The sequence below is a fragment of the Clostridium omnivorum genome (genome assembly GCF_026012015.1).
GTDB lineage: Bacteria > Bacillota > Clostridia > Clostridiales > Clostridiaceae > Clostridium_AX > Clostridium_AX omnivorum.
Map to the genome: position 1 here is coordinate 1,886,907 of NZ_BRXR01000001.1, position 115,343 is coordinate 2,002,249.

At 33.4% G+C, this 115,343-nt stretch carries 117 protein-coding genes, 11 tRNA genes and 3 riboswitches (2 of these 131 cut by a window edge); of the genes, 37 read left to right on the forward strand and 91 right to left on the reverse strand.

The window, feature by feature from the left end:
- The 11 genes from bsdE14_RS08860 to bsdE14_RS08910 all read right to left on the reverse strand — a co-directional run.
- A protein-coding gene (locus bsdE14_RS08860; RefSeq protein WP_264849574.1) for a DUF1062 domain-containing protein crosses the window boundary here: on the reverse strand, window positions 1–530 show its 5' portion. The gene continues 88 nt to the left of window position 1, outside the view; only the first 530 of its 618 coding nucleotides appear in the window; its start codon is at window positions 528–530; its stop codon lies beyond the left edge, outside the window.
- A 385-nt stretch (window positions 531–915) separates the two neighbouring features.
- Window positions 916–1,359, reverse strand: a complete 444-nt coding sequence (locus bsdE14_RS08865; protein WP_264849576.1) for an SRPBCC family protein — start codon at window positions 1,357–1,359, stop codon at window positions 916–918.
- Between the two features lie 71 nt (window positions 1,360–1,430).
- The gene (locus bsdE14_RS08870) at window positions 1,431–2,324 is read right to left on the reverse strand and encodes an alpha/beta fold hydrolase (protein ID WP_264849577.1); all 894 of its coding nucleotides are present in this window, start codon (window positions 2,322–2,324) and stop codon (window positions 1,431–1,433) included.
- Between the two features lie 69 nt (window positions 2,325–2,393).
- Window positions 2,394–3,311, reverse strand: a complete 918-nt coding sequence (locus bsdE14_RS08875) for a helix-turn-helix transcriptional regulator (RefSeq protein ID WP_264849578.1) — start codon at window positions 3,309–3,311, stop codon at window positions 2,394–2,396.
- Window positions 3,312–3,435: 124 nt separating this feature from the next.
- Window positions 3,436–3,915 carry a 23S rRNA (pseudouridine(1915)-N(3))-methyltransferase RlmH gene (gene rlmH, locus bsdE14_RS08880; protein WP_264849579.1) on the reverse strand — a complete coding sequence of 160 codons (480 nt, stop codon included), beginning with the start codon at window positions 3,913–3,915 and terminating at the stop codon, window positions 3,436–3,438.
- A gap of 496 nt (window positions 3,916–4,411) precedes the next feature.
- Entirely contained in the window at window positions 4,412–4,909 is a 498-nt protein-coding gene (locus bsdE14_RS08885) for an SEC-C metal-binding domain-containing protein (protein WP_264849580.1), read from the reverse strand.
- 101 nt (window positions 4,910–5,010) lie between these two features.
- On the reverse strand, window positions 5,011–5,178 hold the full coding sequence (locus bsdE14_RS08890) for a CxxH/CxxC protein (protein WP_264849581.1): 168 nt from the start codon (window positions 5,176–5,178) through the stop codon (window positions 5,011–5,013).
- Window positions 5,162–5,725 (reverse strand): GerMN domain-containing protein, encoded by a 564-nt coding sequence (locus bsdE14_RS08895; RefSeq protein WP_264849582.1) that lies wholly within the window; start codon window positions 5,723–5,725, stop codon window positions 5,162–5,164. The genes bsdE14_RS08890 and bsdE14_RS08895 overlap by 17 nt, the downstream gene beginning before the upstream one ends.
- Window positions 5,726–5,739: 14 nt before the next feature.
- Window positions 5,740–6,525 (reverse strand): MBL fold metallo-hydrolase, encoded by a 786-nt coding sequence (locus bsdE14_RS08900; RefSeq protein WP_264849583.1) that lies wholly within the window; start codon window positions 6,523–6,525, stop codon window positions 5,740–5,742.
- Window positions 6,526–6,568: 43 nt separating this feature from the next.
- A complete protein-coding gene (gene murA, locus bsdE14_RS08905) occupies window positions 6,569–7,834 on the reverse strand; it encodes a UDP-N-acetylglucosamine 1-carboxyvinyltransferase (protein ID WP_264849584.1) in 1,266 nt (421 codons plus the stop codon).
- Window positions 7,835–8,248: 414 nt separating this feature from the next.
- Complete coding sequence (locus bsdE14_RS08910) at window positions 8,249–8,431, reverse strand: DUF1540 domain-containing protein (protein WP_264849585.1); 183 nt, start codon at window positions 8,429–8,431, stop codon at window positions 8,249–8,251.
- 350 nt (window positions 8,432–8,781) lie between these two features.
- Here bsdE14_RS08910 and bsdE14_RS08915 point away from each other — a divergent pair, with 350 nt between their 5' ends.
- From bsdE14_RS08915 to bsdE14_RS08925, 3 genes are all read left to right on the forward strand, one after another.
- Window positions 8,782–9,330 (forward strand): 2'-5' RNA ligase family protein, encoded by a 549-nt coding sequence (locus bsdE14_RS08915; protein ID WP_264849586.1) that lies wholly within the window; start codon window positions 8,782–8,784, stop codon window positions 9,328–9,330.
- A gap of 171 nt (window positions 9,331–9,501) precedes the next feature.
- Window positions 9,502–10,011, forward strand: coding sequence for a sigma-70 family RNA polymerase sigma factor (locus tag bsdE14_RS08920; RefSeq protein WP_264849587.1), 510 nt, complete (start codon window positions 9,502–9,504; stop codon window positions 10,009–10,011).
- The gene (locus tag bsdE14_RS08925; protein WP_264849588.1) at window positions 10,011–12,137 is read left to right on the forward strand and encodes a beta-propeller domain-containing protein; all 2,127 of its coding nucleotides are present in this window, start codon (window positions 10,011–10,013) and stop codon (window positions 12,135–12,137) included. Before bsdE14_RS08920 ends, bsdE14_RS08925 begins: the two co-directional genes overlap by 1 nt.
- Window positions 12,138–12,194: 57 nt before the next feature.
- Here the strand turns inward: bsdE14_RS08925 and bsdE14_RS08930 are convergent, their stop codons facing one another.
- Together bsdE14_RS08930 and bsdE14_RS08935 are read right to left on the reverse strand one after the other, a co-directional pair.
- Entirely contained in the window at window positions 12,195–12,560 is a 366-nt protein-coding gene (locus bsdE14_RS08930; protein WP_264849589.1) for a zinc ribbon domain-containing protein, read from the reverse strand.
- A 115-nt stretch (window positions 12,561–12,675) separates the two neighbouring features.
- On the reverse strand, window positions 12,676–14,577 hold the full coding sequence (locus bsdE14_RS08935) for a type I glutamate--ammonia ligase (RefSeq protein ID WP_264849590.1): 1,902 nt from the start codon (window positions 14,575–14,577) through the stop codon (window positions 12,676–12,678).
- Window positions 14,578–14,972: 395 nt separating this feature from the next.
- Here bsdE14_RS08935 and murI point away from each other — a divergent pair, with 395 nt between their 5' ends.
- From murI to bsdE14_RS08995, 12 genes are all read left to right on the forward strand, one after another.
- On the forward strand, window positions 14,973–15,743 hold the full coding sequence (murI, locus tag bsdE14_RS08940; RefSeq protein ID WP_264849591.1) for a glutamate racemase: 771 nt from the start codon (window positions 14,973–14,975) through the stop codon (window positions 15,741–15,743).
- Between the two features lie 540 nt (window positions 15,744–16,283).
- Complete coding sequence (aroB, locus tag bsdE14_RS08945) at window positions 16,284–17,354, forward strand: 3-dehydroquinate synthase (RefSeq protein ID WP_264849592.1); 1,071 nt, start codon at window positions 16,284–16,286, stop codon at window positions 17,352–17,354.
- Window positions 17,355–17,371: 17 nt separating this feature from the next.
- Entirely contained in the window at window positions 17,372–18,646 is a 1,275-nt protein-coding gene (aroA, locus tag bsdE14_RS08950; RefSeq protein WP_264849593.1) for a 3-phosphoshikimate 1-carboxyvinyltransferase, read from the forward strand.
- Complete coding sequence (aroC, locus tag bsdE14_RS08955; RefSeq protein ID WP_264849594.1) at window positions 18,627–19,712, forward strand: chorismate synthase; 1,086 nt, start codon at window positions 18,627–18,629, stop codon at window positions 19,710–19,712. Before aroA ends, aroC begins: the two co-directional genes overlap by 20 nt.
- A complete protein-coding gene (locus tag bsdE14_RS08960) occupies window positions 19,709–19,996 on the forward strand; it encodes a chorismate mutase (RefSeq protein ID WP_264849595.1) in 288 nt (95 codons plus the stop codon). Before aroC ends, bsdE14_RS08960 begins: the two co-directional genes overlap by 4 nt.
- A gap of 113 nt (window positions 19,997–20,109) precedes the next feature.
- Window positions 20,110–20,919, forward strand: a complete 810-nt coding sequence (gene aroE / locus bsdE14_RS08965) for a shikimate dehydrogenase (protein WP_264849596.1) — start codon at window positions 20,110–20,112, stop codon at window positions 20,917–20,919.
- A gap of 34 nt (window positions 20,920–20,953) precedes the next feature.
- Entirely contained in the window at window positions 20,954–21,448 is a 495-nt protein-coding gene (locus bsdE14_RS08970) for a hypothetical protein (RefSeq protein ID WP_264849597.1), read from the forward strand.
- A 161-nt stretch (window positions 21,449–21,609) separates the two neighbouring features.
- Complete coding sequence (locus tag bsdE14_RS08975; protein ID WP_264849598.1) at window positions 21,610–22,128, forward strand: peptidylprolyl isomerase; 519 nt, start codon at window positions 21,610–21,612, stop codon at window positions 22,126–22,128.
- A 27-nt stretch (window positions 22,129–22,155) separates the two neighbouring features.
- Window positions 22,156–22,533, forward strand: coding sequence for a DUF3783 domain-containing protein (locus tag bsdE14_RS08980; RefSeq protein ID WP_264849599.1), 378 nt, complete (start codon window positions 22,156–22,158; stop codon window positions 22,531–22,533).
- Window positions 22,534–22,894: 361 nt separating this feature from the next.
- A complete protein-coding gene (locus bsdE14_RS08985) occupies window positions 22,895–23,350 on the forward strand; it encodes a dUTP diphosphatase (RefSeq protein WP_264849600.1) in 456 nt (151 codons plus the stop codon).
- Between the two features lie 99 nt (window positions 23,351–23,449).
- The gene (locus tag bsdE14_RS08990) at window positions 23,450–23,881 is read left to right on the forward strand and encodes a DMT family transporter (protein ID WP_264849601.1); all 432 of its coding nucleotides are present in this window, start codon (window positions 23,450–23,452) and stop codon (window positions 23,879–23,881) included.
- A 152-nt stretch (window positions 23,882–24,033) separates the two neighbouring features.
- Window positions 24,034–24,930 carry a selenium metabolism-associated LysR family transcriptional regulator gene (locus bsdE14_RS08995; protein ID WP_264849602.1) on the forward strand — a complete coding sequence of 299 codons (897 nt, stop codon included), beginning with the start codon at window positions 24,034–24,036 and terminating at the stop codon, window positions 24,928–24,930.
- Window positions 24,931–25,086: 156 nt separating this feature from the next.
- On the opposite strand, the gene bsdE14_RS09000 is transcribed toward bsdE14_RS08995, so the two are convergent.
- Together bsdE14_RS09000 and bsdE14_RS09005 are read right to left on the reverse strand one after the other, a co-directional pair.
- Window positions 25,087–26,169 (reverse strand): permease, encoded by a 1,083-nt coding sequence (locus tag bsdE14_RS09000; RefSeq protein ID WP_264849603.1) that lies wholly within the window; start codon window positions 26,167–26,169, stop codon window positions 25,087–25,089.
- 153 nt (window positions 26,170–26,322) lie between these two features.
- Complete coding sequence (locus bsdE14_RS09005) at window positions 26,323–26,613, reverse strand: FmdB family zinc ribbon protein (RefSeq protein ID WP_264849604.1); 291 nt, start codon at window positions 26,611–26,613, stop codon at window positions 26,323–26,325.
- Between the two features lie 64 nt (window positions 26,614–26,677).
- On the opposite strand from bsdE14_RS09005, the gene bsdE14_RS09010 reads away from it, so the two are divergent.
- Entirely contained in the window at window positions 26,678–27,871 is a 1,194-nt protein-coding gene (locus bsdE14_RS09010; RefSeq protein WP_264849605.1) for a S8 family serine peptidase, read from the forward strand.
- 191 nt (window positions 27,872–28,062) lie between these two features.
- The gene (locus tag bsdE14_RS09015) at window positions 28,063–28,578 is read left to right on the forward strand and encodes a ferritin (protein ID WP_264849606.1); all 516 of its coding nucleotides are present in this window, start codon (window positions 28,063–28,065) and stop codon (window positions 28,576–28,578) included.
- Window positions 28,579–28,621: 43 nt separating this feature from the next.
- On the opposite strand, the gene bsdE14_RS09020 is transcribed toward bsdE14_RS09015, so the two are convergent.
- A complete protein-coding gene (locus bsdE14_RS09020; protein ID WP_264849607.1) occupies window positions 28,622–29,818 on the reverse strand; it encodes a M23 family metallopeptidase in 1,197 nt (398 codons plus the stop codon).
- A gap of 223 nt (window positions 29,819–30,041) precedes the next feature.
- On the opposite strand from bsdE14_RS09020, the gene bsdE14_RS09025 reads away from it, so the two are divergent.
- Both bsdE14_RS09025 and bsdE14_RS09030 read left to right on the forward strand, forming a co-directional pair.
- Window positions 30,042–31,025, forward strand: coding sequence for a DnaD domain protein (locus bsdE14_RS09025; RefSeq protein ID WP_264849608.1), 984 nt, complete (start codon window positions 30,042–30,044; stop codon window positions 31,023–31,025).
- Complete coding sequence (locus bsdE14_RS09030; protein WP_264852250.1) at window positions 31,018–31,998, forward strand: ATP-binding protein; 981 nt, start codon at window positions 31,018–31,020, stop codon at window positions 31,996–31,998. The genes bsdE14_RS09025 and bsdE14_RS09030 overlap by 8 nt, the downstream gene beginning before the upstream one ends.
- A gap of 134 nt (window positions 31,999–32,132) precedes the next feature.
- Here the strand turns inward: bsdE14_RS09030 and bsdE14_RS09035 are convergent.
- The 13 genes from bsdE14_RS09035 to bsdE14_RS09095 all read right to left on the reverse strand — a co-directional run bounded on the left by bsdE14_RS09035 (window position 32,133) and on the right by bsdE14_RS09095 (window position 34,412).
- A tRNA-Asp gene (locus bsdE14_RS09035) sits at window positions 32,133–32,209 on the reverse strand.
- Window positions 32,210–32,215: 6 nt separating this feature from the next.
- Window positions 32,216–32,291, reverse strand: a tRNA-Val gene (locus tag bsdE14_RS09040).
- Window positions 32,292–32,302: 11 nt separating this feature from the next.
- Window positions 32,303–32,377, reverse strand: a tRNA-Glu gene (locus bsdE14_RS09045).
- Window positions 32,378–32,394: 17 nt separating this feature from the next.
- Window positions 32,395–32,469: transfer RNA gene (locus bsdE14_RS09050), tRNA-Thr, on the reverse strand.
- A 5-nt stretch (window positions 32,470–32,474) separates the two neighbouring features.
- A tRNA-Asp gene (locus bsdE14_RS09055) sits at window positions 32,475–32,551 on the reverse strand.
- A gap of 6 nt (window positions 32,552–32,557) precedes the next feature.
- A tRNA-Val gene (locus bsdE14_RS09060) sits at window positions 32,558–32,633 on the reverse strand.
- 11 nt (window positions 32,634–32,644) lie between these two features.
- Window positions 32,645–32,719 (reverse strand) — tRNA-Glu (locus bsdE14_RS09065).
- A gap of 17 nt (window positions 32,720–32,736) precedes the next feature.
- A tRNA-Thr gene (locus bsdE14_RS09070) sits at window positions 32,737–32,811 on the reverse strand.
- Window positions 32,812–32,816: 5 nt separating this feature from the next.
- Window positions 32,817–32,893, reverse strand: a tRNA-Asp gene (locus tag bsdE14_RS09075).
- A 6-nt stretch (window positions 32,894–32,899) separates the two neighbouring features.
- Window positions 32,900–32,975: transfer RNA gene (locus bsdE14_RS09080), tRNA-Val, on the reverse strand.
- An 11-nt stretch (window positions 32,976–32,986) separates the two neighbouring features.
- Window positions 32,987–33,061 (reverse strand) — tRNA-Glu (locus bsdE14_RS09085).
- 296 nt (window positions 33,062–33,357) lie between these two features.
- Window positions 33,358–33,741, reverse strand: a complete 384-nt coding sequence (locus bsdE14_RS09090) for a CoA-binding protein (RefSeq protein WP_264849609.1) — start codon at window positions 33,739–33,741, stop codon at window positions 33,358–33,360.
- A 74-nt stretch (window positions 33,742–33,815) separates the two neighbouring features.
- The gene (locus bsdE14_RS09095) at window positions 33,816–34,412 is read right to left on the reverse strand and encodes a hypothetical protein (protein ID WP_264849610.1); all 597 of its coding nucleotides are present in this window, start codon (window positions 34,410–34,412) and stop codon (window positions 33,816–33,818) included.
- Between the two features lie 221 nt (window positions 34,413–34,633).
- On the opposite strand from bsdE14_RS09095, the gene bsdE14_RS09100 reads away from it, so the two are divergent.
- Together bsdE14_RS09100 and bsdE14_RS09105 are read left to right on the forward strand one after the other, a co-directional pair.
- A complete protein-coding gene (locus bsdE14_RS09100) occupies window positions 34,634–35,863 on the forward strand; it encodes a BaiN/RdsA family NAD(P)/FAD-dependent oxidoreductase (protein ID WP_264849611.1) in 1,230 nt (409 codons plus the stop codon).
- A 93-nt stretch (window positions 35,864–35,956) separates the two neighbouring features.
- Entirely contained in the window at window positions 35,957–36,094 is a 138-nt protein-coding gene (locus bsdE14_RS09105; RefSeq protein ID WP_264849612.1) for a hypothetical protein, read from the forward strand.
- An 85-nt stretch (window positions 36,095–36,179) separates the two neighbouring features.
- Here bsdE14_RS09105 and bsdE14_RS09110 read toward each other — a convergent pair whose 3' ends face one another.
- Together bsdE14_RS09110 and bsdE14_RS09115 are read right to left on the reverse strand one after the other, a co-directional pair.
- On the reverse strand, window positions 36,180–36,941 hold the full coding sequence (locus tag bsdE14_RS09110; protein ID WP_264849613.1) for an acyl-[acyl-carrier-protein] thioesterase: 762 nt from the start codon (window positions 36,939–36,941) through the stop codon (window positions 36,180–36,182).
- Window positions 36,922–37,494 carry a phosphatase PAP2 family protein gene (locus tag bsdE14_RS09115; RefSeq protein WP_264849614.1) on the reverse strand — a complete coding sequence of 191 codons (573 nt, stop codon included), beginning with the start codon at window positions 37,492–37,494 and terminating at the stop codon, window positions 36,922–36,924. The genes bsdE14_RS09110 and bsdE14_RS09115 overlap by 20 nt, the downstream gene beginning before the upstream one ends.
- Window positions 37,495–37,663: 169 nt before the next feature.
- Between bsdE14_RS09115 and bsdE14_RS09120 the strand changes: the two genes are divergently transcribed.
- Complete coding sequence (locus tag bsdE14_RS09120; RefSeq protein ID WP_264849615.1) at window positions 37,664–38,623, forward strand: polysaccharide deacetylase family protein; 960 nt, start codon at window positions 37,664–37,666, stop codon at window positions 38,621–38,623.
- Between the two features lie 166 nt (window positions 38,624–38,789).
- Here bsdE14_RS09120 and bsdE14_RS22405 read toward each other — a convergent pair whose 3' ends face one another.
- The 3 genes from bsdE14_RS22405 to bsdE14_RS09135 form a co-directional block, all read right to left on the reverse strand.
- The gene (locus bsdE14_RS22405; RefSeq protein ID WP_435382461.1) at window positions 38,790–38,888 is read right to left on the reverse strand and encodes a DUF1858 domain-containing protein; all 99 of its coding nucleotides are present in this window, start codon (window positions 38,886–38,888) and stop codon (window positions 38,790–38,792) included.
- A gap of 205 nt (window positions 38,889–39,093) precedes the next feature.
- The gene (locus tag bsdE14_RS09130; RefSeq protein ID WP_264849617.1) at window positions 39,094–40,380 is read right to left on the reverse strand and encodes an adenylosuccinate synthase; all 1,287 of its coding nucleotides are present in this window, start codon (window positions 40,378–40,380) and stop codon (window positions 39,094–39,096) included.
- Between the two features lies 1 nt (window position 40,381).
- Window positions 40,382–41,800, reverse strand: a complete 1,419-nt coding sequence (locus tag bsdE14_RS09135; RefSeq protein WP_264849618.1) for an NAD(P)/FAD-dependent oxidoreductase — start codon at window positions 41,798–41,800, stop codon at window positions 40,382–40,384.
- Between the two features lie 563 nt (window positions 41,801–42,363).
- On the opposite strand from bsdE14_RS09135, the gene pgsA reads away from it, so the two are divergent.
- Entirely contained in the window at window positions 42,364–42,882 is a 519-nt protein-coding gene (gene pgsA / locus bsdE14_RS09140) for a CDP-diacylglycerol--glycerol-3-phosphate 3-phosphatidyltransferase (protein WP_264849619.1), read from the forward strand.
- 20 nt (window positions 42,883–42,902) lie between these two features.
- On the opposite strand, the gene bsdE14_RS09145 is transcribed toward pgsA, so the two are convergent.
- Window positions 42,903–43,112 (reverse strand): DUF3006 domain-containing protein, encoded by a 210-nt coding sequence (locus tag bsdE14_RS09145; protein ID WP_264849620.1) that lies wholly within the window; start codon window positions 43,110–43,112, stop codon window positions 42,903–42,905.
- Window positions 43,113–43,295: 183 nt separating this feature from the next.
- On the opposite strand from bsdE14_RS09145, the gene bsdE14_RS09150 reads away from it, so the two are divergent.
- The 4 genes from bsdE14_RS09150 (at window position 43,296) to bsdE14_RS09165 (ending at window position 48,708) form a co-directional block, all read left to right on the forward strand.
- On the forward strand, window positions 43,296–44,174 hold the full coding sequence (locus bsdE14_RS09150; protein WP_264849621.1) for a DMT family transporter: 879 nt from the start codon (window positions 43,296–43,298) through the stop codon (window positions 44,172–44,174).
- Window positions 44,175–44,502: 328 nt separating this feature from the next.
- Window positions 44,503–44,982 (forward strand): NADH-quinone oxidoreductase subunit NuoE, encoded by a 480-nt coding sequence (gene nuoE, locus bsdE14_RS09155; protein ID WP_264849622.1) that lies wholly within the window; start codon window positions 44,503–44,505, stop codon window positions 44,980–44,982.
- Window positions 44,983–44,994: 12 nt separating this feature from the next.
- Complete coding sequence (nuoF, locus tag bsdE14_RS09160) at window positions 44,995–46,875, forward strand: NADH-quinone oxidoreductase subunit NuoF (protein ID WP_309298116.1); 1,881 nt, start codon at window positions 44,995–44,997, stop codon at window positions 46,873–46,875.
- Window positions 46,876–46,965: 90 nt separating this feature from the next.
- Entirely contained in the window at window positions 46,966–48,708 is a 1,743-nt protein-coding gene (locus bsdE14_RS09165) for an NADH-dependent [FeFe] hydrogenase, group A6 (RefSeq protein WP_264849623.1), read from the forward strand.
- A 32-nt stretch (window positions 48,709–48,740) separates the two neighbouring features.
- Here the strand turns inward: bsdE14_RS09165 and bsdE14_RS09170 are convergent, their stop codons facing one another.
- The 3 genes from bsdE14_RS09170 to bsdE14_RS09180 form a co-directional block, all read right to left on the reverse strand.
- Complete coding sequence (locus bsdE14_RS09170) at window positions 48,741–49,148, reverse strand: hypothetical protein (RefSeq protein ID WP_264849624.1); 408 nt, start codon at window positions 49,146–49,148, stop codon at window positions 48,741–48,743.
- Between the two features lie 57 nt (window positions 49,149–49,205).
- Window positions 49,206–49,862, reverse strand: a complete 657-nt coding sequence (locus tag bsdE14_RS09175; protein ID WP_264849625.1) for an HAD family hydrolase — start codon at window positions 49,860–49,862, stop codon at window positions 49,206–49,208.
- A gap of 96 nt (window positions 49,863–49,958) precedes the next feature.
- A complete protein-coding gene (locus bsdE14_RS09180; RefSeq protein WP_264849626.1) occupies window positions 49,959–51,215 on the reverse strand; it encodes an MFS transporter in 1,257 nt (418 codons plus the stop codon).
- 259 nt (window positions 51,216–51,474) lie between these two features.
- On the opposite strand from bsdE14_RS09180, the gene bsdE14_RS09185 reads away from it, so the two are divergent.
- On the forward strand, window positions 51,475–52,323 hold the full coding sequence (locus tag bsdE14_RS09185) for a DegV family protein (RefSeq protein ID WP_264849627.1): 849 nt from the start codon (window positions 51,475–51,477) through the stop codon (window positions 52,321–52,323).
- A 5-nt stretch (window positions 52,324–52,328) separates the two neighbouring features.
- Here bsdE14_RS09185 and bsdE14_RS09190 read toward each other — a convergent pair whose 3' ends face one another.
- From bsdE14_RS09190 to bsdE14_RS09215, 6 genes are all read right to left on the reverse strand, one after another.
- A complete protein-coding gene (locus bsdE14_RS09190; RefSeq protein ID WP_264849628.1) occupies window positions 52,329–52,640 on the reverse strand; it encodes an anti-sigma factor family protein in 312 nt (103 codons plus the stop codon).
- Window positions 52,637–53,155, reverse strand: a complete 519-nt coding sequence (locus bsdE14_RS09195) for an RNA polymerase sigma factor (RefSeq protein ID WP_264849629.1) — start codon at window positions 53,153–53,155, stop codon at window positions 52,637–52,639. Before bsdE14_RS09195 ends, bsdE14_RS09190 begins: the two co-directional genes overlap by 4 nt.
- A 19-nt stretch (window positions 53,156–53,174) precedes the next feature.
- Window positions 53,175–53,474 carry a zf-HC2 domain-containing protein gene (locus bsdE14_RS09200; protein WP_264849630.1) on the reverse strand — a complete coding sequence of 100 codons (300 nt, stop codon included), beginning with the start codon at window positions 53,472–53,474 and terminating at the stop codon, window positions 53,175–53,177.
- Window positions 53,461–55,446, reverse strand: coding sequence for a glycosyltransferase family protein (locus tag bsdE14_RS09205; protein ID WP_264849631.1), 1,986 nt, complete (start codon window positions 55,444–55,446; stop codon window positions 53,461–53,463). The genes bsdE14_RS09200 and bsdE14_RS09205 overlap by 14 nt, the downstream gene beginning before the upstream one ends.
- A gap of 134 nt (window positions 55,447–55,580) precedes the next feature.
- Window positions 55,581–56,117, reverse strand: a complete 537-nt coding sequence (locus bsdE14_RS09210) for a GNAT family N-acetyltransferase (protein WP_264849632.1) — start codon at window positions 56,115–56,117, stop codon at window positions 55,581–55,583.
- A gap of 154 nt (window positions 56,118–56,271) precedes the next feature.
- Window positions 56,272–57,033: an exodeoxyribonuclease III gene (locus tag bsdE14_RS09215; RefSeq protein WP_264849633.1), complete on the reverse strand. Its 762-nt coding sequence runs from the start codon at window positions 57,031–57,033 to the stop codon at window positions 56,272–56,274.
- 149 nt (window positions 57,034–57,182) lie between these two features.
- On the opposite strand from bsdE14_RS09215, the gene bsdE14_RS09220 reads away from it, so the two are divergent.
- The gene (locus tag bsdE14_RS09220; RefSeq protein WP_264849634.1) at window positions 57,183–58,550 is read left to right on the forward strand and encodes an MATE family efflux transporter; all 1,368 of its coding nucleotides are present in this window, start codon (window positions 57,183–57,185) and stop codon (window positions 58,548–58,550) included.
- A 28-nt stretch (window positions 58,551–58,578) separates the two neighbouring features.
- On the opposite strand, the gene cax is transcribed toward bsdE14_RS09220, so the two are convergent.
- The 5 genes from cax to deoD all read right to left on the reverse strand — a co-directional run bounded on the left by cax (window position 58,579) and on the right by deoD (window position 62,809).
- Window positions 58,579–59,625: a calcium/proton exchanger gene (gene cax / locus bsdE14_RS09225; protein WP_264849635.1), complete on the reverse strand. Its 1,047-nt coding sequence runs from the start codon at window positions 59,623–59,625 to the stop codon at window positions 58,579–58,581.
- Window positions 59,622–60,347 (reverse strand): DUF5714 domain-containing protein, encoded by a 726-nt coding sequence (locus bsdE14_RS09230; protein ID WP_264849636.1) that lies wholly within the window; start codon window positions 60,345–60,347, stop codon window positions 59,622–59,624. The genes cax and bsdE14_RS09230 overlap by 4 nt, the downstream gene beginning before the upstream one ends.
- A 255-nt stretch (window positions 60,348–60,602) precedes the next feature.
- The gene (locus bsdE14_RS09235) at window positions 60,603–61,469 is read right to left on the reverse strand and encodes a DUF4037 domain-containing protein (RefSeq protein ID WP_264849637.1); all 867 of its coding nucleotides are present in this window, start codon (window positions 61,467–61,469) and stop codon (window positions 60,603–60,605) included.
- Between the two features lie 178 nt (window positions 61,470–61,647).
- Window positions 61,648–61,974 (reverse strand): DUF1904 family protein, encoded by a 327-nt coding sequence (locus bsdE14_RS09240; RefSeq protein WP_264849638.1) that lies wholly within the window; start codon window positions 61,972–61,974, stop codon window positions 61,648–61,650.
- Window positions 61,975–62,098: 124 nt separating this feature from the next.
- Window positions 62,099–62,809 (reverse strand): purine-nucleoside phosphorylase, encoded by a 711-nt coding sequence (gene deoD / locus bsdE14_RS09245; RefSeq protein WP_264849639.1) that lies wholly within the window; start codon window positions 62,807–62,809, stop codon window positions 62,099–62,101.
- A 160-nt stretch (window positions 62,810–62,969) separates the two neighbouring features.
- Between deoD and bsdE14_RS09250 the strand changes: the two genes are divergently transcribed.
- From bsdE14_RS09250 to bsdE14_RS09265, 4 genes are all read left to right on the forward strand, one after another.
- On the forward strand, window positions 62,970–63,707 hold the full coding sequence (locus bsdE14_RS09250) for a DUF3298 and DUF4163 domain-containing protein (protein ID WP_264849640.1): 738 nt from the start codon (window positions 62,970–62,972) through the stop codon (window positions 63,705–63,707).
- A gap of 205 nt (window positions 63,708–63,912) precedes the next feature.
- Window positions 63,913–64,278 (forward strand): DUF2089 domain-containing protein, encoded by a 366-nt coding sequence (locus bsdE14_RS09255; RefSeq protein ID WP_264849641.1) that lies wholly within the window; start codon window positions 63,913–63,915, stop codon window positions 64,276–64,278.
- A 34-nt stretch (window positions 64,279–64,312) separates the two neighbouring features.
- The gene (locus bsdE14_RS09260) at window positions 64,313–64,687 is read left to right on the forward strand and encodes an SHOCT-like domain-containing protein (RefSeq protein ID WP_264849642.1); all 375 of its coding nucleotides are present in this window, start codon (window positions 64,313–64,315) and stop codon (window positions 64,685–64,687) included.
- A 20-nt stretch (window positions 64,688–64,707) separates the two neighbouring features.
- The gene (locus bsdE14_RS09265) at window positions 64,708–64,968 is read left to right on the forward strand and encodes a hypothetical protein (protein WP_264849643.1); all 261 of its coding nucleotides are present in this window, start codon (window positions 64,708–64,710) and stop codon (window positions 64,966–64,968) included.
- A gap of 52 nt (window positions 64,969–65,020) precedes the next feature.
- Here bsdE14_RS09265 and bsdE14_RS09270 read toward each other — a convergent pair whose 3' ends face one another.
- The 14 genes from bsdE14_RS09270 to bsdE14_RS09335 form a co-directional block, all read right to left on the reverse strand.
- A complete protein-coding gene (locus tag bsdE14_RS09270; RefSeq protein ID WP_264849644.1) occupies window positions 65,021–66,382 on the reverse strand; it encodes a hypothetical protein in 1,362 nt (453 codons plus the stop codon).
- A 61-nt stretch (window positions 66,383–66,443) separates the two neighbouring features.
- Complete coding sequence (locus bsdE14_RS09275) at window positions 66,444–66,923, reverse strand: GNAT family N-acetyltransferase (protein ID WP_264849645.1); 480 nt, start codon at window positions 66,921–66,923, stop codon at window positions 66,444–66,446.
- 24 nt (window positions 66,924–66,947) lie between these two features.
- Window positions 66,948–67,610, reverse strand: a complete 663-nt coding sequence (locus tag bsdE14_RS09280; protein ID WP_264849646.1) for an HAD family hydrolase — start codon at window positions 67,608–67,610, stop codon at window positions 66,948–66,950.
- Complete coding sequence (locus bsdE14_RS09285; RefSeq protein ID WP_264849647.1) at window positions 67,607–68,125, reverse strand: DUF1648 domain-containing protein; 519 nt, start codon at window positions 68,123–68,125, stop codon at window positions 67,607–67,609. The genes bsdE14_RS09280 and bsdE14_RS09285 overlap by 4 nt, the downstream gene beginning before the upstream one ends.
- A gap of 14 nt (window positions 68,126–68,139) precedes the next feature.
- Window positions 68,140–68,691, reverse strand: a complete 552-nt coding sequence (locus bsdE14_RS09290) for a DUF402 domain-containing protein (RefSeq protein ID WP_264849648.1) — start codon at window positions 68,689–68,691, stop codon at window positions 68,140–68,142.
- Between the two features lie 41 nt (window positions 68,692–68,732).
- Window positions 68,733–69,494: a hypothetical protein gene (locus bsdE14_RS09295; protein ID WP_264849649.1), complete on the reverse strand. Its 762-nt coding sequence runs from the start codon at window positions 69,492–69,494 to the stop codon at window positions 68,733–68,735.
- Window positions 69,495–69,627: 133 nt separating this feature from the next.
- Window positions 69,628–70,236, reverse strand: coding sequence for a lactate utilization protein (locus bsdE14_RS09300; RefSeq protein WP_264849650.1), 609 nt, complete (start codon window positions 70,234–70,236; stop codon window positions 69,628–69,630).
- 38 nt (window positions 70,237–70,274) lie between these two features.
- The gene (locus bsdE14_RS09305; RefSeq protein WP_264849651.1) at window positions 70,275–70,886 is read right to left on the reverse strand and encodes a non-canonical purine NTP pyrophosphatase; all 612 of its coding nucleotides are present in this window, start codon (window positions 70,884–70,886) and stop codon (window positions 70,275–70,277) included.
- Window positions 70,887–70,924: 38 nt separating this feature from the next.
- Window positions 70,925–71,623 carry a 4Fe-4S double cluster binding domain-containing protein gene (locus bsdE14_RS09310; protein ID WP_264849652.1) on the reverse strand — a complete coding sequence of 233 codons (699 nt, stop codon included), beginning with the start codon at window positions 71,621–71,623 and terminating at the stop codon, window positions 70,925–70,927.
- A gap of 56 nt (window positions 71,624–71,679) precedes the next feature.
- On the reverse strand, window positions 71,680–72,348 hold the full coding sequence (locus bsdE14_RS09315; protein WP_264849653.1) for an HAD family hydrolase: 669 nt from the start codon (window positions 72,346–72,348) through the stop codon (window positions 71,680–71,682).
- 27 nt (window positions 72,349–72,375) lie between these two features.
- Window positions 72,376–72,942, reverse strand: a complete 567-nt coding sequence (locus bsdE14_RS09320; RefSeq protein WP_264849654.1) for an NUDIX hydrolase — start codon at window positions 72,940–72,942, stop codon at window positions 72,376–72,378.
- Between the two features lie 3 nt (window positions 72,943–72,945).
- Window positions 72,946–73,461, reverse strand: coding sequence for a DNA topology modulation protein (locus tag bsdE14_RS09325; RefSeq protein WP_264849655.1), 516 nt, complete (start codon window positions 73,459–73,461; stop codon window positions 72,946–72,948).
- Between the two features lie 78 nt (window positions 73,462–73,539).
- Window positions 73,540–74,154, reverse strand: coding sequence for a class I SAM-dependent DNA methyltransferase (locus bsdE14_RS09330; protein ID WP_264849656.1), 615 nt, complete (start codon window positions 74,152–74,154; stop codon window positions 73,540–73,542).
- 171 nt (window positions 74,155–74,325) lie between these two features.
- Window positions 74,326–76,680, reverse strand: coding sequence for a M4 family metallopeptidase (locus bsdE14_RS09335; RefSeq protein WP_264849657.1), 2,355 nt, complete (start codon window positions 76,678–76,680; stop codon window positions 74,326–74,328).
- A 995-nt stretch (window positions 76,681–77,675) separates the two neighbouring features.
- On the opposite strand from bsdE14_RS09335, the gene bsdE14_RS09340 reads away from it, so the two are divergent.
- On the forward strand, window positions 77,676–77,951 hold the full coding sequence (locus bsdE14_RS09340; protein ID WP_264849658.1) for a YmaF family protein: 276 nt from the start codon (window positions 77,676–77,678) through the stop codon (window positions 77,949–77,951).
- A 144-nt stretch (window positions 77,952–78,095) separates the two neighbouring features.
- Here the strand turns inward: bsdE14_RS09340 and glmS are convergent, their stop codons facing one another.
- The 16 genes from glmS to kal form a co-directional block, all read right to left on the reverse strand.
- Window positions 78,096–79,922 carry a glutamine--fructose-6-phosphate transaminase (isomerizing) gene (gene glmS / locus bsdE14_RS09345; RefSeq protein ID WP_264849659.1) on the reverse strand — a complete coding sequence of 609 codons (1,827 nt, stop codon included), beginning with the start codon at window positions 79,920–79,922 and terminating at the stop codon, window positions 78,096–78,098.
- A gap of 446 nt (window positions 79,923–80,368) precedes the next feature.
- Window positions 80,369–81,628, reverse strand: a complete 1,260-nt coding sequence (locus bsdE14_RS09350; protein ID WP_264849660.1) for a zinc-binding dehydrogenase — start codon at window positions 81,626–81,628, stop codon at window positions 80,369–80,371.
- 20 nt (window positions 81,629–81,648) lie between these two features.
- Entirely contained in the window at window positions 81,649–82,584 is a 936-nt protein-coding gene (gene pfkB / locus bsdE14_RS09355) for a 1-phosphofructokinase (protein ID WP_264849661.1), read from the reverse strand.
- An 11-nt stretch (window positions 82,585–82,595) separates the two neighbouring features.
- Window positions 82,596–83,030, reverse strand: coding sequence for a PTS mannitol transporter subunit IIA (locus bsdE14_RS09360; protein WP_264849663.1), 435 nt, complete (start codon window positions 83,028–83,030; stop codon window positions 82,596–82,598).
- Entirely contained in the window at window positions 83,031–85,088 is a 2,058-nt protein-coding gene (locus bsdE14_RS09365; protein WP_264849664.1) for a BglG family transcription antiterminator, read from the reverse strand.
- A 23-nt stretch (window positions 85,089–85,111) separates the two neighbouring features.
- The gene (locus bsdE14_RS09370; RefSeq protein WP_264849665.1) at window positions 85,112–86,530 is read right to left on the reverse strand and encodes a PTS mannitol transporter subunit IIBC; all 1,419 of its coding nucleotides are present in this window, start codon (window positions 86,528–86,530) and stop codon (window positions 85,112–85,114) included.
- 224 nt (window positions 86,531–86,754) lie between these two features.
- The gene (gene kamE, locus bsdE14_RS09375) at window positions 86,755–87,543 is read right to left on the reverse strand and encodes a lysine 5,6-aminomutase subunit beta (protein ID WP_264849667.1); all 789 of its coding nucleotides are present in this window, start codon (window positions 87,541–87,543) and stop codon (window positions 86,755–86,757) included.
- A gap of 20 nt (window positions 87,544–87,563) precedes the next feature.
- Entirely contained in the window at window positions 87,564–89,117 is a 1,554-nt protein-coding gene (kamD, locus tag bsdE14_RS09380; RefSeq protein WP_264849669.1) for a lysine 5,6-aminomutase subunit alpha, read from the reverse strand.
- A gap of 68 nt (window positions 89,118–89,185) precedes the next feature.
- Window positions 89,186–90,667: a lysine 5,6-aminomutase reactivase ATPase KamC gene (gene kamC / locus bsdE14_RS09385; RefSeq protein ID WP_264849670.1), complete on the reverse strand. Its 1,482-nt coding sequence runs from the start codon at window positions 90,665–90,667 to the stop codon at window positions 89,186–89,188.
- Window positions 90,654–91,691, reverse strand: a complete 1,038-nt coding sequence (gene kamB, locus bsdE14_RS09390) for a lysine 5,6-aminomutase reactivase subunit KamB (RefSeq protein WP_264849672.1) — start codon at window positions 91,689–91,691, stop codon at window positions 90,654–90,656. The genes kamC and kamB overlap by 14 nt, the downstream gene beginning before the upstream one ends.
- A gap of 67 nt (window positions 91,692–91,758) precedes the next feature.
- Window positions 91,759–93,030, reverse strand: coding sequence for a lysine 2,3-aminomutase (kamA, locus tag bsdE14_RS09395; protein WP_264849673.1), 1,272 nt, complete (start codon window positions 93,028–93,030; stop codon window positions 91,759–91,761).
- Between the two features lie 109 nt (window positions 93,031–93,139).
- Entirely contained in the window at window positions 93,140–94,174 is a 1,035-nt protein-coding gene (kdd, locus tag bsdE14_RS09400; RefSeq protein WP_264849674.1) for an L-erythro-3,5-diaminohexanoate dehydrogenase, read from the reverse strand.
- A gap of 30 nt (window positions 94,175–94,204) precedes the next feature.
- Window positions 94,205–94,870: a CoA transferase subunit B gene (locus bsdE14_RS09405; protein WP_264849675.1), complete on the reverse strand. Its 666-nt coding sequence runs from the start codon at window positions 94,868–94,870 to the stop codon at window positions 94,205–94,207.
- A 1-nt stretch (window position 94,871) separates the two neighbouring features.
- Complete coding sequence (gene atoD, locus bsdE14_RS09410) at window positions 94,872–95,525, reverse strand: acetate CoA-transferase subunit alpha (protein WP_264849676.1); 654 nt, start codon at window positions 95,523–95,525, stop codon at window positions 94,872–94,874.
- A gap of 36 nt (window positions 95,526–95,561) precedes the next feature.
- Window positions 95,562–96,383: a 3-keto-5-aminohexanoate cleavage enzyme gene (gene kce / locus bsdE14_RS09415; protein WP_264849677.1), complete on the reverse strand. Its 822-nt coding sequence runs from the start codon at window positions 96,381–96,383 to the stop codon at window positions 95,562–95,564.
- A 25-nt stretch (window positions 96,384–96,408) separates the two neighbouring features.
- Entirely contained in the window at window positions 96,409–96,789 is a 381-nt protein-coding gene (gene kal, locus bsdE14_RS09420) for a 3-aminobutyryl-CoA ammonia lyase (protein ID WP_264849678.1), read from the reverse strand.
- 162 nt (window positions 96,790–96,951) lie between these two features.
- A riboswitch (Lysine riboswitch) is annotated at window positions 96,952–97,134 on the reverse strand.
- Between the two features lie 297 nt (window positions 97,135–97,431).
- Between kal and bsdE14_RS09425 the strand changes: the two genes are divergently transcribed.
- Complete coding sequence (locus tag bsdE14_RS09425; protein WP_264849679.1) at window positions 97,432–98,604, forward strand: NAD(P)-dependent malic enzyme; 1,173 nt, start codon at window positions 97,432–97,434, stop codon at window positions 98,602–98,604.
- A gap of 187 nt (window positions 98,605–98,791) precedes the next feature.
- Window positions 98,792–99,373 carry an HD domain-containing protein gene (locus tag bsdE14_RS09430; protein WP_264849680.1) on the forward strand — a complete coding sequence of 194 codons (582 nt, stop codon included), beginning with the start codon at window positions 98,792–98,794 and terminating at the stop codon, window positions 99,371–99,373.
- 35 nt (window positions 99,374–99,408) lie between these two features.
- Here the strand turns inward: bsdE14_RS09430 and bsdE14_RS09435 are convergent, their stop codons facing one another.
- Window positions 99,409–101,136 carry a sensor domain-containing diguanylate cyclase gene (locus bsdE14_RS09435; protein WP_264849682.1) on the reverse strand — a complete coding sequence of 576 codons (1,728 nt, stop codon included), beginning with the start codon at window positions 101,134–101,136 and terminating at the stop codon, window positions 99,409–99,411.
- 169 nt (window positions 101,137–101,305) lie between these two features.
- On the opposite strand from bsdE14_RS09435, the gene bsdE14_RS09440 reads away from it, so the two are divergent.
- Window positions 101,306–101,899: a protein kinase gene (locus tag bsdE14_RS09440; protein WP_264849683.1), complete on the forward strand. Its 594-nt coding sequence runs from the start codon at window positions 101,306–101,308 to the stop codon at window positions 101,897–101,899.
- A gap of 62 nt (window positions 101,900–101,961) precedes the next feature.
- On the opposite strand, the gene bsdE14_RS09445 is transcribed toward bsdE14_RS09440, so the two are convergent.
- From bsdE14_RS09445 to bsdE14_RS09495, 11 genes are all read right to left on the reverse strand, one after another.
- Window positions 101,962–103,182: an ammonium transporter gene (locus bsdE14_RS09445; protein WP_264849684.1), complete on the reverse strand. Its 1,221-nt coding sequence runs from the start codon at window positions 103,180–103,182 to the stop codon at window positions 101,962–101,964.
- Between the two features lie 191 nt (window positions 103,183–103,373).
- Entirely contained in the window at window positions 103,374–104,723 is a 1,350-nt protein-coding gene (locus bsdE14_RS09450) for a sigma-54-dependent transcriptional regulator (protein WP_264849685.1), read from the reverse strand.
- Window positions 104,720–106,873 (reverse strand): PAS domain-containing sensor histidine kinase, encoded by a 2,154-nt coding sequence (locus tag bsdE14_RS09455; protein WP_264849686.1) that lies wholly within the window; start codon window positions 106,871–106,873, stop codon window positions 104,720–104,722. The genes bsdE14_RS09450 and bsdE14_RS09455 overlap by 4 nt, the downstream gene beginning before the upstream one ends.
- 136 nt (window positions 106,874–107,009) lie before the next feature.
- Window positions 107,010–108,242: a serine hydroxymethyltransferase gene (gene glyA / locus bsdE14_RS09460; RefSeq protein ID WP_264849687.1), complete on the reverse strand. Its 1,233-nt coding sequence runs from the start codon at window positions 108,240–108,242 to the stop codon at window positions 107,010–107,012.
- A gap of 101 nt (window positions 108,243–108,343) precedes the next feature.
- Window positions 108,344–109,762: a dihydrolipoyl dehydrogenase gene (gene lpdA / locus bsdE14_RS09465; protein WP_264849688.1), complete on the reverse strand. Its 1,419-nt coding sequence runs from the start codon at window positions 109,760–109,762 to the stop codon at window positions 108,344–108,346.
- A 71-nt stretch (window positions 109,763–109,833) separates the two neighbouring features.
- Window positions 109,834–111,297: an aminomethyl-transferring glycine dehydrogenase subunit GcvPB gene (gene gcvPB, locus bsdE14_RS09470; RefSeq protein ID WP_264849689.1), complete on the reverse strand. Its 1,464-nt coding sequence runs from the start codon at window positions 111,295–111,297 to the stop codon at window positions 109,834–109,836.
- Window positions 111,294–112,637: an aminomethyl-transferring glycine dehydrogenase subunit GcvPA gene (gene gcvPA / locus bsdE14_RS09475; RefSeq protein ID WP_264849690.1), complete on the reverse strand. Its 1,344-nt coding sequence runs from the start codon at window positions 112,635–112,637 to the stop codon at window positions 111,294–111,296. Before gcvPA ends, gcvPB begins: the two co-directional genes overlap by 4 nt.
- Window positions 112,638–112,640: 3 nt before the next feature.
- Window positions 112,641–113,024, reverse strand: a complete 384-nt coding sequence (gcvH, locus tag bsdE14_RS09480) for a glycine cleavage system protein GcvH (protein ID WP_264849691.1) — start codon at window positions 113,022–113,024, stop codon at window positions 112,641–112,643.
- 19 nt (window positions 113,025–113,043) lie between these two features.
- The gene (gene gcvT, locus bsdE14_RS09485; protein WP_264849692.1) at window positions 113,044–114,150 is read right to left on the reverse strand and encodes a glycine cleavage system aminomethyltransferase GcvT; all 1,107 of its coding nucleotides are present in this window, start codon (window positions 114,148–114,150) and stop codon (window positions 113,044–113,046) included.
- Between the two features lie 132 nt (window positions 114,151–114,282).
- Window positions 114,283–114,356: riboswitch (glycine riboswitch) on the reverse strand.
- Window positions 114,357–114,359: 3 nt separating this feature from the next.
- Window positions 114,360–114,459: riboswitch (glycine riboswitch) on the reverse strand.
- 181 nt (window positions 114,460–114,640) lie between these two features.
- Complete coding sequence (locus tag bsdE14_RS09490) at window positions 114,641–114,889, reverse strand: phage holin family protein (RefSeq protein ID WP_264849693.1); 249 nt, start codon at window positions 114,887–114,889, stop codon at window positions 114,641–114,643.
- A 183-nt stretch (window positions 114,890–115,072) separates the two neighbouring features.
- Window positions 115,073–115,343, reverse strand: partial view of a hypothetical protein gene (locus tag bsdE14_RS09495; RefSeq protein WP_264849694.1) — the 3' portion only. The gene runs 269 nt beyond the window's last position; the window shows 271 of its 540 coding nt (coding positions 270–540); its start codon lies beyond the right edge, outside the window; its stop codon occupies window positions 115,073–115,075.

Consider the following 115,343-nt stretch of genomic DNA (forward strand, 5'->3'; position numbering starts at 1 on the left):
TTTTTATCATCATTGATGAAGAAGACTCCTTTTCTATGCTTCTCTTTTATTTTGCTTCTTGAAAGTCCAAGTTTATCACTTATGAGCTTATCCACTCTCATTTCTATTGGATACTTACAAATTATTTCAATAACTAGTTCATTTTCATTTATATAGTATGCCTCTAATTTTCTTTGGATTAACTTGTAATTTACATCTTCTAAAATAACTTCAGCTTTGTTTTTATTATATACACTCAAATTAAAGGCATATTCTCTAGCCAATTCTTTGTCATTAGAAAGAAATTTTTCATATTCATATTTATTAATATCATTAGGCTTTATTCTTTCATATATTGTCATATTCCAAGTAGATTTACATTTTTCACATTCATAAATTAGCCAGATATCAATGTTATTTTTATTTGCGTTAACTCTAAATTTTTCTTTGCTTATATAATGTGATTTTTGATTACATTTAGGACAATTTCTTTTTACTATTGGTAAATTCTCGGGAACTAGTTCCCATTGATATTTATTTAAATAGCTCATTTTGCTCCTCCTAGTCATTCAATTTTTAGGATTTGCAAAGGCTACTTCATCATATTTTTAAAATAATGCAATAGCCTCTGCTATGCATTAAAAATATCTCTTGTCATAAACAATTCCTCCAATCTTTTTTCTACATATATTTTATCAGCTCTACATAGTACATAAAACCTCATTCTTATTTCATAAATAAAAATGAGCCAATATGATAAGATCATAATGACTCATTATTTTACAATAAAACCTCATTTACTTATGATACGGTTCACCGTAACGGGTATAACGAAGGTTTTTTAGAGGCTGTATTTTAAAATAGTATTGATAATGTGACAAATTTTTAATGCAAGCCTAAAATATTTTCTATCCATAATTAAAAACTACTGTATACCTAATGGCTATTAGCATTTTTTTCAACTGTTTCTTTCAATCCTTTGAGAATGATCTCCCAATTTTGATAAACTCGATTAAACATTTCATCTGTTATAATGTTGTCTTGATTGATTGTAAGTAAAGTATCTTCACCTTTCTTAATTAGTTCATAAGTTATATTTGCATAGTTTTCTGATTTATCTTCCAAGCCAGAAAGTGGAGACCAAAAAGCATATTGGAAAATCTTATTTGTTATTAATTTCAAAATTAGACCCTTGTCCTCATAAGTCTTCCCTTCCCACTTTCCTCTAAAAATTATAGGACTTCCAATGTTCCATTCAGAAATTGCTTCAGTACCAAATAAATACTGTTTTATCAATTTAGGATTTATCAACGCATTCCAAACTTTAGATATATCAGCATTAATTTCAATTTCTTTCTTTACAACTAATTGTTTAGGCATAAATATTCGCTCCTTTTAATATTTTATTTAACTCTGGCGATATAGCCTTTTCAAAGGACTAAAACAGTTACCTAAATGTCATTACTTATATTCCTTATAAATTCACTAATGGCTTCTGTAACTTTTTCAGGCTGCTCCTCTGCCGAAAAGTGTCCACAGCTTTCAATTACTTTTGATTCTATATTTTGTAGTCCGTTGTCTCTAAATCCTTTCATGTAGGTTTCAATGTTAGTGTGTTCATCTTGCCCACGCAAATATAGAATCGGCACCGATACAATATCATCTTTTGCTTGAATATTATCTTTTTCATCCAAGGTAAAACATCTGTAAAAATCAAATCCTGCTTTTAAGGCACTTGGACGGCTATATGCTTCAGCATATAATTTTCTTTGAGCCTCACTCATTTTTTTACTCTTTCCTGCAAGAGCATCATAGAAATAAGAAAAGTATTTCTGTTCATTGCCTGTAACAAGTAATTCAGGTAACTCGGGTACAGAATGAAAAGCAAAATGCCAAATATATGGATTGCTTTTTACCGTATCCCACGGCTCAACTCCAGGAATGGCAACATTCATAATTACCGCGCGTGAAACTATGCTGGGATAGTTCTTCAAAAAGGCATAAGTTACCTGTCCCCCGACATCACATCCGACTAACGTAACATCGGATAAATTCAAGGTGTCCATAACATCGTGTACATACTCTGCTATATTTCGCTTTCTGTATGACTGTAGTGGGATTTCTGAGTCACCTACACCAGGTATGTCAATGGCAACTACATGATAATTATTAGAAAGAAGCGTCATCACAGTTTTGAATTCCAACCAACATGTAGGCCACCCATGAATAAAAAATACTACTGGCTTCAATGTTGAGCCAGCTTCAACTACATGAACAGGTATCCCTTTTACAACAATTTTCCTATGTGTAAAGGCTCGCTTTGTATTATTTTCTTTATCTATCATTCTAGCTCACTCCTAAAAAGTTTCTTAATCACTTAATTATTATAATACCCATAACATGACAACAGCTCGTCATGTTATACTTTGGGTATGAAACTTTTTTATTTCATCAATCTTATGAAGTAGCTTTTCCTTTACATATAGAGGTTCTAAAATTTCAACAGAAGTACCAAAGGACAGAAGAAATCCATATAACCAATCATCCTCTGGCAAACTTATGGATACAAGAAGTGAACCATCTTCATCTTGTAATATGTGCTTTTGATTAAATTCATCATAAATCCTGTATGCTGCTTGGTGAGCAACACGTAGCTTCAAATGGGTTAATGAATATGAAGTATTAGTTGGAATTTCAATTGGCGGAAGATGAAACTGTTTATCTGCAAAGTTTTTTGATAGAATCCTAATATCTTGCATCCTGATAATTTTGAAAGTTCTGTAGTCCTGTTTCAAAAGATCATATCCTTGCATATACCAGGATTTTACTTTAAATATAAGTTTTAACGGATATGCTGTTCTATGTGTGATGTCACCCTGGGAGCTTAGATAAGTAAATGATACGGCTTGCTTTCCGATAACAGCATCTTTCAGTGTTTCGAATCTCTCTTTGTCAGGTTTCCAATTGGTCCAGGATGAAAAATCAACTTCAATCCAACTATTACCTGTTTTGTTAAAGAGGATACAGAGTTTCGAAAGTACATCACTAACATCAATATGATTTGTGGATGACATACTTTGCAAAGCAAATAGAATCTGATTTTGCTCATTATCAGAAATTGTAGTCTTATTCAAAATATAATTATCAAGGATAGATATACCTCCACCCTTCCCCTGTAAAGAATAAATAGGAATACCTGCCGCCGATAAAGTCTCTATATCGCGTAGTATTGTTCTTACGGAAACCTCAAAATGTTCTGCTAATTCTTTGGCTGTTGTACGTTTCTTATAAAGCAATAGATATACAATTTCAAAAAGTCTATTTATCTGCATGTCGTCACCTCTGAAATATTTTAACATATATACGTAATGTTAAAACAATAAAATCCAGACATTAAAGTTACCTAGTTATTTAACTACTTGATAATCTTACTCCTGGTATTGATAAAAACCTCATTTACTTATGGTACGGTTCCCCTGCATTAATCCTAAACCCTCTATAAACCTGTTCTAAGAGTATAACCCTCATAAGCTGATGAGGAAAGGTCATCTTTGAAAATGAAAGCTTATAATCAGCTCTGTTTAGTACCTCTTTTGAAAGCCCTAAAGAGCCTCCAATTACAAAGGCAATATTGCTATTTCCCCTAACCCCAGCTTCTTTTATAAAGGCTGCCAGTTCTTCTGAGGAGAGCATCTTCCCATCTATAGCAAGTGCCACTACATACATGTTATCCTTTACGCACTTTAATATAGCTTCTCCTTCTTTGGACTTTATTTGAAGCTCTTCTTTTTCTGAGGCATTGTCCGGTGTTTTTTCATCTTGAAGCTCAAGAATCTCTAGTTTACAATATCTGCTTAGGCGCTTTGAATACTCTGTTATTGCATCTTTAAGATATTTTTCTTTTATTTTTCCAACTGTAATAAGTGTTATGTTCATTTCTATCTCCATTCTTTTGCCTTTAGGGCGTAAGATTTCCTAAGACTATTTTAGCCTATTTTATTTAAACTGAAAACAATTCTTGTTTTTTATTAGTCATAAGTTTTTACCTATAATAAAGCCATCTAAAAATAGTTAAAAGGAGCTGAACGTTTATAATTCATACAGCTCCTTTTAACTAAAACTGCCTATAACCATTTTTAAACCCCTATACTATAAGCTTACAACATCTTTAAGCTTATCATTACCTAATACTGTTTCTTTAGCACAAACTAAAAGTCCTATCATTTCTATAATAACTGTTAATACATTAACTAAATTCCTCATTCTACATCCTCCAAGCTTGTTATTTACTATGCTCTAATTATAGTATAGAAGGTTGTAAAATGCTCTTTCTGCAGGCTTACAGTTTGTCTACTTACCTTACAGTTTTGTAATAATATAATACAAAAAATTAAAAACTCCTCTGCAATATTTTGCAAAGGAGCATTATTAGCTATTTACCACAGCACTTTTTATATTTCTTTCCACTGCCGCATGGACATGGATCATTTCTTCCTATCTTGTTTTCATTTACAACTGTCTTTGATTCTCTATATTTAACTTGAATTTCTTTTCTCTTTTCTGGTGAAAGAATTGCTTCCCATTGTGGAAGAGTATATAGATAATCAGCCTTAGCATCAAGCATATTGAAATATAACTTTTCAAAGTCAATCTTTATTTCAATTTCTGTATCTGCATCAATTTCTTCTAAATTAATATTTTCAGCAAGGCTTTCATTTATTCCATCAAGGAATCCCATAAAGAATATTTCATCAGCTCCATATTCTGGTGCTAAGGTCTTTACGTTACCTTTTATAGTATCTTTATGATTAGCTAATATTTTTGTGTATATATTTTTTTCTATTGTTCCATATTCCTTCCAGAAGGCTGCTTCCCCTCTTGTCTTTACATATTCAACAACCATATCTGTCCACTCTTTGTATAGGCTCATCTTTTAATCTCCTTTAGTAAATAATATGTTTATTAGTCTTATGTTCACTATTATAATAAAAATCCTATGAATTTGCAATATTTGTAATTTAATACAAACTACTATATTTCAGAAGCTTCTTTAAGCACATACTTTGCTTTTTTATCACAATAGCTGCATTTTTCATCTGCAGCTTCACAAAGATTTGGAAAAGCTTCATTTTCTATTAAAAAATCGTCAAAAGCCATATCCATATGTTCTTCACAAGCATTCTTACTTTTTCCTTGCATCAATATCGTCCTTTCCGAAAGGCTTAGATATATCATAGTTTCCACCTAAGGTGTCAACTTCCTTACTATCAATTAGAAGTTTAATTTTTACTATGGATGGAAGCTGGGTTAATGAGTTAGCTATACTTTTAAGGCTTGCTTCTTCCTTTGATTTAGTCATAGAAACCTTAGCCTCTTTGCTTAAATTTACATATGCAATACTATCTTTTATAGAAAAGCTCAATAATCTAGTTTCCTTTGGAAGTATTGGCTTCAATTTACTTTCTACAGAAGGTCCTTTTATTAGTTCCTGCATAATAAGTTCACCTAAAAGTTCCTCTTTTTGAATAAGCCTTTCCTCCTTTGCTATTTCAACCTTTTTTTCATCAGTGGAGGAATCGAAATATAAAGCTAAATCTATAGCATTATCTTTCTCATTAGGCATAGTTATACTTTTAACTTTTTCTTTATTATTTATGCTTACCTTATCTTCCTTTTGACATGCTGTAAATGCTACGCTAGATACCATGATTACCCCAAGTACAAATACTCCAAATATTCTTTTCATCTTCTCACCTTTTCCTAAAATTCAATATAGTTGCTTGGCATATCTCTTTTGGCCACAGTAAGAATTAAATCCTTATTAAGCTGTAGGCCGCTTTCTCTTATGGTATTTACCACAGTTTGATACGCAAGTTCTGGATAATTATTAGTTTTACTTAGGTGTCCAAGAATAATTTTCTTTTGTTTACCATCTGTAATGTCTACAATAGCTCGACCACAATCTTCATTAGATAAGTGTCCAACTTCACTTAGTATTCTTCTTTTTAAACTATAAGGGTATGGTCCAAACTTAAGCATTTCAATATCGTGATTGCTCTCTAAAAGAAGCACATCTGCATCCTTAATCGCTAACTTTACCTCATCAGAAAAGTACCCTAAATCTGTAGCTATGCAAGTCTTCTTTTTTCCATCATTAACAGCATATCCTGAAGGAGAAGCTGCATCATGTGGAATGCTAAAATTAATTATGTCCATGTCTTTTATAGTTACACATTCTTCAGAAATTACTTTAATGTTGTGTTCTTTTATCTTTCCAACAGTATTCTCCATTCCTCTCCAAGTAGGCTCATTTGCATACACAGGAATATCGTACTTTCTTGATAATACCCCTACTCCCTTGGTATGGTCTGTATGTTCATGAGTTATAAAAATACCGTCAAGTTCCTCAGGCTTTTGTCCTATACTCTTTAATGCCTGTTCTATACTCTTGCCTGGCATTCCAACATCAACAAGAATTTTAGCATTGCCGGAGGATACAAATATACTGTTGCCACTGCTACCACTATATAAAGAACAAAAAATCATATCATTTCTCCCCCTGTATAGGCCGCATTAGGCTGTAAGTATATTAGCATTCTTCAACCTTTACTCTTCTAATATCTGCGCCTAAGAGTTTAAACTTATCTTCTATGTTTGGATAGCCTCTATCTATATGTTCTATACAGTGAACTTCTGTTGTACCTTCTGCTACAAGCCCTGCTATTATCATAGCTGCTCCTGCTCTTAAGTCGGTAGCCCTAATCACTGCTCCTGTAAGCTTTTCTACTCCATCTATAATAGCTGTTCTTCCTTCTACCTTTACTACTGCACCCATTTTCTTTAATTCATCTACGTGCTTAAATCTGCTTTCCCATATGCTTTCATTTATTATACTTCTACCATTAGCTATACAAAGCAATGTACTCATTGGCTGCTGTATATCTGTTGGAAAGCCTGGATAAGGAAGTGTTTTTACATTTACAGCCTTTAGATTTCTATCTGATATTATTGTAAGTGAATCTTCGTTTTCTACTACTTCAACGCCTACTTCTATGAGCTTAGCTGAAATAGACTCCATATGTTTTGGAATTATATTCGTTACAGTAACTTCGCCGCCACAAGCTGCTGCTGCTATCATATATGTACCAGCTTCAATTTGGTCAGGAATTACACTATAGTTGCAGCCCTTTAGTTCTGAAACTCCAACTATTCTTATTATATCTGTACCTGCTCCTTTTATGTTGGCTCCCATTGTATTAAGAAAATTTGCCACATCAACTACATGTGGTTCTTTTGCTACATTTTCAAGTATAGTAGTTCCTTCTGCTAAAGCAGCTGCAAGCATTACATTTATAGTAGCACCTACACTTACTACGTCAAAATACACATTAGCTCCAACAAGCTTTTCTGCGGTAACTATAGCTGCTCCATGTTCAATTGTAACTTTAGCACCTAACGCTTCAAAGCCCTTTATGTGTTGATCTATAGGTCTTACTCCTATAGGACATCCACCTGGCAAATCAACTTTTGCCTTTTTAAATCTTCCAAGAAGTGCACCTATTAAATAATAGGATGCTCTCATATTTCTAACATCATCTGTATTTGCATTTACACTATTAATTGAAGTACTATCTATAGTAACTGAATTTGCCTGTCTTATTATCTTACATCCTAGATGTTCCATTATTCTTTCAAGACATTGAACATCTTCGATATCTGGAATATTATCTATCACTGAAATACTGCTGCTAGCCATAATCGCTGCAGGCAATATAGCTACTGCTGCATTTTTAGCGCCACTTATTTCGACTTTTCCGAATAATCTTTTTCCGCCGTTGATTACTAGCTTTTCCATCCCCACATCCATCCTTATCAAGTTTTTGTTAATATATAGAAACTTAGTTAAATCCTACTCATCGTCAATTGTTACAAAATTTATTATACCATATTATTAGTAAATTAACATTATAAATTGAACAATTCACTATTTAGAATTTTGTGTCATAGATGCCAAAATTCGTCTACATATTATTTGCTTCTTTTCAAATATTATTACTATTAATTTTTAAACCATTAACTATAATAGCACAAATCATCAAAAATACTAGAGGTTTATTATATATAAGTTGAAAAAATATAGAAATAACCTGTTTTTTTTGCTCATATATCAAAATTCACAAAAAAATTTCAGCATTAAAGCAATGCTGAAATTTGTGTGTGAATTTCAAATGAAATAAATTGAAAACTTTTAGTTTATAGAATGTAAATTTTAGCTTCTTTCAAAGCTTCCGCAATCTGTGCATTCAGGTGTTTTTGCTACTGATTCATGTTTAGTTACTTCTATTTGTTGTAGTGTGCAATAATTATCATCATTGCAGTGATATTTACATTCAGTTACTGTACATCCTATACTATCATTGTGTTCTGCATTATTAACTCTTTGCTTATTCATATATGGTATCCTCCTGTTAAAATAAAAATTTAATATAGCTTTCATAACTTTTGCTACAAAATTAGTATGGATATAAGCCTGATATATTATACCTAGTATATTTTTTACAACTTATTTAGACGCTTATTTAAACTTTGAAAAAATTATCTTGAAATATTATAAAAACTAGGTTTAAAATATAAACTGTGTATATTAGTAACAAACTAGTAATATATTAAGACTAGTTGATATTTGTGAATTATTTGGGGAAACCTTAAGCTTTAAAAAATTATAATTGCTAAATCATCAAAGTATTTATAATTGCTCTAGTAAATTATTATTTTAAGCTTATAGGGAATATGGAGGGCAAAATGAAATACTATTTAGTTGCTTTATTTGATAATGAATCACATGAAGCCATGGAGAGCATCCAAAAGAACGTATGTCGTAAGTACAAACTGAGCAAAAACACACCTATTCTTCACATAACCTTGGAAGCTGTTGAAGATCCTGATTTTGAGAAGCTATACAGGGTTATTTGTGATATTTTAAAACCATACAAAAAATTCAAAATTGAAACAACTGGAGTACTTTGCTCTGAGCCTCCATATAAATCTGTAAACCTAAAAATTGAGAATAAAGGTTACATTATAAGACTAGCTAGAACTATAAATGATACCCTTAGACTTCATGGTTTTAATGTTAAAGAGAATGCAGATAATTTTAATTTACATGTATCTCTTGGCAGCACCAATTATCCTAATAAAGAATGGTCTAATAAAGAATATGTAGCCGCTAGTCTGAATACAAAATCACAAACGCCTTATTGGCTGGCAAAGGTTGATAGAATTGAATTATGGAAAGCAACAAATAATAAGAAAGATATGCTTGTAAAAAGCTTTCCTTTAAAAGATTATTAAAATTGAAATTAAAACTTGACTCCTTATTGGATTCAAGTTTTTTTATTTTAGAGTAATTTTTTATTAAATATTTCGTAATTAATATAAAAAAACTTTTAAAATCAAAAAACTAAAACACAATTTAAATTGTCTAATGTATGTAAATAGCTTTTGAGAGGGGTTAGGATAGATGTGAGCGAAAGTGTTCTTCTAAATAATGACCTTAGTAAAACTGAATTTTGTAGTCTTATAGAACAAAAGAGGGATAATCTTTATAGACTTGCCTTTATGTATGTAAAAAATCAAGAAGATGCTCTTGATATTGTACATGAAGCAGTTTATAAGGCTTACATATCTTTAGGCAAGTTAAAAGATAGTACATACTTTAATACTTGGATTACACGGATAGTTATAAACTGTTCCTTAAACCATATTAAAAAGAATAAAAGAATCTTGAATTTTTCAGAGTTTTCTTTTGGAACAGCTTCTAAAGAAGTTAACAGAGAGGAAATTATAGATTTATATGAGGCAGTAGATAATCTAAAAGATAAGTATAAGACTGTAATTATCTTAAAGTACTTTGAAGATTTAACTATTAATTCTATAGCAGAAATAATGGATTGCCCCGAAAATACCGTTAAAACTTATCTTCATAAAGCTTTAAAACTTCTTAGAATTCAATTAAAGGAGGAGGATTTATAATGAGTTCTTCTAAAAAAATTAATGAAGATAATCTAAAAAAAGCAAAACAAAAATATGAGAATATAGAGATACCTGCCAGTTTGGATTCCACAATTGAAAAAGCTGTGGAAAAAGGCGAAAAAAAGGATATTTTTAAATATAGATTCCCTTTAACTGCTGCAGCATTTTTATGCTTTATCTTGCTTGCTTTAAGTTGCTTCCCAAAATTAAATTTTATAGCACCGGCTTCGGCTAATACCGAGGTAGCAGATAATAAAAATGTCTCTGGAGATATAACTGTTAAAGCAGCTCCTCTTCCAACTGTAGATTCCTATGAAAACATGAAAAAGCTTTTAGGCTCTACACTTCATTTTGCTAATGCTTCCAATAAAGATGTTGTAGAAACTAAAGGTGCTGGAGGTTATGCTATTAAAGATGATCTTACTAAATCGGCACCTATCGATAACAACATGAGTAGCTCAAATATTTCTAAAAAAGCATACCCTGACTACTCCACTACAAATAACCAGGTACAAGGAGTAGAAGAAGGAGATGTAGTAAAAACTGATGGAGATTATATATATAAGATAAATGGAAGCACTGCTCAAATTATAAGAGCCCTTCCTGCCACAGAAATGAAAGTTATTAAGAACATTACATTAAATAATGAAATTAGACTTCAAGAACTGTTTGTTGACAATAAAACCTTAACTGTAATTGGAACTTATTATAAAAAAAATGATGCAACTAATACAACAGAGGACTATAACATTGATTCAATCTATCCTATAAATAGTACTCCTATAACAAAGGTACTAATATATAACATAAGCGATAAAAGCAGCATTTCCGAATTGCGTTCCTTTGAAGTATCTGGTTCGTATTATACTGCAAGAAAGATTGATTCAAAAATATATATTATTTCTAATCAATTTATTAATTTATACAAAAAAAGCGGTGGTGAGCAGCCTGCCCTGCCTTTTTACTCAGACGATACTAAAAAGAGTGCTTATACGGATATAACTTTGGATAAAATTAAATACTGCCCAGATGCAGTGGCTCCAAATTATTTAAATATATCATCAATAGATACAGCTATGCCTAATAGCGGCCTAGAGATTTCAACCTACATGACCTCTGCAGGAAATATATATGTTTCTGATAAAAATCTCTATGTAGCTGGATACGATATTACTAAGTTAAATAACTCACCTTCAACTACACTTTATAAATTTTCTCTAGATAAGGGTAAAGCACAGTATCTTAGCAAAGCTGAAGTTCCTGGCACCACCCTAAATCAATTTTCTATGGATGAAAATAATGGCTACTTCAGAATTGCTACTACGGTAAATGGCTCTACCTCAAAGAACAATCTATATGTACTAGATAATAATTTGTCTATAGTGGGGAAAATCGAGAATATTGCTCCCTCAGAGAGAATTTATTCCACAAGATTTATGGGTGACAGAGCTTATATGGTAACCTTTAAGAATACAGATCCTCTTTATGTTATAGATTTAAAAACACCAGAAAGCCCAAAAATTCTTGGAGAACTTAAGCTTCCTGGCTTCAGCACCTATCTTCATCCTTATGATGAAAATCATATTATTGGGTTTGGAAAGGATACAGAAGAAGTATCTGAAACAACCTCTTCCTCTAATACAGTTACTAAAAGGGTAATTCAAAAGGGCCTAAAGCTGGCTATTTTTGATGTTACAAATGTGAATGACCCTAAAGTGATGTTTTCAACCACTATTGGAGATAATGGAACAGATTCCGCAGCATTGTATAACCATAAAGCCTTCCTGTTTTCTAAGGAACGTCAGCTTCTGGCTTTTCCTCTTTCGGTTAATGAATTTGATAATAAAGTCCCGAGAAATCCAAACGATCCTTATGGTACCCTAAAATTTGAAGGTGCTTATGTATACAAGGTAGACCTTGAAAATGGCTTTACTTTAAAGAGTAAAATATCTAATCAGTCTTACAGCAATAAGGATTTTAAAACGTTTACTATAGGCTTTGACTATAGTATACAGAGACTTCTTTATATAAATAACTCTTTATACTCTGTATCAAACAACAGAATAAGCGCCTACAATATGGCTGATTACAGCCAGGTTGGCAGCTTAAGTACTGAAGTCAAATAAAACTAAGGGAGCCGCAACACTAGCGTTCATTTGCGCTATTGCTGCGGCTCCAATTTATTATTGTTTTTTACCACATCTAGGGCAATAGTTGTCCTCAGCTTTCATCTCACAATAGCAATGCCTGCAGTTTTTCATTTCCTTAGCCCTAAGCTTTCTTTCTTTAAGTTCCTTTATATCCTTTTCTATATCCTCTATTTCCTTACACTTAGATATAAAATCCTTATCTACTTCCATTCCTTCTATATATCTTTTATATATCTTTTTACCAATCTTAGCATATAACTCGTAAGCCTTTTTTTCTTCTGAGGATATTTCCATATTTATTTTAGAAACTTCAATCAGCTCACCTGACTTTTTAGCAACATTCTCTGCTCCAACTTCCAAGTACTCAGACAATTTTGATAGACTATCTTTAAAAGGCATTATTACCATCCTTATATCATTGCTTTACTGTATTATATGCAAATACCACCCATAGGTTAAATAACAAATAAAGAATTTCTTATCTGTTATTACTAACCTAGGGTGGCGCTATTAATTAAATATCAAGTAAATTTTTCTTATAAGCTGTATAAAGCTCTCTTAATTTTTTCATGCTGTCATCAAGTTCTATTTGAAGATTTGAAACTTCTTCATAATTTAAGCTTTCTGAAGCTTCTTTTATTCTTGTAAATAAGCTCTTTCTTGCATAGCTGTCTTTCATTATATAATATCTAAGCTCATTTATAGCCATCCAATTGGAAACATCCAAATCTAATGCCTTTTCAATAGAATGAAGCAACTTAAAGCTTCTTATTTCATCACTGTAGTTTGCAATGATTCTATTGTTTATTTCAGTTAGCCATCTCTTAGTTGTAGCTAATCTAAAACCGTTTATGAGTCTTTCTTCAAATACATCACCATCTTTGAATATCTCTAGCTTTTCAGGATATTTATCAAAAGCAGTAAGATTTTCATAAACTGTAGCAGGAGCTTTTCCAAAATAAGCTATTCTTTCTTCCTCTGTAAAGTCTTCAAATACATCTTCTTCTGTTCTATAAGCTCTATCCTTCTCTAAATAAACTGCAGCTTCCCCTGGTTTCTTAGAAAGCTCAGCAAGAAGTTCATCCTCAGTTCTATTGTTAGTAATTGCATACTTTATACCATCAAGCATAGCCATATATAAAGTAGATATAACAAGGTAAGTATTAGAATGAGGATTTGGAGCTCTAAGTTCAAATCTAGTAGCAAATGGATTTTGTGTATCACGTATTAGTCCTATAAGTATAGTTCTGTTTCTTGATGGAACTTCCACTGTATGACCTAAAGAAGTAACTATACATATTGGTGCTTCAAAGCCTGGCTTTAATCTTCTTAGTGAATCATTAGTAGGAGATACAAATGGATTTATTACTTCGTAATTTTTTAATATTCCCATTACAGATGCATATCCTAAAGTACTCATAAAGTGCTTCTTTGTAGCTGTGAACAGATTTATTCTCTTTCCGTTTTTAAGCTTTAATGCCATACCTATATGAGTATGTTCCCCACTTCCTGCAACTCCTTCTATAGGCTTTGCAAGGAAGGTAACATCTAGTCCATTACTTCTAAAGGCTTCTTTCACAATGTTCTTAACTAAAAGCTCATTATCTGCAGCTTGAAGGGAAGTTGAGTATTTCCAATCTATTTCAAGTTGCTCCATTATGTGAGTAAGTCTTCCTGACTCCTCCATCTTAGCTCTTACTCCACCAACCTCTTTATGTCCCATTTCTGGTTCTAAGCCATAGCTTTCCATAAGCATAAGACTTTGCTCCATAGCAGTTCTAACATTACCTCTTGTTCTGGTCCAATATTGCTCTTGTAATACTTGAGAAGTTGAAAGTTCCTCTACATCTGCTTTATCATTTGGAGTTTTTACCCAGAATTCTAATTCTGTAGCTGAGGTTGGTATAACATCTTCTATATCATCATAGTTGATGCCAAAAGTGGATAGCGATTGTGGGAAGTTCTTGAATAGGTCAAGAAGAGTAGTTTTGAAGTGATTAATGGAGTTCTTTAATATATATCTTGAGTCAACTGGTCTTCCATCGTGATACAGGAAGCATGGTATTCTAAGAGTTCCGACAGGTCGTCCTGTTTCTACATCTATGTGTTCAAAATTGTAGTCTACAAACCAATTAACATCTAAGTCAGCTAACATATCAATTTTTGCATTATTCAGGGATGCGATACCAGGGAGTACAACAGAAGAACCGTCTGTTTGAACTGCAGCTCCATTTAGAAATGTGTCAATATCTTCGAGGAATAGCTTTACAGGTATTTTTTCGTCTGTGTCATTTCCTGCTAGGTCAATACCTACTAATGAGATAAACTTAATTTCTGGATGAGTTTCAAGAATACTTTTCAAACCCAATTCCGTGTGGTTTTCTTTGGGAATAATATAGATTAAATCCTTTGTCATAACCTGACCTCCTAAACTTTATATATTCATATTTTTACATGCATTTTTTAAAAATTATAGACTCAATTTTATTACACAAAATAGCTGGTGTCAATACAAAATTGAAAGTTTACAAAACCAATATTTCATTCGAAAGATTTTTTCAACGAATAATTTCTATCAAAATATTGAATAATCAATAAATATGAAATTTGTAAAAGTATATTTTCATTACACAAATGCAATGTTATGGAGTATAATAGAGTATGAAATAGCTATGTAATGAGAGATAAACGACATAAAATATAGTATGCATATTTTTTTATATTGGATACATAAAATTAATAAGTACTATCAAAGGGGGTGAATACTGCTTTGAAGCATTTACCGTATCAAGCTTCAAGAGCAGTGAATAAGTGGATGAAAGAAAGAAAGCTATAGGTTTTTTTGATTCAGGAATAGGCGGATTAAGTGTTTTAAAAGAAGCAATTAGACTTCTTCCCAGTGAAGATTTTATATATTTTGGAGATTCTATAAATGCTCCTTATGGTACTAGACCCGTTGATGAGGTAAAGGAATTAACCTTTAAAGCTGTGGATTTTCTTATAGCAAAAGGTGTAAAGGCCATAGTTATAGCCTGCAACACTGCTACTAGTGCTGCAATAGATGACTTAAGATCCAAATACAGCCCTATGTCTATTATAGGCATCGAACCTGCTGTTAAACCTGCCGTTGAGCTAAGAAAGCCAGGAAAAATATTAATAATGGCTACACCTATGACCCTAGCTGAAGCAAAGTTTAACACTCTTCTTAAAAGCTATGAATCCGAGGCTGATATAGTGCCCGTGCCTTGCGCAGGTCTCGCAGAAATTGTAGAAGAGGGAAATTTATCTGGCGAGGTTGTTAATTGCTACTTAAAGGATAAATTGGCACCCTTTATAAATGAGCCCATAAGCTCTGTGGTACTTGGCTGTACTCATTATCCTTTTGTAAAAGGTGAGATTGTAAGCATTTTAAAAGAAGACATTACAATTATTGATGGGAGCCTCGGAACTGCTAAACAGTTAAAACGTAAACTCGCTTCTTCTAGATTACTAAACGAAGCTGCTCATAAGGGTACTGTAACAATAATAAATTCTTTAAATTCTGAAGATATATTAAAATTAAGCTATAAGCTTTTAACATAGTTGTTGAATCTAATTATTCAACAACTTTTGCAAAAATGTTTGTTAAATACTTGACAATCTTATTTAAATCTGTTATAGTATAGCTATAAGATGTTCAAACACATCAATATACATAAAAAATATACTAAAATGAAGATATTAGTTGTTAAAGATATATTAGGAAGTTGTTATACCACAGAAAATGCTATTCATTTTAAGCGCAGTCATAAGAAAAGCAATGTAAGGCGGTAACCCAATGAATTTATTAACTTCCAATTACTTAAAACTTTCTTCCTGTATAAGCAATTTAAGAATATAATAAATTGCTATGGAAAACAGTATTCTTTTACGCACATACATGTTAAATTTATATCAAACTTTAACAATTATATTGAAGTAATTTTAGTAACATCCCTAAAGCCCAGCAGCCCCCTGCTGGGCTTTAGTTTTTTTGTTTATTATTGCAATTTTGTGCTGAAGTACTAAAGAACATAGCCAAAAGGATTAAGGGAAGTATATAATTAGAATGTAATTAATAAATAACTCAAGGAGGTATATGAGGTGCATTCAATTACAGTTAATCTTACCTCTAATAATTATCCCATATACATAGATAGCGGTCTTTTAGAACATATTGGAGATCAAATAAAAAAAATATACAAAGGTAAAAAAATTGCTATTATCACCGATTCAAACGTAGATAAACTATATGGAAATATACTAGAAACAAGTCTTAGCAAAGAAAACTTCATAATAAAAAAAGTAGTCATTGCACCAGGTGAAAAGAGCAAATCCTTTGATACCCTTAAGTATGTAAGCGAAGAAATTTTAGGATTTGAAATCACAAGGGGAGATTTAATTCTCACTGTTGGTGGTGGAGTTGTAGGAGATTTAGGCGGCTTTGCTGCTTCTATTTTACTTCGTGGTATTTCTTTTATTCAAATTCCTACAACGCTGCTAGCACAAATAGATAGTAGTGTAGGCGGAAAAGTAGCAATTAATTCTGCTAAGGGAAAAAATTTAATAGGAAGCTTTTATCAACCAAAAGCTGTTTTTATAGATCCCTCCTTATTAAAAACTCTCAGCGAAAGACAATTTAATGATGGCTTAGGTGAAGTCATAAAATACGGTGCTATTAAAGATGAAAATTTATTTAGCAATCTTTTGCAATACGAATCTAAAGAAGACTTACTCAAAAATATAGATGAGATAATTTACACTTGCTGCAATATAAAAGCCCGAATTGTAGAGCAGGATGAAAAGGATCTTGGAGAAAGAATGCTTTTGAACTTTGGCCACACAATAGGTCACGGAATAGAAAAACAGTTTAATTACGAAACTTTTACCCATGGAGAGTCGGTTTCCATAGGAATGTGTATAATAACCAAAAACAGCGAGCGCCTTGGAATTACTGAAAAAGGCACTTCAGAGCTTTTAGAAAAGCTAGTAAAAAAGTACAATTTACCCTGCACTGTGCCTGACATGAATATGGAACAAATGCTAAAGGCTATTAAACTAGACAAAAAGAATATAAATGATGCACTGAATATTATTTTAATAAAAAAAATAGGCTGTGGCTTTATAAAAAATATAGCTGCCAGTGATATTAAAAAATATATTCAATGCTTATAGATATTGAGGTGGTTTGCTTGAACTTTATGAAAATTTATCCATCCACTTTACAAGGCAAAATAAATATTCCTGCTTCTAAAAGCCTCTGTCATAGAGCAATTATTGCAGCAGGGCTTGCAAATGGAAGAAGTGTCATTGATAATGTAAGCTTCTCTGATGATATAATAGCTAGTTGCAATGGAATGAAAGCTTTAGGTGCAGATATACTTATTGAAAAAGCTAGCGCTACTATAAATGGCACAAAGTTTTTAAATTCAGTAGAAAGCATCATTGATTGCAAGGAATCTGGCTCTACCTTAAGATTTCTAATTCCTATAGCACTTTTAACTAGTAACGAAATAACCTTTACTGGTAAAGGCAGACTTGGAAGCAGGCCTTTAACCCCTTACTACAGCATTTTTAATGAGCAAAATATAAAGTATAGCTCTAATACAGGGCTTCCTCTAACAATAAAGGGAACCTTGAAACCTGGTGAATATAAGCTTCCTGGTAATATAAGCTCTCAATTTATTACTGGGCTTATGTTCGCTCTCCCATTATTAGAGGGAGATTCAAAAATAACCATAACAACAGCTTTAGAATCAAAGGGTTACATTGATCTAACACTAAGCTTACTAAAAAAATATTCTATAAACATTGAAAACCGTAACTATAGTGAATTTTATATAAAAGGAAATCAAAGCTATAAAGCGTGTGATTATAGAGTGGAAGGGGACTTTTCTCAAGCAGCCTTTTGGCTTGTGGGCGGAGTTTTGGGAGGAGAAGTTCAATGTGAGGATATAAATATAGACTCCCTTCAAGGTGATAAAGTTATACTAGATATAATTAAAAATATGGGAGGAAATATAGCTATAAAGAAAAATAAAATTACAGCAATAAATTCAAAGACTAGAGGAATAACCATAGATGCTTCTAATTGTCCAGACCTAGTTCCCATTCTTTCTGTATTAGCTGCAGTAAGCTCTGGAACTACAAGAATTATAAATGCACAGCGTCTGCGCATTAAGGAATCTGATAGACTAAAGGCGATGACCATGGAATTATCAAAGCTTGGAGCAGACATAGCAGAAACATCAGACGGACTTATAATTCACGGAAAACACAATTTAAAGGGCGGAATAGTTAACAGCTGGAATGATCACCGCATAGCCATGGCATTAGCCATTGCATCAATAAAATGTACAGAACCTTTAATTCTAGAAAATTTTGATGTGATAAAAAAGTCCTATCCCGAATTTTACAAGGATTTTATTACACTAGGAGGAAATGTTTATGAGTGGAGTATGGGGTAAAAACATTCAATATTCAATATTTGGAGAATCACACGGAAAAGCTATTGGTATCAATATGAGCGGTCTGCCTTCCGGCATACCACTTGATCTGGAATTCATTAAATCAGAAATGGCTAGAAGAGCACCTGGTAAAGATGAACTTTCAACTCCAAGAGCAGAAAAAGATGAATTTGAAATAATAAGTGGCTATTTTAATGGTTACACCACAGGAACTCCATTATGTGCACTTATATGGAACTCAAACAAGCTTTCAAAAGACTACGATAAATTAAAAACTGTAATGCGCCCAGGTCATGCTGATTATACAGGATATTTAAAGTATTCCGGATTTAATGACTATAGAGGAGGAGGCCACTTTTCAGGGCGATTAACTGCTCCACTAGTTTTTGCCGGAGCTATTGCAAAACAGTTTCTAAATGAAAAAGGCATTATCATCGGAAGTCATATATGCCAAATAGGAACTATAAAGGATACCCTTTTTGATGCTGTAAATTTGTGTTCCGAGCAGCTTAATGAGCTTCATAAAAGTAACTTTCCTGTTATAGCTGCTGAAAAAGCTGCTGCTATGAAGGAATTAATATTAAATGCAAAAGAAGATAGAGATTCTATAGGCGGAGTAGTAGAAGCTGCTATAATAAACCTGCCTCCAAAATTAGGCTCTCCTTTTTTTGATTCTATAGAAAGCCAGCTTGCTCATCTCTTATTTTCTATTCCTGGAATTAAAGGAGTTGAGTTTGGGGCAGGCTTTGAAATATCAAAAATGAGAGGTTCTGAGGCAAATGACCAGCTATATATTGACAAAGGTATAGTTAAAACCTACACCAATAATAGCGGTGGAATTTTAGGTGGTATTACAAATGGTATGCCCGTAATCTTCAGAGCAGCCTTTAAACCTACCTCCTCCATTGGAAAACCACAAAATACCGTAGATATAGAAGCTAACGATAATGTAGAGATTCAGGTTACAGGGCGCCATGACCCTTGTATTGTTCAAAGAGCTCTCCCTGTGGTAGAAGCTGCAGCAGCCATGGCTATCTTTGATATTATGAAAGGACAAATACAATGAACGATATATCAGAATTAAGAAAAGAAATAGATGCCTTAGATATTAAACTAGTAGAACTATTTGAAGCACGTATGGGGCTTTCCTTAAACATTGCTAAATATAAAAAAGAAAATAATCTGCAAGTATTAAATCAAAGCAGAGAAGATGAAGTAATTAATAATTGCAAAAAGCATTTAACCTATAAGGAATTAGACACTTACCTTGAAAGTTTTATGAAATCACTTATGGATATAAGCAAAGAATATCAAAAGGATTTTTTAAGCCCAAAGGATAATTGTAGATAAGTAAGAGGTAAGAAGTAATAGTTATTGTAAAAACTCGAAGAGTTTTATCCTTAACTCTTACCTTTTCACTATTACTTCTTACCTTGTATAAAAATATTAAAGGCGGTGTAAGTTTGAAGCAGTTATATGGACTTTTAGGTGAGAGTCTGAAACATAGTATATCTCCAGAAATCCACTCACTTATTTTTAAAGAAATGAATATTGATGGCTATTATCACCTTTTCGAAGTACAAAGGGATAATTTAAAGGATGCAGTTTATGGTCTAAAAGCTCTTGGTGCTAAAGGTGCCAATGTTACTATACCTTATAAAATACCTGCTATGGAGTATGTAGATGAGCTTTCTCCTGAGGCAGAAAAAATAGGTTCTATAAATACCATCTGCTTTGAAGATAACAAAACAAAAGGATACAACACTGACTATTACGGTTTTGGGATGCTGCTCAATAAAAATCAGGTTAAAATATCTAATAAAAAGGCTGTAATTCTTGGCAGTGGTGGTGCTGCTAAAAGTGTACTTCAATATCTAGTTGATAAAGGAATAGGAGAAATAACTATCGTAAGTAGAGATAAAGATGCCTTGAAAGCCAATGCTAGCTTTAAAGATTTTAAATTAATGTGCTACAGCGAGCTGATGCAGTTAAAAGAAGAGGATATAATTATCAACAGTACTCCCTGTGGAATGTATCCAAATGTGGATAACTCTCCAATTTCTAGGGATATTGTTAATAACTTTTCTGTAGCTGTGGATTTAATTTATAATCCATGCGAAACTGTATTTCTTAAGTTTGCAAGAGAAAGTAATTTAACTTATATGAATGGGCTTTATATGCTTGTAGGTCAAGCCGTTTGTGCTGAGGAGATATGGAATGGCATAAAAATTTCTGAAAAGATTATTGATAAAATCTACAATCAATTGAAGTAACATATTAAGTCACCTTAGAATAAGCTAATTACAAATGAACGATGGAAATAAGGTGATTAAATTGAAGGTATTTATTTTTGAAAAGCACACTGAAGAAATTACTTCAATCTTTAGATATAGAAGCAACCTAGATAACATACACACGTTTACCATTAAAGAACCCAAAGAAACTAGCTGCATAATACTAAGCAACCCTGAAAATAGCAGCTGCATATTTACTTTAAACCACCTTCAATTAACTTCTGAAGAAAAAAACCATATAACATTACTTATGACTGACAGACTGGAAAGCACACATCACAATAAAAATGCTGAAAAATCAGGACTTAAACTATATCTGCAGCAAGAAATAAAGGAAATAAAAAATGCCACAGAAATTTTTAATATGGAAAAGCAGAGTGATGAATTATTTGAGATATTTTCATCTAATTACGCTATAATCCTGCCCGGGGGCGGGATCATAATAAATCTAGAAAGTCCTGTGAAAAACTTAGAATTGTGCATTAGCTATAATACAGAAGCTTTTTAACCGCTATTATACCTTAATATAGTTTTAACCCTGTCAATTACAAAAGTACAAGTTATCTCTTCTTGTAATAAACACTTCATATTTTTCAAAATTTATTGTATAATTGACTTTGATATGGTAATAACTAGAAATATATTATATATAAACAAAGGAGAGATATCATGGCAAATCCAGTAGTAACTATTAAAATGAAAGATGGCGGAGTAATGAAAGCTGAGCTGTATCCAGAAATAGCACCAAATACAGTAAATAATTTTATAAGCCTTATTCAAAAGGGCTATTATAATGGAGTTATATTCCATAGAGTCATCCCTGGCTTTATGATTCAAGGAGGAGATCCAGAGGGAACTGGTGCAGGTGGACCTGGATATTCTATAAAAGGAGAGTTTTCCTCAAACGGATTTAAAAATAACTTAAAGCATACTCCAGGTGTATTATCTATGGCTAGAACTATGCAGCCAAACTCTGCAGGCAGTCAATTTTTTGTAATGGTAGCCGACGCTCCACATCTTGATGGTCAGTATGCTTCCTTTGGAAAGCTAACTGAAGGTCTTGATGTAGCAAAAAATATCGTTAATACAAAAAGAGACTTTAGAGACAGACCATATGAAGATCAAGTCATGGAAGAAGTAACAGTTGATACTTTTGGAGTTACGTATCCAGAGCCAACAAAGGCTTAATAATATAAATCCAAGGAAGAGAGTTGAATGGTCTTGAATAACAACAAGCTTATTCTTTTTTATGGACTCAGCGCTGAAGATAAGACATTCTTACAGCAAGTAATAAGCGAAAATAGTCTTCCCGCTTGCAAGGAAATTGAAAGAGATATGGCAAGAATGAAGCTTAAGGACATCATTGCTGGACTTAAATTTGAAATATATACTGAAGTATTGCCTGAAGAAAAAATTATTTTATTCAATAACCTTTCCGATGAAGAATTAGATAAAGCTATAAAGTCTATTAAGAAAAATCAGGACATGAAACCTATCCTAGCAGTAATTACCCCAACTTCTATAGACTGGGAATTCAAGTATTTATTAGAGCATCTCATAGAAGAAAGGGAATGGCACTTAAGAAATAAATGAAACTTTTAAAAGAAAGGGATGAAATTTCCCTTTCTTTTTTTACTATTTCTATGAATTTTCTCCATCTTAATAAATTTCATTTGCATATATTTTTATAAAAACTAAAAAATTCTTAAAATATTTTAAGTTTTTTTGTTTTAATCGTTTTCAGAAACTTTAAATATTTGATAAAATTCGCTAAAATATAAAGTATGGTTTTGAGCATAATAATTTATAACTTTGTTTTTCGTGTTGAAGGCCCATTAGCATTTAGTCCCAGCATCATGAACTTTTCTTAAATATAATTAAATGCAGAGTAATGATAGCCATTAACACTTGCTAATAACACTTTATTAGACATATAGAAAGGCGGCCTTATTCTATGAACTTAGAAAAAATACTTCAATTTCAACAGGAGTTAGATAATAAAATAGAGAGCAAAAATCATCTAGAAGGAAAATCTCTGCTCACTAAAAAATTATTATCCTTCCAAGTAAAGGTTGGAGAACTTGCTACCGAAACCCAATGCTTCAAATACTGGCTAACCAAAAAGTCTCTTGATAGACAGGCTATACTAAATAAATATATGGAATGTACTCAATTCCTTTTAGCCGTTGGACTAGATAAAGGCTTTACTCAAAATAAGGTAAACTTAAAAAGTGTTGAATATGACTTGATCGAACAATTTGCTAATTTATATATTGATATAAATGATTTTATGGTTTGTTCCTCAAAGGATAATTACATATCCCTTTTAGAGGATTTTTTAAGCTTAAGTCCCTCTCTTGGATTAACAGAAAAGGAAATAGAAGAGGGCTATAGAGATATTTATCTATAACCTTTTTTTACCGCAATAATAAATCATTTTATTGCAAATACTAAAACAACTATCCTTGATATAGCAAAATATATATGGTTGTTTTAGGAGAGTGATTTAATGTCAGGTATAATATTTTCAATCATTGCCGGTATTGCTATGAGCCTGCAAGGAGTTTTTAATACTCGCCTTGGCGAAAAAATCGGCACTTGGGAAACTAATGTTATTGTCCAGGGCTCTGGCCTGCTTTTATGTATTATTGTATATTTTTTTCTTGGAGATGGAAACTTTAGGAGCATTAAAGAAGCAAATAAGCTTTACCTCCTAGGTGGTACTCTAGGAGTTATTATTATTTTTACAGTTATGAAAGGAATAAAGGCTCTAGGGCCAACATGCTCTATTGCCACCATTCTTGTTGCTCAGCTTACAGCTGCAGCTCTTATAGATGCTTTTGGACTTTTTGATTCAGAGCAAGTAAAGTTCGGAATGACGAAAATAATTGGAGTACTTGTAATGATTGCAGGCATTATTATTTTTAAATGGAAATGCTAACTTCATAATATAAACGTCCTTAAACGCCTTAAGGGCGTTTTTCTATTTTGTTAAAATTTACTTTGGTTATATTACATAAATTGATATAATATATATGTATTTGATTCGTACTACTTTTACTTATTTATATACATATAAAAGGAGAGCCTACTATGGATTTTAAACAAATTGAAGCCTTCATCAATGTAGCTAAATATAAGAGTTTTTCAAAAGCTGCAAATACTATATTTTTATCTCAGCCTACTATAAGCTCTCATATTTCAAGTCTAGAAAAGGAATTAAACATACAATTATTTGATAGGAGCTCTAAGGAGGTTGTACTAACCTCTGCTGGAGAAGCCTTTCTTGAATATGCAATAGACCTTATAAATACAAGAAATAGTGCCATATCTCATATTTCCAGTTTCAGTGGAAATGTATCTGGTAAGCTGATTCTTGCCTCCAGCACCACTCCTTGTAATTCCATTGTGCCTGGTTTGGTTGAAGCATTTATGGAGCAATATCCTGAGGTTTCCTTTAACATATTAGAGCTTTCCTCTGGAGACATAATCGAAAACATATTAAAATTCAACTGTGAATTGGGCATTATAGGAAGAGCTACTAGGGATGATAAAATCAATTCCTATAAGCTTTTTGAGGACGAGTTAGTTCTTGTATCTAACCCAAATTTAAATCTTCCTGATAGGATAGATATTAAAAAACTGCTAGATTATAAGTTTATACTTCGTGAAAGGAATTCAGCTACAAGAAAGAGCTTTGAAAACGCTCTTTTAGATTTAGATTTTGATCTAAATAGATTAAACATCTGTTGTGAAGTAAATAATCTTGATACTCTGATTCAATTTGTAAAGGCAGGTATTGGTGTTTCAGTAATGTCAAAGCAGGTTTGTGCTGACCATATAAAATGTGGAACACTTAAGATGAGCACTATAAATAAGCTGAATTTGAAAAGAGGTATTTATCTAATAACAAGCTCTAGAAGAACACTAACGCCCACTGCCAATGCCTTTTTTAATCTATGCAAAGAAAGATTTAGATTTGAAGAATAGAAAATAGGTAAGAAGTAAAAAGTAAGAAGTTTAAGCTTTTCAGCGGAGCTGAAAAACTTAAACTTCAATTTATTTTGCCTATGGCAAAATTTAATTAACTCTTACCTCTTAGTTCTTACTTTTTACCTTTTTATACTCCACCTAATTAGTATAATTTTAAAGAATAAAATTTGCTAATATACCACTTATTATTCCTATAGCTGCTACTCCAGCTACTACAGAAACTAAAACCTTTCTAGAAAAGCCTCTTCTTATTATAAGTATTGACGGAAGGCTCACTGCTGGTAAAGTCATAAGCAGTGCCCCAGCTGGTCCTGAAGTTAGTCCAAAGCTTAATAATGTTTGAATTAGTGGAATTTCAGCTGCAGTAGGAATTACAAATAATGTACCTGTTATAGCAAGAATAATAATTCCTATGATGCTGTTCACCCACGCAGCTCCTGCCATTGGGAAAAGCCATACTCTTATAGCTCCAAGTATAGTAACAACCACCACATAAGCGGGAATTGTATCAATAATTAGCTGCCATAGTGCTTTTATCCACCTAATAAATATATTTCCTACCTCTAGATCTTCTTCATCTTCATAATCAGGAATTACGTCTAAATCAACATCTTCATTTTCTGATATCTTTCCAGCAAAAGTTGCTATTCCAAATACCATTACTAATCCGATTACAACTCTAAATATTGCATAATTCCATCCAAGAACAAATCCCATAAATATTATGGTTGCTGGGTTCAGTACTGGATTCCCAAGAAAAAATGCTACTGCTGAATTTACAGATGCAGAGCGTTTTCTAAGCCCAACTGCAACTGGAGCTGCACAACAAGAGCACATCATTCCTGGAAGCGCCGCTGCCCCAGCAGCTGCTGTACTTCCTAACCCTTGTCCACCAAAAGCCCTCTTTATCCAAGCCCTAGGAATAGCTACTTGCACTAATGAACCTAAAAGTAGTCCTAAAACTACAGCTTTCCATACAGCATTAAAATAGTCTATAAAATACTTTTTTGCTGCCTCTATTGAAAAAGCAGGGGCTTTCCCAGCCTTATCAACAATTATAGAAGTACCTATATTATGCTTTGGAATTGCTTTTTCTATGGTCTTATGATAATATGGATTCCATTTCACATTATAGAGTCCTATAATCATAACTAATAAAAATACTGCTATTAGTCCGTATTTCACCAAACGCTTATTACTATTGTTTTTAGTAGATTTTATAGTGTTTAGAGACATTTATTTTCCTCCTTTATATAATAAATATTAAAGTATTTGCATATTTAATTCTAAACACTATTATTTAATAGTCCAATCGATATTTCAAATACTTAAATCTTCATCTATAGATAGAACCTATAGAACAAAATATTATTCTATAGGTTCTATCTATTAGTGCCCACATCCATTGCATCCAGAACAGTTTCCTCCGCCGCAGCTTCCACCTTTTCCATAAAACTTTCCTTTATAAACTCTAACTATGCTTGTACTCTTGCATTTAGGACATATTACCTTCTCTTCGTCATTATTTACAATTTCAAAAAAGTCTTCCCCGCAATTTTCACATTTAAAATCGATTAATGCCATATAAACATTTACCCCCCCATAGTCTATACTCTTAAAAACTTCTAATGCCTGCTTACAAAAACTTTTATTAGCAGCCGTAATATCCAAAATTTTCAATTACCTGTATCATTATTATACTCCAATCATAATATATAATGGAATCATTTTTTAGGAGGACTCCATGTTTTCTTTTAAAAGCAAATTAGATATTAATTTAAAAGCCTCCATGGATGGTAAGAGCTATAAAAGCTATAGAGTGATAATAAAATGTAAAAATATAAGAGAGCATGTAGAAAGTAAAATTAGAGGATATAAAGGCGATATTATTCATTCTATTCCATCTATAAACTGTATTTGTGCAAACTTATCTTATAATAGTATTGAAAGGCTTTTAGAACATCCCGAGGTAGAATTTATTGCCTTTGATAAAATGGCTATACTATCAGGCAGCAGTATTCTCAGCGCTAATGGTGTTTCCTTTCAAGAAAGATACAAACTTACCGGAAAAGGCATAGGAATAGGCCTTGTGGACTCAGGTGTTTATCCTCATCCTGATTTATTACACCCAAATAATAAAATAAAATGTTTTGTTGACCTCATAAATAACTATAAGTACCCCTATGATGATAATGGACACGGCACATTTATGAGCGGAATTATAGCTGGTAGTGGATATAGCTCAAAAGGAATGTACAAGGGTATAGCAGAAAATAGTTCCTTGTATGTAATAAAAGCCTTTAATAGCCTTGGGAGAGGCTATGTATCCACAATACTCTCAGCTATAGAAAAGCTAATAAGTGATAGAGCTGACTATAATCTTAAGATTATCTGCCTGCCCTTTGAACTTCTTGAACAGGATAAATTCATTCTTTCACTCTTTTCAAAGCTATTTGATGAAGCATTAAAAAACAATATGGTTGTAGTTGTACCTAGCGGAAATAATGGCAGTACGGAGAGCTCCATAAGGGGCATTGCTACTTTAAATAACTGTATCACCGTTGGAGGTCTTGATACTCGTGGAATGATAAAGCCCTATATATATGCCTCAGCGGGTCCTTATTCAAAGCTTGAAAAGCCAGATATAGCATCTGCATGTGTAGATATTTGCTCCTTAAACACAAATAAAGATTTCATTTCTGAAAGAAATGGAATGAAGGTATATAGTCAGGCTTTAGATAGCCCTTATACTAACTATAGCGGTACCTCTTGCGCAGCAGCCTACATAAGCGGTGTATGTTCTCTACTATATGAAAACAATCCAGAGTTAAGCTTTAAGGATATGTTATCCTTACTTAAAGTATCCTGCAAATTGCTTGATATTTTCAAATGGTCTCAAGGTGCTGGAATGGTGGATTTAAATAAGCTTTTACCTTAATATTAATTATCCTCAAATATTAATTTTTTTAGAATTATCGTTATTACCTATATAAATGCATGGAAAATTGTTGTAATATATTAATAATAGATAAATTAATATTTATCTATTATTTGAATCAAAATAACAATAATTAAAACTAAACACTAAAAATAAAATTGTATTTACAAAAAACATAAGGAGGAAATTAAATGTTAAGTGAAAAACTAGTGAAGGTTATTAATAGCCAAATTAACTATGAATTTTATTCAGAATTAGTATACCTAGCAATGTCTGCATACTGCGCGGACCAAGACTTAGAGGGTTTTGCACACTTCTTTAGGATTCAGGCAGAAGAAGAGAGATTTCATGCTATGAAATTCTATGACTATATTATTGGAACTTCAGAAAGAGTAATGTTAACTGGAATCCCTGAGCCTCAAAATAATTATTCATCCTTGCTAGATGTGTTCAAATCAGCTTTAGAACATGAAAAATCTAATACAAGGAACATATATGGAATAGCTGATATTGCCATGGATGAAAGAAATCATGCTACTACTAGCTTTTTAAAATGGTTTATAGACGAGCAGGTTGAAGAAGAAGCTCTTTTCACTACCTTAATTAAGAAGTTAGAAAGAATAGGTGATGATAGCGCTGCTTTATATATTTTAGATACAGAGCTTGCAGCAAGAGTATTTACTCCACCAGCCGCTACAAATGTATAAAATGTAAAAACCCCTAGCAAGGGGTTTTATTTTATGCTGTTTTTTATTGTTTTAAATATTGGGTTGGGTTCTTAGCCACACCATTTACTCTTAATTCAAAATGAACATGAGGTCCAGTACTTCTTCCTGTATTACCAACCTCGGCTATTTTGTCTCCACGTTTAACTTCTCTTCCTTTTGAAACATTTAGAACACTACAATGTCCATAAAAAGTTTCTATACCATTTCCATGATCAATTTTAATCATATTACCATAGCCATCCTCAACGCCTGAAAAGCTTACTACTCCGTCTAGGGCTGCATATATTGGTGTTCCAATAGGCGCTCCTATATCTATTCCATTATGCATCCTGCCCCATCTCATTCCAAAACTCGAGGTATAAGTGCCTCTTGAAGGAACAGATAAGAAGGCTATATCCCCGGTAATTGGATTCTTTGTGCCCTTTTCAACTACTACATTAGTTGGTTTAGCTAATACCTGCTCACTCATAACCTTAGAATCCACTATCTTGCTATTTTCTAAAGTTACTTCCTTATGTACTAGCTTCTCTCCTTCTTTTCCATTGCTCTTTACCTTACTGTCACCCAAAAAAAGCTCATCACTCCACGCTATAGTAGTTGATGGTGGTATAGCTTCTTTAACTTCTGTTTCACCCTTTATCTTAAAGCTTATAAGCGGATTTTTTCTCTTTTCATTTACCTTTTCCAATTTCTCAGCTGCTTGCTTAGGTTCCTCAACTTGAGACAATAAAACCTTTTTTTCTGAATAGCTGATCTTGTTAGGAGTACCACTTTGTTTTATTTTTACGTTACTTTTAGCAGCATAAAAGGAGCTCATTAAATTCAAAACCTGATTGCCCTCTTTTTCATTAGCCAGTAGCGCAGCATCCTTTCCATCTATATTCATCACAACTGCATTAACTTCTATATCACTTCCATTTAAAATGGAACTTCCTAAATTGTTTATATCTTTAACTAGTAAATCATCATCAACTTTTACCTTACTAATTAATATCTCATTGTATGGAGCTTTCATACCAAAACGTGTTATTATCTGCTCAAGGGTTTTACTTACATACTCAACATCGGCATTGTTCTTTACAAAGGCTACAGTATTATCTCCTATAGATACCTCATAGGCATTGGGCTTCATTTCATAATAAAATAAGATGCATACTATTATGGTGGCGGCAATTGTTAATAAACTAAGAAATCTTCTATGCTTTTGAGCACTTTCCAAATTTGCCTCCTCCTCTCTCACCTTTCTAATATAACCACTTAATCCAAAAAATATAATTTTTTCATGTATTTTTTTCAATAATATGAATAATTTTATATAACATGTCCATATTTAAACTATAATTGACAATTCTTAATCATTGAGTAAAACCCAACATTTTGTTATAATCAGTTTGTATAATACTACATATAGTATTAATTTTTTATAGAAAGGGCGAGGTTTGATGAGCACTTTCATTTTTAAAACTAAAACCTTCGATTACACTCCAGTAAGTAATATTTTTATAGATAAATATATGCCTAAAGCAAGAGGTGAATATGTTAAAGTATACCTCCTAGGACTAAAATACTGCCTTGGAGGAGAACTTGGGGTTAATTCCTCTATTCTAGCAGGCACTCTTCACCTTTTAGAAACTGATATAATTAATGCTTGGAATTATTGGAATGACGAAGGAGTAATAAGAATGATCCCTGTTGATAACATGGGAAATTACAATATAGAATTTTTAGATTTAGAAGCATGCAATGAGGATAGTTCAGATAACATTAACTTACTAACTGAATTAAATAAAGGCACCAATAAGGATATGCTGCAGGACATAGAAAAGCTTATTGGAAGACCGCTTTCTCCTCGGGAAATGACCATGTATTTGGGCTGGCAAAAAGACTTCAGTTTTCCACCAGAGCTTATACTAATTTTAATTCAGTACTGTGTTTCTAAAGGTAAAACAGATTCTAGGTACATAGAAAAGATTGCCATGGCTTGGTATGATTCAAAAATACGAACCATAGAAGATGCCCAAAGCTTTATAAAAAAGCATGAGGATAAGTGGATTAAAATCAGAAAAATTCTAACCTATCTAGGCATAAAGGATGCTGAGGTTATGAAACCACAGGAGGACATGCTTGATAAGTGGATTAACATATACAAATTTCCTCTTGAAATTATATATAAAGCTTGTGATATTTGTTTTGAAAGAATTAACAAGGCTGACTTTAAATATATCGACGGCATATTAAACAGTTGGTTTAAAGATGGAATAAAAACCTTAGAAGACGTAGCAAAAAAAGATTTAAAGAAAAGCAACTTTAAAAAGGCTAACAGCTACAAGGCAAGTAATGATAGTTTTAATGACTTTGATCAAAGAACCTATGACTTTGATAGTCTAGAAAAAAGGTTGTTAGGATGGGAGAAAGATGATGATTAACGGGTATCAAAGCGAAATTCTTAAAATATACGAAAGCATAAGAGAAGAAGAAGAAAAGGCTTTGAAGGAAAGAAGAAATAAGATAGAAATTTCACTTCCAGAGGTTTTAAACTTGGAAAGAGCTATCGGAAAGCTCTGCATTGAGCTTTCCATAAGCGCATTTAAGGATATTGAAAATAGGGAAAAACATCTAGAAACCCTAAGGAGGCAGATTACGGACCTAAGAGTTCAAAAATCAGAACTTTTAGTATCTCATGGATATACTGTAGACTATCTAGATTTACATTATAGATGTCCAAAGTGCAAAGACACGGGTTTCATAACCAGAGAACGTTGTTCCTGCTACAAGCAGAAGCTTGTACAAATTCATTATAGGGATTCTGACCTTAATGAGCTTATAAAAACTAATAACTTTGACAATTTTAACTTTGAATATTACTCTTCTAGACGTGAAGGCGATGAACATGAAAGCCCTAGAAAAAATATAGAGAAGATTTCATCTAAATGTATGAATTACATAAAAGAATTTAATTTTACTAAAGAAAATTTCTTATTCTTTGGTAGCTCTGGTACAGGAAAGACCTTTTTATCAAACTGTATAGCAAAGGAACTCTTAGATAAAGGCTATCTTGTTGTTTATAGAACAGTAGAAGAGTTAGTGAGTAATCTTAAAAAAATTAAATTTGAAAATGATGATAGTTTAGAGGAATTACTTATAAATTGCGACCTACTTATAATAGACGATCTAGGAACAGAGCAAATAAATGAATTTTCTAAAACTGAGTTTTTTAATTTTTTAAATAAAAAATTACTTAAGGAAAAAAAGATGATTATTTCAACTAATTATACTCTAGAACAACTAATGAGAAGATATTCTGAAAGAATATACTCCAGATTACTTGGAAACTTCTCACTTTGCAAGTTCTACGGCGACGATATAAGAATAAAGAAAAATTTAAGCAAAGCAAGATAATTAAAACCATCCTATAAGAACTGCTTTTGCATCTTATGCAAGATTCAGCTCTATTATAGGATGGTTCCTTAATTAGACTAGATTTAATGCAAAGAAAAAACATTCTAAAGATAACCTTTAGAATGTTTTTTCTTTGGCGACTCAGAAGGGGCTCGAACCCTCGACCTCTGGCGTGACAGGCCAGCACTCTAACCAACTGAGCTACTGAGCCATAATGTGGTGGGCACAACAGGGATCGAACCTGTGACCCTCTGCTTGTAAGGCAGATGCTCTCCCAGCTGAGCTATGCGCCCACATTATGTATTGGTGACTCCTAGGGGAATCGAACCCCTGTTACCACCGTGAAAGGGTGGTGTCTTAACCGCTTGACCAAGGAGCCATATTATATTTTTTAAGTGGAGCTGGCAATAGGAATCGAACCTACAACCTGCTGATTACAAGTCAGCTGCTCTACCGTTGAGCCATGCCAGCATATATGGCGACTCAGAAGGGGCTCGAACCCTCGACCTCCGGCGTGACAGGCCGGCACTCTAACCAACTGAGCTACTGAGCCATAATGTGGTGGGCACAACAGGGATCGAACCTGTGACCCTCTGCTTGTAAGGCAGATGCTCTCCCAGCTGAGCTATGCGCCCACATTATGTATTGGTGACTCCTAGGGGAATCGAACCCCTGTTACCACCGTGAAAGGGTGGTGTCTTAACCGCTTGACCAAGGAGCCATATTATATTTTTTAAGTGGAGCTGGCAATAGGAATCGAACCTACAACCTGCTGATTACAAGTCAGCTGCTCTACCGTTGAGCCATGCCAGCATATATGGCGACTCAGAAGGGGCTCGAACCCTCGACCTCCGGCGTGACAGGCCGGCACTCTAACCAACTGAGCTACTGAGCCATAATGTGGTGGGCACAACAGGGATCGAACCTGTGACCCTCTGCTTGTAAGGCAGATGCTCTCCCAGCTGAGCTATGCGCCCACATTATGCAATGGTGACTCCTAGGGGAATCGAACCCCTGTTACCACCGTGAAAGGGTGGTGTCTTAACCGCTTGACCAAGGAGCCATATATTTTTGTTTATGTCGTCAAACCCGACACGTATTATAATACATAAAAATTTCAATGCCGTCAACATATTTTTTTATTTTTTTAAGTTTTTTTTCTTGTTACTTTCTTCCTACCTAATTTACACCATTTATCTCTGTTTTCCTCTAATTTTCTATATAGTTCATTTAAAGTATACATTATTTAATTATTACCAGAAATCCAAACTAAATACAAAACAAAAAATCTCTCTAATATATTAATTCATTTTATTAAAGAGATTTCAATTTTTACATTATCTAAATGGATGTTTAGCTTTATAGTTTTCTTTTATAGTATGATAACTCAACTAAAGCGCATCCTTCAATAGCTGTTATATTATTTTTTTCACAGTATTCCAAGATATCTTCGCTTTCTGCACCTGGTTGAATTAGAACCTTATCTATTCCCAGTTCCTTAGCTTCTTGAACTATTTGAAGACCCTTCACAGGATTAATACATAAATCCAGCACTTCAATTTTATAAGAAATCTCACTAAGGCTCTTTTTTGCCGTTCCTGTTTTATCTGATGGGGATACCCCTTCAATATTAAATCCTGCACCCTTTAAGCTGTTTAATATTCTATGGGCATACTTTTCAGGGTTTACTACGTCTCCTACAACCACCCAATTTTTATAATTTAATAGTTCTTGTGCCTCCATTACTTATCACCTCTTGATATATTATTATATTAATATTATATACTAAATTTATAGCTTAATTCGAACAAAAAAAGCTAGCCGTTTGCGGCTAGCCTTCTAATTTTCGTCTGACTTCCATCTATTCCTACTGTTAAAAGCTTTTGAAGGTTTTTCCTATATCTCTCTATAGATTTTTCCCTTTCAGCAATTTCATTTTCTAAATGAGCTATATTCTCCTTACATCCATCAATAAACTGCTCTAGGGTTATGTCCTTAAAGGTTATGCTAAATTCCTCAGCATACTTTTGACCTATTATATTTATATCCAGTGGTATACTATCATTTACAACTAATATTAATTTCTTCTCCCATATTCCCCTCTTGCTTATACTGTAGCTATCATTTAATAATTCTATATTTTCAAGTTTCCCACCAATTTTCTCCTCAATACAATTAAGAAGAGCCATATAAAGAGCTGGTGACATTTCCTTTTCCAATTTTATTTTTAACATATCTATATGACTTACAATCATCTTCTCATACTTATTTTCAGGAATTAGCTCCACATCATCCATATTAATTCCTACTTTTTCATTGTTATCTAATGCTACTACCATATCGTAATTGATACCCTTGGCCTTAAGATTTTTTCCGAAGGTCTGTAGTTCTTTATTTATTACTTCTATTCTCATAATAAATAATCCCTTCTTTCTTTAAGATACTTTGATTATACTATCGCAAAAATATCATTACAAATGTAATATTAACCTGTATTTCTAGCTAGTATAATAAATCTTAAGGGAAAAAGTTTTCATTCTATAATGCAAAATAAAACTTTTATGTTTATATTCAAATACCTAAATTTAGGGTAAAATACTAGGTGTATTCTATTTGTTTAGAAGGAGAGATTGCATTGAAGCATGATTTAATAATTGTTGGAGGCGGTGCTGCAGGAATTATGTCTGCTATCTGCGCTAAAGATCACGGAGCAGATGTAGCAATAATTGAAGGCAGTGACAGAGTTGGAAAAAAGATTTTAACTACTGGAAATGGCCGCTGTAATATTACTAATAAATTTATAGAACCTGATAGATATCACAGCAGTAACCCTGAATTCTTTGCAGCTGCTTTAAATAATTTCTCAGCTGAAGCTACTGTTAACTTTTTTTCCTCCCTGGGGCTGCCCCTAGTTACTCTTGAGGAAGGAAAGATGTATCCTATGTCCCTTCAGGCCTCCTCAGTACTAGACATTATGAGGTTTGCCCTAGAAGAGAGAAATATACCGGTGTACCTTAATTCTAAAGTTAAAGAAATTATACCCTCAAAAAAGGGCTTTAAAATATTCAGCAGCAATGATACGGAATACCTCTGTAATAAGCTTCTATTATGCTGTGGGGGTAAATCTGCTGCAAATACAGGTTCAGATGGCACTGGCTTTTCCATTGCTAAAAAGCTTGGTCATAATATAATAAATCCCATTCCTGCCTTAGTTCAGCTTAAGCTGGATTATAAAAGTCTTAAAGCCTTAGCAGGAGTGAAATTTAATGGTATTGCAGAAGTATTAGTAAACGGAGAGGTTAAGCGTAAAGAATTTGGTGAGATACTGTTTACAGATTACGGCATTTCAGGCCCACCTATTCTTCAGTTAAGCCGTACTGCTTCCTACGCTATTTCAAAAAAGCAGCAAGTTACTATTAGGGTAAATATGATCTATAATATGAACAGTAGTGACCTTGAAGCCTTTTTTGAAGCACATTTTGCTCTATTTGGACACAGAAGTGTTTACGACAGCTTAATAGGTATAATTAATAAAAAAATGATTCCTATTATATTGAAGGAAGCCGGAATAACTGACATCCACAAGCCTTGTTATAACCTTCTGTGGAAGGAAAAACTTACATTATATAGATTACTGCAGGCCTGGGAGTTCAAAGTAACTGATACAAACTCCTTCAGTAATGCTCAGGTTACTGCTGGTGGAATAGATACTAAAGATGTAGATTCTTTAACCCTGGAATCTAAACTCATTCCTAATCTATATTTTGCAGGTGAAATTTTGGATGTAGACGGAGACTGTGGAGGATTTAATCTTCAATGGGCTTGGGCTTCAGCTTTTGCTGCTTCCACTAATGCTTGTACTTAAATAATTTCAAAATCCGTTCCCGATATAAGCTTGTCTCATATACTGTAATGAGATACAAAAGATGTCGACAAACTTATAAAGGAGGGGACATATATGGGCAAACATCATCATAGAAGAAGAAATTGCTGCTGTGAAAGGAATAACTGCTGCAACAATAATAACTTTTCAGGAATAGCTATAGCTGCTGCAGTAGCTTTACTGTTTTTTAACAGGAACGACAGGCGCTGCTGATAGTAATATCATAAGTTAGGTATTTCAAAACAGTATAACTTAATCACATTAAAATAGAGGGGTATTTTACCCCTCCTAATATGCTTTATTTTTTAAATATATCATTTTTTACCCAAGTGGTCTTTAATAGTGTAAGTTCCTTATCTTCATTATCTATAATCTTATGATGGCAAATATACTTATCCCCCTCAACTATAACCTCAGTAAATATTCTAGCAGCCTCACCATAGGTTGTCTCCTTCTCATAAGTGACTTTGAGATTGTTAAGAGTATAATTTAATACAATATCCTTTGGAACAGTCTCTATAGCCCATGCAATATATTTAGTATTGTTTACATGTCCATTTGTATCAATATCACTATATCTTACATCAAACAACTTTTCACTATCAACTTTAGAAGGTGCAGTGATATTTTCTATATCTATAGGACAATCTTCCTCTACAACTCCAAAAGTGCTGCAAAGGTGCTCATTGATTCTTACAGGTCTTCTTCTATCCATATTTATTAAAAACCAAATAGAATCAGCCTTTCCTATAATTTCTCCCTTAGAGTTTATAAACTCATACCTTCTATAAGCATAGAACTTTCTAAAGGAATGTGCCCATGTCCTTATAATAATCTTCTCGTTGTAATGTGGATAGCTGTACATATCTATATTCCACTTATACAGCACCCAGCCAAACCTGTTTTCCATTAAGTAATCCATGCCTATACCAAGCTCCTCAGCTTGACTAGTAGCAGCATCCCCTAAATAGTCCACTATACTGGTTATAAGAGCCTTTCTCCTATAATCTATTTCATAGTAGTGTATTTGATATTCTTTTTCATATGCATTCCCCGCCATTTTTCTCTTCCCTCTCTCTTCTATTAATAATATATTTAACAATACCCATTGAAATATATGCACAAGTTAGTCCTAAAATAATTCCACCAAGTACATCTGATGGATAGTGTACATGAAGATACATTCTAGAAAAAGCAATTACTATAGCCAGTATCAACGCCCATACTCTATATTTAGCTTTACTAAGCCAAATAACTCCTGCAGAAGCAAAAGAAGATGTGGTGTGCCCAGAAGGAAATGAATAAGATGTAGGTACACTCACCAAGAATTTGTAATTTTCAATTCCTATTGTTGGTCTTTGCCTCTGTACAATATTTTTAAGGCCAAACTCTCCCAGCGCATATCCTATTATTAAAGCCATAAGCATAGTAACTCCTACCCTTTTGACTCCTTTTTTTCTATTGAAAATAAGTATTAACGCTATTACAAACCATATTTCACCATGATTATCAGAAGTAGTAAATACCGGCATAATAAAATCAAAAAAGGTATTTTTCATTGTTATAGAAAAGAAATTTAAAATACCTCTATCAATAGCATATAACGAATTCATATCATCAGACCTCTCTATCTAAGCTTAATTACCTTAATTATACATAATAAATTAGTACTTAACAATTAATTATTAAAAGGCTATAATTACATATATATTACTTATATTTAGCTCTATAAATTATTAAAGTTTCAAATTAGCTTTCATCCCGAAAGGTTGTGCTTATATTATGAAAAAAAGAACTTCACTATTCATATTTTTATGTTTCTTACTAGTTGTTTTTTTTGCTAGCTTTAGTATATCAGGCTTTCTTGTAGATAAACATGCTGCTGAAGATACCAATACCAAGAAGAATAATCCTGTGGAAATATCCCCTCCAGCAAATAATGAAAATTCTGAGGCTGCATCTAACCCCAGCAAAGCACAGACACCACAGGACAATAATACACCTGACAATAACGCTTCTGCCATAGCAATCTATGATATACTTGGTACGTCAAACAAGCTTACCCAAAAGGAAAAGCTGGCCATGGATAAATGGCGAAATGATATTGTAGAATTCGCTAAGAAAAACACTGGAGCAATGTTTGTAAACGGAAGTGCAAATAGAAAGGTAGTGGCATTAACCTTTGATGATGGACCAGATGCTAATATTACACCTAAAATTCTAGATGTATTAAAGCAGAACAACACAAAAGCTAGTTTCTTTTTCATAGGTGAAAAAGTTATGGAAAATAAAGATGTAGTAAAAAGGGCATATGCAGATGGCAACCTGGTACTTAGCCACTCTTTTAATCATCCTGATCTTTCAACTAAAAGCGAGTCTGTTATTGATAAACAAATGAAAGATACAGAAACAGCTATATATAATATTATTGGTAAAAAGCCTGCACTAATGAGGCCACCTTATGGTAATACAAATGACTTAATATTAAAGGTAGCAGCTAGAAATAACTTAAAAATAGTAATATGGTCTATAGACACCTTAGACTGGTCTCAAAAAGAAAAAGCTAATATTACAAAAAATGTACTGGATAATGTGCGTCCAGGTGAAATAATACTCATGCACAGCAATGAGGATAAAAAAACTACCTTAGAGGCTCTGCCTGATATAATAAATGGACTAAAAGATAAAGGATATAGCATTGTGACTTTAAGCGAATTGCTTGGAGTTAATGCTTATAAATAACCCTTTAACAGTTACTACCTAAATATATTATTATTTATATAAAAAAGCGCTTTATTAAAGCGCTTTTTTATTAATTAAATAGATTATTTAATTCTTCTAATAAATTTTCAAGATCCAACCCGTGGACCATAGCGCCCTCTTCAAGAGTTTCTGACTGCGCTCCTGGTCAAAATACGCATCCTAGTCCAAACTGCTGAAGCACGTCTGGAGCTTGAGGATGGCTTCTAACCACTTCACCAATTGTCATTTCCTTAGTGATATTCACACTATCCCCTCCTTATGTAAAATTTAAATCCTAATAGGTATTATTATATGTTAAGTCAAAATAAAAATACCTTCCGATAAATCATACCATTTTAGTAGGATTTGTTATCATTATAGCAAATAAACATTAAGGTGTAAATCTGATTATTTGAAAATACTTATAAAAAAAGATAAGGCTTTAAACCTTATCTTTTATAAAACTTTAATTATATTTCTCCAACCACCATTGTTTGGTCTCTTCTTGGGCCTACAGATATGATAGCTATTTTAACGCCTGTAAATTCTTCTATCTTCTTTAGATATAGCTTTGCATTCTCTGGAAGCTCTTCATAGCTTCTAGCATCTGCAACACTGCTGTCCCAGCCATCAAATTCCTCATATATAGGTTCACATTTAGCTAAGTCTTCTAAACTTGCTGGGAAGTAATCTATTACTTTGTCTCCAAATTTATAGCCTGTGCATACCTTTAGTTTATCAAGTCCTGCTAGTGTATCTATCTTTGTAACAGCAAAGCTTGTTAAACCATTTACTCTTGCTGAAGTTTTTAATATAACAAGGTCAAGCCATCCGCATCTTCTTGCTCTACCTGTTGTAACTCCAAATTCATGGCCTTTATCTCTTATCCATTCTCCAGTTTCATCGTAAAGCTCTGTTGGAAATGGTCCCTTACCTACTCTTGTAGTGTATGCTTTAGCTATACCTACAGCACTATTTATCATAGTTGGCCCTACACCAGCTCCTGTACATACTCCACCAGCAGTAGTATTTGAAGAAGTAACATACGGATATGTACCATAGTCTATATCTAAAAGCATTCCTTGAGCACCTTCAAATAATACCTTTTTATTAGCCTTTATTTCATCATATACTCTAACTGATATATCTTGTACAAATGGTCTAATTCTATTTGCATAATCTGTATATTCATTATATACTGCATCAAAATCCAAAGCTTCCCCTTCAAAAGCCTTTGTTATGATGTCATTTTTAGCACTTAAGCTCTCTTGAAGTTTTCCCTTAAAAACTTCATTGTCTATTAAATCGCATACTCTAATTCCACTTCTCTCAACCTTATCTGTATAACAAGGTCCTATACCCTTACCTGTAGTTCCTATATCATTTTTTCCTCTTGCCTTTTCTTTTAAAGCATCTAAAAGTTTATGGTAAGGCATTATAACATTTGCTCTATCACTAATGACTAAATTTTCTGGTGTTACCTTAACACCTAAATTCTCTAAATAGTCTATTTCTTCAAAAAGTGCCTTAGGGTCGATTACTACACCATTTCCAATAACATTTAATTTGTTTCCATATAATATTCCTGAAGGTATTAAATGAAGCTTATACTGCTTTTCTCCAACTTCTACAGTATGACCTGCATTATTTCCGCCTTGAAATCTTACAATTACTTCAGCACCTTCTGCTAGGTAATCTGTCATCTTACCCTTTCCTTCGTCCCCCCATTGGGCTCCTAAAACTATAAATGCTGACATATTAAACTCCTCCATTCTTACTTGCAATACTTCTCGCTACAACAACACCAGTAACTGAAGCCTGCATAAGTCCTCTAGTAATTCCTGCACCGTCCCCTATAGTATATAGGTTCTCTAGTTCGGTTTCAAAGTTATTATCTGTTTCAAACTTACTGGAATAGAATTTAACTTCTACTCCATAAAGTAGAGTATTTTTGCTATATAAACCTGGCGCTACCTTATCAAAAGCTTTAAGTGCTTCTACTATAGATGTAAGATGTCTTTGTGGCAGCACAAAGCTAAGGTCTCCAGGTACTGCTGACTTTAATGTAGGTATAGTAGTAGACTTTCTAAGTCTATCATAGTCGGTTCTTCTTCCATTAAGCAAATCGCCTAATCTTTGAACCATTATTCCTCCACCAGTGAGCATATTTCCAAGCTGTGCTACATACTTACCATATTCAATAGGTTGATTAAATGGTTCAGTAAAAGTAGTAGAAACAAGCATTGCAAAGTTTGTATTTGTGGTTCTAAGCTCTTGTTCTGAATAACTATGGCCGTTAACTACAGCAATTTTACCATCCTCATAGTGTTCCTCAGAAACTACTCCTCCTGGATTCATACAGAAGGTTCTTACCTTGTTATCAAAGGTATCTGAGTAATACACAAGCTTAGCTTCATATAAATCCTTTGTTAAATGGTCCATTATGGAATTTGGAACTTCAACTCTAACTCCGATGTCTACAGCATTATTCGTAGTTTTCATATTAAGCTTTTTAGCTTGCTTTGAAAGCCATTCAGCTCCTCCTCTACCTGGAGCAATAACTACATAACTTCCCTTTACTTCTTTTTTACCCTCTTTGTTATTTATAACAATTCCAACAACCTTATTATCTTCTATTAATATATCTTCTACATCAGTAAGATCTGAAAATTCAGTGTTAGTTTCATTTATAAGGTGCAAGTACATTCCTCTTAACACCTCGTATGCTAGTTCTGTTCCTAGGTGTCTAACTGGACATTCTACCAGGTGAATGTTGTGCTTGCTTGCTTCATACTTTATTTCTTCAACTCTCTCATTATTTAGGCCATGAACTTTTTCATTAGCTCCAAATTTAAGATAAATATCATCACAATAATTTATAAGCTTTTGTGCCTCATCCTCAGTGAAGTATTCTAATAGTCTTCCACCAACTTCAGGGCTTAAGGATAATTTACCATCTGAAAAAGCCCCTGCTCCTGACCATCCATAAGTTATTCCACAAGGCTTGCAATCTACACATACTCCTGTAGTTCTTGCTGGACAGGTTCTTTTTTCAATATTTCTTCCTTTATCTACAATTAAAACATTTAATTCTGGTTTAAGTTTAGTAATCTCTAGTGCCGTAAATATTCCTGCTGGACCAGCTCCTACGATAATTACATCATAAAAATTTTTCAAGGTTCATTGCTCCTTTCAATAATACCACTTGGGTATACTTAACTAGCCAACCTTATATGGATAGTTTATTTATTAAAGCTCCTTAAGAGCTTTTTCTGGGGAAGCTTGACCTCACGGTCCAGGGCAGCCTTACCTCGCCAACTCCCGTTGACTAGTAGCCCAGGGTAATTCTCGCCGCTAATTCACATTAGCTAAATTACCCGTTAAGGTCATTTAGACCTTTAACCTCGCAAAAGTCCATTTAGGACTTTTACCCCCATGTTTTATAATATCAAACTTCTTTGCTAACGTCAACAAAAACACGAACATTAATGTTAACTTTTTTAAAAAGGTTCATGATTATATCAATATCACTGTTGTTTTCATAATAATTAATATATTTGTTCCCTAAAATGTCGAACATAATATACTTTTTATTATTTAAATGTTCTAAATACAATATCACCTTGTTTTTTTATTTAGGTAAGCGCTATCAATCCCCAAATATAAAACATGGGAGAGTTTTGCATATAAGGTTAAAATATGATATCATATTGTCATATTGCTGTTTTTGAGGTGGTTATATGAATGTTCCTAATATGATTACTGTTTTTAGATTGTGCTTAATACCTATTTTCATTTTTGTTTTCTTTTCTGGTATTCATAATAGTTTAGTATTCTCCATATTTATATTTCTTATAGCCGGTGCCTCGGACGTATTAGATGGCCACATTGCAAGAAAATATAATATTGTTACAAAAGTTGGAACTGTTCTTGACCCCTTAGCAGACAAGCTTATGCTTTTAACGGTGTTAAGCTGCTTAACTATAAAAAGGTATATACCTATACTAGTTGTGGCTATTGTTGCAGGAAAAGACTTATTTATGATTTTATCTGGAATTTTCTTATACAAAAAAGGAGTTGTAATTCCTTCTAATATAATAGGAAAGATAAGCACGTTATTTTTTTATATCTCTATTTTAATATTTACATTTAACAAAACTATTGGAATTTATCTACTATATATTTCAGCCATTTGTGCACTAGTAGCATTAGTAAATTATTTTATTGTTTACTTTAAAGGAAAAAAAACAAAAAAATAAGAGCGTTCATCGCTCTTTCTTTATGCCCATATATCCTTAGTTAACTCATCAACTTTTTTTCTTCTTTTCTTAGTTTCTTCTTCATCTACAGTTATAGTTTCACCTATCTTTAACACGTCTCCTTCTTTAGCTTCTGCCGGAAGTTGTGTTCTTTCAATATTTATTACTTCTCCACTGTACATTTCTATTACTGCCATTTTCCCCTCAAATCTATCTATTACACCAAACATAAATCTCCTACTCCTTTTTTATTTATATCTATATTAATATAATAATCCATGTACTTTATTTAATCCAGCACCTAAATACTAGCCATGCAATGTATTTTTCCCATTTAATTCACTAAAGTATTCTTTGACATTAGTGTAGTTATCTGCAAAAATATTATTAGTAAATTAAAAGGAGTATAAAATATGTCAAACGCTAAAATATATTTTCTTATGGTTTTATGTACAATATTCTGGGCGGGTGCTTTCATAGCAGGAAAACTTTCAGCTCCATTCATTCCAGCCTTTACTTTAACTTTTTTACGATTTTCCATCGCCACAATTATAATGTATTTTATAATGAGAGCAAAGGGAGAAAATAAGTACAGGCTTAAAAAGAAGGATATCCCAGTATTTCTTTTTACAGGCTTTATAGGAATGTTCGGTTACCATGTACTATTTTTTACTGCTCTTAAGTATACCACTGCTATCAATTCTTCAATTATAGGCGCTGCTAATCCTATTATAACCTCAATTTTAGGTATAATCTTTTTAAAAGATAAAGTCAGCCTAAAAAGAATAGTTGGCATACTTCTATCCTTTACAGGGGTATTTTTAACTATTACTGGAGCTAGTTTAGATGTAATAAAAAGCTTTACCTTTAATCATGGCGATTTAATCATGCTGTTAGCTGTATTGATGTGGGCAGCCTATAGTATCTTCAGTAAGATAGTTATGCCTAGGTATTCCCCCTTAATACTTACTTATTATAGTTTTCTATTTTGTACTATAATCCTGATTCCCTTTGTTATATACGATGCTCCATGGAAGCTGTTAGGTACTGTACCCTATTACTCATATGTATCGGTTATTTATATGAGTGTTTTCCCTTCAGTTATTGGCTATTTGGTTCAGCAGATATCCATCAAGCATATTGGGCCAAGTAAAACTTCAATATTTATAAACTTAGTGCCTGTTTTCTCTATAATATTGTCCTTAACAATTCTCGGAGAAACCTTAGCTCCTATAAAACTTTTAACAGCAGCTTTAATAATATTAGGAGTTTATATCTGTCAAAAGAGTTAGTATTTAAGCAAGTTGATAATTTTCAAATTATCAACTTGTTTATTTTTTATCAAGACGATATATTTCTTGATTTATTATTAATAAAATGCATACTTTATTTCAAATTTCACATTTGCTAATAATTTGCCTGTTTAACCAAAAAGATTTTTAAAATATAATAACATTTTTTTAAAAAACACTTAATTTTTTTGCCCATTTTTAGTATAATGATATTGCGCTTAAAATGTTAACAATTAAACATAGTTCTTGAAATGATACTGCTAGATGAAAAAAGCTATAAATTCAAGACATTGAAACAACTTTACCTAAATAAAAGGAGGTATAAACTGTGTGTAAAAGTGTCCTAGTAGAAGAAAAATACCATGAACTTGAAGAATTTATTAACAATCTTCCTGATAAAAGAGGAGCATTAATAGAAGTTCTTCACAGAGCACAACATATATTTGGCTATCTTCCACAAGAAGTACAAACATTTGTTGGCGAAAAGTTAGGTGTACCAACTTCAAAGGTATTTGGAGTGGTAAGCTTTTATTCCTATTTTACTACAGAACCAAGAGGAGAGTATGTTGTAAACATCTGTTTAGGTACTGCATGCTTCGTACGTGGAGCTGCTGGCGTTTTAGCTGAATTTGAAAAACAGTTAAACATTAAAAATGGACAAACTACTCCAGATGGTAAGTTTACTATAGGTTCCTTAAGATGTGTTGGTGCTTGTGGACTTGCCCCTGTAGTTATGGTAAACGACAAAGTTTACGGTCACGTTACTGAACAAGATGTTAGCAAAATACTCGCTGAATATACTGAGTAGGAGGGAATTACTTTGAATAAAATAAGCTCTTTTGAAGAACTTCAACAATTATATACAGAATTCAAGCCTCTACTAAGTCTTAGAAAGCAAGAAGAGGCTAAAGATACAAAAGTTGTAAGAAACATTCAAGTCTGTGGAGGAACTGGATGTAAAGCTTCTCAAAGTGATCTTATTGTTAAGAACTTAGAAGATTGTCTTGAGAAAGCAGGTCTTGCAGAAGAGGTTTCTGTATCCATAACTGGATGCTTTGGTTTCTGCGAAAAAGGACCTATAGTAAAAATAAGCCCAGACCATGTATTCTATGTACATGTTAAACCTGAAGATGCTGAAGAAATAGTTAATGAGCATCTTGTAAATGGAAAAGTAATTGATAGATTACTTTATGAAGAACCATCATTAAAAGAAAAAGTTAAAAAACAAGAAGAGATGTCTTTCTATAAGAAACAAGAAAGAATAGCTCTTAGAAACTGCGGTTTTATAAACCCAGAAGATATAAAAGAGTCTATTGCAAATGAAGGTTACCTTGCTCTAGGTAAGGTGTTAACTACAATGACTCCTGATGATTTAATTCAAAATATGATTGCTTCAGGTCTTCGTGGACGTGGAGGCGGCGGATTCCCAACTGGTCAAAAATGGTTATTTGCCAAGAGAAATGATGCTGATCAAAAATATGTAATCTGTAATGCTGACGAAGGAGACCCAGGTGCATTTATGGATCGTTCCATACTTGAAGGAGATCCAAACAGTGTTATAGAAGCAATGGCTATAGCTGGTTATGCTATAGGCGCTAGCGAAGGTTACATTTATATAAGAGCTGAGTATCCACTAGCTATTGATAGACTAAGAATAGCTATAGCACAAGCTAGAGAACTTGGATTACTTGGTAAGAACATTTTAGGAACTAACTTTGACTTTGATATATTCATAAAATATGGTGCTGGAGCTTTCGTATGTGGAGAAGAAACTGCTCTAATTCACTCAATCGAAGGAAACCGTGGAGAGCCAACAACTAAGCCACCATTCCCTGCACAAAGCGGATTATGGAATAAGCCAACTATCGTAAACAACGTTGAAACTTATGCTAATATACCACCAATCATACTAAAAGGTGCAGATTGGTTCAGTTCTATGGGAACTAAGACTTCCAAGGGAACTAAAGTTTTCGCACTAGCTGGTAAGATTAACAATGTTGGTCTTGTTGAAATACCAATGGGAACAACTCTAAGAGAAATAATATATGATATAGGTGGAGGAATTAAGAACGGACGTAAGTTTAAGGCTGTACAAACAGGTGGTCCATCTGGAGGATGTATTCCAGCTTCCAATCTTGACATTGCAATTGACTATGAATCCCTAAATGCTATAGGCTCAATGATGGGTTCAGGTGGAATGATAGTAATGGATGAAGATAACTGTATGGTTGATATAGCTAAATTCTATCTAGAATTTACTGTTGAAGAATCCTGTGGAAAATGTTCACCTTGCCGTATAGGAAATAAGAGATTACTTGAAATATTAACTAGGATTACTCAAGGAAAGGGAACTGAGCAAGACTTAGAAGACTTAAAAGAGCTAGCAGAAACTATTAAAGATACTTCTCTTTGCGGTCTTGGTCAAACAGCTCCAAATCCAGTTTTAAGTACAATGAAATACTTTATGGATGAGTACGAAGCTCACATAAAGGAACACAGATGTCCTGCTGGAGTTTGTCAAGCATTACTTCAATATCAAATCACTGACAAGTGTATAGGATGTACAAAATGTGCTAGACAATGTCCTGTTTCCTGTATCTCTGGAAAAGTTAAAGAAAAGCACGTTATTGGTCAAGATAAGTGTATCAAATGCGGAGCTTGTCAAACAGCTTGTCCAGTTAAAGCTATAATTAAGAAGTAATTAATTATTAGCTTAGTTAATGAATTTTACAAATTTAAATAGATTATAGAATTAAAATTTCTTATGAATTATTCGAAAGAGGTGAATGTTTTGAGTTTAGTAACTGTAACTATAAATAATAGACAAGTTCAAGTAGAAGAGGGAACTACTATTTTAGAAGCTGCTAAATTACTCAATATAAAAATTCCTACACTATGTCACCTAAACTTACATGACACAAAGATGGTTAACCAAACCGCTTCCTGCCGTGTATGTGTAGTTGAAGTAGAAGGTAGAAGAAATCTAGCACCAGCATGTGCTACCCCAGTATTCAACAACATGGTTGTTAAGACAAATACTATAAAAGCAATAAGAGCTAGAAGAACAGTAGTAGAATTATTACTTTCTGACCATCCAAAGGATTGCTTAGTATGTGAAAAGAATACTAACTGTGAATTACAACAATTAGCTGCTGATTTGGAAGTTCGTGATATTCCTTATCAAGGAGAAATTTCATCTTATGAAATAGATAACTCCAGTCATTCTATAGTTAGAAACCTTGACAAGTGTATACTATGTCGTCGTTGCGAAACTATGTGTAATAAGGTACAAACTGTTAACGTACTTTCTGGAATAAATAGAGGATTCCAAACAGTTGTTGCACCAGCATATTCATTACCAATGGATGAAACATCCTGTACTTTCTGCGGACAATGCGTTGCTGTGTGTCCAACTGGAGCTCTAACAGAAGTTAACAATGTTAAAAAAGTATGGAGAGCTTTAAACAACAAGGATAAGTATGTTGTAGTTCAAACTGCTCCTGCAGTAAGAGTTGCTCTTGGTGAAGAATTCGGATTAGAGCCAGGAACTCCTGTTACTGGTAAAATGGTATCTGCATTAAGATCCTTAGGCTTCGATAAAGTATTCGATACTGACTTCGCTGCTGACTTAACTATAATGGAAGAAGCTTCTGAGCTTATTCATAGAATACAACACGGTGGCAGACTTCCAATACTAACAAGCTGCTGCCCAGGCTGGGTTAAGTTCTTTGAACACCAATTCCCAGACCTACTAGATATACCATCATCTTGTAAATCACCACACGAAATGTTTGGTGCTATAACTAAAACTTACTATGCAGAGAAAATGGGCATAGATCCAAAGAATATAGTAGTTGTTTCAGTAATGCCTTGTCTAGCTAAGAAGTATGAAGCTGCAAGACCTGAACTTTCAAACGACGGATTACAAGACGTTGATATAGTTATAACTACTAGAGAGCTTGGCAAGATGCTTAAGGAAGCTGGAGTTGATTTCAACAGCTTAGAAGATGGCGAATTTGATAATCCACTTGGAGAATCAACAGGAGCATCTGTAATCTTCGGAACAACTGGTGGAGTTATAGAAGCTGCTTTAAGAACTGCTTACGAATGGTTAACAAATGAAACTCTAGAGCAAGTTGAATTCCATGCATTAAGAGGTATGGACGGAGTTAAGGAAGCTACCGTTAAAGTTAACGATATGGACATTAACATAGCTGTTGCTCACGGGCTTGGAAATGCTAGAAAGATTCTTGAAGCTATCCAAAGAGGAGAAGCTAACTATCAAGCTATAGAAATAATGGCTTGCCCAGGTGGATGTATAAATGGAGGCGGACAGCCTTATAACCACGGAGATGTAGATGTAATTAAGAAACGTATGGAAGGTCTTTATATAGAGGATAGAGGTAAGGCTTTAAGAAAGTCTCATGAAAATCCTGGTATAAAGAAGTTATATGAAGAATTCCTTGGTGAACCATACGGTGAAAAGGCTCATCACCTACTACACACTCATTATACAAAGAGAACTAAGCTATAATATAAAAGGATGGAGAAAGCTCCATCCTTTTTTTATTTCTTCCAATTGCTCATAAGTATATCATAAAGTTCTTTTGTCTTAGCTGCATCTTTGTAGTTTATAATAACACGATCTTTATCTGAAATAATGTATATTACGGGTGCCTTTCTATCCTTAATGAAAAGAGTGCTCTCCCCAAGCCCCTGTAAAACAAATTTGCCCTTCATTGTCTTATTGTTATAAGAGCCTACAATTTTCCTATCATACCTTGGTATAGTGTCTTTCATGCTTATTTCTGTAATGTCCTTAAAATAAAGCTTTTTACCATACATGCCATCAAAACTAACGAAGTCAGAGTTTACAGAAACATTGACTTCTCTTGCCCCAAACAGTATTAGCCCAACTATCATTGCAATTATTATTAAGCTTAGCACTGTTAAAAGTTTTGTTTGTCCTTTCATAAATAATCCCCCTTAAATACCCCTATAAATTAACTATGCTTAAAATATAAGTATAGTTTAAAATTCTGATATAAAATTATAATTTATCTTTAAGAATGAGTCCGTTATAAAATCCCCACAGGATAAATCTTGATTTCCTGAATTTAAATTTTTATATCCTATACACTTCATGCCAGCATTCTTGGCTGCTTTAGTACCATTGCAGGAATCCTCTATAACAATACATTCCTCTGGTTTAACACCTAGCTTACTTGCTGCATATAAGAATACATCCGGTGCAGGCTTTGAATTTTCAACGTAATCCCCAGTCACAAGTTCATCAAAAAACTCCTGCAGCTCGTATCTTTTCACTACTATTTTTATAACGTCTAACGGAGAGGAAGATGCTATTGCGAGTTTTACTCCATTATCATGCAGCTCTTTTATAAATTCTCTAACTCCTTCAATTAGTACTACTTCATTTTTATCAGACTTTAGATATTCTAAATACTGAACTCTATCATTATTAACAAGTTCTTCTAAACTTTGCTTAAGCTCATTCTTAACCCTTAAGGTTTCCCACATATAATGAGAGGTTGTTCCCACAAAGCCCATGTGCTCCTCTTCAGTAACTGCTATTCCTAAATTTTTAAAAATCTCTTTTTCAAATTTAACGTGTGCTGGTTCACTGTCAATAATTACTCCATCCATATCAAATATAACTGCTTTTACCATTGTATCCTCCTGTTTTTGTGTATTTGTATAACCCTAGTATAATGTAAAATCATGCCCATTGGAATAACCTGAAGGCATGATTTTAAAATTGTGTTTCTATGTTAAAGGCTTATTTTCAGCATTTCCCTCTTCATAATTAACTTTTAGCAGTAAACCTCCTCCAATAACAAAAAGTATTACAAGACTAAATACACCTAATCTAGAATTGCCAGTTAATTGAGTAACTATAGCCATTAGAAATGGTCCAAGTATTGAAGAAAATCTACCAAGTATGTTGTAGAGTCCAAAAAACTCCGAGGACTTATTCTTAGGTATTATCTTGCCATAAAAAGAACGGCTTAGTGCTTGAATTCCACCTTGTGAGCTAGCTACCAGCATAGCTAAAATCCAGTAACCTAGTACAGACTTAATAAAATAAGCATAAAAGGTGAGTCCCGTATATACTACTATTCCAATAAGCAGCATATTCTTTGCAGAGTACTTTTCTGCAAGCTTACCATAGAGAATAGCAAATGGAAAGGCAACAAATTGTACCACTAATAAAATTATAAGCAAATTATTCCCGCTAATGCCTACATCTCTTCCATAGACGCTGGACATACGAATTATAGTTGATACTCCATCTATATAGAAAAAGTATGCTATTAAAAACATAAAAATAACTTTATACTCTTTCACATGCTTTATGGTATCTAGCAATCTAGAAAGACTTTCTTTCATTACATGCTTAGAAGGCTCTATATAATATTTTTGTTTCACATTTTTTATCATTGGAATAGTAAAGATAAACCACCAAACCGCAGTAATAAAAAATGCCAGCTTAGTAGCAGCTACTGTTGAGCTTAAACCAATAAGTGAGGGTTTCATAATAAATATAATTCCTACTATAAACGGAATAGTGCTTCCTATATATCCAAAGCCAAAGCCTAAAGACGATATCCAATCCATTTTCTTTTCTTCTGTTACATCTACAAGAAAAGCATCATAAAAAATATTAGCTCCTGAAAAACCTATAACAGATAGTGTGTATATAACTATACATTTAATAAAGTCTCCCTGGTTTAATGTAACTAGTAGCCCCGTTGCTACAACACCTACAAAGAAAAATCCAGTAAATAATCTCTTTTTAAAGTTTTTATAGTCTGCTATTGCCCCAAGAATAGGTGCTAATATTGAAATAAGCAATGTGGATAGTGAGCTTGCATAGCCCCAGTAGGCTGTAGACATATTGGGGTCAATTCCCTTGGCTACTACATCCTTAAAAAAGATAGGAAGAATTGCGGTAGTTATGGCAATAGAGTATGCAGAATTAGCCCAATCGTATAAAATCCAGCTTTTCTCTTGTTTTGTCATAATAAAACCCCCTTTATTTATATAATTAGCTATATTGAAGTCACACTGTTTTAAGAGCAATGACTAAGTGGTAATAATATAAAGCTTTTATATACTATGCTGGCTAAAATTAATATATTATTCATATTGTATAGCTTTAATAATAAATAAACTTTTAGTAATATATTATTTGTGGCTTACATTAACTTCCACCAAACTCATTTTTTTCGCATATGCTAATGCACCTCTAATTATATAGGAAATGGAGGGAGACCATAGAATGAGAGATGTAAAAATATTTACTGATAGCACAAGCGACTTAACACCAGAAATAATACTTGATAATCATATATCACTAGTGCCTCTATATGTTAATTTTGAGGACAAGTCTTTTAAAGATGGCATAGATATAAACACTACTACTTTATACGAAATAGTTAAAGCAAAGGGTAAACTGCCAAAAACAGCAGCAGCCTCACCTTCAGATTTTTATACTGCCTTTAAATCCTATATAGATGAAGGTAAGGACATAATATTTATAAGCTTATCCTCTAAGCTTTCTTCAAACCTTCAAAATGCTGCTATAGCAGCCAGTGAATTTGATAAAGATAGAATTGAATTAGTTGACTCCTTAAATCTTTCAACAGGTATTGGACTATTAGTTATGAAGGCAGTAGATTATGCAAAGGAAGGCTTAGATGTGCATGAAATAGCGGGTAGAATAAGAGAACTAGTACCTAAAGTAAAAACAGCCTTCATAATAGACACCTTAGAGTATTTATATAAAGGTGGACGCTGCAATGCACTTCAAAACTTTTTGGGCAATGTATTAAAAATAAGACCTGTAGTTCAAGTTGTGAATGGTTCCATGATTTTGGCACAGAAAATACGTGGAAAAAGGAAAAAAGCATTAAGTATAATGCTCCAAAATGTTCTTAAAGACAAAGAAAACATCCAACTTGATAGGATTACCGTAACTCACTCCATGAGTGACGAAGATGCTAAATACCTAAAGAAAGAATTAGAAAAAGCTATTCCTGCTAAAGAAATCTTAATTACAAATGCTGGTTGTGTTGTATCTAGTCACTGCGGACCTAATACTGTAGGAATTTTATATATATCAAAATAGCCTCACTAAGTGAGGCTATTTTTTATTATAATACCTATTAAAGTGATAAATATAAATACTGCAAAAAAAATTCCTATTCCTTTTATATAAATACTAGCATAGTATTTTCTCCAAAATTCCCTATCTTGCTTTACTTCCATATCTTCTTCAAGCCTTATAGTCTTATTTAGATCAAGGTCTGGCTCTGTGATACCTTCGTAGAGCTGTCTGCATTTTTCACATTCTATAAAATGTTCTTCAATTAACTGCCTTGTTTCTTTAGAAACCTTTCCCTCAGCATAAAACGGGAGCAAATCTCTTATAAGAAAGCATTTCATATAACTTCACCTTCTTTTTCAAAAAGAGTCTTGAACTGAATTCTTGCCCTGTATACGTTAATCTTAACTTGGGACATACTCCAATTCATAAGCTGAGCTATCTCTGCATAGGAGAGCTCCATTACGTCACACATAATAAGTACATTCTTATGCTCTTCTTTCAATTCATTTAATACTTTTCTAACTTTCTCAGCCTTTTCTCTTCTTTCTATAGAGTCTTCAGGGATGAAAACCTCTGACTGAAGCTTAATTTCCTCCATATCGTCTAATGCTACCATATCATATTTCATTTCTCTTCTATACCAGGAAACGTATAGATTATGAGCTATTGTATAAAGCCAAGTTTTTACTGAGCACTCTTGTCTAAATGATTGCAGCCCTTTAAAAGCTTTTAAAAAAACCTCTTGGCAAAGTTCCTCTGAAATGGGCTTATTTCCAGTTTGGTAGTAAAAGTATGAATATATGAGGGGCTTATACTGTTTATAAAGCTCCTCCAGTGTGCCTATGTTTTTCAAAGTATACACTCCATAAAAATTAGATTTCCAGCCAAATAGACATCCACATAGCCATAAAAATAATTAACCCCATACCAACACCCATAACTACCTTTGCCCTTTTAATTACTCTATTTGCTTCATCAAAATTATCTTCATTTGTATCCTCTTCTTGAGGTATACTAACTTTTTCTTCTCTTTCCATAGCCCAGCTTCTGCAGTAACTGCATTCTTTCTCATGTTCTCTCATCCATTCCATCGTTTCCTTCTCGGCTTCCCCCTGCACATAAGCAGAATATAAATCTTTAAAAACCGAGCACTGACTTTTACATACCTTCACCTTTTACTCCCTCCTTATATACCCCAACGGGTTCAACTACTCCCGTTTTTACATCTACTAAATAATATTGCTTTTCTGGACTCATAAATGTTATTACACAAACTCTCCACTTTAGCTCAGAACTATAAAAGTCATCAGCGCATTTTACTAAGCTTGCTTTTGCAGTATACACCCTCAATGGATTATATCTTGCTTTTACTAATTTTATAGCCTTATCCTTATTAATAATAAAGCTCTTCTGAGTATACTTTCTAGCCTCTGGTTTTAACTGTTGACTAAAATTTATTAACTCCCCTTTGTAATTTATCAGTGAAGAAATAAATACTTTCCCCGCTGGAACTGAGCCTACAAAATTATACTGACCATAAGTATATTGTTTTCCAAGGTCTGTTTCTTTAAAGCTTCCATTATTGAAAAAAGGGCTTATACTTTCAATATACTTTTTTGCTTTTTCCCTATTCTTAGCTGTTCCCTCTTTGGTTTTATCAAACTTCATACTGTCTTTATTAGATAAATCATTAAAGCCTACAACTTCCCCATTAGCTGAATCTATATCAAAACTTTTTCCATCCTGACATTTTACGTTAATTGTGCCTCTCCATAAACTATTGACACTACTATAGACGTAATCAGGAGTATTTTCGTTCATGTATTTATAAAAATTTTCTATTTTTTCTTTTATCTTATTTTCGTCAATTTTTACTATTGAGTAGTCTTTTATGTCAAATGCACCTGTTATAAATAATCGATTTAGCTTTCCATCCCCATCCCACTTTATTTCACACATAGGATAGTCATGGTCCTCCACCATATCGCCATTCTTAAATTTATGATAAATTTTTATAATATACTTTCCATCACTTTCAGAAGTCATAATTTGATATTTTTCTTCACTATAGGTATAACCAATATTTTTAATTAACTGTATTGATTTACTTATAAGTTCTTTACTATCAAAACTAATTGATTTTTTTATATTATTTTTTGTTCTCTCGATGTTCAGATTTTTTCCATCAACATCAAATGTATGTATTTTATATTCACCTAAGGTAATATTATATTCCTTGCTAATGTATGAATTTGAAACTTCATTTACTACCATCTTATCTTTGCTATTTTCAGTTACACACCGTATTCTCTTTTCAATTTCCTCAAGGGATGCATTCTTAACCCCTTTATAAAATATATTGCTCACAGCATAATCCTGATTATTACTATATAAATTAAAAATATTATATATAGGGTTCGCAATAAGTACCATTACTAAAGGTATTATTAAAGTATACCTTCTATATTTATCTAAATTTACTCTGCTAAATATAACTTCATATATAATGAGTAAGAACATAAATGCAGCAAATGGCATCATAATTTTTAATGGTTTCACCTTGTAAGAAACCATTATATTAGTTATAGCTGCTATAGATAGTGCCACATACCATAGCTTGTCTTTTCTCCAGTAACATTGGAAAAACAAATATAACTCCAGACCTGCTAATGGAACAACCAATATAGCAGCTCCGTCATTCATTGCACTACCTCCAAATAAGCCTAAAATCACACCATATACTAGTGGAATGCTCATCATTGCAATATCAACTGTGTAAGTATATCCCTTGAATTTATTTATCCCAATGGTAAGTATATAGTATACTGCTACAACAGCTATATAACCCCAAAACAGAAAATGTACAAGCTGTACTACGGCATCCCACTTTGCCGAATATATAGGTCTGTATTTATTGTAAGTTGTCATTTGATGAGCAAACTCAATAGTAAAGCCAATAAGCATTAGTACTCTTACTATAACACCCGTGTAAAGCATGTTTCTTTCAAATTTATCTTTTTTTATAAATATGTTTATTATGTATATAAAACTCATCATAAGCACAGCAGTACTCATTAAATAGAGCGTAATATCGCTAACGATCATATAACTGCTAAAATGACTTACTATCTTCTCTAAAAGCATAATGTAACTCCTTCCTTTTTGGCACATCTAACTATATAGACAACGAAATATGGAAAAAGTTACACTATATTTAAAATATTTTTTTAAATATAAAAGCTGGATAGCTTATCTACCCAGCTTACTTAACCATATTTTTATTTATTAAAGTATTCTTCCCTCATAAGTCCCATTGCTATTTCGTCGTAGTATTTTCCATCCTTAAATAGCTCATTTCTAAGTACCCCTTCTATTTGAAAACCGCACTTTTTATAACTCTTTATAGCTCTTTCATTAAAAGAAAAAGTATTAAGCTTAACCTTGTTTATATTCATTTGCTCAAATATAAACTTAACAAGTACCTTCATAGCATCTGTGCCATAGCCCTTACCCCAGTAGTCTTTATCGCCAATAAAAATGCCAACTGTTGCCACACTATTTTTCCAATCTATATTATTTAAGCCGCAGCCGCCAATGTATTTATTATCCTCTAAAGTCTCTATGGCAAAGTTATACAGTTCATTCCCAGCACTTTGCTTTTCAAACCACTCTTCTTCATCTTTAAGAGTATTAGGGTACGGTATCCCAGTTATTAATAGCCTTTTTATTTCAAAATCATTTACGAGTTCAAGAGCTTTAGGTACATCTTCTTTTCTATAAGCTCTAAGCCTTATTTTCTCCCCTGTGTAATACATCGTATAACCCCCTTTAAAAATCTATTAAAATACATTTAACCATATTATTACAGCAATGTCAAACCACACAGTTTAATATTCCAATACAGTAGTAAAATAAGGGCTGCTATGCAGTTAAACTAAAATTTAGTTGCATAGCAGCCCTTTGCTTTATCTATTTTATCTCTACCATTACAGGACAGTGATCTGACCCCATAACCTCATTTAATATACCTACATCTTTAACCTCTTCTAGAAGATTGTTGGATACAAAGTGATAGTCTATTCTCCAGCCAGTGTTTCTTTCCCTTGCTTTGAACATATAGCTCCACCAGGAATACTCTATTTTATCTGGATTTTTGTATCTATAGGTATCCGTATATCCATTGGCTATGAATTTATCCATCCAAGCTCTTTCCATTGGTAGAAATCCTGAAGTCTTTTCATTTGCCTTTGCATTTTTTATATCCATCTCGGTATGAGCTGTGTTATAGTCTCCACAGATTATAAGCTTTTTACCTTCAGCTACTAGCTTGTTACAATAATCAAGCAGAGCATCATAAAACTCCATTTTGTAGGTTAATCTTTCCTCATTCATTTGACCATTTGGGAAGTATATATTAAATAGAGTAAACTTCTCAAATTCAGTTATTAGTATTCTGCCCTCACTATCAAAGCGCTGAATTCCTATACCATGCTTTACTGATATTGGTTTTTCCTTGGTGTAGGTAGCTGTACCGCTGTAGCCCTTCTTCTCAGCAAAGCTAAAATAAGAATAATACCCCTCTATATTCTTAAAGCTGTCTTCTAACTGGTTTTCTTGAAGCTTAGTTTCCTGTATGCATAAAACATCTGGTTGCTCTTCCTTAATCCATTCTAAAAAACCTTTTTTTAAAACGGCTCTAAGCCCATTTACATTCCATGAGTATATTTTCATAGTAATCCTCCTTCCACTTTTACTTTAAATTACTAATATTATATCATTATTGTCACAATACAACTATATTAGTATTTAGTTATAGCTTTAACTTTCAGAATAATGTATCATTGATATTGGAACTTAATATTAGACTGTAGGAGGACCTTATGAAACTTTCTTTCTTATTTGAAGATAAAACATTTTTTAAAACCATGTTTAAACTGGCTATTCCTATAGCCCTCCAAAATCTAATTCTATCTTCTTTAAATCTAGTAGATTCAATAATAATAGGCGGACTTGGAGATAGTGCCATAGCAAGTGTTGGACTTGCCAATCAGTACTTTTTTCTCTTTAACCTTCTTCTATTTGGTATAACCAGCGGTTCCGCTATTTTTACAGCTCAATTTTGGGGAAAAAGAGATATTCCTAATATAAGAAGAGTACTTGGAATATGTCTTGTGACTGGGGGTACAGCTGCTATTCTGTTTACAATAGGGGGACTATTCTTTCCTGAACAATTTATAGGCTTTTTTTCTAAGGATGCGGTTGTAATACATATGGGAGGTCAATATTTAAGAATTATAGTGCTAAGCTATCTTGCCACTTCAATTACCTTTTCATATTCCTTCATATTAAGGAGTACGGGACAGGTTAAAGTTCCTATGTTTGTGAGTGTAATAGCCCTAGGCATTAATACATTTTTAAATTATTCCCTGGTATATGGATACTTTGGATTTCCAAAGCTTGAAGTTAAAGGCTCAGCTATTGCTACAGTAATAGCCCGCTTAATTGAAGTTACACTGCTGCTAATAATCGTATATAGTCAAAAACTAGCAGTAGCTGCGAGACTTAGTGAACTCTTTGATTTATCTAAAAGCTTTGTATATAGATTCTTTAAAATTACTATTCCAGTAATATTGAACGAGTCTATGTGGGCCCTAGGAGTGAGCATGTACGCTTTTGTTTACGGGCATATGGGTACAGATGTGGTTGCTTCTACAAATATATCTGGAACTATTGAGAAGATTGCATGGGTAATATTTTTAGGCTTTGGAAATGCTTGTGCTGTAATGATAGGCAATAAAATAGGTGAGCATGATGAAGAAGCTGCCTATACATATGCAAAGCGTTTTATGATTTTAGGTCCAGCCTTTGCCATGCTAGCAGGAATTCTTGTATTTTTAAGCTCTGATTTCATTTTGTCGGCTTACAAGATTTCACCCACAGTTAGGTACTATTCACATAGAAATCTTATGGTTTTTTCTTTTTTCTTATGGGTTAAGGTATTTAACTATATTAGTATTGTAGGTATACTACGAAGCGGCGGTGATACAAAGTTCTGTCTTTTATTGGACATGAGTGGTGTTTGGCTGATTGGAGTCCCTCTAGTTGCATTTGGTGGATTAGTGCTTAAGCTTCCTGTATATTGGGTTTATGTGCTGGTCTATATGGAAGAAGTATTTAAATTCACTATTGGCATCCCTAGAATTCTCTCTAAAAAATGGATTAATCATCTGTCTCTAAGCACAGAGTAAAAGCAAAATGCAGCCAAAAGGCTGCATTTTATATTATAAAGAATGATATTGCTATTATTATATACACTGCTATTAGCTGAACACCTTCAAGCCAGTTAGACTGTCCATCCCCAGATACTTTATTTGCTATGAGCACTGCTACAATAAGGGATATAAGTTCAAACTCATTAAACACTATACTCATAGGAGTAAATAATAAGCTTAAAAATACTAGTATAGGTGCCACAAATAATATTATTTGGAGACTTGATCCTATAGCTATTTCAACGGCAACATCCATTTTATTCTTAAGTGCCATCAGTATTGCTGTACTATGCTCTGCGGCATTACCTATAATAGGGATTAAAATGATACCTACAAAGAATTCACTTAATCCTATAGCTTTTGTCATAGGCTCTACAGAACCTACTAAAAACTCACTTTCAAGAGCTATGATAACTGTAGCCCCCACAAGTACCATTACAGCCTTTTTAAGACTCCACTTAGCTTCTACAGTTTCTTCATGCTCAGAACCATATAAATCTTTATGAGTATGGAAGGAAAAATAGAGGCTTAAAAGGTATATAGCAAACATTAAAAAAGCTACTCCTACACTTAAGCCCTCATATCTTGAGGTATTTAATAATTCCGGATTTATTGTATGTGTAAATATTGCTGGTATACTAAGCCCAATTACTGCAAAGAGCAGCATACTAGATGATACATCAACTACTCCTCTATTAAACTTTTGAGTCTTATATTTTAGGCCTCCTGCAAGCATACTAGCTCCTAGTACTAATAGTATGTTTCCTATAACAGAACCAGCTATGGATGCCTTAACTACATCAAACAATCCTTCCTTAAGTGCAAAGAAGGATATTATAAGCTCTGTTGCATTTCCAAAGGTAGCATTTAAAAATCCTCCTATTCTTGGACCTGAGTAAACCGATATTTCTTCTGTGGCCTCGCCCATTAGTCCAGCTAATGGCATTATTGCTAATGCTGAAGCTACAAACAAAAATATAGGGCTTGCATGCATAAGTTCAAGAACTATACTTATTGGGATAAATACAAAAAGGACTCTTAAATACTTCATACTTTTATCTTCTCCTTGTTTTTAGCATTATAGAATATACACTTTGTCTTATTGCACTGTGCATTAAAATCACTAAACTGGCACATTATTTTATCGCTCATTTCCATTTTTACTCTTAAATTTTTATCAGTAAATTTCACTGCTTCTTCTACAACTAAATATGAATGTCTCTTACAGCATCTCGGTCCTCCGTTTATAGCCACAGATTTAAGACTATTAGAAGTCATAAGATTTGTAAGGCTCCATTCTTCCTCGGAGGATATATTCGCACCTGTAACTACACTTATGTATATTCCAGTACCTACAGCAGCGCCACAAACCCCGTAAAAGCCACATTGTCCTTCTATGGCACTTCCATATCTCTTCTCAGCTTCCATTAAGGCAGGTACCTTTTTGTCAAATTCACCAATAGTATTATAGTAAGCTGATATTAAAGCTGCTGATACCAAAAAGTGATGTTCAAGCCCATGAATGTTTATAGCTGGGTGTCGCATTAATAAATTCATTATATCAATTGGGTTCTCTGATTTAGTATTTGCACAATAGTCTTTAATTATATCTCTGGTTGATTTTAATTTACAGCTTTCACAAATATAATGACATTGAGTACACTTTTCCTTAGCTAAAACTTTCTTGTTACAATAATGACAATTTAATAGTTCTTCATCACTATTATTAACTAATTCTTCATCACAAAATATACATTTATTACTTTGCTCCATAGTTTTTCCCTCTTTATTAATAAGATTTATTGTGTTGTAATCTTTTACATTGCTTCATATAATACCATATTTTCTGTTAATTATTAAACAATCTATATAATTCTTTTTTTTTCTTGAAAATCCTTCTATTCTATAAACATTTTTATACAATTATTTATAAATGTTTATTAATAGTTATCCATTAATAGTAATAAAAAATTCCCTAAGCATCTAACTTAAGGAATTGTCCTAAATTTTCTACTGCCCTACTAATTTTTATAATTGAAGCTTATATATATTGTTTGCAATTTTACCTACAGTTTGGTCTAATTCTAGCTGTTCAGGTATCAAAAGCAGAGTATCATTAATTAGATTAAAGCATTCTTGTAAACTCAATTCTGCATTATTCATGCCAAGTATTTCATTTATTCTATCGTTTAGCCTTGGCGGCTTTATAGCTAAATTATCAAAGGTATATCTCGTCCATTTCCAATCCGCTTCCCACTGCTTATTTAAAGCAAATAGGATTCTTATAATTCTTTGAATATCAAATACCATTGTCTGTACTAAAGGTATTCTATCATCTCGTCTAGCTAATGACTTTCTTACCTTTAGTGCCAATTCTACAGTCCAAGGTTCTATGGTATTCAATATTATTTTCTGTTCCAAGCCCTCTGGATAAATGTCCATTTTTTTCTTTATCTCTGTTATAATCCCTTTATCCTTTAGAGTTTTAGCATCTTTTAATGAAGAAGCTAATAAAAGTCTATCATGAGTGCAGTATTTAAGCTTTAAAATATCATTTATATTGCTTTCCATAGCACTATAGGTTTGCCAGCCAGCTTCCACAAAGTAGCCCTGATAATTAAAAATTACCCATTCTGAACCATCTATTATTGGTGCTCCATAGGACCTTATTTCGGTTCCACCTATGCTTCTAATCCAAGCAATTCTTTCTTCCTCAGGCAGCATCTTGTCCACTAAAAATTCTATCTCAATATCAGAATTTTCATCTGCATAACCTCTTGAAACAGACCCAGTAATAATAATCTCTTTACCTAATTCCATTGGACACTTTTTTGAGATTTCCTCACTAATAAGTCTCCTATTTTTACATTCTATATTATTTTTTAAATTTTCCATTTACCGTCAACCTCTCACTTTGAAAATGATGTAAATATATTATACCATATTTTTACAAATAGTCAAAAACAAAGGTTCGTTTTTAAAAATACCTTTGCTTTTATTCATCTACATATATTGTTTATTTATATTCATCCTTATTTGAAATTATGTTAGAAGTTGCCTTTTATCCTTTACTCTAAAAATGTTCCCCATTTTCATAGTAATTATTTTCTTGAAGTAATGTGAATATAACATCTACAGGGTCATAACCTGCTTTATTTGCAAATTTAGTTATTATCTTTGCAGCTTGATCCTGAATCTCCTGTGGTCTCTCAAACCAAGCAACCTGTACCATGGGATATCCACTTACATATTCACCATCACATACATATAGTGATTGCGCAATCTCTATATTAAAGTAATCCCTTGGACATTGAAGTAAATCCTGAAGTTCATCTACTAGTTCTTTGCTTACTTCTTTTATTTTTTCCGAATTCATCGCCTTAAACTTTAATGATGGCATATTATCACTCTCCAAATCTTTATATATAAGTAGATTATTACTAAAATTATTACTTTTATTCTTTATATAACAATTCTCCTATTTATTAAAAAAAACTAGATTCATATCTAGTTTTTTAATAAAATTATTCGGCTAATTCTAAAGCAATTTCCATCATTTGAGTAAATGTGGTTTGTCTTTCTTCAGCGCTAGTTAGTTCGTGAGTTACTAATGAATCAGATATAGTTAAAATGCATAGTGCATTTGCTCCAGCTCTGTTAGCATTCATATATAGTGCTGCAGCCTCCATCTCAATTGCCAATACACCCATCTTAGCCCACTTTTTCCACGCATCAGGATTATCATCATAGAAAACGTCTGAGGAAAGTACATTTCCTACAGTAACATTGATTCCTTTTTCTTTAGCTACATCTGTAGCCTTTTTTAATAACTTCCAGGATGCATTAGGAGCATAAGTTCCAGGCAAATCATATTGTCTTGCAAAGTTAGAATTTGTAGAAGCTGACATTCCAATAACTATGTCTCTAACCTTAACATCTTCTTGTATTGATCCAGCTGAACCTATACGAATTAAATTTTTAACTCCATAAAAATGGATTAATTCATAAGAATATATTCCTATTGATGGCATTCCCATTCCAGTTCCCATAACAGATATTTTCTTACCTTTATATGTGCCTGTATATCCAAACATATTTCTTACTGTATTAAATTGTACTGGATTTTCTAAAAAAGTTTCTGCAATAAACTTAGCTCTTAGAGGATCACCTGGTAAAAGCACTGTTTCCGCAATAATTCCTTGTTCACTTACTCCAATATGTGGTGTAGGTATCATTATTATCACTCTCCATTGAAAAGGTTTATATATCAATTATAAGGAAGTTAATCCTTTTATACAATATAAATTTTTCCATTAGTTATGTTCTTTATTCATATTGCAACTTTTTATAAGTACTTACATATTCTAATAAGTAGTACACAAGGAGGCCTATATAATGAATTGTCCCTATTACATCTACAATGTATATTGTCCATTTAGCCCCGGAAGACACCATTCAAGTCACAAACTTGCTATTAACAAAAATGTAAAAGCTGCAGATCCTTTAGCCGTCAGTTCAACACCAATGTCAAAAGATACTGATAAAATTCGTGAATATCTTCAAATACCTACCTTCACTGGAGAGGTTAACCCCGGAATTCTTTCTCATATCAATGAAAATATAAAAAATGATATCCTGGAATTTAAAAGCCAGATGGAAGATGCCGCTAATGACTCTGCAAAAGAAATGAAAAGCCAAGGTAAACACTTCATCCCCTATGAAATCTCAAATAGCTATTTAGTAACATATAACAAAGACAATATATTAAGCGTATCCCTTATATATCATGAATATATAAATGGAAGGAGCAGCTATGTTAGAACCTCATACAATTACAATCTTGACACTGGTGAATCCATGCCGCTGAGAAGCCTATTTAAGCCAGGTGTCAACTATATTGATATATTAAACCGTAAGGTACGAGCAATACTTCAAAAAAATAGTCAATTATATCCTCCAGATGCACTTCAAAGATTTAAAGGTATAGCAGAAGATCATCCTTATTACTTGGATAACAACAATCTTAATTTATTCTTTGGTTTCAATGAAATTGCCCCGCTTTCTGGAGAAATACCAATAATAAAAATACCCCTATCAGAACTTAGCGGTATTTTAAAACCACAATTTATTTAACATTTAAATTCACCATGAATCTCATGGTGAATTTTTTAACTTTAAAGGATATTCTCTCTATATAAGCTCATTACAAAATTAAAATAATCAATATAAAAATTAAATATATTAATTTAAATATTGATTTTTATTAAAATATTTAAAAATAGTATTGATTTTTATATTTAAGGGTACTATAATACAATTATGGAAGGTGATAAAAAACATGGCTTATAAAATTTTAACCAATTGTCCTGTATGTAATTCAAAACTAACAGTAACAAAATTAAAATGCCGTAAATGCAACACGGTTATAGAGAATGATTTTGAACTGTCTAAATTCTCATACCTCAGTTCTGAACAGCTAAATTTCATTGAGGTTTTCATGAAGTGCCGAGGTAACATTAAAGACGTAGAAAGAGAACTTGGAATATCCTATCCAACAGTACGTGGTAAGCTTGAAGAAGTTATTTCTTCCCTAGGCTACACACCTGCAAAGATAAAAGAGGATAATAATAATTCAGACATTATAAGTAAGCTGGAAAAAGGCGAAATTACTGCTGAACAAGCAATAAACCTTTTAAAAAAATAAATATAAAACAATTAAATGATAGGAGGGTTTTTTAATGAATGAAGAAACTATGAAAGTATTAAAAATGCTTGAGGAAGGAAAAATTGACTCTGAAAAGGCTGGAGAGCTTATTGATGCACTAGCTCCATCTAAGAATTTAGTACCAGTTTCACCAACAATTAATATCGACAAAATGCTAAAGATAAGGGTAAATTCTCACAAAGGTGATAATGTTAATATAAATGTACCTGTAAAATTCATAAACACTTTAGGAACTGCAATTAAAAAAATACCAAAGGTTGAAGGTGTCGAAGGACTAGAGGAAATTGATATTCAAGCTATTCTTCAAGCTGTAAGTGAAGGCTTAGACGGAAAAATAGTAGATGTTCAAAGTGAACAGGGAGACATTGTAGAGATTATTGTTGAATAATCTTAACTTTGGAGGCTAGAATGAAGATTTATATTAAACAAAGCAATGGAAGAACCTTTCATATTCCTGTTCCATTATCTATTGCAGGCTTTGGCTGTAATTTAGCCGATTTTATTATTAGGGTATCCAAAAAATACATGTCAGAGCAGGAACAAGAGTATATGGACTGTATTGATTTTAAAAAACTCAGCTTAAGCCTTAAAGAATTAAAAGGTTATCATGGGCTTAAGCTGGTAGATGTTAAAACTTTGAACGGAGAAGAAGTTGTTATTACACTTTAGAAGGCTGAGCAAGTGTGGTTAACCCAAATTACTATAAATTCAATTTTTGAAATTATAGCTGAATTTGCATTAACTCCACTTGCTTATTACTATTTAAAATTAATACACAAGGATACGCATAGGAATAAAGTGTTCCACCACTTCCAAGGTCAACTTTATAAAAGCTTATATTATCAATAAGAGTAGTTTGCATACTACCCAAAGATACCCCCAATTCTTCAACAAAGCTGTTAGGTATATAAAATCCCTTTACCTTATTATTCTTCTTTTCTATGATACATCCTTCGTTTATTTGACTAAAAAGTTTCCCCTCTTCATCTTCATTATAAAGCACAGGATCCTTTAAATATATTGTTACAATTCTACCCTCTTTTTTGTAGTAAATATTATTTATCTTTTTCATAAACTTCTTCTTAAAAATCTTTTCTATTTTAAAAGTGTGATTTTGAACGGCACCCATAAAGAAACAAATAACAGCAATAATAATTATATATCCCTGATCAGCTGTATTTGCTAATAAATCTTTAAAATACTCATCAACAACATACTTAAAGGTACCTAAATTCAAAGGTATTTTAGTACTTAAAAATATTGCAGTAATTACTGCAGCAAACACTTGTATTACACACACAATTCCAATAATAATTCTAAGAAGAATATTAATTTTCTCCTCTTTATAATTCTTTAGATAAGTATATACAATAGCTATTGTTCCGATGATGGGTATTATCACTATATTGCACTTAAAAAAATAAATAGATAACCCATAACCTATTCCTATAAGTATAGACAGTAATATGGATTTAATCAGTGCAATAGGATAGCTATTAGTTCCATCTTCTTCATCCTTAACCTGGTAGCTATCAACGTTATCTTCTACATTTAAACTAGCATCTTTATTTACTTCTACTAACTTATCAACTATAGTTGTATATAGCTGCTCAAAATTAGTATTTGGAAATAGCATAAATGAAATTGCTATTGAGTATTTTCCACCAAATAAATCACTTAATAATGTTTTAAAGGAGTCCTTTCTTTTTCTCATCTTTTCTTTAAGTACTATTCCCAGCATGGTATTGTGACTTTGTGTGTATACTTGAATATCATATATTTCGATCCATTTTGCTTTTTTTGTTCCAAATACAGTTTTATACTTAATATGCTCCTCTGTTAACTCAAGGTATTGTTTTTTTAGCACTCCCGAGTAAAACCATATATATCCCAAAAAAAGTCCAAAAAAACCACAGATTAATTTATATACTATCACTAATTTGTTATCTTCTATTGGTATAAAAGCAATTCCTATAAACACAACTGCCATTAATGCATATAAGAGATGTCTGTACCATTTCAGTGACGAATTCACCTTATACGGAAGCGAATATTTATTAATTTCTTTAACATTTTCCCCCACTATAATTCCCCCTAAAACTTGAACGTCAATTTAATTTCTATATTCATAATAAACTTATTTTCTACTTATTACCAAAGCCAAGCTTTCTATATAGATTTAAAGCTGGAATATTATCAGAGTGTGCATCAATAATTACATCTTCATAGTCTAACTCAGATAGATCATTTAAACCTCTACATAATAGTGCCTGTCCAACACCTTTTCCCCTATACTCCTCAGATACACCAAGTGTATATATATGAAATGTGTTCTTGTTAAGCTCAGGCAATGCAATTAGTATTCCTATCACTTTTTCATTATCAATTGCTGTTATTATGTATCTTCTTGAAAAATCACCTAACCTGTTTAGTGTTAAATTTTCTATGTATTTATTCGGAAGTACATCCTTTAAATCAGGATCTAGTGAATTATTCATAGTATCAACTAATACATCATATAAAAATTCCTTGAGCTGAACCATATCCTCTGGTATTTTTTCGATATGCCATGAACCATCTTCTAGAGCTACTCTGCTAAGCTCCCTATGTAATTGATATTTCATAATTTAATCCCCCAAACTCTATTCTCAAATATCACTTAACAAATCGAATAAAGCCTTTAAATCATCTTTTTTTCTATCAAGGTAGAATCCCTTCATGCCTAAGTCTTCAGCTGCTTGCACATTTTCAAGCTTATCATCAATAAAGATACATTCCTCAAAATTGCAGTCTAATCTTTCTACACCCTTAATAAAGATATCCTTATTAGGTTTTTCTACACCCTCATAAGCTGATATGACTATATTTTTAAAGTATTTTCTAATACCTAGAGCATCAAAAGACCAATCTAAGCTTGGCAGAGCATTTGATATTACCCCAAGGCTATAATCCTTCTTCAAGACTTCAAGTACTTCTATAGTTTCTGGAAATAGCTTGTATTCATTTGTATCAAAGGTGAGCATAAAAAGCTTGTCTCCAAGATAGTCACTTTCTGGATCTACAGCCTCTGCTATAGCGTTATAGTGGTCCTCAAGCCATTGCCTTTCATCTTTCCAATTATACATCCAAGGATGTTTCATAAAGTACTCTTCATCAAAGGCTTCTCCTATACTAAGTGCCTTTTCTATTCTCTCTTCTTCATATCCCATTGATAATAGTAAATTCCTAGCTATTTCGTTTCTCCTTCGCCTTATATATAAAAGTACTCCGCCAGCATCAAATATAATGGTTGTAATTCTACAGCTCTTCATATTTTCTCCTTTTTGTTTATTTTTAAAGATTTATTGATATAAACTCCTATTGTACCAAATATAATGATCAAAAAGACAGGCAAAAATCCTATTCCGAGCCCTGTGGCTTTTCCTAGTGCAACCATAACTGTTTTGCCTTCTATATAAGTAAAGCAGCATACAATCTCCGCCTTCATAATTATCATCATAATTCTAGCAGCATGATACTGTGCTTTTGCATTTTCCTCATTTATCTCCACTGCATAATTAAAAGTATGAGGAAATCTGCTTAAAACTGTAAGTAGAACATATAATGATAGCATTACTATTGGAATAAAGAATAAAAAACTCTTCCCTGAATATCCATCTGGGACTCCTGCTGCTCCATAATGTCTTGGAATTGTATCTGGTAAAACACTATAGTATCTTAAAATAATGTATACATTTAGCGCAATTCCGATAAGTGAAATTACTTCAAATGCTTTTTCTAATTTGGAATAAGCTATTTTTATTACTGGCTTTTTTTCATCACTCATGATTTTCTCTCTTTCTATATCCCTTTCTTCTCTAAATTAAGCATATATTCTAGTCCTTGTTCACTGCTTTTCATTACTTCTTGCTTGTTGCTTTTTATATATTGGATAACTTTTTCTGCCTCTTCATAGGCTAGTTTAAACTGCTCTTTAGTTATCTCCCCCTGCTTTAGTGCATCCTCTAATTCATCTTCATCCAACAGCAGTATTTCTCCTGAATAGGCAAGTACCACATCTAAATATAAATCATCATAATAAGGCATTCCAGAACTATCCACTTTGTTTCCAAGACATATATCAACATATATTTCGATAAGTTCCTGTTTTTCATTAAACATAGAAGTTACTGCATAATAGCTATGCTCTGGAAAATACTGCATCCAAATAAAACCCTCATTGGCTAAGCATAAGTCCTTTCCTACCACTTCAATTACTAAAGGTTCACTAACCCTATCTATATGTATGATTGAAAGCTTCCCTCTGAAGCCATGCTGATCTATACTAGCTAGGTAAAATCTTTTTTCTAATATTCTCCTCCAATTAGCTCTATCCGCATATGTTCTCTTCATTTTTACCTCCTTCATGCATGTGGTATTTTAAATGATTTCTTTTATATTGCTACTCTTATTATTTCATCCCCATTAAATTGACTCAAAATATCTTTATATAGACTAACATCCCCTACAGTTATTAATAAATCAGTTACTTTTATTACCTTTCCCCACTTTTCTACTGTGTCTGGTCCTACTCCAAGAATTTGTATTCCTCTCGGAATAACAGGAGAATAACCACAAGTGGGAACAATCCTTTCTTCTCCGTTTTTATCTTTAATTATTAAGTCAAAAATATGAGCATTTGCGTAAATATTAAAATTCTCTATCTGTTGTTTTTTATCTTTTATAGAGTGAAACTTATACTTTTCAAGCTCCATTATGCCACTTAAAGTTTCCTCTGAAAGATATTGCTTTAACAATCTTATTTGAGACTTTAATTTAATAATACTCTTTTCATCTAAGCTTCTTGAATCAATATAGCCTTCACTTGGAACATCTAATTTTATATTTCTTAATTGCATTATTGAAGCTCCAATAGCTTTTGGGTGATTATCAATAAAAAACTCATCATAAACTCCTGGTATACCCTTTAATGCAATTACATTTTGAGAACCCGAATTTAAGAATTTTATAACTAATTCATTAGATTTAAGAAAAGTTGTGGCAGTTAATAAAGTAATTCTCTTAGATGCATCATCTAAATAATTAGATAGTATATCTAATTTTTCTTTATCAGTTCCAAGCTTGTCTAAATACTTTAAAAAACTTTCTTTCCCTAAGTTTAATTTACTATTTTCTATTACATAATTATCTTTCATATATTTCTCCCCATGCTTCTGAACTATTATAATTTGTCTGTTCTTTATGTCCTTTAATTATATTATAAGTTATATTTTGGAATAATAATATGCAAAAACTACCTTCCTTGAAGGTAGTAAATATCCTTAAATGCTAAAATCCTAAGTCATCATCTATAATAAAAAGCTTAATCCTATCTTTACCAACCTGTCCTTCTATTATTGATAAGCAATTACATACTCTTTCTTTTGACTTACAGTCTACACATTTATTCAATGTAACACAAGGCGGGTTAAACCCAGCCCTCTTTGCATTTTTAGGGCATGCAATATTTTTAACTCTGCTAATTGCTTCTTCTAGATTATTTGTTATTTTATTTTGGCCCACTACAATTATAACTTTATCTGGGCCAAAGTTTATTGCAGCAACCCTATTGCCGCTATGATCCACATTAACAATCTTTCCGTCAAACGAAATTGCATTAGAGCCTGTAATATACCAATCTGTTAAAAGTGCTTTTTTCTTTATTACCTTACATTCTTCTTTATCCTTTGCAAGTTCCTTATCAAAGACAATATTTCCTCTCAGTATGAGTTCATTAGTTATGTCCATTGCCTGAAGAGTTCCTGAATGCCCAATCCCCACAGTATCATTTATATTTATCAATTTTAATATCTGTAACTTTGCTTCTGATAAATTTTTAAAGAAAGAAACTTCTATATTCTTCTCTTTAAAATTCTCCTTTATTCTTAAATCAACCATATATCCCCCTAAACTATTCCAAAGGAATACTCTTCTTACTAATAAATTGATTTCTTAAAAAATTGTTTAAAGCTGTATGCCATATTTCTCTCATCTTTATCCTGGCTATTAGCTTTTAAATCAATAAAGTACTTCTTAGTTTTTATGTCTATAGAAATAGAATCTAGCGGAAAACCTTTATCCCTCATCTTATGTACCTTAGTAGTTATAAGGAACTTCTCAGAAGAAATATCCTCTCCATCATATTCATAAACACTATTTTCATCCATAACAAGGCATATAGCATTTTTATATTTAGCTACTGCAGTACCACCTAATTGCGAAGCAATACTTGTATAATACTCTATCATTTGCTCATCATTTAATGTTTTTCCATTAACCCTTCTAACGTGAACACCTGGCTGCCTTTTTTCATACAGTCCTTCAATATACAACCCTGTATCGCAAGAAAACACAGGCATTTTGGCAGCTTTATAATAAGCTATGGCCTTAATCTTTGCATTTTCTAAAGGATTGTTTCCATTCTCGTCAATTGAATCAACTTTTATATCAACGTCCTTTAATCCAATAATCTCTATATCTAATCCCTGAAGCATCTCTCTCATATGCTTTAGCTTTGCAGGATTTGCTGTTCCGTATAATAACTTCATCTTATGTCACCTCTAGGTAAATTTTTAATAAATAATAACTATTTATGTCTATCTAAATACTTTCTAGTCCAAGGACATGCTTCAATGCATTTTCCGCATATTGTAGAATTTATTCCTACTTTTGCAGCCTTTTCCCTTGCTGCTTTGCGGCAGTTGTAAGCATTAAAGAAAGACTCTCTATGCTTATTTACGTTCCAGTTTTCCCCTAATGGTGCATTTCCAGGGCATGCCAGCTTACAAGCACAGCAGCTGCCACATTGTGATTCATTTATTGGAGTTCCTACTTTTAAAGGGGCATCTGTCAAAACAGATGATAATCTTATTGCAGAGCCATACTCTTTAGTAACAAGCAGAGCACACTTTCCAATCCATCCCATACCAGCTCTTGTAGCTACTGTCTTATGGGGTAAAATAGTACTGTATGAATTGGATTCAACAACTACTTCTGTTGTAGTTTTTAAAATTGCCTTATATCCGTAATCATTTAAGATTTTTCCTGCATATTTAACCAAATTATCTAAATGCTCATTAACTTTATTATATTCCCCATAATATTCTTGTGTAGGACCATTTTTTATGCCAAGAATTATATGCGGATTTAATGCAACAGCTATGGATATTCCATAGGGCATTTCATTTCTCTTATCTAATGGAATATCACTTAAATCAGCAAATCCAATTATTGAAGCTCCTTTTTTAGTTAATTCCTTTTTCAATAGAGAACTTAAATCTTCCATTTCCATACCCCCTAAAATATACTTAAATAATTAAAATAACATATACATTTCTATGATTAAGCACCACTATTTATACTTTCTAAAAGATTTTTAACTTCACATAGACTCCCAAGCCTTTTATAATACAGCTTCTTTATTTCTTCACTAGGCTCTTTTAAATCAGGTATCATAACTGGAAGCATTCCAGCCCTATACGCTGCTTGTACCCCAACTTCCGAATCCTCAAGTACTAGGCAGTTAGCTGGATTACAGTCTAGCTTTTGCGCAACCTTTAAAAATATATCCGGGTTTGGTTTTGATTTCTCTATTTCATCGCCACAAATAATATAATCAAAATGAGTGTGTATATTAGCCATTTTCATAAGCTTATACGCTCTTTTTCTACTAGTGGATGTGGCTACAGCCTTCTTTATCCTTAGTTTTCCCAGAAAATCTAAAAGGTCATACAAACCTTCTTTTACTGGCACCCCATTTACATCTATAAAATTCTCAGCTATAGCAAATCTATCTTCAGCAATAGCCTGAATTGGTATTTTCTCTCCAAAATATTTTACATATATGCTTTTTGTTTTTTCTAAATTTGTTCCTAAGGTCTCCCTCAATATTTCATCACTTATTTCATAGTCATACTTAATTGCAGCCTGCTTCCATGAGTAAAAGGATATTCTTTCAGTATCAAACATTAACCCATCCATATCAAAGATTATTAAATCTATCTTTTTCAACTTATATACCTCTTTAAAAAATTTCATTTAATTGAAATTTAATTCTTTAACCTTTCCTATCAATTTACTATATACCTTCTGCATATGTGCCTCATTACTATATTGGTTTACTTCATCCATCGGAATCCATCTAACTCCGCTGTTTTCATCTTTTTTAATCTTTAATTTCTCGTCTTCATCAGCTTCTACCAAATAGGCAATGGATAAGTGTAAATGAGGTGCCACATATTTACCTGACTTTTCATGGCCTACAACAGTTAATATTTCTAATGAGAATATATCAGAAAACAAAGGCTCTACCCTGCTAACACCTGTTTCCTCCTTTACTTCCCTAATAGCAACAGCTAAAAGATCTTCCTCTCCATCAGCATGGCCACCTGTCCAAGACCAGGAATTATATATATTGTGGTGTACCATAAGTACCTTATCTCTATTCTTATTTACTACAAATGCAGAACTAGTTACATGTGCAATCTCACTTTTTCTAGTTAATACATCATCAAAAATATCTATGCAATGCAGTATAATTTCTTTGTCTTTATTCTCTTGTTCATTGCAAGGCTTATAATTTTTTATTGAATCTATCCAGTTCATAATTTAGTTCACGTCCTTAAGATATCTATTAGCTTCACTTCTTCTTCTAAATATTATTATTTGCTTATTTTTAATTTCTTTTAGCTTATTAATATTCTTCTGACCTGAGTTCTTAGGAAAATCCCATATATACTTCATAAACTCAAAATCAAACTTTTCAGGACACCCTTCTGGCATGTCTGGTCTTACCTTATTTATATTAGTAATAACTCTCTTAAAATAGCTATACAGACAAACTACTCTGCTTAGCTTAAAACAAATTATTGTATCAGCTTTTTCAAGCCTCATGTCTAAAGTACCACCATAGTTCCCATCAATTATCCAGCTATCTGCATTCAATAGTGCTTCCTGCTTCTTTATCCATTGTTCTCTTGAGGTTTCTACCCAGCCGCTATTCCAAAATTCCTTGTCTAGATGAATAAGTGGTATACCTGTTTTTTCTGCAAGCACTCTTGAAAAGGTACTTTTTCCGCTGCCTGGGGAGCCAATAACCATTATTCTTTTTCCTAAATTAATCATCTTAGCCTCCTTTTTTATGATAAAAGTGAACTATCAAAAATATTGTTTTAATATTTTATATGTACTCTCTAGTTAAACCTAGTATTTTCTTGCTCTCATGAGAAATAATGAATAATTCACTACTTTTTCCTCTATTCTCTTTTCACCGTAATAGAAGGTACTAGACTCTATATCTTTAAATCCAGCACTACTTAAAATACTTTTTAAATGTTCCTGGTTAAAACCATTATGTCCATCATATTCGGAATAATTACTGTGAAAGCTTCCATCATCTTCATCTAAATCTACTATAAATAAATAACCTTCCTTATTTAGAAGCTTATAAAAATCCTTTATTATTTCATTGGTATCAGGAATATGGTGTAATACCATAGAATTATAGATTACATCAAAATTTAAATTTGAAGCTTCACTATTGGTTATATCTAAATGGTAAGGTATCATATTATTTATCTTATAATTACTTATTTTAGAGTTAAGTATTTCTATCATCCCTTGAGAGGAATCAATTAGAGTTATATTTTTAAATTTGTCATGAAGATTGAAGCTTATTAGTCCAGTGCCGCATCCAAATTCCATTGCCGAATATTGCTTATCGGAGTCAATATACTTCCCTATTTCATCTGCAATTACTCTTGCTCTATTTATTCTTAAATCAGTATCCCAATTCTTAGCATCGCTATCAAAACTCATTGCTAATACCTCCCGAAAATCTCATATATACCCATTATAGACTAGTTTAGTAAACCATACAAATTAAAAAAGAATGCCCTTATATAATGACACTTTTCATTTTATAAGGGCATTCTAACAAATTTTTATTAGTCTAATCTATGCACGAATTAATTTTGCAATTAGTATTTTTTATTGATAATAACCAGCTTGGTCAATATCATATCCGTATCCAGTTACGCTGCTATCTGATGTTAAAGTTATCTTAGCAGTATCTCCAGGAACTTCAACAGTAAATGCAGCTTTAGTTCCACTGTATTTTCCTATAACATTTCCATTCTTATCAGTAACAGTAACAAAGTCATAATTTGCTTCAGTTTCTAATCTTGAAAAATGAAGGGATACCTTTGTTGCACCTGTCTTAGTATAAGTTTGGGTTGCACTATAACTATTTGTATAGTTGTGTGGGCTGCTTAAGCTTACAGTTTCATAGTACCATTGTTGAGTAGGTCCACCTGAAGTTGGATAAGTTGCCTTTAGAGAATATGCTGTAGATGTACTGTATGCTCCACTGTATCCAACAACTTTTACATAGAACTTACCAGCAGCTGATGCAGTATAGGATATAGCTTCGCTAGTAGTACTTCCATTTTCCGACTTAGCCACTTGTGTACCTGCTGAGTTGTATAGATATAAATCATAATCTTTAGGAAGATTTGTTAAGTTAACAGTAATAGTTCCACCTGCTGCAGCATTAAAATAATAGTAATCAACATCTGATGCTGAGTAGATGTATGAGCTATAAGCTGTTCCGCTTGTTAATGGACCATATGCTGTTGCAAGGGTATTATTTGATTCATAAGTATCTTGTGATGGTGTTGATGAACCTATACCAACTTGTGTAAATGCATCACTAATTTTTTGTGCAATTGTTGTTCCAGGATATAAATCATTAGCAGCTTGTACCAATGCAGTTTTAGCATCAGCAAATTGTGCATATTGAGTTAAATAAGTAGTTAGCGCTCTATAGTAAACTTGTTCTAGCTTAGTATTGTCGTTTATTGATGTAGCTGCAAGATAGAAGGCTTTGTTTGGAATACCACTGTTTGTGTGAACTCCACCCCAGTCTCCGGATTCTGTATTTGGTAGATTCTTGTAATCAGCCATAGTTGCTGGTTGATTATATAAAGTTGGATCTTGTAAGCTTCTTAGAGCATCACCTGGTGTACTTGGAGTCCAAACATCTTCTCCCATTAACCAGTCAGTTGGTTGTCCTTCAATAAAATATCCAAATACGTCTGACATTGATTCATTTAAAGCACCTGATTGATTTTCATATGCTAAATTAGCAGTTCTTTCTGTAATTGCATGTGTAAATTCATGTCCTACTACATCAAGAGCTGAACCAATGTGTTTAAAGTAAGTTCCACTTCCGTCCCCATATACCATTTGACTTCCATTCCAGAATGCATTGTCATAAGGATCGTTAGGATATTGTGGATCTCTATATAGAACTGTTGATTTTAATGTAGTACCGTTGTTATCGTAGCTATTTCTGTTGAAATTATCCTTATAGAAGTTGTAAACTACAGCAGTATTATAGTGAACGTCAACTGCATCAAATTGAGCTGTTGAATTAAAGTTATTATCTGTATCACTTACCATAGTTCCAGGTAAAGTTGAACCATAGTTTGCAGTGTAGGTTTCTACTGTTGCCGGATGAGTTAAATCTCTCATGTAGTACTTACCGCTTACTAAGTCAAGATTAAGATTTCTTGTTCCGTATAATCCAACTCCAGTTCCAGTAGTTGATGATTTTTTAAGTTCATTTCTTGATTCTACTATGTTTCCATTTGATGCGTTAACAAATACCTTCATATTAGCTGGGAATGGGCTTAAAAATTGCATTGTAACATAGTATACAGGAAGCCATTTTCCATCCTTATTGTATAAATAAGCTTCTGCTGTTGGAGCTGCTGTATATTCAATATTCTTACCCTTAAGGTCTAATGAACCTTCAGCAGTTTTAATAGCCTTATCAGCAGCTAGCTTAAATTCTTTACTCCAGCTTCCTGCAGGAGCCTGACTATTTACATTACCATTTACTGCATATACATTTCCATTTGCATCAGTGTGTATTATCACTTCTGATCCATATACAGGAATTCCATCTATAACTAATCTTGTTTTATAGTGTTTCATGCCAAGCTTATCAGTTTCTGCGCTCTTATTTACAAAGCTGCCAGCATCTAATTTAAATACATCTTTATTCTGAGTCATAAAGTTTTCTGCATCCTTAGCTGTCTTTACTGAACTTTCTGCAAGATTTCCAGTAATAAAGCTAGGATTTCCATTAGCCCCATTTGTATAAACCTTAAGTTCTTTTCCTGAGCTTTGAGATTTTTCACTAAACTTCTCAAGGACCTTCATTTTCTTCGCTTCTTTGTCAATTGCTTTCATTGAAGCATTGTCATTTGGTGCAGCCCCTACCATTGCTGTGTTAAGCATAAGCAATGCTGCCACTGAAATACCTAATACTTTTTTCATTAAAAAAAGCCCCCTTAATAAAATTATTTGGTTTTGAATAGATAAACTGCTGCCCTCCTTTCTATAAAATAGATAGATTTATTTATGTAAAATTGTAAAGTACTAAAGTGAATTTCCATGCAGAATTACTTTAGTTGCTATTTAGTACATACTTCAAGACTCATTTTATTTTTTATACCATTTAACTCTCTGTCCAATAACATAATAAGATTATGAAAATACTTCTAGAAGAAAATATAAGATTAGTTATTTTTGATTTGCATACCCTATAAAAGCATTTATGTATTTATCTGTGATTTGTATAAAGTAATTTCTTTTATTTACTATTATTCTCCGTCCGTTAAGAAATTCCTTCTTTTAAAAATAAAAAAATTTAAAAACTTTTTAAATATCTTTATAAATCCTTTTTAAAAGCTGCCCATAACCTACAAGAATCGAGGTATTATGTAAATTTAAATTACGCTGTTTTTGTTACAATTTGTATGACGGCTAAATCAGTCATTAATTTATACTGTAAAGTACATATTCATGTAACCATTTTTATTTACTTTGCGGTTTTACAAAGTTAATTTTACTTCGCAAAAAGAATGATGATTTTGTTCTTCTATATAGCATTTGAAGAGGTGCTGACTTGAACATTTGAAAAATATTAAGTTCTCTCTAGGCTTTGGTCTCAACAAGCATGCTGGGCGCACAAAAAAATATACATTTGTGAAACATCCAAATGTATATTAATAGCCTTTATTAACTTTTATCAACTCTCACCTACCGACATTTTTGCCAGTGTACAATTAAGTTGGTAAGTTTGAAAAAATATAGTGTTTATTATTCTACTACTGGAACTAAAAAAGAAGGTACATAGAGTTACTGTGTGATTTTAACATAATTATATCAAAAGTTTTTTATATGTACATCAATGCAAGCAGATAAATAATGAACATAAAAAAACACCTATCATATTATGTAATTGAAAGAAATATTTTAGGAGATTTATAATGTATCACACACATAACTATTCTGGCACAACCTCATTTAACGATGGTCACAGTCATGATTATGAAGGAGTAACTTCTCCAGCTCCAACTGGAGTACCTCATATTCATAATATAGTCGGATATACTGATTATGCGGATGGGCACAGACACTACTATGCATTACAAACAAGCCCTGACTATCATGTACCCGGCGGCCACATTCACTATATCTCAGGTATGACCTATATAACTGAAACTCATTATCATTTTATAAAAGATAGGACTAGTGTAGATTAGCTTGCTTACCTTCCTCATAATCCAAAAGTGCTCAAGGCCACTTTCTTTTAAGAGGCTTCACTATTCAAAATATGTACAAAAACTCGGTATACCTATTTCTTAGTATACCGAGTTCTATTTTAAACTTATAATATAACCAATTTCCTATTCAACTGTAACTGATTTTGCTAAGTTTCTTGGCTTGTCTACGTCACAGCCTTTTTGTACTGCTACATAATAAGCAAATAACTGAAGTGGTATTACTGAAAGTACTGGTGCCAAAAGTGGATTTATATTTGGAAGATAAAAGGTTTTGTCTACAGTGCCTTCTATTTTTTTGTCACCTTCCAGTGCGAATGCAAGTACATTTGCACCTCTTGTCTTAACTTCCTTTATATTGCTTAGCATTTTATCAAACAAGTTGTTCTGAGTTGCAAGAGCTATAACTACGGTGCCCTTTTCTATAAGTGCTATAGTTCCATGCTTTAATTCACCTGCTGCATATGCTTCAGAATGAATATAGGATATCTCCTTAAGCTTTAGTGAACCTTCAAGTGCTACTGCATAGTCAAGTCCTCTTCCTAAGAAGAATATATCCTTATGCATATAAGTTCTTGATGCATACTTTTGGATTTCTTCCTTGTCTTTTATAACAGCCTCTGTCTTATCTGGAAGTTCCAGCATATCCTTCTTTATGTTCTCTATTTCTTCTTTGCTTAAGGTTCCTTTTTTCTCTGCAAGGAACAGAGCTATTGTATACATTGCAATAAGCATTGTAATATACGCCTTTGTTGATGCTACAGCAATTTCAGGACCTGCCCAGGTGTAGAAAACATCATCAGCTTCTCTTGCAACCGAGCTTCCTACTACATTTGTAACAGCAATAACTCTCGCATTTTGTGATTTTGCAAGTCTTAGTGCTGCCATTGTATCTGCAGTTTCACCAGACTGGCTTACAACTATCATAAGAGTATTTTCATTTATCAATGGTTCTCTATATCTAAATTCTGATGCAATATCAAGCTCAACTGATACCTTTGCAAGCTTTTCAATCACATATTTGCCTACAACACCTGAATGATATGCAGTACCGCAAGCTACAATATATATCTTATCTATCTTTTCTATCTGCTCTTTTGTCAATGTAATCTTATCAAGAGTGATTTCCTTACCAAGAGCTATTCTTGAAGTCATTGTATCTCTTATTGCCTTTGGCTGCTCATGAATTTCCTTGAGCATAAAATCCTCATAACCACCCTTTTCTGCTGCATCAGCATTCCAGGTTACATGGGACAATTCCTTTTCTATCTTTTCATTTTCTTCATTTAATATGGTAACTCCATCATGTTTCAAAACAACAAATTCATTGTCGTTTAAGTAGTAAACGTCTCTTGTATGATTTAAAACTGCTGGTACGTCAGAAGCTATGAAATATTCTCCATCTCCAACTCCAACTATTAGCGGGCTGTCTTTTCTCACTGCAATAAGTTTATCGGGCTCTTTAGCACTTATAACTCCTATTGCATAGCTTCCTTCCATCCTGGACACTGCCTTTATTACCGCTTCTACAAGATCACCTTTAAAATAATAATCGATAAGGTGTGGTATAACTTCTGTATCAGTTTCTGAACAGAACTTGTATCCTTTTGAAATAAGCTTTTCCCTAAGCTGAATATAGTTCTCGATGATTCCATTATGAACAACGCTTATTGTTCCTACCTCATTAGTATGAGGATGAGAATTTATATCTGATGGCTCTCCATGAGTAGCCCATCTTGTATGTCCAATTCCTATATTACCTTTTACAGGTTCTTCCTTCAATTTATTTTCAAGATTTGCAAGTCTTCCCTTACACTTAGCCACACTGATATTTCCATTATCCATTGTTGCTATACCAGCTGAGTCATAGCCTCTGTATTCTAGCTTTGACAAGCCCTCTATAAGTATTGGTGAAGCCTCTTTCTTTCCGATAAATCCTACTATTCCGCACATATTCTATTCTTCCTTTCATTTTTGAGCAATACTAATTTAAGGGTATAAAAATCATTAAATTTACCCTTTTGCTCAATATTAGGTTTTAACACCTGGTTGATATTGTACCTCAAATCACTTCAAGGTTTTGTCAACCTTTAACGGTAGTGCGTTTATACCGTGGGGCACCCGCCGAAGAATCGATACTCCCCATCCTCGTCAACTCTAGTGATACTAGAGTTCTGGCGCTTTTAAGACTTTTTTAATACAGCTTTTACTTTATCATATAACACCTCCTATTTAATTCTTACTACATTATAATATATAACATGAAATCTATCAACTTGTCCGCAATTGTATTTTTTACCTTAATAGTACGACCTGGCTAATAGTCACTCTAAAATAGAAAACTCCATACAGAGTAAAAATGTTAAGGGTGCTGCCCTGCAGCACCCTATTAGGCTAAACTACTTGCTTTTTGCATTTAAAAGATACTTTTCAGCTTCTGCACACCATAAGCCATTATTTCTTTTAACTATTTCATCAAGTTCAGCAAATAACGGATCAGTCTTTCCTTTTTCCTCAAACTCGTCAATAGCTGTAAGTTCCATATCTATATTAGTATATATAAGCTTCTTTCCTCCAGGCAGCTTTGGAAGGTTTAGAGTAGCTTCAGCAGCACTGTCCAGCCCACCTATATGTGTTACCATAACTGCAGGATTTATAAGCCCTGCTTCTGTCATCTTCAGGCATTCTTTAAGATCATCAGTGTTTCCACCAGTTGTTCCTATTACATGTGTTGATGCATAATGAACATTATAATAATTGAGTTCACCCGAAAATTTAGTATCTGTAGGACCTGCAAAGAAGTTTAAGCAGCCATCTCTTCCAAGTATCTTATCAGCTTGTTCAACAACAGATCTTACTGGGGCATAGGCGTAAACATCATCAAAACCAGTACCCCCTGACAATCTCATCAAATATTCAGGAACATCTTCTATGTCTTTCGTGTTTACAAAAATCAGCTCTACGCCTCTTTCTGCAGCTTTTTCCTTAGAGAATATAGCCTTTGCTTTTGCAATTCTTTTTTCATCTATATCAGTTACTACTAGTAAGGAAGGTCTTCTGTCACAGTTAATGATATATTCAATTGCTCCAAGTCCCATTGGACCTGTAGCTGCTAGTAACGCCATCTTTCCGCCTTCTACTATTCCCATATGATGTACATATGAACCCATTTTAGTATGAAAATTTGCATGGAATGCTCCAATAATACATGACATAGGTTCTGCTAGAGATGCCTCATAATAAGCTTCCCCTTTATAGTTTAAAAGACAGCCCAGCTCCATAACCTCCTGAGGAATTATCATGTATGTTGCATCTCCTCCAAAATACTTATAGCTGTATCCTGGTGATGCCATGCTGCCCTTGTAATTAAGGGCTGGTTGCTGTGCAAATTTGGTCCCTTCTTTAAATTGATCCTTCCACTTAGTTCCAACCTTTACTATATTACCTGCAAATTCATGTCCTATGATTATAGGGTTCTTGTCTATATCCTTTGGCACTCTCTTGTGATCAGGTCCTTGGATTGCTGCCTTATAACTGGACATGCATATGCTGTCTGATACTACTTGTACCAATATTTCATCATCTTTTATTTCAGGAAGTTCAAATTCCTCTAATCTTAAATCATTTTTGCCATAAAGTCTTACTGCTCTTGTCTTCATAATATTTCACCCTCTCTTCCTTAATAATTTAGATGTTCAAGTTGAACCATCTTCTCAAATTTCATCACAGTATCTATATCAGCAGCTTGAGTGCCTGCTGTAGTTACACTTGCTGTACCACAAGCCACTGCAAGCTTAATTGAACGTTCAAAATCATAGTTATTATCAAGTGCTACAGCTAATGCAGCAACCATGGAGTCTCCAGCCCCAACCGTACTGCTCACATCAACCTTTATTCCATGTGCATATATAACATCTTTTTCATTAATGAAAAGTGCTCCATCTCCTCCCAGGGAAATTACAACTACTTTAATGCCATATTCAAGAAGCTTTCTTGAAAGTTCAACCACTTCTTTTATGCCCTCTATCTTTTTACCAAAAAATCCTTCCAGTTCATGAATATTAGGCTTTATTAAATATGGTGCTGCCTCAATTCCTTGTTTTAGCAGCTCTCCATCAGCATCCAAAAGGGTTTTAGCTCCCATTGCTTTAGCTTTTTCTATCCATAGCTTGTATATATTTTTATTCACATTTCTAGGTATGCTGCCTGAAAACACAACGACAGATTTTTCATCAAGCTGCTTTAAAAATTTACTAGCAACTTCCTTTAGGTCATTTTCTGAAACTTCCGTTCCAAATTCATTTAAATCTGTATTAGTATGATTTACTTTATCCACTAGCTTTAAATTTGTTCTCGTTTCTCCTGCAGTAAAAGTAAAATCATTTTCTATAGCTTCTGTGTCTAGGTACTCTTTTATGAACCTTCCGCTGTTTCCGGATAGTATTCCTAAGGCTTTGCTTGAGCCACCAAGGCTTTTAATTACCTTTGAAACATTTATTCCTTTCCCGCCTGCATCAACTCGAGTTTTGCTTATTCTATTAACTTCACCAACTGTGAAGCTATCAATTTCTATAGTTTTATCCACTGCAGGATTCAAGGTAACAGTTATTATCATATTTTCACTCCTTACTCTTCTAGTATCAGTTTGATTATTTCGTCTTTACTCTTTGATTCAACCAGTTTCTTCACACTTTCTTCATACTGGCATGTGATAGCTATTTTAGATAATAAGGACATATGATCATCATTTTTACCTGCGATTCCAATGACTAGATAAGCAATATTACCCTCTCCAAAGTCCACTCCTTCTGGATATTGAATTATAACAATCCCAGATTCTTTTATATATTTTACATATTGGTTCATACCATGAGGAATGGCAATACCATTACCAATATAAGTTGTTATTTCCTTCTCCCTGTTTATCATTCCTTCAATGTAGCCTTCCTCAACATACCCATTTTGTACAAGGAGTCTTCCTGCTCTCTTTATTGCCTCAAACTTTTCTTCTCTTTTTACATTCAATACTATATTTTGTTCACAAAGAACTTCCAGTTTCATTTAATTGTCCCTCCCATTGAGTATTCTAATCATTGAACTTCTTAAATCTTTAATGCCACCCAGTCTTATAGTTTCTGTAAATTTCTTATCCTCAATCAATGAAATGCTTATCTTGCCCATCTGCTCAAGTATATATTTGTGTTCATCCTTTCTAGCTAGCATCAATATAAATGTATCAACATTTTCATCAGCAAACCCCACACTCTTTAGCGTCATTTTTTTCTTTAATCTGCATACACCTACAAAGGGGCCTGTAACAGAATTACTTCTAGTATGGATAAGTGCAAGATGAGAATTAGGTATAACTACACTTCCGATTTTTTCTCGGTTTATTATAAGGCTCTCAACTTCTTTTCTATCATTTATTATCCCTTGCTTATAAATATTTTCAGTAATTACTCCGATCATTTCATTGAAGGAATTAGTTTCTATGGTAACTATCTTTAAGTTTTTCAGTATATTGTTCACCATTTCATACTTATCTTTCTCTGAATCTTCATTGGCCTCAAATTTTGATAAGGAAGGCAGGTTATTTAAAGTATGATTATCCTCAAGGTATTTTTTGATATAATTATTTATCTTGCTAACATCTTTTTTCATTAAGAAAGGAGATACAGTTATTATTTTGTCTGACTTGAATCTTTCTTCTGCACCAATATTAACAGTAGAAAGAATTAAATCATATTCATCAAGTCTCTCATCCCAGTCCTTAAATGACTGGATGGCTATTTTATCAATATTAGGTATTGAAGCTTTTACTTTGCTTGAAAGTATTTTTGCAGCAACCATCCCATTGGGACATATAATTAAAGCTGAGAGTTTGTTACTGCTGCTTCCTGTTCTCTCTAAAGCCGAACCTATATGCATGGTGATGAATCCAATTTCATCCTGAGATAACGTAATATTGTATTTGGAAAAAATAATTCTACATGCATAATTCACTGCATCAAATAAGTTACCGTAATACTCCTTTATTTCGTCAACAAAAAGATTTTTTACTTGAATACCCATGTTTATCCTGAATAATGCCGGATTGAAATGCTGTGATAAGCCTACAATCAGCTGTTCATCGCAGTTGATCTTAAGGTTAAGCTTCTTTTCAACTTCATACACTACTTCATAGGACAATTCTTCAAGAGAAACACCAAGCTCCTTAAAAGATCTGTCAGGACTATAAATATATTTATTGCCCATTAGCTGCACTGCTAGATAAACCAACTCGCTGTCAAAAACAGGTATATTTAACGATATAAAATATTCTTTCATTTTATGAATAAATGAAAACTCGTTTGATGACATAACATCTTGTATGAGATATTGAGGTAAATTTATTGGTAAATCCATCTTTATCTTCTTCAGTGATAGTAACACATGAATCAAAGAACTAAAGTAGGATATATCATCCATCTTTATTAATTCACCGCAAATATGCTCCATAAGCTTCTTTGAGGTATCTATAAGTTTTCTTCCGAAAAGCATTTTAAAGAACACATCTACAGCAGAATCTTTTTTGTTTTCATAAATATATGCCAGCAGCTCATCTATGGATTTATACTCATAAATTAGCTCAACGAATACGTTTCTTTTTACCCATTCTGAACCGCTAACCATTATCCCATATCCTCTTTTTCTGCATAAAGTAAGATTCCTTATACTCATCCACTTCTCAATTTTATCCATATAGAGGCTTATGGTTCCTTCAACTACATTCAACTGATAGCTGAAAAAAGCAGATTTTATAGGCTCATCCGATAACAGCAATTGTGCTGTTATTAATATAAGTCTTTGCTCCTGAGGGAGCAGCCACTGCATTGGTATATCTCTTAATAACTGTTTTAAAGCTTTTAGGTTTTCTTCCTTACCCTGAAGGCTTAAAACAGAACTCGTTTCTTTTATAGAAATGCTTTCTAATTTTAATGCTGTGTTAATAGCATCAATTTCTCGTGATATAGTTCTGTTGCTTACATCAATTTGTTGAGAAAGGTCCTTAATATTTAAAGGACCCTTCTCAAATATTATATTTATAATGAACTTTTGCCTGGCAGTTAATTCATTCATGGTGTACCCCGCCATTCATAATATTATTTTATTAATGTTTGGATATATTCGTCATAAACCTTATTGTCTAAAAAGTTCTTTATTATTACTATTTCAGCATCAGGTGCACCCTGTCTAGCTCTTTCAACTAGGCTTTCCTGTGTGAAAACTACTTCCGCATTTTTAGGTATCTCACTTACTGCTGAGTGCTTTACAACAATATTTAGTCCAGCATCCTTAATTTTCTTTTTAAGTATAGATTCTCCCATTGCAGAAGATCCCATACCAGCATCACAGGCAAATACTATAAGGTTTGGAGCATTTGAAGCTAGTTCAACCTTCTTGCCTTTACTCTCAGCTTTCATTTCTGTAACTTTTGTCTTTGCAACTTCAAATGTATCTTCTTCTATATTTGAACTATTTCGTTTTACTAATACTGAAGCTATTAGGAAAGATACTATAGTACCTACTAATATACCTGCTAGAACTGGTAATAATCCCCCCTTAGGGCTCATAGCTATTTCTGCAAATATACTTCCTGGTGAAGGTGAAGCAACAAGACCAGCTCCTGTAATAACAAAGGTCAAATCTGCTGCAGCTCCGCCGCCTATTACAGCAAGTAATAATGCTGGGTTCATCAGTACATATGGGAAGTAAATTTCATGAATACCACCTAAAAAGTGAATAATTATAGCTCCTGGGGCAGATTCTTTTGCGTTTCCCTTACCATATAACCAATAAGCTAAAAGAATTCCAAGTCCTGGACCTGGATTTGATTCAAGTAGGAAGAATATTGATTTCCCAACTTCTTTTACTTGAGCTATTCCCAGTGGGTCAAAGATACCATGGTTGATTGCATTATTTAAGAATAATATCTTTCCAGGTTCAACAAATATAGCTATAAGTGGAAGAAGCTTTGCTTGTGTTACCCATTGAGCTCCACTGCCTAAAGCATTTGAAAATGCTGTTACTACTGGTCCAACTCCGCTATAAGCAATTAATGAAAGTGCACCCCCTAATATTCCGGCTGAAAAGTTATTTACAAGCATCTCAAATCCAGTAGGTATGTGACCTTCAACTAGTCCATCAAACTTTTTGATGACCCATCCACCAAAAGGTCCCATTATCATTGCTCCTAAGAACATTGGGATAGAAGATCCAATAATTACTCCCATAGTAGCTATTGCACCGACAACTCCACCTCTGGTTCCATATACGAGTTTACCACCTGTATAGCCAATAAGAACTGGAAGCAAATAAGTAATCATTGGCCCAACCAATTTTCCAAAATAAGCATCTGGTATCCAACCAGTAGGAATAAATAATGCCGTTATAAGTCCCCAAGCTATAAATGCTCCAATGTTTGGCATAACCATTCCTGAAAGAAAGGAACCAAACTTTTGAATCTTGGCTTTACTGCTTCCGACGTTTGTCTTGGAATTTTTCTTTGTAGAGATTTCCATCAATCATTACCCCCTTGATATATTATAATTATACTATATGTTGCTGAAAACGTTTCTACAAGCATCAGTACTTCAATGTTGACAGCCCCTTTCCCTGTCAATTTTGAAATACACCTCTCTACTTGGCATAAACTCTAAAAAATCATGGGGTTTTATTGCTGAAAAATTTTGAAAATTTAAAATACCCTCCATGCATATGCATAGAGGGTATCTAACGCTTTATATTATACTAATTTTCTTTCCACTAATTCAGTTACTGCAAAGGTTGCAACGTCATCAGCATATTTTGCTGGTCCAAAACCTGCATCATAGCCTAGTTCCTTAGCTAGTTCATGAGATATTCTTGGTCCTCCGCAGATTAATACCACTTTGTCTCTTAGGCCTTCGGCTTCCAATAACTCAACGAGCTCAGTTAGATTTTGTATATGAATGTTCTTTTGTGTTACTGTTTGAGATACTAAAAGTACATCTGCCTTAAGCTCTATAGCCTTCTTTATAAACTCTTCATTTGTCACTTGACTGCCAAGATTATATGCTTCTATCATTTCGTATCTTTCAAGTCCATAGTGACCAGCAAAGCCTTTCATATTCATAATAGCATCTATACCAACAGTATGGGCATCAGTTCCTGTGCTAGCCCCTATAACTACTACTTTACGCTTAATATTTTCTTTTATATAATCATTTACTTCTTCCATACTCATGGTGTTTACCTCAACACTTTGAACATGAATTGAAGTGTAATCTATTGAATGCGCCACTCCTCCGTAGACAACGAAAAAGGTAAATTCCTTATCAAGTGCATGGTGGTGTGCTACTGATGGGTCTTCAAGTCCCATTTTCTTTGCAAGCTGCTTAGCTGCTTCTACTGCTCTATCTCCATCTGGTACGGGAAGTGTAAAGCTTAGCTGAACCTTTCCGTCATTCATTGTATCTCCGTATGGCTTAACCTTTGTTAGGTCTAAGCTCTTATCATAATCCTTCTTATCAGTTGAATATAATCCTCCGCTCATTGTAACTCCTCCTTTACCCCTTACGCTCTATTCAGCATAAGCTCTATGAATGGATTTAAGTAATTACTGTCCTTCTCTACAACACCATCAAGGCCTTTGCCGCCATCAATTGGTCTCTTAACTCCTCCAAATACTCCTTTTTCAAGAGTTTTGAAAAGTCCCATACCTTCTATTTCACTTAGTAGATCGCAGGCCTTATTTAAAACTTCGTCTACTCTATTTTCCATTATTCCGCCTTTTTTATAGGTTATTTCATCTCCTAGATCAGCCATAGTATTAAAGATATACTGAGCATTCTCTATTGACAGCGCTCTGTCTGACATAAATGGAGTATGAATTGCTTCTGTTAGCATTCCTAAAAGATGCAGCTTTTGTGATGTCATAATAGTTACCATGTTGAATAGTGCATCCTGAACATGTCCCCTGAATATATTTCCAGTCATAAACTTTGTAGGAGGCATATACTTTAATGGTGCCTTAGGAAAGATTTCCCTTGCCATCTGAGCTTGTGCTAATTCATATAAGAAGCCATTTTTTAAACTTGGGTCTATTTCAAACGCATGGCCTAGCCCCATTTGCTCCTCTGGAAGACCAGCTAAAAGTGCAAATTGCTCATTTATAAATTGAGAAGCCAGTACTGTATGTGCTTCTTCTACTGCATCAGCAGTGGTTAAATAGTTGTCCTCTCCAGTGTTTATAATAACTCCTGCGAAGCCATTAATTATTCTTGAAAAGTATTGGTCTACAATGGTTCTTTGCATATTAATATCTCTAAATAATATTCCATAAAGAGCATCATTAAGCATAACATCAAGTCTTTCAAGTGCTCCCATAGCAGCTATTTCAGGCATGCACAGTCCTGAGCAGTAGTTGCATAATCTTATATATCTTCCAAGCTCTTCGCCTACTTCATCAAGAGCATTTCTCATAAGTCTAAAGTTTTCTTGAGTTGCAAAAGTTCCACCAAAGCCTTCAGTAGTAGCGCCATAAGGTACATAATCAAGTAAGCTTTGTCCTGTAGTTCTTATAACAGCAATTACATCTGCTCCCTGCTTTGCTGCTGCAACAGCCTGAGTTATATCTTCATATATGTTTCCTGTTGCAACTATTACATATAAATAAGGTCCTTGTTTGTCTCCAAACTTGCCTAGGTATTCATCCCTCTTTGCTCTATTGGACTTTATTCTTTCAACTGTTTCCTTTGCTATATTATTTATAGCTAGCTTTATTTCAAAGGCATCTGCCATTGGAAGTTTTGTTAAATCAAGCTCTCCCTTTGCTACCTTTTCAGCTATCTCCTGTGGTGAAAGTTTTGTATTCACCATAGCATTTCCTATATAAGCCGCAGCCCCAAGTGAAAGTCCATTTCCGTTTTTGATGTTATCTACCACCACATTAGGAAGAGGAACTCCAAACTCATTTACCCCATCAATACCTAAAAGTCTGCATATTGTTCTTTCTACCGTTACAGTAGTGTGTCTGTCAATAAATTCTTGAGTGTCAAGAGCAATACTTTTAGCAGCCTGTCTGCTTTTGTCTACTAAGTCCCAATTCAAGTTTAACTTGCTTTCCATAACTAATCCCCCTACCTATATTAATAAATTTTAAAAAATCAATTATTATTAATAGCCTCAGCTATTTATTAGCTTTTATCTTCTTTATAGTAACTTTTTGCAAGCTCTACTAGTTCCTCTTCAAGTCCTAATAGCATGCATATATTTAATGCATCCTTTGGTACCTTATTCTCCTTAGAAACTCTCTCAAGCTTATAATCCATATGTTCTTGTATTATTTCTACAGAGAATTTTCTATTTAAATCTATCTTATATTTTAATGAGTTAAAATCTACATTCTTAAGTCCAGCCACTTGATAATGCACCATTTCACCCTCTACTACTCCATCATAATGTGTAGATATAAGGCTTATGGAATCAAAATCTGAGAGATACTTTGCTAGAGATTTTACTAAATAGTAGCCTTCCTTTGGATTTGTACCCCTGGCAAATTCGTCCAAGGCAATGAAGCCCTTTTGTGCTTTTGCACTAAGTATAACTTCCTTAAGCTTTATAATTTCAGCGCCAAAGGTGCTTAGTCCTTTAGAAATAGACTGCATATCATCTGAAATAAAGTATATAAAGTCAACCACAGGAACCACAGCTTCTTCTGAAAAAATATAAAAGCCGCACTGCGCCAGCATTACATTCAACACAATGCTTTTTAGTGCTACGCTTTTTCCTCCCATATTTGCCCCAGTGATTATGGTGGTACCATCCTTTAAGTCTATACTTATAGGAGTAAATTCTTTTCCTCTCTGACCAAGTATCTCCTTAATTTCCGGGTTAAATAAGCCTCTAAAATGCAGCTCCATTTTTTCTGAAATTACAGGTTTAATACCGCCATATGTCTTAGCAAGCTTTGCCTTTGCTAACAATAAATCAAGCTTTGCAATAGCTTTTATATTTTCATCTATTTCTAAAACATACTTGTTTATTTCCTCAGTCAAATGTTTTCTAATACTGAGTTCTTCCTCTTCCTCTGCAATTACCTTCTTAAGCCTTAAGCTCTTAAGTTCTTTGACCTTTTCCTCATCATTTTCTACCATTATCTTTTCCTCAAGGCTTCTCTTTTCAATCCTTATATCTTTCAGCCTTTTAGAATAATTATCGTATATGTAAAATGTAGGAATTCTTTTCTCTTCAGGGTCTAATAGACTGACTAGACCCTCAAGAGAATGGAATTTTAAACAATCAATCTTTAAATCCAACTTTTTAAAGCTCTCTAAAAAATCTCCAATTAGAATACCAAAACTCTTTATTTCAAAAAGCTCTACATCATCTAAAGTTATTAAATTATCACACCTTTTAATGGAAGCTCTTATGTCCTTTAGTTTATAAAAACATCTTTCTATTTCCCTAAAAACAGTTTTATTTTCACTAAAACTGGATAACACCATATCTATATTTTCAAACTCAGCAATGAGTTCACTTTTTTTTGTTCTTCCAAAAGGTTTTATGTGCTTCTTTTCTTCCATTCCATAAGGGGTTAATAAGTCTAGCTTTTCCAATATAAAAGAAAAGCCTACCTGCTCTCTTTGTTCACTATCTAAAAACTTAATAGCCTTCACCCCCTACAACATCATATACTGGCAATGAAATATTCTTTTTAAGCTCTTCAAGAAATTTGTACCTGTCAAATTCATATCCATAAGGAGCTTTAGGATTACAAGTAACACACTTCAAATTTATCCCGTCAAAAGCCTTGATAATAGCTCCTTGACCTTGAAATTTATATAGTGTTTCTTGCTTTATAAATAGTTTTGTGCCATCCTCTACTAGAAAGGTCACTCCTTTATATCTATCTGTTGAATTCATTATGTCCTCTAAGATGCTATCAGTAACTATCCCCCTGATAACTACGTGGCTAACATTCCCATTAAGCTTTTGAACAATTTCCTTGGAAGCCTCTAAGGAAGTCATTACATCTAGACTTTCTATGTCTCCACCTCTATAAATAATCCCTACTCTTGCATTTCTTAAACTATTCTCATATAAACTTAGAACATCCTTGTTCAATTCCTGTTCAATCGACAGCAATTTTACTGTATAGCTCGTCATCTCTACTACTTTATTTATATCTCTGCCTAAGGAAGCTCCTGTAGAAAGAATTGCCGCTTCCGTAATAGCTGGTGATGCAGAGGTCTTTCTGCTTAATGCTCCATCAACCAGTACTAAGTCTACTCTATAATCTAGAAGCTCAGCACATATAGACTGCATATAAGCATTTATAGAAGGCCCTCCCAGTTCTACGTAGCCATCACTAAGTGCTTTTGCAATAATTACTTCTCCCATAGGAGTGTGTATCCCAGTGCTATTTATTATCTCTTTTGTAATATCACTGCTAAAAAGGCATTGTTTTGCCGTGGCAATTAATGTACCTCTTTCCACATAAATCTTAGGCTTTTTTGTTAAGGTAACTCTGTCCTTATCCTCACCATCTCTACCAATGGAGGTGAGACCAAGAGAAAGCTTTCCCCTGGCCTCTTTTAAAATATAATTAAGAACAGTAGTCTTACCTACATTTTTATCCATTCCAATTATGGATACTGTTTTATATGGCCTTATTTTATCTAATATATCTATCTTTGCCATATGTTTTACCTCTTTATATATATTAACTGAACCCACCAATCAAAATAAAATATCCCCTAATAAATGCTTACACCGAAGCAACTTGGTGTTTGGACTTTTCTCTTTGTTTTCTCTCTAGTCCTTCTGGTTCCAGTGACAATTGTTGACCATTTAAAAGTCCTGAAACTCCTACTTTTTTAACACTTACTTCCCCTCTGCAAACCTCACAGTTACATCCAGGAGTATAGTTTTCTGGCTCTGAATAAGTCGTTATTACTCCTTCAAAGTTTCTTAATATTATTTTGTTTGCTCCTTGTGATATAACATAGTTCGGCATAACTGGAGTTTTACCGCCACCTCCAGGTGCATCAACTACAAAGGTTGGTACGCAGAAGCCTGAAGTATGTCCTCTTAGACCTTCTATTATTTCAATTCCCTTTGCTACAGGTGTTCTAAAGTGGCTTAGTCCCATAGAAAGGTCACATTGATAAATGTAATAAGGTCTTACTCTTATTTTTACTAGTTCATTTACTAGCTTTTTCATTACATGCACACAGTCGTTTACTCCCCTTAGTAAAACTGACTGGTTTCCAAGAGGTATTCCAGCATTAGCTAACAACTCACAAGCTCTTTTCGAGTCCTCTGTTATTTCGTTTGTATGGTTGAAGTGAGTATTAAGCCAAATTGGATGATACTTCTTAAGCATGTTAACTAAGTCCTCAGTTATTCTTTGAGGCATAACTACAGGAGTTCTTGAACCTATTCTTACTATTTCCACGTGTGGAATTTCTCTAAGTCTTTTAATTATATACTCTAGCTTATCATCTGATAAAAGAAGTGGATCTCCTCCGGAAATCAAAACATCTCTTATAACTGGAGTCTTAGCTATATAATCTATAGCATTATCTATTTGTTTCATTGGAAGTGATGAATCATGCTGTCCTGCAAATCTTCTTCTTGTGCAATGTCTGCAATACATAGAACATTGATCAGTAACAAGAAGTAATGCCCTATCAGGATATCTGTGAGTTAACCCAGGTACAGGAGAATCCCCATCCTCATGTAGTGGGTCAGCTGCCTCACAGCTAGACTTGTGCAGCTCTAGCGCCGTTGGTATTGCTTGTTTTCTCACTGGATCATGAGGATCGTTAATATCTATAAGTGATAGATAATATGGAGTTATAGCCATTCTTAAGCTTTGAAGGCACTTAACTACACCCTCCTCTTCCTCCTTGGTAAGTGGAATATACTTTTTCAAATCTTCAACTGTCTCTATTCTATTCCTTACTTGCCACTTCCAGTCATTCCACTGCTCATCAGGCACATCCTTGAACAGCTCGAATCTTCTATTAACTTTCATTTTTGAACCCCCTGTATTCCACTTTGCACAGAAGGATTATACTTCCTTCTGCCTCCATGGATAAACATTAATTAAATCCCATTTCTCAAATCAATTAAACATATAATTATTAAACATATAATTCTTCAAAAACTTTTCTAAGCTTTTCATTTTCTCTTAATTCTGAAAGAGTAATTTCAGCATGATCTTTTGTATAACCATTACCTATTATCATATTTACATCCTTACCAACACCTTCTGCTCCAAGGGCTGCCTTTGTGAAGCTAGTAGCCATTGAGAAGAAGTAAACTGTACCATCATCCTTAACTGGAAGTATGCAAGCCATTTCTGTATTTTGGATGTTAACGCAGCTAATAGAGATATCAACTTCTTTTCCATTATTAGCTTCTAGTGTCTTATTTAAAACCTCAACTGGTCTTTGAGCATCTGCTAGAATAACTTCATGACATAGTCCAAGTTCTTTAAGCTTAGCTGCTTGTTCTTGTTTTCTTACTAGTCCTATAACTTTTCCAGTTGGTCCTACTCTCTTCATTGCTTCGTAGCAGCATAACATACCTGATTTTCCTGCTGCACCAAGAATTAATACGCTTTGTCCTGGCTTAACAAGCTTAGCTGTTTGAGCTGGTGCTCCTGCTACATCTAGAGCTGCTAATGCTAGGTTTTCAGTCATATCACTTGGAAGCTTAGCATATATTCCACTTTCAAATAGTATAGCTTGACCTTTTATATCTACTCTGTCTATGTTAGTCTTAACATCTACTATTTCGTCTATCTTTAATGGAGTTAAGGAAAGTGAAACTAGAGAAGCTATTTTGTCTCCAACCTTAAGGTCTCTATCCTTTAGGTCCTCTCCTATTTTAGCTATTGTTCCTATGAACATTCCGCCTGATCCTGTTACAGGATTTTGCATCTTTCCTCTTTCACCAACTATTTCTAGTATTTGTGACTTAATTTTTTCTATATCTCCATCTGCAGTCTTTTTAAGTTGAGTAAAGCTAGCTGAGTCAATATTAAGTGATTGAACATCTACTAATATTTCATTGCTGTAGATCTCCATATCGTTTGATATTTTTTGAGCTGCTTGAGTTAGAACTCCTTGTGGTTCAATTACTCTGTGTGTACCATATTTACATCCTTTTTTCATAATAAAATCCTCCCCATCATCCTTTATTTTTTATACATCCATAACTTTAATTTGTTCTGGTATAATCAAATCAGCTTCTGTCACTGATTTAACTTCATCAATTGTAGTGTCTTTGTTTATTTCTCTTAGCACTAAGCCTTCCTTAGTAACCTCAAGAACGCAAAGCTCTGTAACTATTAAATCTACCTCTGCCTTTGCAGTTAGCGGCAGTTTACACTTTTTAAGAATTTTTGGTTCTCCCTTTCCTGTATGCTGCATAGCTACTATTACCCTTTTAGCTCCAGTAACTAAATCCATTGCTCCACCCATTCCAGGTACCATCTTTCCTGGTATAATCCAGTTTGCCAGATTTCCTTCTTGGTCTACTTCTAAAGCACCAAGCACAGTAATGTCAACGTGTCCTCCTCTAATAAGTGCAAAGGATACTGAGCTGTCAAAGTAAGCTCCGTGGGGTAGAATTGTTACATACTGTCCCCCAGCGTTTGTTATATCAACATCCTCTTCTCCTGCCTCACTTGCAGGTCCCATTCCTACCATCCCATTTTCCGATTGAAAGGTAACAGACATTCCTTCTGGTACATAATTTGCAACCATAGTTGGGAGTCCTATTCCTAGGTTTACTAGCTGGCCATCTCTTAGTTCTTGAGCAACTCTTTTTGCTATAATTTGCTTTGCAAGCTTGCTATCTGTAATCATATTAATCAATCCCCTCTATGATATAATCAACTAATACTCCTGGAGTTATAACATAGTCTGGGTTTAGCTCACCAGCTTTTACAAGCTTTTCAGCTTCCACTACAACCTTATCTCCAGCCATTGCAATTATAGGATTAAAGTTTCTTGTAGTTCCCTTGTAAAATACATTTCCAAAGTCGTCTACAATAGTTCCTTTGATTATAGATAAATCAGCCCTTAAAGGAAGCTCTAACAGATATTCTTTGCCATTTATAGTCAGCTTTTGCTTTCCTTCCTCTACCACAGTTCCAACCCCTGTTGGAGTCAAAACCCCTCCAAGTCCAGAGCCGCCTGCTCTAATTCTTTCAATTAAGGTTCCCTGTGGAACTAATTCAACCTCCATTAAGCCCTCATTCATAAGTCTTCCAGTTTCTGAATTTGTTCCTATATGGGATGCTATAACTTTTTTAACTTGTTTGTTAACAACAAGTCTACCTATGCCCTTATCAACATAACTTGTATCATTGGCAATAATTGTTAAATCCTTAACGTTCATTGCTATAAGCAAATCGATTATTTTATGAGGAGTACCACAGCCTAAAAAGCCACCTATCATTATAGTCATTCCATCCTTAAATAAGGGCTTTAGCTCCTCTGGCATTACTACCTTATTCATTTACCCCAACCCCCTAATATAATTTCACCCACATATTTATTTTTTAAGACCTAATATTTCTCTAGCTTCTGCTGGAGTTGCTATTTCTCTTCCAAGCTCCTTAGCAAGTCTTACTACCTTTTCTACCATCTCTCCATTTGACTTTGCAGGAACACCTTTAGAAATGTAAACGTTGTCTTCAAATCCTACTCTAACATGCCCACCGGACACTATAGACATGGCTGCAACTTGAAATTGATTTCTTCCTATTCCCGATACGGTAAAGGTACTTCCTTCAGGTATACTCCCCATTAAGAAGTCAAAATCTCTTAGTGTTGCACTGATTCCTCCATTAACTCCCATTACGAAGTTAAAATGCATTGGTGCTTTTATAAAACCCTTCTTTTGAAGTCTTATTGCTGAGTCTATCATTCCTTTGTCAAATACTTCTACTTCAGGCTTTATCCCAAGTTCAATCATCTTTTGGCCAAATTCTTTAATAGCATTTTCTGTGTTTACAAATATTTCGTCTCCTCCAAAGTTACAAGTCCCGCAATCAAGAGTAGCCATTTCAGGGTGTAAATATATTGGCTGAAGTCTTTCCTCGTTGCTCATTCCCACTGCTCCACCTGTAGAAGGTTGAATTATAACATCAGGGCATCTTCTTTTTATCTCTTCTATACAAAGTCTAAATCTTTCTTTATCTTGAGTTGGAGTACCATCATCTTGTCTTACATGAAGGTGTATAATACTTGCACCTGCTCTGTAAGCGGCTTCTGCTTCTCTGCCTATTTCTTCTACAGTATATGGTACAGCCGGATTGTGTTCCTTTGTAACTTCTGCACCACATATAGCTGCTGTTATTATTAGCTTATCCATGAAATTCCCCCATTTCCTATAGTTTTTACTTTCTTTGCTTATCCTTTGGTACTACGCAAGTTCCACTGGCTCTGCAAACTACTATTGGTGTTTCTAGTACATCACAAGCTGAATCATTGATATCAGGTCTAGGAATAATAACCTTTCTAGCTTCAAAAACCATTTTTCTTGAGCTATTACCACACTCAACAATTTCACCATCTGCTTCTATGTAGTCACCTGCAAATACTGGAGCTAAAAATTCTACATTGTCATAAGCTCTAAAAAGCCCTTCATCTCCATCATTTCTTATAAGTAACTCTGTGGCTACATCTCCAAATAGTTGAAGCATTCTTGCGCCATCAACTAAGTTACCACCATAGTGAGCATCATGTGCGCTCATTCTCATTCTAATTAGTGCTTTCAAATCCTCTCCCCCTTGCATATTTAATATTTTTTATATTTTATCTTGCATAAGCTTATGCAAAATAAAAAAGCACTGAAAGGTTTTCAGTGCTTAATTGGACACGTTTGAAAGAGCCATCATTCATTTGATAGCCATTCATGCAATGAAAATCTTTATTCTCATCACATAAATAGCTCTCCATGAATGAATTTTCATGGCAAGGATAAGGGTAGTTTCCTTTATCCCCAAGAGCAGGTTCAAGAACAAACCTGTTCTTTCGGCAGACAAATCCTTCGCTCTTAGTCTTAAAGGTTCTTCTTCTTAACACCTAAGAACTACACATTTGCTTGCGCCTCTATTTATGTATTATATGTGATTTTTTTCTAATAAATCCTAACTTTATTATATTCTAACTATACTATGTTGTCAATATATACTGAAAATTTATTAAATTACATATATTCCGCCTTTTCTATATATTCACGTTGATTTTTCATTCATTTTGTCATTATGAGGCTTTAATAATCCGTTTATTGAATTGACTCATTATTAACAATAAGGTTATAATAAGGATGGTATTAAAAATACGAAGATTAAAAAGGAACTTGGATGAATAACTACCACTTTCCTAAAAAATAATATACATAAGAAGGGATGATAAGTATGACTATATACGAAGAATCTTTAAAATTCCACGAAGAAAAAAGAGGTAAGTTAGAAATAGTATCAAGAGTACCAGTAAATACTTCACAAGACTTAAGTTTGGCTTATACTCCTGGAGTTGCTCAACCTTGTCTTGAAATTGAAAAAAATCCTGATTTAGCTTATGTTTATACTAGAAAATGGAACACAATTGCAGTAGTATCTGATGGAACTGCAGTATTAGGACTTGGAGATATCGGTCCATTAGGCTCACTTCCAGTAATGGAAGGAAAATCTGTACTATTCAAAACTTTTGGAGATGTAGATGCATTTCCTATAGTTCTTGATACAAAGGATGCAGATGAAATAGTTGAAACAGTAGTTAGAATTGCCCCAGGTCTTGGTGGAATAAACCTAGAAGATATATCAGCACCAAGATGCTTTGAAATTGAAAGAAAATTAAAAGAAAGACTTGATATACCTGTATTCCATGATGATCAACACGGTACAGCTGTTGTTACTTTAGCTGGTCTTATAAACGCACTAAAGATTGTTAACAAAAAGCTTGAAGACTTAAAGATTGTAACAAACGGAGCAGGTGCTGCTGGAGTTGCTATAACAAAGCTTCTTCTATCCTCAGGTGTAAAAGATATTACTATGTGCGATAGAAAAGGTGCTATATATGAAGGCCGCGGCGGTCTTGATGTATCAAAGGAAGAAATTGCAAAAATAACAAACTTAAATAAAACTGCCGGCTCTCTTGCTGATGCGCTGAAGGGTGCAGATGTATTTATAGGAGTTTCAGCTCCTGGTACAGTAACTGAGGAAATGGTTAAAGCTATGAATAAAGATGCTATAATCTTTGCTATGGCTAACCCAACACCAGAAATATTCCCTGAAGATGCTAAGAAGGCAGGAGCAAGAGTTATTGGTACAGGAAGATCTGACTTCCCAAATCAAGTAAACAACGTACTTGCTTTCCCTGGAATATTCAGAGGAGCTCTAGATGTAAGAGCTAGAGAAATCAATGAAGAAATGAAGGTTGCCGCAGCTTATGCTATAGCAAACTCAATTCCTGAAAATGAATTAAATGAAGATTATATAATACCAAAATCTTTCAACAAGGAAGTTCAAAGCAAAGTTGCTGACGCAGTAAGAGAAGCAGCTAGAAAGAGCGGAGTAGCTAGACTATAATTTTCAAGTAAATTTAATATTTATATAAATATTTATCATTAATAAAACTTAGGCTGTTGACAATGTCAGCAGCCTTTTATATTTTCATGCTATAAAAGTTTTTCTTTTCAAAGCTTTCAAGTCGTTGACACTAAAAATAGTTAGCATTAAACTTATATTAATTATTGTTCAAACGGAGGGATAAATCATGAGTGAATTGATGCCTACTAGGGAAGCTGCTTTACTGCTTCTGAAGGAATACACAAAAAGTGATAGTTTAATAAAACATGCTCTATCTGTAGAAGCCGTTATGAGACACTTTGCAAAGCTTTTTGATGAAAGTGATATTGAAAAATGGGGAATTATAGGACTTCTTCATGATATAGATTACGAACTTTACCCAGAAGAGCACTGCATAAAAGCAAGGGATATATTAAAAAGCAAAAACTATCCAGAGTCATACATACATGCTGTGGAATGTCACGGCTATGGAATCTGTACTAATGTAGAACCTGTAGAAACAATGGAAAAGGTCCTTTATACAATTGATGAGTTGACTGGGCTTATTACAGCCACAGTACTTATGAGACCTAGTAAAAGCATTCTTGACTTAGAAGTAAAATCAGTTAAGAAAAAGTGGAAGCAAAAAAGCTTTGCGGCTGGAGTAGATAGAGACCTAATTGAAAAAGGTGCAAAAAGGCTTGGAATAGAAATGGATAAGGTTATTGAAGAGACAATAAACGGAATGAAAGCTGCTGCTGAAGAAATAGGCTTAGCAGGTGCTCAATAAAAAAATGGTGGAAAGGATTAGATCTCTTCCACCATTTATTCTAATATATGATAGCTGCTCTTACCATTTGCCTTAGCTCTATACATGGCCATATCAGCTAATTTTAAAGCATTATCAAGACTTAAGGTATTATTTTTAATCAGCTTAATACCTATTGAGCAGCTTATACTATAATTTTTTTCTTTGTACTCAAATTTTGAAGTTTCAAAGCCTTTGAGTATCCTTTCTGCCACAATTTTATGCTTTAATGGTTCATTATCATACATCAATATTACAAATTCATCACCGCTATACCGTACAAATATATCTATAGGATCCAGTTCTTCATTTATACAATTAACAAAGCTTTTAAGTATAAAATCTCCTACCTCATGTCCATAATTGTTATTGAAGTCTCTAAAATTATCTATATCAATAAAAAATAGAGCATAGCTATCTTCACCCTTCATATCCTCCATTTGTTTTTTGTAGGAAATTTCTAAAAAGTTTCTATTATAAGTTCCTGTAAGATAATCCGTTATGGTCTTAGAATATAATACATTATTTTCATCTATAATATCCTTAAGCATATGATTTAAATTTTTAAGCTTGTCCGAATACTGCAATGAACAGCTTTGTAATTCTTCAATTTTTAGTGCAAAGGTTAATGCTAAGTTCATAATTACAGTAGGTAAAATAAATACGCTTATTGGAAAATTGAAAAGTAAAGTATACCTTCTCGTACTTGGTATTATAAAATTAATACTATCATGAATTATAAACATTAAGGCTGTTAATGTAATAACAAAAATATACTTTGAGTTATGTACTTTATCTATTACTGCTCTCGCCGCAATAAAAATAATATAACATATATCAAACACAATAATTATATGAAATATGTCCCTAAATTGATTATACCTTCCTATACTCGAAATAAATAATGAGCAAAATACTAATGACATCTGTCCACGATGAAGAACTTTATCAAATTTATTTATGTTTATTCCTAAATAACTCTTTATAAAATATATAAACAAGATAATAGAAATAAACAATGCTGATTCTGTTATTTTTAAAATTTGAAAATCCCTAGCAAAAGCGAATGGCCACACATAACTATTATAATATATAAATAGATTAGCAGTAATCAATGAAAAATAAAGAATATACTTTTCTTTAATAGAACTTTTATATATGTATAAAAAGAATAAGGATACTGCTGCAAGCAAAGTCATTATTATAATATATATCGTATGATTATAAAACATAGATATAGAAAATAATCTAGAAGCATCTCTATAATTGATTATCATAGGTTTTGATATAAATCCAGAAGCATAATCAGAATAATACTCCATCCTTATAGTATTTTCTCTATTCTTGTCAATAGCTATATCGGGCAGCATAAAAAAGCCCAAATTAGTCCATCCGCTTCTATAATTTGGGGGCATATCTCCAGCTCCACCTAAAAACACATCATTTACATACAATTTATAACTTCCGTATGTCTTTCCAAGCTTCAGATATAAATCTGTACTTTTATTTGCTTCAGGTATTATAAACTTATTAGTCAAAGTTATTCTTTTTTCCACTCCGATTTTGCTATCTGAATTATAGCTAAAATCATCTACAAACCGCTTATCTCCATATTGGATTGTCCAATCTTTTGATATATCTACTACAGGTTTGATATCTGTTTCGTACTTATTTAAAGCTATTATTATACTAAGAGTTAAGAATATTGATGCTACAGTTATTATGCGATAAATGTTAGATTTCATAAAATACCGTCTCCTAAACCAACGCACATCAAATTTTGTCTAAATTTATATTAACTTACTAATGTACTACTATTTTAGCATAAAGCCAATTAAAATTCACCAGTAACATATACACTGCTGAACTCATACTATATATGAAGGTATAAAAACTTATAAGAAGGTGTTTTATATGGGAGGAAAGCACAAACACAAATCTAATTATTCAGATATAAATTTGCTTGATCATAAGATGCTTGGACGAGGCCACAATGGGGTAGTAATCCTTCTCCCTGATAATAAAGTTATAAAAATATGCTTTAATGAAAAAAGCTTTAAAGGAGAAGCTTATATCCTTAAAAAGGTTAATGGCAACAAATACTTTCCCAGAATATACGAAATTGGTGGTAACTACATGATTCGAGATTATGTAGATGGAGTATGCATGAGAGATTACATAAAGCATAATGGGTTAAGTAAGGAACTGGCCAAAAAAATTATTGTTTTACTTAAAGAATTTGAAAAGCTTAAGTTTAAAAAGATTGATATTAGGTGCAAAGATATTTTTATACAGCCAGATGGCTCTTTAATGATTATTGATCCTAAAAAGTGCTTTTCAAAAGAAAGAAACTTTCCAAGGCATTTGTCCAAGGGCCTAGATAAGCTTGGTGTGCTTGATTATTTTCTTCAGGTCTTAAAAGAACAGGACTGTAAATTATATAAAAGGTGGATTAATAAAATCCATGAATACCAAGATGAAAGAAAAGAATTAGATGAAAACTATTAAAAGTAAAAGGTGATATCCAAAATTTAAGGATATCACCTTTATTTTTTAATTAATTTTACAAATTATAAATCGTAAGCAACTTCACCATGAAGTGATTCATCTAGGCCTTTAATTTCTGCAGCTTCACTTACTCTTACAGGCTCAAATTTATCAAGTACTTTAAGTATTCCAAAAGTAACTATAAATGAATAAGCACCTGTAAATATTACTGCTAAAAGCTGAACTGCAAACTGATGAAAGTCTCCAAATATTAATCCTTTTACCCCGTTAACACTTGCTTCTGCAAAAACTCCAACTAGTATAGAACCTAATATTCCTCCTACACCATGAACACCCCAAACATCAAGGGCATCATCCCAGTCTAGCTTGATTCTAACCTGTACAGCTAAATAGCATACAGCAGCTGCAAGTATTCCTATGACTACTGCCGCCCAAGGTCTTACGTAACCGGCTGCAGGTGTTATGGTAGCAAGTCCTGCTACTGAACCAGTTAAAGCTCCAACTAGAGTAGGCTTCTTCTCATGTTTCCATGATATAATCAGCCAAGTTACCATTGCTATAGAACCTGCTATATCTGTATTGATAAATGCTGTTGCTGCAATGCCATTAGCACCAAGGGCACTTCCGCCATTAAACCCGAACCACCCAAACCATAAAAGCCCTGTGCCTAGAGCAACAAAAGCTATGTTATGAGGAGTAGTCTTTTCCCCTGGAAGTATCTTTCTCTTTCCAACGAAGAATACTGAAGCAAGCGCTGCTATACCTGCACTTACGTGAACAACAATTCCTCCAGCAAAGTCAACAACGCCTAATTTTTGAAGGAAGCCTCCTCCCCAAATCCAGTGACAAAGTGGAATATAAATCACTATACTCCATATAACAAGAAACTTTAAATAGCTCTTAAAATTGACTCTATCTGCAAAAGCACCTGTTATAAGCGCAGGAGTTATTATGGCAAACATCTCCTGATAAGTGAAAAAGCTTAGAAATGGTATAGTTGGACCATAAGTTGGATTTGGTGCCATACCAACACCCTTAAGTCCAAAGTACTGTAGATTACCGATAATTCCATGAACATCGGGGCCAAAAGCTAAACTAAAGCCCCCAAAAATCCAAATTAAAGTAACTATTCCCATAGATATAAAACTCTGCATCATAATAGTTAAAACATTTTTCTTTCTTACTAGTCCTCCATAAAAAAATGCTAGTCCAGGTGTCATTAGACAAACAAGAGCGGCACTTATAAGGACAAAAGCAGTATCACCTGCATTAATCTGTGGCATATAAAATTCCTCCCTAATAAAAATAATCGCTCTTATATACAAAGCAAACATTGTGCCAACATCATTATTCCTCTGGATGGCCTCTATTTTTCTTAAACGTTTACAATAATTGGCTATACTGTGTCAAAAAAGTGGGACAAATTCGCACACCTGTGACAAATATGTCCCACTTTTATAACTAAAGCTATTATTTATTCTTCAATATTATACTTTACAATCTTCCTATGAAGCGATCTTCTGCTTATTCCTAACGCTTCAGCTGCCTTAGTCCTATTACCATCCCATTCCTTCAAGGTTTTTATTATCACATCTTTTTCTGTACAGTCAAGCACCTCGTCAAGAGTAGCTTCTTCCTCTGAAATTTGTTCCTCAGAACTCACTTTAACATAGGCTGGTAAATCCTCCTCACCTATTACATCCTTTGAGGTTATGACTACACATCTCTCAATAATATTCTCAAGCTCTCTAATATTTCCGGGCCAATTATAGCTCATAAGCCTTTGTATAGCACCATCACTAATAACCTTTTGATGCTTACCGGAGATAAAAGAGGACTTTTTAAGAAAGCCTTCTGCTAAAGATTTGATGTCTTCTCTTCTTTCTCTTAATGGTGGAAGCATTATAGGTACTACATTAAGTCTATAATAAAGATCTTCTCTAAAATCTCCCTTCTTAACAAGTTCCTCCAAATTTTTATTAGTAGCAGCAATAATTCTTACATCTATTTTTATTGTCTTAACACCACCTAAATGCTCAATTTCCCTTTCCTGAAGCACTCTAAGAAGCTTTACCTGCAAAGCTTGTGATATATCCCCTATTTCATCTAAAAATATTGTTCCTCCATCAGCCAGTTCAAACTTTCCCGGTTTCTTTATTATAGCGCCAGTAAAAGCTCCTTTTTCATAACCAAAAAGCTCACTTTCTAATAAAGCATCTGGAATAGCAGCGCAATTAACCTTTATAAAAGGTTTATCCCCTCTTGAACTAAAATTATGAAGTGCTTGTGCAGCTAACTCCTTACCCGTACCTGTTTCTCCATATATCATTACCGTTGCCTTCGTATCTGCAACCTGTTCTATCATATCTATTGTTTTTAACATTGCTGGACTTTTGCTTTCAAGCTGATTTTTAATTGTATTGTAATCCTTTTTTATATCTTCACTTGTTTCATCGTTTTTATCATTGGCAATTTTATTAACAGCCATGAGTACATCCTCAATATTAAAAGGCTTGATAATATAATCCTTAGCTCCACTTCTAAGTGCTTCAAGTGCCGTATCTAGGGTAGCAAAAGCGGTAATTAATATGACTTTAATAGAAGGATCTATCCTATTAATATTTTTAAGCAGCTCTACACCTGTCATTCCAGGCATTTTTATATCTGTTATAACTATATCAATTTCATTACTATCTATTATTTTTAGTGCCTCTTCTCCATTATAAGCTGTGTAGGCTGTGTATCCTTCCTTTACAAATATTTTATTTAATAGATTACATACATTTTGTTCATCATCAACTATTAGAATAGATTTGTTTCTCATAGCCTCACCTTATCCTCATCATTACTAACCGGAAGTTTTATGATAAAAATTGTACCTGCCTTTGAAGTACTATTAACTTCTATTACTCCCTTATGATTTTCTACTATTCTAGAACAAATAGCAAGCCCAAGACCAGTTCCCTTTTCTTTAGTAGTGAAAAAAGGTTCAAATATTTTATCCTGGTTTTCTGTACTAATACCCTCCCCCGTATCTGCAATTTCAATTTCAATTGTTTCATAGGACTTTTTATATTTTGTATTAATGCTCAAGGTTCCTCCCTGAGGCATTGCCTGAATTGCATTTATACAAATATTTAAAAGCACCTGTTCAATTTGGTCAAAATCAGCCTTAGTACAAGGTAGTTTCTCAAGCTCAGTTTCTAAAGCTATATTCTTCATAAGATTGTCTCTATTAATAAGGTTAATTACTACTCCGATTATTTTATTTATATCACAATATTCTAAGTTCAAATCGCCTGGTTTTGCAAAAGCTAAAAATCTATCTATTATATTATTTAACCTATCTACTTCTGATATAATCACAGATATATCATTGTATAGCTCGCTATCAACTTCAAGTTCAGTTTTAATAAATTGGGCATAACCCTTAATAGAGGTAAGGGGATTTCTTATCTCATGTGCCATACCAGCTGACAGAGAGCCAAGCGCTTCAAGATTCTTTGCTCTTAAAACACTTTCCTCCAGCTGTTTTACTTCTTCTACGCTTCTAAATACTCCAATAACACCAAGAAGTTTTCCGCTTTCATCCTTTTGCAGTGAAGTATTAATCATAATGGGAAGTTCTATTCCCCTATTATTTTTTATTTTTATGATATGTTTTATATATATTAAATCCTCTTCAAGTCCTTTCCTTAGAAGTTCAGCAATAGGCTTCATATTTTCGTTATCTAAATCACTTATATTCTTATGCAAAATCATAGCTGCATCTATCCCAAAAATATAGCTTGCTTGATGATTAAAGCTTGTTATTTTGCCAGAGCTATCTATTGTTACTATGGCGCTTTGAACATTATCAATAAATTTTTCTGTGTACTGTCTAACCTGCTCCATAGATGCTGCTTCCCCTGATACCTTAAGCACTTGCTGCATCATTGATTTTAAGTTATTCAACATTATATTAAAGGAATCTGCTAAGTCACCAATCTCATCCCTGCTATCAATATTAATATTTTGTCCAATATCACCTTCAGCAGCACTTTGAGTCTCCTTTAGCAGCTCTTTGATTGGCTTTGTAATTTTCTTTGACATAAGGGTTACTAATATAAATACTATAAACAAAGATATGAAAAGTACTATTATTGTATAACTTCTCAGTCTATACGAAACCTCGTAAGCTTCCTTCACAGGCTCTTCAACAGCTACATACCAGTTATCCCTTTGAGTATCATATTTTCTAATGCTGTAAGTAGCTGAAAAGTAATTAATATTATTATGCTTTATATAAAACGTGCCATATTTATTTTCATCTATATTTTTTATTACATCTGACCCCTTAAAAGGGCTAAAAATATATTCACCCTTACTGCTGACTAGATACGCATAACCCTTTTCGCCTAACTTTACGTTCTTAACTATATCTGCAATTGAATTAAAATTCATTCTTTCAACTACGGCTCCTTTAATATGCTTCAAGTCATCAACTATAGGTGCAGCATAATAAACTACATATGACTTTGAGCTTTCAGAATATGTGAAGTCTGACACATAACTATTTCCTTTTAGTACCTCTGGTAAAAATCTTTTATACTCTTCATCACTCTTAAGCTCACCTGAATTAACTTGTATTGTACCATGCTCATCAGTGATAAAAATATAATCATAGGCCTTATAAGCTTCTCTTACACTATTTAAATAATCAAGCTTTACAGCCGCCCCTATATTATTTGTTTTTAACAATGGGGAATTAACCATTACTTGAATGTCTCCATATCTTTCAAACATATATCTTTCTATTTTATTTGAGGTTTCCTGTGCAAGGGTAATAAACTCCTTCTCTTTTGAAATGTTTATTGCCTCTTTTGTACTTCTAAAGAACAAAAAGCCTACACTAATTATTAACGTCCCGGCTAAAATAGTAAAGAACGTCATGAGTTTCATTTGCATGGAGTTTCTTTTAAAATTCATTTTCATATGCTCTATTTCCTTTAACCCTTATATATTGATATAACTATCATAGCACAAAAGTTCTATCTGTATACGGAGACTTCCATGCTAATAAAAAAGTAATACCAAACTATGTTGGTATTACTCTTTGCGTGTTTATACTCTATTTATAAAGTGGGAACTTATCACACAGCTTCTTAACTTTTTCTTTAGCATAAGTTAAATCGCCTGTTTTATTGCTGATTATAAAGTCTATTATGTCAGCTACTTCCTTAATTTCTTCTCTTCCAAAGCCTCTAGTAGTTACAGCTGCTGTACCAATTCTAATTCCACTTGTTATAAATGGACTTTGGGTTTCAAAAGGTACTGTATTTTTGTTTACTGTAATACCAGCCTCATCTAACAGCTTCTCTGCCTCTTTACCTGTTATCTCTTTATTTCTAAGGTCTACCAATAGCAGATGATTATCCGTGCCACCGGAAACAAGCTTAAAGCCTCTATCCATTAAAGCTTCTGCTAAAACTTTAGCATTGTCTAGTATTCTTCTTTGGTAATCCTTAAATTCATCAGTCATAGCTTCTTTAAAGCATACTGCTTTAGCTGCAATGGTATGCATTAGTGGTCCCCCCTGAATTCCAGGGAATATAGCCTTATCAACAGCCTTAGCATACTCTTCCTTGCAGAGAATAGCTCCGCCTCTAGGTCCTCTCAAGGTTTTATGGGTAGTTGTAGTAACAAAGTCAGCATAAGGTACTGGACTTGGATGAAGTCCTGCTGCTATTGGCCCAGCTATATGTGCCATATCAACCATCATATATGCATTAACTTCATCACATATCTCTTTTATTTTTGCAAAGTCAATTACTCTTGGATATGCACTAGCACCAGCAACTATCATCTTAGGCTTTTCTGCTAAAGCAATTTTTCTTAGTTCTTCATAATCTATATAGCCGCTTTCGTTAACACCGTAGGAAACAAAATTATATAGCTTTCCTGAAAAATTAACTGGACTTCCATGAGTTAAATGTCCTCCATGGGAGAGATTCATACCTAAGATTTTATCCCCTGGCTCCAGCACTGCCATATATACTCCCATATTTGCTTGAGAACCTGAATGTGGCTGAACATTAGCATGTTCTGCTCCGAATAACTCACACATTCTATCTCTAGCAATATTCTCAGCTATATCTACACATTCGCAGCCGCCATAGTATCTCTTGCCTGGGTATCCTTCTGCATATTTATTTGTTAGTGGTGAACCCATAGCAGCCATAACATTAGCACTGGTGAAGTTTTCCGAAGCTATTAGCTCTATTTTGCTCTCTTGTCTCTCCATCTCTTTTTTTATGACTTCATATATTTCTGGATCCATCTCCATTAAATTATCCTTGTTCATAAAAATAACCCTCCCATTTAAAAATCATTTTACCTTCCATGCACTCAGCTGAAAGCTACCACTATAAGTTTGGAAAACTTTTATATACTTTTTGAAATAACCTATAATTTTATAGGAGCCATGTGGATTGCTTCTCCTGCAATGCCCATAACTGCCTCTGAAAATGCCTCTGAAAGTGTAGGATGTGCATGAATTGTATTTTTAATACCTTCTATACTCAAGTTGTTTTGTATAGCTAAAGTACCTTCATGAATAAGGTCTGATGCATGGGGTCCCATTATATGAACTCCTAGTATTCTTTCCTCTGTAGGGTTTTCTAATGAAGTCTTTGTTGCTATAACCTTAATAAAACCCTCTCCCTCTCCAAGGGCAAGTGCTTTACCATTGGCTCCAAACATAAATTTACAAGTTCTATAAGGAATACCCTTTTGCTTTGCTTCATCCTCTGTAATTCCAACACAAGCAATTTCGGGAAACACAAAAATACAGCTAGGAACTACTTGATTTTCACTATTAGCAGCCCTTTCCATTATTTTTTCAGCTGTAAATATGCCCTGATGAGATGCAGCATGTGCCAGCATTACTTTTCCATTTACATCCCCTATAGCATATATTCCCTTAACATTTGTTTCAAAGCTGCTATTTGTTTTAATTCCCTTTTTATCAAATTCAACACCTATACCTTCAAGATTTAAACCGAGAGCTGCTGGCATTCTACCTGCTGATATAAGTACCTTGTCAGCCTCTACTTTAAACTCTCCCTTTTTCCCCTCAGCATAAATTACATATTTATCGCTGATTTTTTCTATTTTAGTTACTTTTGTAGAAGTATTTACTGCAATACCTTTCTTCTTCAGGGATACTACAAGCCTTTTTGTAATATCACTATCCACTTGACCTAATATATTTGGCATAAATTCTAGCACTGTTACCCTTGTTCCCATTGCATTGAAAATGCAAGCTAGCTCCATACCAACTACTCCTCCGCCAATTACAGCAAGGGTTTTTGGTATTCCTTGAAAGTTTAAAATATCTTCACTAGTATAAATTCCACCTTCATTTGCACCTTCAATGGGAGGAATTGATGGCTTAGATCCTGTTGCAATAATAATATTTGCAGCTGTAATATCTCTTTTAATGCCATCTTTAAATAATATTTGTATTGTATTTTTGTCCTTAAATTCAGCATTTCCATAAACTACTTCAACATTGTTTGCTTTTAGAAGCTGCTCTACTCCACCTACAAGCTGATCTATTATTCCCTGTTTTCTGCTATGAATTTTATCCACATTCACATTAAAGTTATCAACATTTATCCCAAATTCATCAACATTTTTTAATATATTTAATATTTCAGCATTTCTATAAAGAGCTTTTGTAGGTATACACCCTCTATTAAGACAAGTGCCTCCTAGTTTATCCTTTTCAATTACACATACTTTTGCCCCTAGCTGAGCGGCTCTTATAGCTGCTACATAACCACCAGGGCCTCCACCGATAACTATTATATCCTTATCCATGCTTACCCCCATACTGGGCAAACCAGCTTTTACTTCTACTAGCTAGTGTGCCCACATAAGTTTTTTAATCTTTACTCAACTGCCTTAGTCCACTTTAATATAGGTGTTCTTGCAGCTCTAACTTCATCTATCCTTCTCACAATGGTACTGTGAGGAGCTGTTTTCAGCAGTTCTGGATCTTCCTTAGCTTCTTTAGCTATTTTTTTCATTGTTTCAACAAAGCCGTCTAATGTTTCAAGGCTCTCTGTTTCAGTAGGCTCTATCATTATTGCATTATCCACAATAAGCGGGAAGTATATAGTTGGAGGATGATATCCATAGTCAAGAAGCCTTTTTGCTACATCTAAAGTAGTAACTTCATATTTTTCCTTATCCAGTCCTCCTAATACGAATTCATGCTTGCACACTTTATCAATAGGTAAATAGTAGGTTTCATTAAGTCTATCCTTTAAATAATTAGCGTTTAGGACTGCCATTTCACTAGCCTTTTTAAGACCTTCCGCCCCCATAGTTTTTATATAAGTATAGGCTCTAACCATTACTCCAAAATTACCATAAAAGTTCTTAACTTTTCCTATAGATTGAGGTTTATCATAGTTTAGCGTATACTTGCCATTTACCTTTTCAATAACCGGAACAGGTAAGAATGGTACAAGTTTTTCCTTAACACCTATTGGTCCACTTCCAGGACCTCCTCCTCCATGAGGTGTAGCAAAGGTTTTATGAAGATTAAGATGAACTACATCAAAGCCCATATCTCCTGGTCTGGTTACTCCCATAATGGCATTCATATTAGCGCCATCATAGTATAATAATCCTCCAACTTCATGTACAAGCCTTGCAATTTCAGTAATATTGCTTTCAAACATTCCAAGTGTACTTGGGTTTGTTAGCATCAAACCTGCTATATCATCCCCTAGAACTGCCTTTAGGCTTTCTAGATCCACAGCACCATTTATATCCGATTTTATTTCAACTATTTCAAAGCCTGCTACTGAAGCACTTGCTGGATTTGTACCATGAGCGGAGTCTGGAACTATAATTTTCTTTCTTTTAAAGTCTCCTCTGCTTTCGTGATAAGCTTTTATCACCATAAGTCCTGAGAGTTCTCCATGAGCACCTGCAGCTGGATGTAAGCTTACTTGCTTCATCCCTGCAATCTCTGAAAGCATTCCTCCAAGTTCATACATAAGTTCAAGACATCCCTGTACTGTATCCTCTGATTGATAAGGATGAACTTCTGTAAAATGAGGATTTGCTGCCATGTCCTCATTAATCTTTGGATTATACTTCATAGTGCAGGAGCCTAGAGGATAGAAGCCTGTATCCACACCAAAATTCTTATTTGAAAGCAAAGTAAAATGTCTTATTACATCTACCTCACTTACCTCTGGGAAATTTAATTGGTTTTGTCTAGTAAAGTTCTTAGGAATAACCTCTTCAACATCTACCTCTGGAACATCACAAGCTGGAAGAGAATAGCCTTTTCTTCCTTCTTTAGACACTTCAAATATCAATTTATTGTACTCAATCATTCTATCCCCTCCATTACTTTAACTAACTTATGAATTTCTTCTTTTGTCCTCTTTTCAGTAACACAGAGTAGAAGAGAATTTTGAAGCTCGGGATAGTGCTTTTCAAGTGAATAACCACCTAGTATTCCATTCCTCAAAAGCTCAGAATTTATATTTTCAGGTGATACCTCATTTATAACAGCAAATTCCTTAAAGAAAGGCTTATTAAACAGTGGTTTGTACTTTCCTGATTTTATAAGCGTATTAAAAGCATAATGGGATTTATTTATACACTGCTTTGCTACTTCCACTATTCCTTGCTTTCCCATAGTTGACATATATATAGCTGCTGCTAGTGCATTTATTGATTGATTTGAGCATATGTTTGAAGTTGCCTTTTGTCTTCTTATGTGCTGTTCTCTTGCTTGCAGCGTAAGTACATAAGCTCTCTTGCCATCAACATCTACAGATTCTCCCACAATTCTACCAGGCAGCTTTCTCATAAGTTTGGAAGTTGAAGCCATAAAGCCTAAGTGAGGTCCTCCAAAATTCATGCTATTTCCAAGCGCCTGTCCATCTCCTACAACGATGTCTGCTCCATATTCTCCAGGAGTTTTTAATACACCTAAGGAAATAGGATCTACACTCATGATTAACATAGCTTTATTTGAATGCGCTGCTTTTTCAACCTCTTCTATATTTTCAACAATTCCAAAAAAGTTTGGGTTCTGAACTATTACCGCTGCAGTATTATTGGTTAACGAAGCCTTTAGTTTTTCAATATCAGTTTCACCTTCATTAAAGTCTATTTCTATAAGCTCTCCACCATGAAATTTCATATAGGTCTTTAAAATGTTTCTTGTTTCTGGATGAACTGTTTTTGAAACTATAATACTCTTTCTCTTTGTGCTTTCCATTGCCATCATAGCTGCCTCTGCACAAGCAGTACCTCCGTCGTACATAGAAGCATTTGATACATCCATATTAGTAAGTTCAGCTATCATTGTTTGGTATTCAAATATAGCTTGCAATGTACCCTGGCTTATTTCTGGTTGATATGGTGTATAAGCAGTATAGAATTCTGATCTTCCAGTTATATGCTTTATGATTGAAGGTATATAGTGATCATAAGTACCTGCTCCAAGGAAGCATATTAAGTCCTCACTATTTAGGTTCTTTTTTGAAATAGCTTCTACTTGTTTTTTTACTTCTAATTCAGACATAGGTTTATCTAATTCAAGCCTTCTATTAAGCCTAATATTTTCTGGTATATCTTTAAATAATTCTTCTACCGAATTAAGTCCTATGCTTTCAAGCATACTTCTTTCATCCTCAGGAGTATTTGTTATATACGGAAACATATATTATTCCTCCTTATCGCAATATTTTTCGTAATCCTCTGCCTTCATAAGTGCTTCGAGCTGTGATTTATTAGAAACCTCAATACAAATCATCCAATTTTCATATGGATCTTCATTTAAAAGTGCAGGATCATCAACTAAGTTCTCGTTGACTTCAACAATCTTTCCGTCTAGTGGAATATAAGCATCGGAAGCAGCCTTTACTGATTCTATTGTTCCAAAGCTATCACCAGAATTAAATTCTGAGTCTACTTCTGGAAGCTCAACAAAAACTATACTTCCTAATGCATGTTGCGCAAAATCTGTAATTCCTATATAAGCTCTTTCACCTTCAACTTTTACCCATTCATGATCGTTGGTGTACAATAATTCCTTTAAAATTTTCATAATAATTAATCCTCCCTAATTACTTTTTATAATTTTTTGTATAGAATTTTTTACTTATTACTTCAGCCTTTAAGGCTTTATTTCTAATAACAACTTGTATCTCTGTTCCTAGTTCAGTATACTTAGAATCTATAAGAGCAAGCCCTATATTCTTCTTAAGTGTTGGAGAAGCATAACCTGTAGTAACAAAGCCAATCTTTTGTCCATCTACCATAACCTCATATCCATGTCTAGGAATTCCCCTATCTTTCATTTCAAAGCCTATAAGCCTTTTCTTAAGACCTTCTTCTTTTTGTTTTAACAGTGCTTCCTTGCCAATAAAATTATTCTTATTAAGCTTTACAAAAAAGCCTAGTCCAGCTTCTAGAGGGGTTATTTCCTTGGAAATCTCATTGCCATATAGTGGGAGTGCTGCTTCAAATCTTAAAGTATCTCTGCAGCCTAATCCTGCTGGCTTAATTCCTTCTTCCTTTCCTGCTTCTAGTATGCTATTCCATACTTTTTCTATATTTTCATTTGAAGTATATATTTCGAATCCATCTTCTCCTGTATAACCTGTTCTTGATACAACACATTTTACCCCTGCAATTAGAACATCTTGTCTGCAATAAAAGAATTTAATATGATCTAGATTTGTATCCGTTAGTTTTTGAAGTACTAATTGAGCCTTTGGTCCTTGAAATGCAACTTCTGAAATTTCCTCTGATTTGTTAATTAATTCAACTTGGTAGTTTGATTTATTTTCAAGCATCCAAGCATAGTCTTTTTCTACATTACTAGCATTTATAACTAAGAAGAAATGTTCATTGTTAAACTTGTAAACTAATAAATCATCTACTACTCCGCCATCTGGGTAGCACATAAAGGTATAAATTACTTGATTATCCTCTAATACACTTATATCATTAGTAACTAAATTCTGGACGAAGTCAAAGGCTTCCCTTCCACTTGCATCAACCTCTCCCATATGTGATACATCAAATACCCCTGCGTTATTTCTAACAGCTTCATGTTCTTGTATGATACCTTCATATTGAACTGGAAGCTGCCAACCGGCAAATTCAATAATCTGCCCCCCATATCTATTATGGGCATTAAATAGAGCTGTTTTCTTACCATCAACCATTTTCTATTCCTCCTTCTAATCTAATTAGCAGTATAGTTTAGCAAAATATAAACATTACTTTTTAGCGCTTGAAATAATAGCAAAATAAAAGAGGGATATGAAAGCATAGCTATACACTAAGCCTTCATATCCCTCTGTATTTTTACCTGAAAGTTTTGATACAAATGTACTTTATCTTCTTCGGTGCCATAATGGGCTTTCCAGAGTTCCATCCGATAACGATAAATGGGCCTGAAAGTTTCTAGGCTATTCGGCAATGGCCTATTGCTCCTTCGGCTATCTAAAATAGATATCTCTCGTTAACGTCATTTGGTTATATTTCATTTTTACTACATATTCTCATAAAAATTATATACTATTTAGAATTTTTATTCAATTAAAAATTTTAAAATATTTATTGATTATTTCAATATCTAACCTATAAACTATTACATTTCCAAATTACTACCCCACATACACAAATCGCCAATCAATACACTCGCTATATGAATCACTCTTCCTTTTTAGTTTGCTTAATTAATTGATTTGTAAATACAGCAGCACCCGTAACAAGTATACCTTGAATTATTGATTGCACACTAAGCCCCATTAATGCTATTGCACCAACAATCCCAAATGCTAAAAGTATAAGAGGAATATATTTGTCCTTCACTGAACTTGTTTTTAGTATCATCCCAATAACATAGAGCGCAGGTACCAAGATATAAGCTTGTTCAATTATAAATTTCATAATATCCATAAAATCAACTCCTAAAAAATAATTGTTACTATAATCTATGTAAGCTTTTTCAAGAAGTTTCCTTTTTCATTATGTTTATATAAATAAAAATTTAATATTTTGTATAAATAAAGACCACCTCAATTCATCATTAAAGCGGTCCCTTTACTAATTTAATTTATTTTTCTGCAAATACAATACACTTTATTTTAATGGAATCAGCTTATCCTCTATTAAATCCCACTCAAATGCTTTACCATTATTAACATCAACATAATACCATCCCAATGTAGCTATATGATCACTCATATCTTCATAAGCACGTATAACATAATAGTCAACATTATCTCTTTTTTGAATATGATCAAACTGCACCTTAGCCTTTTTGTCTTTAGAATTAACATAATTCCCAATTATCTCAACAGCTTTATTCTGAGTTACTTTCCCATCGTTATTAGTTGTTTGCTTATTTTGA

Coding starts and splice junctions, on each gene's coding strand:
- bsdE14_RS09030 (WP_264852250.1), top strand. CDS start 31,018: ATGATTAACGGGTATCAAAGCGAAATTCTTAAAATATACGAAAGCATA.
- bsdE14_RS09260 (WP_264849642.1), top strand. CDS start 64,313: ATGAATGAAGAAACTATGAAAGTATTAAAAATGCTTGAGGAAGGAAAA.
- bsdE14_RS09300 (WP_264849650.1), bottom strand. CDS start 70,236: ATGGTTGATTTAAGAATAAAGGAGAATTTTAAAGAGAAGAATATAGAA.
- deoD (WP_264849639.1), bottom strand. CDS start 62,809: ATGATACCTACACCACATATTGGAGTAAGTGAACAAGGAATTATTGCG.
- glyA (WP_264849687.1), bottom strand. CDS start 108,242: ATGAACAAGGATAATTTAATGGAGATGGATCCAGAAATATATGAAGTC.
- cax (WP_264849635.1), bottom strand. CDS start 59,625: ATGAAGTATTTAAGAGTCCTTTTTGTATTTATCCCAATAAGTATAGTT.
- murA (WP_264849584.1), bottom strand. CDS start 7,834: ATGGAAAAGCTAGTAATCAACGGCGGAAAAAGATTATTCGGAAAAGTC.
- bsdE14_RS09090 (WP_264849609.1), bottom strand. CDS start 33,741: ATGGAGGCACAAGAACTATTAAATTATAAAAATTGGGTGGTTGTAGGA.
- bsdE14_RS09290 (WP_264849648.1), bottom strand. CDS start 68,691: ATGAAGAGAACATATGCGGATAGAGCTAATTGGAGGAGAATATTAGAA.
- bsdE14_RS08980 (WP_264849599.1), top strand. CDS start 22,156: ATGGTCTTGAATAACAACAAGCTTATTCTTTTTTATGGACTCAGCGCT.
- bsdE14_RS08925 (WP_264849588.1), top strand. CDS start 10,011: ATGAGTTCTTCTAAAAAAATTAATGAAGATAATCTAAAAAAAGCAAAA.
- bsdE14_RS09145 (WP_264849620.1), bottom strand. CDS start 43,112: ATGTTTGGTGTAATAGATAGATTTGAGGGGAAAATGGCAGTAATAGAA.
- rlmH (WP_264849579.1), bottom strand. CDS start 3,915: ATGAACATAACACTTATTACAGTTGGAAAAATAAAAGAAAAATATCTT.
- lpdA (WP_264849688.1), bottom strand. CDS start 109,762: ATGGATAAGGATATAATAGTTATCGGTGGAGGCCCTGGTGGTTATGTA.
- bsdE14_RS09405 (WP_264849675.1), bottom strand. CDS start 94,870: ATGATTACAGATAGCAAGCTTGCAAAGCAAATTATAGCAAAAAGAGTT.
- pfkB (WP_264849661.1), bottom strand. CDS start 82,584: ATGATAATAACTGTTACCTTGAATCCTGCAGTGGATAAAACTATAGAA.
- gcvPB (WP_264849689.1), bottom strand. CDS start 111,297: ATGATTGAGTACAATAAATTGATATTTGAAGTGTCTAAAGAAGGAAGA.
- bsdE14_RS09120 (WP_264849615.1), top strand. CDS start 37,664: ATGAAAAAAAGAACTTCACTATTCATATTTTTATGTTTCTTACTAGTT.
- kamB (WP_264849672.1), bottom strand. CDS start 91,691: ATGGCAAAGATAGATATATTAGATAAAATAAGGCCATATAAAACAGTA.
- bsdE14_RS08910 (WP_264849585.1), bottom strand. CDS start 8,431: ATGAATAAGCAAAGAGTTAATAATGCAGAACACAATGATAGTATAGGA.
- bsdE14_RS09335 (WP_264849657.1), bottom strand. CDS start 76,680: ATGAAAAAAGTATTAGGTATTTCAGTGGCAGCATTGCTTATGCTTAAC.
- bsdE14_RS08890 (WP_264849581.1), bottom strand. CDS start 5,178: ATGCAAGGAAAAAGTAAGAATGCTTGTGAAGAACATATGGATATGGCT.
- bsdE14_RS08930 (WP_264849589.1), bottom strand. CDS start 12,560: ATGCCTTTTAAAGATAGTCTATCAAAATTGTCTGAGTACTTGGAAGTT.
- bsdE14_RS09170 (WP_264849624.1), bottom strand. CDS start 49,148: ATGAAAGGACAAACAAAACTTTTAACAGTGCTAAGCTTAATAATAATT.
- bsdE14_RS09365 (WP_264849664.1), bottom strand. CDS start 85,088: ATGAATGAATTAACTGCCAGGCAAAAGTTCATTATAAATATAATATTT.
- bsdE14_RS09175 (WP_264849625.1), bottom strand. CDS start 49,862: ATGGTAAAAGCAGTTATATTTGATATGGATGGAGTAATTATTGACAGT.
- bsdE14_RS09320 (WP_264849654.1), bottom strand. CDS start 72,942: ATGAACTGGATAGATTCAATAAAAAATTATAAGCCTTGCAATGAACAA.
- bsdE14_RS08895 (WP_264849582.1), bottom strand. CDS start 5,725: ATGAAAAGAATATTTGGAGTATTTGTACTTGGGGTAATCATGGTATCT.
- bsdE14_RS09205 (WP_264849631.1), bottom strand. CDS start 55,446: ATGCTTTTAGAGAAGATAGTAAGTCATTTTAGCAGTTATATGATCGTT.
- bsdE14_RS09430 (WP_264849680.1), top strand. CDS start 98,792: ATGAGTGAATTGATGCCTACTAGGGAAGCTGCTTTACTGCTTCTGAAG.
- bsdE14_RS09435 (WP_264849682.1), bottom strand. CDS start 101,136: ATGAAATCTAACATTTATCGCATAATAACTGTAGCATCAATATTCTTA.
- bsdE14_RS09015 (WP_264849606.1), top strand. CDS start 28,063: ATGTTAAGTGAAAAACTAGTGAAGGTTATTAATAGCCAAATTAACTAT.
- bsdE14_RS09455 (WP_264849686.1), bottom strand. CDS start 106,873: ATGAAAATGAATTTTAAAAGAAACTCCATGCAAATGAAACTCATGACG.
- bsdE14_RS08960 (WP_264849595.1), top strand. CDS start 19,709: ATGAACGATATATCAGAATTAAGAAAAGAAATAGATGCCTTAGATATT.
- bsdE14_RS08935 (WP_264849590.1), bottom strand. CDS start 14,577: ATGACAAAGGATTTAATCTATATTATTCCCAAAGAAAACCACACGGAA.
- bsdE14_RS09190 (WP_264849628.1), bottom strand. CDS start 52,640: ATGAAATGCTTTCTTATAAGAGATTTGCTCCCGTTTTATGCTGAGGGA.
- bsdE14_RS09285 (WP_264849647.1), bottom strand. CDS start 68,125: ATGAGTGATGAAAAAAAGCCAGTAATAAAAATAGCTTATTCCAAATTA.
- bsdE14_RS09095 (WP_264849610.1), bottom strand. CDS start 34,412: ATGAGAATAGAAGTAATAAATAAAGAACTACAGACCTTCGGAAAAAAT.
- bsdE14_RS09265 (WP_264849643.1), top strand. CDS start 64,708: ATGAAGATTTATATTAAACAAAGCAATGGAAGAACCTTTCATATTCCT.
- bsdE14_RS09220 (WP_264849634.1), top strand. CDS start 57,183: ATGAAACTTTCTTTCTTATTTGAAGATAAAACATTTTTTAAAACCATG.
- bsdE14_RS08915 (WP_264849586.1), top strand. CDS start 8,782: ATGAAATACTATTTAGTTGCTTTATTTGATAATGAATCACATGAAGCC.
- bsdE14_RS09280 (WP_264849646.1), bottom strand. CDS start 67,610: ATGAAGAGCTGTAGAATTACAACCATTATATTTGATGCTGGCGGAGTA.
- glmS (WP_264849659.1), bottom strand. CDS start 79,922: ATGTGCGGAATAGTAGGATTTATCGGAAAGAAAGAGGCTTCACCAATA.
- bsdE14_RS09425 (WP_264849679.1), top strand. CDS start 97,432: ATGACTATATACGAAGAATCTTTAAAATTCCACGAAGAAAAAAGAGGT.
- bsdE14_RS08900 (WP_264849583.1), bottom strand. CDS start 6,525: ATGATTTTTTGTTCTTTATATAGTGGTAGCAGTGGCAACAGTATATTT.
- bsdE14_RS08975 (WP_264849598.1), top strand. CDS start 21,610: ATGGCAAATCCAGTAGTAACTATTAAAATGAAAGATGGCGGAGTAATG.
- bsdE14_RS09215 (WP_264849633.1), bottom strand. CDS start 57,033: ATGAAAATATACTCATGGAATGTAAATGGGCTTAGAGCCGTTTTAAAA.
- bsdE14_RS09440 (WP_264849683.1), top strand. CDS start 101,306: ATGGGAGGAAAGCACAAACACAAATCTAATTATTCAGATATAAATTTG.
- bsdE14_RS09115 (WP_264849614.1), bottom strand. CDS start 37,494: ATGAATTCGTTATATGCTATTGATAGAGGTATTTTAAATTTCTTTTCT.
- bsdE14_RS09250 (WP_264849640.1), top strand. CDS start 62,970: ATGAATTGTCCCTATTACATCTACAATGTATATTGTCCATTTAGCCCC.
- kamA (WP_264849673.1), bottom strand. CDS start 93,030: ATGAAAGTTAATAGAAGATTCGAGCTGTTCAAGGATGTGCCTGATGAG.
- bsdE14_RS08970 (WP_264849597.1), top strand. CDS start 20,954: ATGAACGATGGAAATAAGGTGATTAAATTGAAGGTATTTATTTTTGAA.
- bsdE14_RS09330 (WP_264849656.1), bottom strand. CDS start 74,154: ATGAGTTTTGATAGCGATGCTAAGAATTGGGATACTGATTTAAGAATA.
- bsdE14_RS09490 (WP_264849693.1), bottom strand. CDS start 114,889: ATGGATATTATGAAATTTATAATTGAACAAGCTTATATCTTGGTACCT.
- bsdE14_RS09325 (WP_264849655.1), bottom strand. CDS start 73,461: ATGATTAATTTAGGAAAAAGAATAATGGTTATTGGCTCCCCAGGCAGC.
- bsdE14_RS09185 (WP_264849627.1), top strand. CDS start 51,475: ATGAGAGATGTAAAAATATTTACTGATAGCACAAGCGACTTAACACCA.
- bsdE14_RS09450 (WP_264849685.1), bottom strand. CDS start 104,723: ATGAGAAACAAATCTATTCTAATAGTTGATGATGAACAAAATGTATGT.
- kamD (WP_264849669.1), bottom strand. CDS start 89,117: ATGGAAAGCAAGTTAAACTTGAATTGGGACTTAGTAGACAAAAGCAGA.
- bsdE14_RS09295 (WP_264849649.1), bottom strand. CDS start 69,494: ATGAAAGATAATTATGTAATAGAAAATAGTAAATTAAACTTAGGGAAA.
- bsdE14_RS09360 (WP_264849663.1), bottom strand. CDS start 83,030: ATGAAACTGGAAGTTCTTTGTGAACAAAATATAGTATTGAATGTAAAA.
- bsdE14_RS09305 (WP_264849651.1), bottom strand. CDS start 70,886: ATGAAGTTATTATACGGAACAGCAAATCCTGCAAAGCTAAAGCATATG.
- bsdE14_RS09105 (WP_264849612.1), top strand. CDS start 35,957: ATGGGCAAACATCATCATAGAAGAAGAAATTGCTGCTGTGAAAGGAAT.
- gcvT (WP_264849692.1), bottom strand. CDS start 114,150: ATGGTTGATGGTAAGAAAACAGCTCTATTTAATGCCCATAATAGATAT.
- bsdE14_RS08995 (WP_264849602.1), top strand. CDS start 24,034: ATGGATTTTAAACAAATTGAAGCCTTCATCAATGTAGCTAAATATAAG.
- bsdE14_RS08870 (WP_264849577.1), bottom strand. CDS start 2,324: ATGATAGATAAAGAAAATAATACAAAGCGAGCCTTTACACATAGGAAA.
- bsdE14_RS09240 (WP_264849638.1), bottom strand. CDS start 61,974: ATGCCATCATTAAAGTTTAAGGCGATGAATTCGGAAAAAATAAAAGAA.
- gcvH (WP_264849691.1), bottom strand. CDS start 113,024: ATGAAAATTTTAAAGGAATTATTGTACACCAACGATCATGAATGGGTA.
- gcvPA (WP_264849690.1), bottom strand. CDS start 112,637: ATGTTTCCGTATATAACAAATACTCCTGAGGATGAAAGAAGTATGCTT.
- aroC (WP_264849594.1), top strand. CDS start 18,627: ATGAGTGGAGTATGGGGTAAAAACATTCAATATTCAATATTTGGAGAA.
- kdd (WP_264849674.1), bottom strand. CDS start 94,174: ATGAAAAAAGGATGTAAATATGGTACACACAGAGTAATTGAACCACAA.
- bsdE14_RS09010 (WP_264849605.1), top strand. CDS start 26,678: ATGTTTTCTTTTAAAAGCAAATTAGATATTAATTTAAAAGCCTCCATG.
- bsdE14_RS09025 (WP_264849608.1), top strand. CDS start 30,042: ATGAGCACTTTCATTTTTAAAACTAAAACCTTCGATTACACTCCAGTA.
- bsdE14_RS09210 (WP_264849632.1), bottom strand. CDS start 56,117: ATGTATTACACAGGGGAGAAAATAAGGCTTAGAGCTTATAGAAAAGAA.
- bsdE14_RS09310 (WP_264849652.1), bottom strand. CDS start 71,623: ATGGAAGATTTAAGTTCTCTATTGAAAAAGGAATTAACTAAAAAAGGA.
- bsdE14_RS08865 (WP_264849576.1), bottom strand. CDS start 1,359: ATGCCTAAACAATTAGTTGTAAAGAAAGAAATTGAAATTAATGCTGAT.
- bsdE14_RS08875 (WP_264849578.1), bottom strand. CDS start 3,311: ATGCAGATAAATAGACTTTTTGAAATTGTATATCTATTGCTTTATAAG.
- bsdE14_RS08985 (WP_264849600.1), top strand. CDS start 22,895: ATGAACTTAGAAAAAATACTTCAATTTCAACAGGAGTTAGATAATAAA.
- bsdE14_RS09180 (WP_264849626.1), bottom strand. CDS start 51,215: ATGACAAAACAAGAGAAAAGCTGGATTTTATACGATTGGGCTAATTCT.
- bsdE14_RS08990 (WP_264849601.1), top strand. CDS start 23,450: ATGTCAGGTATAATATTTTCAATCATTGCCGGTATTGCTATGAGCCTG.
- atoD (WP_264849676.1), bottom strand. CDS start 95,525: ATGAATAAGGTAGTAATGCCAGAGGAGCTAAAGCCCTTATTTAAGGAT.
- pgsA (WP_264849619.1), top strand. CDS start 42,364: ATGAATGTTCCTAATATGATTACTGTTTTTAGATTGTGCTTAATACCT.
- bsdE14_RS09350 (WP_264849660.1), bottom strand. CDS start 81,628: ATGAAGACAAGAGCAGTAAGACTTTATGGCAAAAATGATTTAAGATTA.
- bsdE14_RS09275 (WP_264849645.1), bottom strand. CDS start 66,923: ATGAAATATCAATTACATAGGGAGCTTAGCAGAGTAGCTCTAGAAGAT.
- bsdE14_RS09445 (WP_264849684.1), bottom strand. CDS start 103,182: ATGCCACAGATTAATGCAGGTGATACTGCTTTTGTCCTTATAAGTGCC.
- kce (WP_264849677.1), bottom strand. CDS start 96,383: ATGGATAAGCTAATAATAACAGCAGCTATATGTGGTGCAGAAGTTACA.
- bsdE14_RS09110 (WP_264849613.1), bottom strand. CDS start 36,941: ATGGCGGGGAATGCATATGAAAAAGAATATCAAATACACTACTATGAA.
- bsdE14_RS09130 (WP_264849617.1), bottom strand. CDS start 40,380: ATGTCAGCATTTATAGTTTTAGGAGCCCAATGGGGGGACGAAGGAAAG.
- bsdE14_RS09235 (WP_264849637.1), bottom strand. CDS start 61,469: ATGGAAAATTTAAAAAATAATATAGAATGTAAAAATAGGAGACTTATT.
- kamE (WP_264849667.1), bottom strand. CDS start 87,543: ATGAGCGGAGGATTATATTCAACTGATAAGAAGGATTATGATAAGAGC.
- bsdE14_RS09230 (WP_264849636.1), bottom strand. CDS start 60,347: ATGGAGCAAAGTAATAAATGTATATTTTGTGATGAAGAATTAGTTAAT.
- bsdE14_RS09150 (WP_264849621.1), top strand. CDS start 43,296: ATGTCAAACGCTAAAATATATTTTCTTATGGTTTTATGTACAATATTC.
- bsdE14_RS09000 (WP_264849603.1), bottom strand. CDS start 26,169: ATGTCTCTAAACACTATAAAATCTACTAAAAACAATAGTAATAAGCGT.
- bsdE14_RS09340 (WP_264849658.1), top strand. CDS start 77,676: ATGTATCACACACATAACTATTCTGGCACAACCTCATTTAACGATGGT.
- bsdE14_RS08885 (WP_264849580.1), bottom strand. CDS start 4,909: ATGAGCCTATACAAAGAGTGGACAGATATGGTTGTTGAATATGTAAAG.
- bsdE14_RS09370 (WP_264849665.1), bottom strand. CDS start 86,530: ATGGAAATCTCTACAAAGAAAAATTCCAAGACAAACGTCGGAAGCAGT.
- bsdE14_RS09255 (WP_264849641.1), top strand. CDS start 63,913: ATGGCTTATAAAATTTTAACCAATTGTCCTGTATGTAATTCAAAACTA.